Origin of the sequence: Paraburkholderia sabiae (assembly GCF_030412785.1) — a bacterium.
GTDB lineage: Bacteria > Pseudomonadota > Gammaproteobacteria > Burkholderiales > Burkholderiaceae > Paraburkholderia > Paraburkholderia sabiae.
The window spans coordinates 230,554-342,733 of the sequence record NZ_CP125295.1 but is presented as its reverse complement, the minus strand read 5'-3'; the positions used below and the strand labels follow the sequence as shown (position 1 = coordinate 342,733).

The 112,180-nt window shown below is 63.3% G+C and carries 110 protein-coding genes (2 of these 110 running past the window's edge); 48 read left to right on the top strand and 62 right to left on the bottom strand.

Going from position 1 to position 112,180, the window contains the following annotated elements; genetic code table 11:
* From QEN71_RS01550 to QEN71_RS01530, 5 genes are all read right to left on the bottom strand, one after another.
* Positions 1–511: the 5' portion of an SCO family protein gene (locus tag QEN71_RS01550; protein WP_201651329.1), read on the bottom strand. 107 nt of this gene lie to the left of the window's left edge; only the first 511 of its 618 coding nucleotides appear in the window; the start codon lies at positions 509–511; its stop codon lies beyond the left edge, outside the window.
* A 4-nt stretch (positions 512–515) separates the two neighbouring features.
* Positions 516–1,421 carry a heme o synthase gene (gene cyoE, locus QEN71_RS01545; protein ID WP_201651330.1) on the bottom strand — a complete coding sequence of 302 codons (906 nt, stop codon included), beginning with the start codon at positions 1,419–1,421 and terminating at the stop codon, positions 516–518.
* A gap of 6 nt (positions 1,422–1,427) precedes the next feature.
* A complete protein-coding gene (locus QEN71_RS01540; protein ID WP_201651331.1) occupies positions 1,428–2,537 on the bottom strand; it encodes a COX15/CtaA family protein in 1,110 nt (369 codons plus the stop codon).
* A gap of 51 nt (positions 2,538–2,588) precedes the next feature.
* A complete protein-coding gene (locus QEN71_RS01535; RefSeq protein WP_201651332.1) occupies positions 2,589–3,278 on the bottom strand; it encodes an SCO family protein in 690 nt (229 codons plus the stop codon).
* Positions 3,279–3,348: 70 nt separating this feature from the next.
* Positions 3,349–4,113, bottom strand: coding sequence for an SURF1 family protein (locus QEN71_RS01530; protein ID WP_201651333.1), 765 nt, complete (start codon positions 4,111–4,113; stop codon positions 3,349–3,351).
* Positions 4,114–4,212: 99 nt separating this feature from the next.
* On the opposite strand from QEN71_RS01530, the gene QEN71_RS01525 reads away from it, so the two are divergent.
* Positions 4,213–4,422, top strand: a complete 210-nt coding sequence (locus QEN71_RS01525) for a twin transmembrane helix small protein (RefSeq protein WP_028365060.1) — start codon at positions 4,213–4,215, stop codon at positions 4,420–4,422.
* A gap of 251 nt (positions 4,423–4,673) precedes the next feature.
* On the opposite strand, the gene QEN71_RS01520 is transcribed toward QEN71_RS01525, so the two are convergent.
* From QEN71_RS01520 to QEN71_RS01485, 8 genes are all read right to left on the bottom strand, one after another.
* The gene (locus QEN71_RS01520) at positions 4,674–5,531 is read right to left on the bottom strand and encodes a cytochrome c oxidase subunit 3 (RefSeq protein WP_201651334.1); all 858 of its coding nucleotides are present in this window, start codon (positions 5,529–5,531) and stop codon (positions 4,674–4,676) included.
* 145 nt (positions 5,532–5,676) lie between these two features.
* Positions 5,677–5,886, bottom strand: a complete 210-nt coding sequence (locus QEN71_RS01515) for a DUF2970 domain-containing protein (protein WP_201651335.1) — start codon at positions 5,884–5,886, stop codon at positions 5,677–5,679.
* 38 nt (positions 5,887–5,924) lie between these two features.
* Positions 5,925–6,539 carry a cytochrome c oxidase assembly protein gene (locus QEN71_RS01510; protein WP_201651336.1) on the bottom strand — a complete coding sequence of 205 codons (615 nt, stop codon included), beginning with the start codon at positions 6,537–6,539 and terminating at the stop codon, positions 5,925–5,927.
* A gap of 52 nt (positions 6,540–6,591) precedes the next feature.
* A complete protein-coding gene (locus tag QEN71_RS01505) occupies positions 6,592–6,729 on the bottom strand; it encodes a cytochrome oxidase small assembly protein (protein WP_201651337.1) in 138 nt (45 codons plus the stop codon).
* A gap of 91 nt (positions 6,730–6,820) precedes the next feature.
* Positions 6,821–8,434 (bottom strand): cytochrome c oxidase subunit I, encoded by a 1,614-nt coding sequence (ctaD, locus tag QEN71_RS01500; RefSeq protein ID WP_201651338.1) that lies wholly within the window; start codon positions 8,432–8,434, stop codon positions 6,821–6,823.
* A 44-nt stretch (positions 8,435–8,478) separates the two neighbouring features.
* Positions 8,479–10,188: a cytochrome c oxidase subunit II gene (coxB, locus tag QEN71_RS01495; RefSeq protein ID WP_201651339.1), complete on the bottom strand. Its 1,710-nt coding sequence runs from the start codon at positions 10,186–10,188 to the stop codon at positions 8,479–8,481.
* Between the two features lie 56 nt (positions 10,189–10,244).
* Positions 10,245–10,739 (bottom strand): DUF2244 domain-containing protein, encoded by a 495-nt coding sequence (locus QEN71_RS01490; RefSeq protein ID WP_201651340.1) that lies wholly within the window; start codon positions 10,737–10,739, stop codon positions 10,245–10,247.
* A gap of 267 nt (positions 10,740–11,006) precedes the next feature.
* Entirely contained in the window at positions 11,007–11,966 is a 960-nt protein-coding gene (locus QEN71_RS01485; RefSeq protein WP_377791181.1) for a methyltransferase domain-containing protein, read from the bottom strand.
* Between the two features lie 161 nt (positions 11,967–12,127).
* Between QEN71_RS01485 and QEN71_RS01480 the strand changes: the two genes are divergently transcribed.
* The gene (locus tag QEN71_RS01480) at positions 12,128–12,871 is read left to right on the top strand and encodes a ComF family protein (protein WP_233471843.1); all 744 of its coding nucleotides are present in this window, start codon (positions 12,128–12,130) and stop codon (positions 12,869–12,871) included.
* Between the two features lie 17 nt (positions 12,872–12,888).
* Complete coding sequence (trmL, locus tag QEN71_RS01475) at positions 12,889–13,359, top strand: tRNA (uridine(34)/cytosine(34)/5-carboxymethylaminomethyluridine(34)-2'-O)-methyltransferase TrmL (RefSeq protein ID WP_201651342.1); 471 nt, start codon at positions 12,889–12,891, stop codon at positions 13,357–13,359.
* Here trmL and QEN71_RS01470 read toward each other — a convergent pair.
* The 5 genes from QEN71_RS01470 to QEN71_RS01450 all read right to left on the bottom strand — a co-directional run bounded on the left by QEN71_RS01470 (position 13,332) and on the right by QEN71_RS01450 (position 16,409).
* On the bottom strand, positions 13,332–13,883 hold the full coding sequence (locus tag QEN71_RS01470; RefSeq protein ID WP_201651343.1) for an O-acetyl-ADP-ribose deacetylase: 552 nt from the start codon (positions 13,881–13,883) through the stop codon (positions 13,332–13,334). The two genes, trmL and QEN71_RS01470, sit on opposite strands and share 28 nt — an antisense overlap.
* A 155-nt stretch (positions 13,884–14,038) precedes the next feature.
* The gene (locus QEN71_RS01465) at positions 14,039–15,037 is read right to left on the bottom strand and encodes an NAD(P)H-dependent glycerol-3-phosphate dehydrogenase (RefSeq protein ID WP_201651344.1); all 999 of its coding nucleotides are present in this window, start codon (positions 15,035–15,037) and stop codon (positions 14,039–14,041) included.
* Between the two features lie 21 nt (positions 15,038–15,058).
* Positions 15,059–15,529, bottom strand: a complete 471-nt coding sequence (gene secB / locus QEN71_RS01460; RefSeq protein WP_054917485.1) for a protein-export chaperone SecB — start codon at positions 15,527–15,529, stop codon at positions 15,059–15,061.
* A gap of 194 nt (positions 15,530–15,723) precedes the next feature.
* Positions 15,724–15,987 carry a glutaredoxin 3 gene (gene grxC, locus QEN71_RS01455; protein WP_201651345.1) on the bottom strand — a complete coding sequence of 88 codons (264 nt, stop codon included), beginning with the start codon at positions 15,985–15,987 and terminating at the stop codon, positions 15,724–15,726.
* Positions 15,984–16,409 (bottom strand): rhodanese-like domain-containing protein, encoded by a 426-nt coding sequence (locus QEN71_RS01450; protein ID WP_201651346.1) that lies wholly within the window; start codon positions 16,407–16,409, stop codon positions 15,984–15,986. The genes grxC and QEN71_RS01450 overlap by 4 nt, the downstream gene beginning before the upstream one ends.
* Positions 16,410–16,561: 152 nt before the next feature.
* Between QEN71_RS01450 and gpmA the strand changes: the two genes are divergently transcribed.
* The 3 genes from gpmA to QEN71_RS01435 all read left to right on the top strand — a co-directional run bounded on the left by gpmA (position 16,562) and on the right by QEN71_RS01435 (position 20,198).
* Positions 16,562–17,308, top strand: coding sequence for a 2,3-diphosphoglycerate-dependent phosphoglycerate mutase (gpmA, locus tag QEN71_RS01445; RefSeq protein ID WP_201651347.1), 747 nt, complete (start codon positions 16,562–16,564; stop codon positions 17,306–17,308).
* A 394-nt stretch (positions 17,309–17,702) separates the two neighbouring features.
* The gene (locus tag QEN71_RS01440; protein WP_201651348.1) at positions 17,703–19,295 is read left to right on the top strand and encodes a S41 family peptidase; all 1,593 of its coding nucleotides are present in this window, start codon (positions 17,703–17,705) and stop codon (positions 19,293–19,295) included.
* Positions 19,296–19,439: 144 nt separating this feature from the next.
* Positions 19,440–20,198, top strand: a complete 759-nt coding sequence (locus tag QEN71_RS01435; protein WP_201651349.1) for a HesA/MoeB/ThiF family protein — start codon at positions 19,440–19,442, stop codon at positions 20,196–20,198.
* A 3-nt stretch (positions 20,199–20,201) separates the two neighbouring features.
* Here the strand turns inward: QEN71_RS01435 and ptsP are convergent, their stop codons facing one another.
* From ptsP to QEN71_RS01400, 7 genes are all read right to left on the bottom strand, one after another.
* Positions 20,202–21,944 (bottom strand): phosphoenolpyruvate--protein phosphotransferase, encoded by a 1,743-nt coding sequence (gene ptsP, locus QEN71_RS01430; RefSeq protein WP_201651350.1) that lies wholly within the window; start codon positions 21,942–21,944, stop codon positions 20,202–20,204.
* A gap of 219 nt (positions 21,945–22,163) precedes the next feature.
* A complete protein-coding gene (locus tag QEN71_RS01425; protein WP_201651351.1) occupies positions 22,164–22,433 on the bottom strand; it encodes an HPr family phosphocarrier protein in 270 nt (89 codons plus the stop codon).
* A 59-nt stretch (positions 22,434–22,492) separates the two neighbouring features.
* Complete coding sequence (locus QEN71_RS01420) at positions 22,493–23,005, bottom strand: PTS sugar transporter subunit IIA (protein WP_201651352.1); 513 nt, start codon at positions 23,003–23,005, stop codon at positions 22,493–22,495.
* 280 nt (positions 23,006–23,285) lie between these two features.
* Positions 23,286–24,242 carry a glutathione synthase gene (gshB, locus tag QEN71_RS01415; RefSeq protein ID WP_201651353.1) on the bottom strand — a complete coding sequence of 319 codons (957 nt, stop codon included), beginning with the start codon at positions 24,240–24,242 and terminating at the stop codon, positions 23,286–23,288.
* A gap of 169 nt (positions 24,243–24,411) precedes the next feature.
* Positions 24,412–25,701, bottom strand: a complete 1,290-nt coding sequence (gene gshA, locus QEN71_RS01410) for a glutamate--cysteine ligase (RefSeq protein ID WP_201651354.1) — start codon at positions 25,699–25,701, stop codon at positions 24,412–24,414.
* A 255-nt stretch (positions 25,702–25,956) separates the two neighbouring features.
* Positions 25,957–27,462, bottom strand: a complete 1,506-nt coding sequence (locus QEN71_RS01405) for an ammonium transporter (RefSeq protein ID WP_201651355.1) — start codon at positions 27,460–27,462, stop codon at positions 25,957–25,959.
* A gap of 26 nt (positions 27,463–27,488) precedes the next feature.
* On the bottom strand, positions 27,489–27,827 hold the full coding sequence (locus tag QEN71_RS01400; RefSeq protein WP_006048089.1) for a P-II family nitrogen regulator: 339 nt from the start codon (positions 27,825–27,827) through the stop codon (positions 27,489–27,491).
* A gap of 413 nt (positions 27,828–28,240) precedes the next feature.
* Here QEN71_RS01400 and QEN71_RS01395 point away from each other — a divergent pair, with 413 nt between their 5' ends.
* Positions 28,241–28,495: an accessory factor UbiK family protein gene (locus tag QEN71_RS01395; RefSeq protein ID WP_201651356.1), complete on the top strand. Its 255-nt coding sequence runs from the start codon at positions 28,241–28,243 to the stop codon at positions 28,493–28,495.
* A 100-nt stretch (positions 28,496–28,595) separates the two neighbouring features.
* A complete protein-coding gene (locus tag QEN71_RS01390; RefSeq protein WP_201651357.1) occupies positions 28,596–30,158 on the top strand; it encodes a YifB family Mg chelatase-like AAA ATPase in 1,563 nt (520 codons plus the stop codon).
* A 333-nt stretch (positions 30,159–30,491) separates the two neighbouring features.
* On the opposite strand, the gene QEN71_RS01385 is transcribed toward QEN71_RS01390, so the two are convergent.
* Positions 30,492–31,088 carry a hypothetical protein gene (locus tag QEN71_RS01385; protein WP_201651358.1) on the bottom strand — a complete coding sequence of 199 codons (597 nt, stop codon included), beginning with the start codon at positions 31,086–31,088 and terminating at the stop codon, positions 30,492–30,494.
* A 230-nt stretch (positions 31,089–31,318) separates the two neighbouring features.
* Between QEN71_RS01385 and QEN71_RS01380 the strand changes: the two genes are divergently transcribed.
* Positions 31,319–31,843 (top strand): TlpA disulfide reductase family protein, encoded by a 525-nt coding sequence (locus tag QEN71_RS01380; RefSeq protein ID WP_201651359.1) that lies wholly within the window; start codon positions 31,319–31,321, stop codon positions 31,841–31,843.
* A gap of 78 nt (positions 31,844–31,921) precedes the next feature.
* Here the strand turns inward: QEN71_RS01380 and QEN71_RS01375 are convergent, their stop codons facing one another.
* From QEN71_RS01375 to ugpQ, 8 genes are all read right to left on the bottom strand, one after another.
* Positions 31,922–33,280, bottom strand: a complete 1,359-nt coding sequence (locus QEN71_RS01375; protein WP_201651360.1) for a sigma-54-dependent transcriptional regulator — start codon at positions 33,278–33,280, stop codon at positions 31,922–31,924.
* Positions 33,281–33,309: 29 nt separating this feature from the next.
* Positions 33,310–35,334, bottom strand: coding sequence for a sensor histidine kinase (locus QEN71_RS01370; RefSeq protein WP_201651361.1), 2,025 nt, complete (start codon positions 35,332–35,334; stop codon positions 33,310–33,312).
* A gap of 3 nt (positions 35,335–35,337) precedes the next feature.
* Positions 35,338–36,618 (bottom strand): dicarboxylate/amino acid:cation symporter, encoded by a 1,281-nt coding sequence (locus QEN71_RS01365; protein ID WP_201651362.1) that lies wholly within the window; start codon positions 36,616–36,618, stop codon positions 35,338–35,340.
* A 363-nt stretch (positions 36,619–36,981) separates the two neighbouring features.
* Positions 36,982–38,055 carry an ABC transporter ATP-binding protein gene (locus QEN71_RS01360; RefSeq protein WP_201651363.1) on the bottom strand — a complete coding sequence of 358 codons (1,074 nt, stop codon included), beginning with the start codon at positions 38,053–38,055 and terminating at the stop codon, positions 36,982–36,984.
* A 21-nt stretch (positions 38,056–38,076) separates the two neighbouring features.
* Positions 38,077–38,868 carry an ABC transporter permease gene (locus QEN71_RS01355; RefSeq protein ID WP_201651364.1) on the bottom strand — a complete coding sequence of 264 codons (792 nt, stop codon included), beginning with the start codon at positions 38,866–38,868 and terminating at the stop codon, positions 38,077–38,079.
* Entirely contained in the window at positions 38,865–39,806 is a 942-nt protein-coding gene (locus tag QEN71_RS01350) for an ABC transporter permease (protein WP_201651365.1), read from the bottom strand. Before QEN71_RS01350 ends, QEN71_RS01355 begins: the two co-directional genes overlap by 4 nt.
* Before the next feature lie 110 nt (positions 39,807–39,916).
* Positions 39,917–41,014, bottom strand: coding sequence for an ABC transporter substrate-binding protein (locus QEN71_RS01345; RefSeq protein ID WP_201651366.1), 1,098 nt, complete (start codon positions 41,012–41,014; stop codon positions 39,917–39,919).
* A gap of 86 nt (positions 41,015–41,100) precedes the next feature.
* Positions 41,101–41,865: a glycerophosphodiester phosphodiesterase gene (gene ugpQ / locus QEN71_RS01340; RefSeq protein WP_201651367.1), complete on the bottom strand. Its 765-nt coding sequence runs from the start codon at positions 41,863–41,865 to the stop codon at positions 41,101–41,103.
* A gap of 438 nt (positions 41,866–42,303) precedes the next feature.
* Between ugpQ and QEN71_RS01335 the strand changes: the two genes are divergently transcribed.
* Positions 42,304–43,077 carry a DeoR/GlpR family DNA-binding transcription regulator gene (locus QEN71_RS01335; protein ID WP_201651368.1) on the top strand — a complete coding sequence of 258 codons (774 nt, stop codon included), beginning with the start codon at positions 42,304–42,306 and terminating at the stop codon, positions 43,075–43,077.
* 22 nt (positions 43,078–43,099) lie between these two features.
* Here QEN71_RS01335 and QEN71_RS01330 read toward each other — a convergent pair whose 3' ends face one another.
* From QEN71_RS01330 to QEN71_RS01315, 4 genes are all read right to left on the bottom strand, one after another.
* The gene (locus QEN71_RS01330) at positions 43,100–44,782 is read right to left on the bottom strand and encodes a Na/Pi cotransporter family protein (protein WP_201651450.1); all 1,683 of its coding nucleotides are present in this window, start codon (positions 44,780–44,782) and stop codon (positions 43,100–43,102) included.
* Positions 44,783–45,021: 239 nt separating this feature from the next.
* On the bottom strand, positions 45,022–46,023 hold the full coding sequence (gene lipA / locus QEN71_RS01325; RefSeq protein WP_201651369.1) for a lipoyl synthase: 1,002 nt from the start codon (positions 46,021–46,023) through the stop codon (positions 45,022–45,024).
* Positions 46,024–46,036: 13 nt separating this feature from the next.
* On the bottom strand, positions 46,037–46,804 hold the full coding sequence (gene lipB / locus QEN71_RS01320) for a lipoyl(octanoyl) transferase LipB (protein ID WP_201651370.1): 768 nt from the start codon (positions 46,802–46,804) through the stop codon (positions 46,037–46,039).
* A 73-nt stretch (positions 46,805–46,877) separates the two neighbouring features.
* A complete protein-coding gene (locus tag QEN71_RS01315) occupies positions 46,878–47,204 on the bottom strand; it encodes a DUF2917 domain-containing protein (RefSeq protein ID WP_201651371.1) in 327 nt (108 codons plus the stop codon).
* A 98-nt stretch (positions 47,205–47,302) separates the two neighbouring features.
* Here QEN71_RS01315 and QEN71_RS01310 point away from each other — a divergent pair, with 98 nt between their 5' ends.
* Complete coding sequence (locus tag QEN71_RS01310) at positions 47,303–48,307, top strand: transcriptional regulator GcvA (protein WP_201651372.1); 1,005 nt, start codon at positions 47,303–47,305, stop codon at positions 48,305–48,307.
* A gap of 24 nt (positions 48,308–48,331) precedes the next feature.
* On the opposite strand, the gene QEN71_RS01305 is transcribed toward QEN71_RS01310, so the two are convergent.
* The 9 genes from QEN71_RS01305 to QEN71_RS01265 all read right to left on the bottom strand — a co-directional run bounded on the left by QEN71_RS01305 (position 48,332) and on the right by QEN71_RS01265 (position 56,300).
* The gene (locus QEN71_RS01305) at positions 48,332–48,601 is read right to left on the bottom strand and encodes a DUF493 family protein (RefSeq protein ID WP_201651373.1); all 270 of its coding nucleotides are present in this window, start codon (positions 48,599–48,601) and stop codon (positions 48,332–48,334) included.
* Between the two features lie 96 nt (positions 48,602–48,697).
* Complete coding sequence (locus QEN71_RS01300) at positions 48,698–49,927, bottom strand: D-alanyl-D-alanine carboxypeptidase family protein (protein WP_201651374.1); 1,230 nt, start codon at positions 49,925–49,927, stop codon at positions 48,698–48,700.
* 397 nt (positions 49,928–50,324) lie between these two features.
* Positions 50,325–50,969 (bottom strand): alpha/beta hydrolase, encoded by a 645-nt coding sequence (locus QEN71_RS01295; protein ID WP_201651375.1) that lies wholly within the window; start codon positions 50,967–50,969, stop codon positions 50,325–50,327.
* A 33-nt stretch (positions 50,970–51,002) separates the two neighbouring features.
* On the bottom strand, positions 51,003–51,326 hold the full coding sequence (locus QEN71_RS01290; protein WP_201651376.1) for a (2Fe-2S) ferredoxin domain-containing protein: 324 nt from the start codon (positions 51,324–51,326) through the stop codon (positions 51,003–51,005).
* A 130-nt stretch (positions 51,327–51,456) separates the two neighbouring features.
* The gene (locus tag QEN71_RS01285) at positions 51,457–52,617 is read right to left on the bottom strand and encodes a VanZ family protein (protein WP_201651377.1); all 1,161 of its coding nucleotides are present in this window, start codon (positions 52,615–52,617) and stop codon (positions 51,457–51,459) included.
* Between the two features lie 30 nt (positions 52,618–52,647).
* Entirely contained in the window at positions 52,648–53,274 is a 627-nt protein-coding gene (locus QEN71_RS01280; protein ID WP_201651378.1) for an ABC-type transport auxiliary lipoprotein family protein, read from the bottom strand.
* 18 nt (positions 53,275–53,292) lie between these two features.
* Positions 53,293–54,255, bottom strand: coding sequence for an MlaD family protein (locus QEN71_RS01275; protein WP_201651379.1), 963 nt, complete (start codon positions 54,253–54,255; stop codon positions 53,293–53,295).
* A gap of 18 nt (positions 54,256–54,273) precedes the next feature.
* On the bottom strand, positions 54,274–55,164 hold the full coding sequence (locus tag QEN71_RS01270; RefSeq protein ID WP_201651380.1) for an ABC transporter ATP-binding protein: 891 nt from the start codon (positions 55,162–55,164) through the stop codon (positions 54,274–54,276).
* Entirely contained in the window at positions 55,161–56,300 is a 1,140-nt protein-coding gene (locus QEN71_RS01265; RefSeq protein ID WP_201651381.1) for an MlaE family ABC transporter permease, read from the bottom strand. Before QEN71_RS01265 ends, QEN71_RS01270 begins: the two co-directional genes overlap by 4 nt.
* Positions 56,301–56,486: 186 nt before the next feature.
* On the opposite strand from QEN71_RS01265, the gene QEN71_RS01260 reads away from it, so the two are divergent.
* Genes QEN71_RS01260 through QEN71_RS01250 form a run of 3 tightly spaced genes read left to right on the top strand, consistent with a single transcriptional unit; the run spans position 56,487 to position 58,520 of the window.
* Entirely contained in the window at positions 56,487–57,392 is a 906-nt protein-coding gene (locus QEN71_RS01260) for a biotin--[acetyl-CoA-carboxylase] ligase (protein ID WP_201651382.1), read from the top strand.
* Positions 57,389–58,243 carry a type III pantothenate kinase gene (locus tag QEN71_RS01255; protein ID WP_201651383.1) on the top strand — a complete coding sequence of 285 codons (855 nt, stop codon included), beginning with the start codon at positions 57,389–57,391 and terminating at the stop codon, positions 58,241–58,243. Before QEN71_RS01260 ends, QEN71_RS01255 begins: the two co-directional genes overlap by 4 nt.
* A gap of 40 nt (positions 58,244–58,283) precedes the next feature.
* A complete protein-coding gene (locus QEN71_RS01250; protein ID WP_201651451.1) occupies positions 58,284–58,520 on the top strand; it encodes a hypothetical protein in 237 nt (78 codons plus the stop codon).
* Positions 58,521–58,562: 42 nt separating this feature from the next.
* Here QEN71_RS01250 and rfaE2 read toward each other — a convergent pair whose 3' ends face one another.
* The 6 genes from rfaE2 to QEN71_RS01220 form a co-directional block, all read right to left on the bottom strand.
* A complete protein-coding gene (gene rfaE2 / locus QEN71_RS01245) occupies positions 58,563–59,045 on the bottom strand; it encodes a D-glycero-beta-D-manno-heptose 1-phosphate adenylyltransferase (RefSeq protein WP_201651384.1) in 483 nt (160 codons plus the stop codon).
* A 135-nt stretch (positions 59,046–59,180) separates the two neighbouring features.
* Positions 59,181–60,053, bottom strand: coding sequence for a ferritin family protein (locus QEN71_RS01240; protein ID WP_201651385.1), 873 nt, complete (start codon positions 60,051–60,053; stop codon positions 59,181–59,183).
* 521 nt (positions 60,054–60,574) lie between these two features.
* Positions 60,575–61,321 carry a PhaM family polyhydroxyalkanoate granule multifunctional regulatory protein gene (locus QEN71_RS01235; RefSeq protein WP_201651386.1) on the bottom strand — a complete coding sequence of 249 codons (747 nt, stop codon included), beginning with the start codon at positions 61,319–61,321 and terminating at the stop codon, positions 60,575–60,577.
* A gap of 180 nt (positions 61,322–61,501) precedes the next feature.
* Positions 61,502–62,353 (bottom strand): enoyl-CoA hydratase/isomerase family protein, encoded by an 852-nt coding sequence (locus QEN71_RS01230; protein ID WP_201651387.1) that lies wholly within the window; start codon positions 62,351–62,353, stop codon positions 61,502–61,504.
* Positions 62,354–62,444: 91 nt separating this feature from the next.
* Positions 62,445–63,638 (bottom strand): ABC transporter substrate-binding protein, encoded by a 1,194-nt coding sequence (locus tag QEN71_RS01225; protein WP_201651388.1) that lies wholly within the window; start codon positions 63,636–63,638, stop codon positions 62,445–62,447.
* Positions 63,639–63,836: 198 nt separating this feature from the next.
* Positions 63,837–64,829 (bottom strand): fumarylacetoacetate hydrolase family protein, encoded by a 993-nt coding sequence (locus tag QEN71_RS01220; RefSeq protein WP_201651389.1) that lies wholly within the window; start codon positions 64,827–64,829, stop codon positions 63,837–63,839.
* A gap of 127 nt (positions 64,830–64,956) precedes the next feature.
* On the opposite strand from QEN71_RS01220, the gene QEN71_RS01215 reads away from it, so the two are divergent.
* From QEN71_RS01215 to QEN71_RS01185, 7 genes are all read left to right on the top strand, one after another.
* Entirely contained in the window at positions 64,957–65,847 is an 891-nt protein-coding gene (locus QEN71_RS01215; protein WP_201651390.1) for an IclR family transcriptional regulator, read from the top strand.
* Between the two features lie 78 nt (positions 65,848–65,925).
* Positions 65,926–67,137, top strand: a complete 1,212-nt coding sequence (locus tag QEN71_RS01210) for a DUF3108 domain-containing protein (RefSeq protein ID WP_201651391.1) — start codon at positions 65,926–65,928, stop codon at positions 67,135–67,137.
* 235 nt (positions 67,138–67,372) lie between these two features.
* Positions 67,373–68,161 carry a 3-oxoadipate enol-lactonase gene (gene pcaD / locus QEN71_RS01205; protein WP_201651392.1) on the top strand — a complete coding sequence of 263 codons (789 nt, stop codon included), beginning with the start codon at positions 67,373–67,375 and terminating at the stop codon, positions 68,159–68,161.
* Positions 68,162–68,278: 117 nt separating this feature from the next.
* Positions 68,279–68,536: a BTH_I0359 family protein gene (locus QEN71_RS01200; RefSeq protein ID WP_012399614.1), complete on the top strand. Its 258-nt coding sequence runs from the start codon at positions 68,279–68,281 to the stop codon at positions 68,534–68,536.
* A gap of 314 nt (positions 68,537–68,850) precedes the next feature.
* Positions 68,851–69,915 (top strand): homocysteine S-methyltransferase family protein, encoded by a 1,065-nt coding sequence (locus QEN71_RS01195; RefSeq protein ID WP_201651393.1) that lies wholly within the window; start codon positions 68,851–68,853, stop codon positions 69,913–69,915.
* Between the two features lie 93 nt (positions 69,916–70,008).
* A complete protein-coding gene (gene metH / locus QEN71_RS01190; protein ID WP_201651394.1) occupies positions 70,009–72,726 on the top strand; it encodes a methionine synthase in 2,718 nt (905 codons plus the stop codon).
* A 176-nt stretch (positions 72,727–72,902) separates the two neighbouring features.
* Positions 72,903–73,109, top strand: coding sequence for an acid-shock protein (locus QEN71_RS01185; RefSeq protein ID WP_201651395.1), 207 nt, complete (start codon positions 72,903–72,905; stop codon positions 73,107–73,109).
* 79 nt (positions 73,110–73,188) lie between these two features.
* Here the strand turns inward: QEN71_RS01185 and QEN71_RS01180 are convergent, their stop codons facing one another.
* Positions 73,189–73,515: a DUF1840 domain-containing protein gene (locus tag QEN71_RS01180; RefSeq protein WP_201651396.1), complete on the bottom strand. Its 327-nt coding sequence runs from the start codon at positions 73,513–73,515 to the stop codon at positions 73,189–73,191.
* 386 nt (positions 73,516–73,901) lie between these two features.
* Here QEN71_RS01180 and argS point away from each other — a divergent pair, with 386 nt between their 5' ends.
* The 6 genes from argS (at position 73,902) to QEN71_RS01150 (ending at position 80,801) form a co-directional block, all read left to right on the top strand.
* Entirely contained in the window at positions 73,902–75,686 is a 1,785-nt protein-coding gene (gene argS / locus QEN71_RS01175; protein WP_201651397.1) for an arginine--tRNA ligase, read from the top strand.
* A 100-nt stretch (positions 75,687–75,786) separates the two neighbouring features.
* On the top strand, positions 75,787–76,581 hold the full coding sequence (locus QEN71_RS01170) for an SPOR domain-containing protein (protein ID WP_201651398.1): 795 nt from the start codon (positions 75,787–75,789) through the stop codon (positions 76,579–76,581).
* A 160-nt stretch (positions 76,582–76,741) separates the two neighbouring features.
* Positions 76,742–77,380, top strand: a complete 639-nt coding sequence (locus QEN71_RS01165; RefSeq protein ID WP_201651399.1) for a thiol:disulfide interchange protein DsbA/DsbL — start codon at positions 76,742–76,744, stop codon at positions 77,378–77,380.
* 17 nt (positions 77,381–77,397) lie between these two features.
* Positions 77,398–78,168 (top strand): SDR family oxidoreductase, encoded by a 771-nt coding sequence (locus QEN71_RS01160; protein WP_201651400.1) that lies wholly within the window; start codon positions 77,398–77,400, stop codon positions 78,166–78,168.
* A 3-nt stretch (positions 78,169–78,171) separates the two neighbouring features.
* The gene (locus QEN71_RS01155; protein ID WP_201651401.1) at positions 78,172–78,993 is read left to right on the top strand and encodes a helical backbone metal receptor; all 822 of its coding nucleotides are present in this window, start codon (positions 78,172–78,174) and stop codon (positions 78,991–78,993) included.
* 212 nt (positions 78,994–79,205) lie between these two features.
* Positions 79,206–80,801 carry an ABC transporter substrate-binding protein gene (locus QEN71_RS01150; protein WP_201651402.1) on the top strand — a complete coding sequence of 532 codons (1,596 nt, stop codon included), beginning with the start codon at positions 79,206–79,208 and terminating at the stop codon, positions 80,799–80,801.
* 89 nt (positions 80,802–80,890) lie between these two features.
* Here QEN71_RS01150 and QEN71_RS01145 read toward each other — a convergent pair whose 3' ends face one another.
* Positions 80,891–81,961, bottom strand: a complete 1,071-nt coding sequence (locus QEN71_RS01145; protein WP_201651403.1) for an MBL fold metallo-hydrolase — start codon at positions 81,959–81,961, stop codon at positions 80,891–80,893.
* A 177-nt stretch (positions 81,962–82,138) separates the two neighbouring features.
* On the opposite strand from QEN71_RS01145, the gene QEN71_RS01140 reads away from it, so the two are divergent.
* The 12 genes from QEN71_RS01140 (at position 82,139) to bioB (ending at position 95,892) form a co-directional block, all read left to right on the top strand.
* Positions 82,139–82,588, top strand: a complete 450-nt coding sequence (locus QEN71_RS01140) for a MerR family transcriptional regulator (protein ID WP_201651404.1) — start codon at positions 82,139–82,141, stop codon at positions 82,586–82,588.
* A 198-nt stretch (positions 82,589–82,786) separates the two neighbouring features.
* Complete coding sequence (gene aceK, locus QEN71_RS01135) at positions 82,787–84,595, top strand: bifunctional isocitrate dehydrogenase kinase/phosphatase (protein ID WP_201651405.1); 1,809 nt, start codon at positions 82,787–82,789, stop codon at positions 84,593–84,595.
* A gap of 58 nt (positions 84,596–84,653) precedes the next feature.
* Positions 84,654–85,424, top strand: a complete 771-nt coding sequence (gene can, locus QEN71_RS01130; protein ID WP_201651406.1) for a carbonate dehydratase — start codon at positions 84,654–84,656, stop codon at positions 85,422–85,424.
* Positions 85,417–86,607, top strand: a complete 1,191-nt coding sequence (locus QEN71_RS01125) for an acetyl-CoA C-acetyltransferase (protein ID WP_201651407.1) — start codon at positions 85,417–85,419, stop codon at positions 86,605–86,607. The genes can and QEN71_RS01125 overlap by 8 nt, the downstream gene beginning before the upstream one ends.
* 64 nt (positions 86,608–86,671) lie before the next feature.
* Positions 86,672–87,349 (top strand): SDR family oxidoreductase, encoded by a 678-nt coding sequence (locus QEN71_RS01120; protein ID WP_201651408.1) that lies wholly within the window; start codon positions 86,672–86,674, stop codon positions 87,347–87,349.
* A gap of 49 nt (positions 87,350–87,398) precedes the next feature.
* On the top strand, positions 87,399–88,529 hold the full coding sequence (locus QEN71_RS01115; RefSeq protein ID WP_201651409.1) for an acyl-CoA dehydrogenase family protein: 1,131 nt from the start codon (positions 87,399–87,401) through the stop codon (positions 88,527–88,529).
* A gap of 18 nt (positions 88,530–88,547) precedes the next feature.
* A complete protein-coding gene (locus QEN71_RS01110) occupies positions 88,548–88,994 on the top strand; it encodes a YchJ family protein (RefSeq protein ID WP_201651410.1) in 447 nt (148 codons plus the stop codon).
* Positions 88,995–89,554: 560 nt separating this feature from the next.
* Positions 89,555–90,844, top strand: a complete 1,290-nt coding sequence (locus QEN71_RS01105; protein ID WP_201651411.1) for a dienelactone hydrolase family protein — start codon at positions 89,555–89,557, stop codon at positions 90,842–90,844.
* 697 nt (positions 90,845–91,541) lie between these two features.
* A complete protein-coding gene (gene bioA, locus QEN71_RS01100; protein ID WP_377791170.1) occupies positions 91,542–92,888 on the top strand; it encodes an adenosylmethionine--8-amino-7-oxononanoate transaminase in 1,347 nt (448 codons plus the stop codon).
* Positions 92,888–94,072, top strand: coding sequence for an 8-amino-7-oxononanoate synthase (gene bioF, locus QEN71_RS01095; protein ID WP_201651413.1), 1,185 nt, complete (start codon positions 92,888–92,890; stop codon positions 94,070–94,072). Before bioA ends, bioF begins: the two co-directional genes overlap by 1 nt.
* Complete coding sequence (gene bioD, locus QEN71_RS01090) at positions 94,069–94,788, top strand: dethiobiotin synthase (RefSeq protein WP_201651414.1); 720 nt, start codon at positions 94,069–94,071, stop codon at positions 94,786–94,788. Before bioF ends, bioD begins: the two co-directional genes overlap by 4 nt.
* A 36-nt stretch (positions 94,789–94,824) precedes the next feature.
* On the top strand, positions 94,825–95,892 hold the full coding sequence (bioB, locus tag QEN71_RS01085) for a biotin synthase BioB (protein WP_201651415.1): 1,068 nt from the start codon (positions 94,825–94,827) through the stop codon (positions 95,890–95,892).
* Between the two features lie 565 nt (positions 95,893–96,457).
* Here the strand turns inward: bioB and QEN71_RS01080 are convergent.
* On the bottom strand, positions 96,458–97,483 hold the full coding sequence (locus QEN71_RS01080) for a sulfate ABC transporter substrate-binding protein (RefSeq protein WP_201651416.1): 1,026 nt from the start codon (positions 97,481–97,483) through the stop codon (positions 96,458–96,460).
* Between the two features lie 364 nt (positions 97,484–97,847).
* Between QEN71_RS01080 and QEN71_RS01075 the strand changes: the two genes are divergently transcribed.
* Positions 97,848–98,078, top strand: a complete 231-nt coding sequence (locus tag QEN71_RS01075) for a hypothetical protein (RefSeq protein ID WP_223964128.1) — start codon at positions 97,848–97,850, stop codon at positions 98,076–98,078.
* A gap of 26 nt (positions 98,079–98,104) precedes the next feature.
* Here QEN71_RS01075 and QEN71_RS01070 read toward each other — a convergent pair whose 3' ends face one another.
* Positions 98,105–98,707 carry an RBBP9/YdeN family alpha/beta hydrolase gene (locus tag QEN71_RS01070; protein ID WP_201651417.1) on the bottom strand — a complete coding sequence of 201 codons (603 nt, stop codon included), beginning with the start codon at positions 98,705–98,707 and terminating at the stop codon, positions 98,105–98,107.
* 244 nt (positions 98,708–98,951) lie between these two features.
* Here QEN71_RS01070 and QEN71_RS01065 point away from each other — a divergent pair, with 244 nt between their 5' ends.
* The 6 genes from QEN71_RS01065 to QEN71_RS01040 all read left to right on the top strand — a co-directional run bounded on the left by QEN71_RS01065 (position 98,952) and on the right by QEN71_RS01040 (position 103,061).
* The gene (locus tag QEN71_RS01065; protein WP_201651418.1) at positions 98,952–99,893 is read left to right on the top strand and encodes a 2-hydroxyacid dehydrogenase; all 942 of its coding nucleotides are present in this window, start codon (positions 98,952–98,954) and stop codon (positions 99,891–99,893) included.
* Positions 99,894–99,965: 72 nt separating this feature from the next.
* A complete protein-coding gene (locus QEN71_RS01060) occupies positions 99,966–100,892 on the top strand; it encodes a hydroxymethylglutaryl-CoA lyase (RefSeq protein ID WP_201651419.1) in 927 nt (308 codons plus the stop codon).
* A 21-nt stretch (positions 100,893–100,913) separates the two neighbouring features.
* Positions 100,914–101,447, top strand: coding sequence for a YbaK/EbsC family protein (locus QEN71_RS01055; RefSeq protein WP_201651420.1), 534 nt, complete (start codon positions 100,914–100,916; stop codon positions 101,445–101,447).
* Positions 101,444–101,692: a DUF1289 domain-containing protein gene (locus QEN71_RS01050; RefSeq protein ID WP_201651421.1), complete on the top strand. Its 249-nt coding sequence runs from the start codon at positions 101,444–101,446 to the stop codon at positions 101,690–101,692. The genes QEN71_RS01055 and QEN71_RS01050 overlap by 4 nt, the downstream gene beginning before the upstream one ends.
* Complete coding sequence (locus QEN71_RS01045) at positions 101,689–102,144, top strand: MaoC family dehydratase (RefSeq protein WP_201651422.1); 456 nt, start codon at positions 101,689–101,691, stop codon at positions 102,142–102,144. The genes QEN71_RS01050 and QEN71_RS01045 overlap by 4 nt, the downstream gene beginning before the upstream one ends.
* Complete coding sequence (locus QEN71_RS01040) at positions 102,141–103,061, top strand: MBL fold metallo-hydrolase (RefSeq protein WP_201651423.1); 921 nt, start codon at positions 102,141–102,143, stop codon at positions 103,059–103,061. The genes QEN71_RS01045 and QEN71_RS01040 overlap by 4 nt, the downstream gene beginning before the upstream one ends.
* Before the next feature lie 240 nt (positions 103,062–103,301).
* Here the strand turns inward: QEN71_RS01040 and QEN71_RS01035 are convergent, their stop codons facing one another.
* Positions 103,302–104,210 (bottom strand): DMT family transporter, encoded by a 909-nt coding sequence (locus QEN71_RS01035; protein ID WP_201651424.1) that lies wholly within the window; start codon positions 104,208–104,210, stop codon positions 103,302–103,304.
* Between the two features lie 113 nt (positions 104,211–104,323).
* Between QEN71_RS01035 and QEN71_RS01030 the strand changes: the two genes are divergently transcribed.
* Positions 104,324–104,809 (top strand): Lrp/AsnC family transcriptional regulator, encoded by a 486-nt coding sequence (locus QEN71_RS01030; protein WP_201651425.1) that lies wholly within the window; start codon positions 104,324–104,326, stop codon positions 104,807–104,809.
* A gap of 27 nt (positions 104,810–104,836) precedes the next feature.
* Here the strand turns inward: QEN71_RS01030 and QEN71_RS01025 are convergent, their stop codons facing one another.
* Positions 104,837–105,727, bottom strand: a complete 891-nt coding sequence (locus QEN71_RS01025) for an alpha/beta fold hydrolase (RefSeq protein WP_201651426.1) — start codon at positions 105,725–105,727, stop codon at positions 104,837–104,839.
* A 273-nt stretch (positions 105,728–106,000) separates the two neighbouring features.
* Between QEN71_RS01025 and QEN71_RS01020 the strand changes: the two genes are divergently transcribed.
* The gene (locus QEN71_RS01020) at positions 106,001–106,960 is read left to right on the top strand and encodes an NAD(P)H-dependent flavin oxidoreductase (protein ID WP_201651427.1); all 960 of its coding nucleotides are present in this window, start codon (positions 106,001–106,003) and stop codon (positions 106,958–106,960) included.
* Positions 106,961–107,037: 77 nt separating this feature from the next.
* Here QEN71_RS01020 and icmF read toward each other — a convergent pair whose 3' ends face one another.
* The 3 genes from icmF to QEN71_RS01005 form a co-directional block, all read right to left on the bottom strand.
* Positions 107,038–110,424: a fused isobutyryl-CoA mutase/GTPase IcmF gene (gene icmF / locus QEN71_RS01015; RefSeq protein ID WP_201651428.1), complete on the bottom strand. Its 3,387-nt coding sequence runs from the start codon at positions 110,422–110,424 to the stop codon at positions 107,038–107,040.
* A 124-nt stretch (positions 110,425–110,548) separates the two neighbouring features.
* Entirely contained in the window at positions 110,549–111,487 is a 939-nt protein-coding gene (locus QEN71_RS01010; RefSeq protein ID WP_201651429.1) for a LysR family transcriptional regulator, read from the bottom strand.
* Positions 111,488–111,658: 171 nt separating this feature from the next.
* Positions 111,659–112,180, bottom strand: the 3' end of a protein-coding gene (locus QEN71_RS01005) for a porin (protein ID WP_201651430.1). Its footprint extends 594 nt past the window's final position; 522 of the gene's 1,116 nt are visible here — the last part of the coding sequence; its start codon lies beyond the right edge, outside the window — the gene reads right to left on this strand; its stop codon occupies positions 111,659–111,661.

The following is a 112,180-nucleotide window of genomic DNA, read 5'->3' as shown; positions in this document are numbered from 1 at the left end:
TGTGATCCATCGTGTAGCTGTCGGGTGTCTTGCCCGGCACCTTCGCGTAGTAGACGCGGAAGTCCTTCGTGACTTTGGTCAGCTGCTCCTGATCGGCAGGACGCAAGCCGACGAAGGTCGGGTTGAACGCGGGAACATATTGCGCCATCAGTTCAGGCGTATCGCGCTCCGGGTCGACAGTGACGAACAGCACCTGCACGCGCTTCGCGTCTTCCGGGCCCAACTGCTGAAGCGCCTGCGAGAGTTCGGCCATCGTCGTCGGACACACGTCCGGGCAATGCGTATAGCCGAAGAACAGCACGACGACCTTGCCCTTGTAATCTGCGAGCGTGCGCGTCTTGCCGCCCGAGTCGGGCAGCGAAAAATCAGTACCGAACTGCTTGTTGCCCGTGATATCGACGTTCGTGAACGCGGGCTGTTCTTTCCCGCATCCCGACATCAGCGCCGCGCCGCCGAGCGCGCACGCGACGAGAGCAACGCGCGCCGCGCGCGCGAACCGTTGAGTGAGCATGGTCTTACGCGCCGATCAAGGCGCGCGAATAGTGGTCGATCAACAGCGCCGCAAACAGCAGCGACAGATAAACGATCGAGTAACGGAAGGTTTTACGCGCGAGGTCGTCAGAATATTCCCGATAAATCTTCCACGCATACGCGAGGAACACGGCGCCCAACAGAACTGCCGACGCCAGATACACGATTCCGCTCATGCCGGAGATGAACGGCATCAGCGTGACGGCGAACAGAATGACCGTGTACAGGAGGATATGAAGACGCGTGTAGGCTTCACCGTGCGTGACGGGCAGCATCGGCAGGCCGGCGTTTTCGTAGTCTTTGCGGCGATACAGCGCGAGCGCCCAGAAATGCGGCGGCGTCCACACGAAGATGATCAGCACGAGAATCCACGCGTCGCCGGGCACTGCGCCCGTCACGGCCGCCCAGCCGAGCGCCGGCGGCATCGCGCCCGACGCGCCGCCGATCACGATGTTCTGCGGCGTATAGGGCTTGAGCAGCAGCGTGTAGATGATCGCGTAGCCAACGAAAGTGGCGATAGTGAGCCACATGGTCAGCGCATTGGTGAACGTGTAGAGCGTCCACATGCCGAGTCCGCCGAGCACGGCCGAAAACAGCAGGATCTGCGACGTGGTGATTTCGCCGCGCGCTGACGGACGCCACGCGGTGCGACGCATTTTCGCGTCGACTTTCTGTTCGACGAGACAGTTGATCGCGAAGGCCGCGCCTGCCAGCAACCAGATGCCGACTGCGCCGCCGATCAGCACCGTCCACGGCACCATGCCGGGCGTGGCCAGGAACATGCCGATCACTGCGCAGAATACGGCGAGCTGCGTGACACGCGGCTTCGTCAGCGCAATGTATTGAGAAATCCGGCTACCGGGCGAATGAGGGAGAGTTGTGCTGTCCATGAAGAGTCACGCTGGCGCGGCGTCGCGCGCGGGAACAACGGCGCGGCCGGGACGGCTATAAGCGATTCGAAAGTTTAACATAACGAGCAAAAGCAGCAGGATCGCGGCCCCGCCGTTATGGGCGACGGCAATGGGCAAAGGCCATTGCAAAACGATGTTCGACAGACCCGTGATGAACTGGATCACGATCACGAGCAGCACGCCGTTCGCGGGCCGCCGCAGCGACTCGAAGCGGCGCATTTTCAGCGCGAACCAGAGCAGATACGCGACCACGACGAAGGCAAACGTGCGATGCGTCCAGTGAATCGCGACGAGCGCGTCCTGCGTGATCACGTCGCCGTCGCCCGTCATGCCCAGCGCACGCCACAGGTGGAAGCCGTGGCCGAAGTCCATCGACGGAATCCACTGGCCGTTGCAGGTCGGGAAGTCGGTGCAGGCGAGCACGGCGTAGTTCGTGCTGACCCAGCCGCCGAGCGCGATCTGCACGATCAGCACCGCGAGGCCGAACAGCGCGGCAGCACGCCAGTTCGACGCCGCCGGTTCATACGCAGGCACGGGCGTCTGACGCGCGGCGAGCCAGCCGAGCGTGCCGAGCAGCGCGAGCCCGAGCAGCAGGTGAGTCGTAACGATCACGGGTTGCAGCTTCATCGTCACGGTCCAGGCGCCGAACGCGCCTTGCACGAGAATCAGCAGCAGCAGCGACGTCGGCCACCACGGCGACACGTGCAGCGGACGGCGCTTGATGCGCGCGACCCACGCGATGATCGTCTGCGCGACGATCAGCACGCCTATCGCCATCGCGAAGTAACGGTGAATCATCTCGATCCACGCTTTGGTCATGCTGACAGGGCCCGACGGCATCGCCTGATACGCCGCGCTGATCGCCGCGTGCGCGATGAACGGCGACGACGTGCCATAGCAACCCGGCCAGTCGGGACAGCCGAGACCCGAATCCGTCAGACGCGTGAAGCCGCCGAACATCACGAGATCCAGCGTCAGGAACGTCGTGACCCAGACCAGCTTGCGGAACTTGTTGTCGTCGGCTTTCACCCACACGTACGACAGCGGCAGCAGCGCAATGCACAGCCCGATCAGTCCCAGTTGCAATACGAACATCTATCTTTCCTTCTATCGCCTCGAAGCGCGTTTTGACGTGCCCGGGGCACTTTAGCCGATACCGGAATTTCTCAGCAGTTTCGTGACGTCGCCTTTGATCTTCGTCGGGTTTGCGTCTTTCGGAAACCGCATCATCAGATTGCCGCTCGGATCGACCATGTAGATATGGTCGGTGATTTGCGTGCCGTCGTCGGCGGGCAGCCAGGCGGCCACTTCCTTCGGATCGGCGATCAGCATGTCGGTGTCCTTGTACGCGGTATCGACGATGTCGGGCACCTTGCCCGCGTCCGTGCGCAGAAACACGTTGACGATGCGCTCGCGCTCGCCCGCCTGCGTCGCGCGCACCTGGCGCATGAAGTACAGCTTCGTCACGCAAGGCTTGTCGCACGCGCTGCTGTCGACGGAAATCAGCAGCCAGCGGCCGCGCAGCGACGCGAGCTTCATCGGCTTGCCGTCTTCGCCCGTCACGACGAGCGCGTCGGGAATCGGGCGTTGCGGGTTGATCAGCGTGCCGTAGCTGGTCGTGCCGCCTTTCGGCTTGATCACGTAATACGTGAAGTACGACCCGATCACGGGCGCCGCGCAGACCAGCGCGATCAGCAGCAGTGTCCAGCGGCCGCGCTGCCACGAACCTTTGCCTTTGCCGCCGGGCTTTCCCGGAACGGCACGTTGCCCATCTTGCGCGGGTTGCTGCTGCGTTTGCTGCCGCGTTTGCTGCGAACGGGAATTGTGCGTCGACACTCGTGATCCTCTTTCCTTGATGGCGCTTGCGATCGCGCTACTTTCGCGCGCTCAAACAAGGCGCGACCTGTTATGCGCGGGGCGCCTGTCCGTTGTTGGCCGCGTCGCTTTCGGGACGTTTGTCGCCGACCAGCTTCGCGTTCTTCGCGCCGCGGCGCGCCGCGTACAGACCGAATACGACAGCCGCGAACGCCATGCCCCACCACTGGAACATATAGCCGTAATTGCGTTCGACACCCGATGTCGGCGCGGGCCAGTCGCGCACGAGCTTGTCGCCGTCGTCGTTGATCTGCTGGATCACGAACGGCTGTAGCGGCAAGCCCGTCTCAGTCGCGAACGACGCGACATCGAGGTTCTGGCGAATCGTCTGATGCGCGGCCGAGCCGCCCTGCCCGAGTTCATACGCACGGGTCGCGTCGGCGCGCGCAATGCCTTCGATTTCGACCTCGCCCTTCGGCGTGTCGTACGGCGCGATGGTCGTGCGCTCGTTCATGTTGCGCGGCAGCCAGCCGCGATTCACCAGCACGTAGCCGCCGTCGCGCAGTTTAAAGGGCATCACCACGTAAAAGCCCGGCTGGTCGTTATACGGGCGATTATCGAGGTACACCACTTGCTGCGGCATAAACTGTCCGACTGCGCGCACGCGATGAAACTCGATGTCCTTCAGCGCGACCGGCGCGGCGCCGATGTTCTGCGCGGGCGCATTTTCGAACTGCGTGATGTGCGCCTCCAAGGCTTCCTTCTGATGCGCGCGATCGCGCTGCCAGAAGCCAAGCCGCACCGTCACGGCGACGACGATCAGAATCAGCAGCGTCGGTATGAGACGAATCTTCATCGTGCGATGTTGGACTGCGTTGAAGCCGACAGACGAACCATTGCGTGCGGTGCGATAATGAAATCGTTGCTTTCGCTTTCCTGAATTTCAGTTGGTTCCATGCACATTCTCGTTCCCATCGCGTTCGCTCTGATCATCGCCAGCATGGTGTCCGCGCTGTACTTCATGATGCACGACCGGGGCAAGACGAAGCGTATGGTGTGGTCGCTGGCGACGCGCGTCGGTCTGTCGATTTCGCTGTTCCTGTTCATCCTGTTCGCGAACTGGATGGGCTGGATTCACTCGACGGGCATCCCGTACGGCCGCTGACGCGCGCTTGCGTTCTGCCACCTGCCGTCCGCCATCTCAAAATCGACGGCGAAGTATGCCATCGAATTTCCGCGCCTATCGGGCAATACACCATTACCCGCGCGGCGACATTCCTGCCTTATCAAGTACAACGCCGCCCCGACGGGGTCGAGGGCGGCGTTGTTCACGTCTTCTTCCAGCCCGCGCTTACCGCCTCGATGCGTCGATATGACGCACGCCTCGCGCAGGTTTTCGTCGTATCCGAACGACGCTTACAGCCAGTACACGACGACGTACAGCCCGAGCCACACGACGTCCACAAAGTGCCAGTACCACGCCGCGCCTTCGAACGCGAAATGGTGATCCGCCGTGAAGTGACCACGGATAAGCCGGATCATCACGATAGCCAGCATCGTGCCGCCCAGGAACACGTGGAAACCGTGGAAGCCCGTCAGCAGGAAGAACGTCGAACCGTACACGCCCGACGCGAGCGTCAGGTTCAGCTCGTTGTACGCGTGGAAATACTCGAAACCCTGCAGGAACAGGAACGACACGCCCAGCACCAGCGTAGCCGCGAGCCATGCGATGGCCTTGGTGCGGTGATTGTCGCGCAGCGCGTGGTGCGAAACCGTCAGCGTCGCGCCCGACGACAGCAGCAGCGCGGTGTTGATGGTCGGCACGGGCCACGGCGTCATCGACTTGAAGTGCGACACGAGATCTGCCGGTCCGATATTCGGCCATACCGCCGAGAAATCCGGCCAGATCAGCTTGTAGTCGAGACTGCCGAGCTGATGCATCGCGATCTGGCGCGCGTAGAACAGCGCGCCGAAGAACGCGCCGAAGAACATCACTTCGGAGAAGATGAACCAGCTCATGCTCCAGCGGTACGACGCATCGACGCGCTTGCCGTACATGCCGCCTTCCGACTCGGAGATGGCGTCGCCGAACCAGTGGTACAGCGTGAAGAGCAGCCACAGCAGACCGATCAGCGCCGTGATGGGAGCCCACGGCTCGCCGTTCACCCACGCCGCAAACGATCCGAGCATGACCAGCAGACCGATTGCAGCACTGATCGGATGCCGCGACGGATGCGGTATGAAATAGTACGGGCTCTCGTTTTGACCGCTCATTGTTGATTCTCCACTTCAGTCCAGTTGTTCCGCTTGGTCCCGTTGAATCCACAGCCGACTGCGCTGCGCCCGGGCTCTATCTCCTGCGGCGCGCTGCGCTGCGCCGCCCTGCTCCATTCATTGCGTCCAGCCTCGTTCAAGCGCCTCAGCCGACCACCGCGCGTACGATCAGAATCAGCACACCGATGAAAATCGCCGCGCCGATCAGCGCCGCTGCGACGACGTGCAACGGATTCAGTTGCGTGGCGTCCGCTTCCAGATCGCGCCGTTTGCGCACACCGAAAAACGACCACATCACCGCTTTCATCGACTGGCCGAAACTGCTTTTCCTGCCGCCGCGACCGCTATCGTTCATGTTCCTCGGCTTCTCTGGGCAAGCGTCATTGATACGCGTCAGGCCGGGTTTGCAGCTTTCGCCGCGCCGTCAGCCGTCTGACCTTCCGTGCCGCGCGTCGTCGCCGCAGGCGCATTCAGTTCGAAGAACGTGTACGACAGCGTGATCGTCTTCACGTCTTTCGGCAGCTTCGGATCGACGACGAACACCACGGGCATCCGCTTCGACTCGTTCGCCTTCAACGTCTGCTGCGTAAAGCAAAAACACTCGATCTTCCTGAAGAACTCGGTCGCCTGCTTCGGCGCGTAGCTCGGAATGGCTTGCGCCTGAATCGTGCGCGCCTGCTGGTTGCTCACGTCGTACATCACCGTCGTGACTTCGCCGGGATGCACGTCGATACTGTTCTGCTCCGGCTTGAAACCGAGCGGCCCACGCGCATTCGCGTCGAACTCGATCGAAATCGTGCGGGTCATGTCGACCTGCGTGTTCTTCGCCTCGCGCGCCGTGGCGTCGCGCTGCACGAGGTTGTTGATGCCCGTGACCTCGCAGATCGCGCGATACATCGGCACCAGCGCAAACCCAAAGCCGAACATCAGCAATGCGACGACGACCAGCTTGACCAGCATCGGACGGTTAAAAGAACGGTCGGCCCCAGCGGGCGGTTGCGTCGACATCGAACTTCCTCAACGGATCACATGCACGGCACTACAGACTCGTCACGCCAGGTCAGTGAGCAAACCAGACCTGCTTGACGACGGCACCCAGAAAAAAGACGGCGACGACGATCAGCAGAATCAGACCGAGCCGCAGGTTCCCTGCGCGAATTTCTTCAGGCGTACGTCTTTTTTGTGGATTCCGACTCATGCTCGACATTCGTGGTGCTGCCTGCTTTTATCCAGCTTTCCTGCTCCGGCGTGGCGACGCCGGAGCAGGAACTGCGAAGACTGCTGACGGCTTACTCGACCGTCGGCGGATTTTCGAACGTGTGGAACGGTGCCGGGCTCGGCACGGTCCATTCGAGGCCCGTCGCGCCGTCCCACGGCTTGTCACCTGCCTGCTCGAGTTCGCCGCCGCCGCGATAGGCCGGCAACGCGACCGCGAACAGGAAGTACACCTGCGCAAGACCGAAGCCGAATGCGCCGATGGTGATGACCTGGTTCCAGTCGGTGAATTGCGCCGGATAGTCGGCGTAGCGACGCGGCATACCGGCCAGACCGACAAAGTGCATCGGCAGGAACGCGAGGTTGAAGAAGATCAGCGACGCCCAGAAGTGGATCTTGCCGCGCGTCTCGTTGTACATCCAGCCGGTCCATTTCGGCGACCAGTAATACCAGCCGGAGAAGAGACCGAACAGCGAACCCGCCACCAGCACATAGTGGAAGTGCGCGACCACGAAGTAGGTGCCGTGATACTGGATGTCGAGCGGCGCCATCGCGAGCATCAGGCCCGTCAGACCGCCGAACGTGAACACGAACAGGAAGCCCACCGCGAACAGCATCGGCGTTTCGAAGGTGAGCGAACCGCGCCACATCGTCGCGACCCAGTTGAACACCTTCACGCCCGTCGGCACGGCGATCAGCATCGTCGCGTACATGAAGAACAGCTGGCCGGTGACGGGCATGCCCGTCGCGAACATGTGGTGCGCCCAGACCATGAACGACAGGATCGCGATCGATGCCGTTGCGTACACCATCGAGCTATAGCCGAACAGCGGCTTGCGCGCGAACGCCGGGATCACCTGCGACACGATCCCGAACGCCGGCAAGATCATGATGTACACCTCGGGGTGGCCGAAGAACCAGAAGATGTGCTGATACATCACCGGGTCGCCGCCGCCTGCCGCATTGAAGAAGGACGTACCGAAGTGGCGGTCGAACAGCACCATCGTGATCGCGCCCGCGAGCACCGGCATCACGGCGATCAGCAGGTACGCGGTGATCAGCCACGTCCACACGAACATCGGCATCTTCATCAGCGTGAGGCCGGGTGCGCGCATGTTCAGGATCGTCACGACGATGTTGATACCGCCCATGATCGACGACGCGCCCATGATGTGGACCGCGAAAATCGCGAAGTCCATGCCCGGGCCCATCTGCGTCGAGAGCGGCGCGTACAGCGTCCAGCCGGCGGCCGTTGCACCGCCCGGCGTGAAGAACGAACCGACCAGCAGCACGGCAGCGACGGGCAGCAGCCAGAAGCTGAAGTTGTTCATCCGCGCGAAGGCCATGTCCGATGCGCCGATCTGCAGCGGAATCATCCAGTTCGCGAAGCCGACGAAGGCCGGCATGATCGCGCCGAACACCATGATCAGGCCGTGCATGGTGGTCAGCTGGTTGAAGAACTCGGGGCGCATGATCTGCAGGCCCGGTTCGAACAGTTCAGCACGGATGCCCAGCGCCATCACGCCGCCGGACAGGAACATGATGAACGAGAACAGCAGATACAGCGTACCGATGTCTTTATGGTTCGTCGCGAACAGCCAGCGACGCCAGCCATGCGGCGTCTCGTGGGCGTGGTCGCCGTGCACGTGCTCGTGCCCTGCGGCTACATCGTGTCCGATGCTAGACATGACAATCTCCTAAATCGAATCCTGCTTTTCTCTGACTTGGCACGTCAGGCCGCTGGGCTGATCTCAACACGGCGTGCTTCCTTCGCGTCCGCACCGCCCGTGATCGTCTCCGGCTTCTTCAAAATAATATGGTCTTCGGCGATGCCTGCTGCCTTGAGCGCATCGCGCACGGCTTCGGCGCGCGCCTTGGCGAGCTTCGCGTTCTTGTCGGCGGAACCCGTTGCGTCGGTGAAGCCCGACAGCGTGAACTTCGCGTCCGGATGCGCCTTCGCGTAAGCAGCAGCGGCGTCGATGGCCGCTTTCGCGTCGGCGGGCAGCGAGCTCTTGTTGGTCTCGAAGTAGACGCTGGCAGGCAGCGACGCCTGCGGCGCCGAAGCTGCTGCGTTGTCCGATGCACCCGAAGCGCCCGACGCACCCGAAGCCGCCGCGGGAGCCGATGCGCCCGCTTCGCCGCTTGCCGCAGCCGCGCCGCTCGCGCCTTCCGCGCCGCTCGCGCCTTCCGCGCCGCTCGCCGCTGCTGCGTCCGATGCGGCAGCCGCCGCAGCACCCGCGAGGTGATCGCCGCCCGACGGCAGACGGCCGTTACGCGCCTCGGCGACCTGCTTCGGCTGCAGGATGTCGCCCGTGTGGTTGCCCCACGAGTTACGTTCGAACGTGATGACGGAAGCGATCTCGACGTCGTTCAACGTCGGCGCCCACGACGGCATCGCGTTCTTGCCCTTCAGCACGATGCTCACATGTTCGGCGAGCGCGCCGTTCGCGACCTTGCTGCCGTCGAGCGCCGGGAACGCGCCCGCGCCCTTGCCCGTCGGCTGGTGACAAACGGCGCAGTTCGCCGCGTACACCTTGCCGCCGCGCTCAGTCAGCTCGGCCAGCGTGTAGTTCTTGTTCGGGTCGTCCTGGCCGGCGGCCATTTTCTTCTTCTCGCCATCGACCCACTTCGCGTAGTCCTCGTCGGACAGCACGTTGACTACCACGGGCATGAACGCGTGTTCCTTGCCGCACAGCTCGGTACAGAAGCCGCGATAGGTGCCGACCTTCTCCGCCTTGAACCACGTGTCGCGCACGAAGCCGGGGATCGCATCCTGCTTCACGCCGAACGCGGGCACGTACCACGAGTGCACGACGTCGTTGGCGGTGGTGATGATGCGGATCTTCTTGTTGACGGGGACGACGAGCGGATTGTCGACTTCCTGCAGGTACGTATCCGTCTTCGGCGCCTGGCCGTCGACCTGGCTGCGCGGCGTGGTCAGCGTCGAGTAAAAGTTGATGCCTTCACCCGGACCCTTCACGTAGTCGTAGGCCCACTTCCACTGATAGCCGGTGACCTTGACGGTCAGGTCGGCGTTGGTGGTGTCCTTCATCGCGACGACTGTCTTGGTGGCGGGCAACGCCATCAGCACGACGATGATGAACGGGACGATCGTCCAGATGATTTCGACGGTGGTGCTTTCGTGGAAATTCGCCGCCTTGAAACCCTTCGACTTGCGGTGCGCAAAGATCGAATAGAACATCACGCCGAACACGCCGATGAAGATCACCGTGCAGAGAATCAGCATGAACGTGTGGAGGCTGTAGAGCTCTTCGGCAATCCTCGTCACGGGCGGCTGGAGATTGATCTCGTTGACGGCGGGGCCGCCCGGACTGTCGCCGACTGCAAGGGCGGCGCCGGCGAACAGCAGTCCGCTACACGCCAGCACACCCATGAGGGCTCGCTTGATTGTTTTCATAGCTTCCTTACCCAAAATTTCCATTCAAACCCTCGACCCCGCTGGAAGGCTGTCTCTCGTCTTCTGGAACGGCGCGCGATTCAATACGCAACTTTTTGCGCCTGGCACTGCCTGATCCACAGCCGCAGTTCGTCGGCGAATTGCGCGCGCCGATATTGCGCAAGGTGCAGCCCGACCGTGACCGACTCGCCCCGCGAAACCAGCGTGATGCGGTCGCGCGGCGTCGCCCCTGGTTCGACCCGCACCCAGCGCGGATTGAATTCGAACTGCGTGAGATGCTCGGCGCTGACCTGTTCGATCACGAGCCGGTTTGGAAACAGCCGGATGCGCTCGTAATCGACAGCATGGCGTGCATAGATTGCAAATGCGACACCGACAGCGAGCAACTCGATACCCGTGAACGGCAACACCAGCCACGCACCGCACAGGACCAGCAGGAATGCAATTAAGAGCGAGAATGCCGCGAGCGACACATAGAAGAACACGAATTGCCGCGGCGAAACCGAACAGTTGCGCTTCATCAGCCAGTCCTTGAGGACGGGCTCCGACTCAGCCAGCAGATCGGTTGCATTCATCGCTGCCTCCCGCGAACCGCCAGTCACCGCCTACCGCCACTGCCATTCAAGCCCGGCGCAACTACCGCTACCCGAAGCGTACGCCCCGGACTGCCGCTCCAATTGTGGGAACTTTGAGCGACAAACTGACGCATTATAGGGCCGATCTATGGCATCCACAAGCAACGCTCTATCGGCCCGCAACCCAAGCCACATAAGCCTCTGCGCCGTTTTGACGCACTTTTTGAGCCGCTAATTTCGGACATAACGGCTGCCCTCTTTACCGCCTCAACGATTGCCCTGCCGTCCTCGTCCTATGTCTTCGATCCGCACGATGCCATGCCCTTCCGGCGTCGTTCGCGGCACGGCTTTCCACGCATGCCCGTAGATCACCTCGAAGGTGAGCGGGATCGTGCCGTCGCCGCGCCGGCGCGCCTCGAGCGCGGCCAGCAGCGCCTTGTGCATGCGCCTCGACGCGACACCCGGCAGCCCCTCGCGCCGGAACGGATAGGCGCCCCAGCGACGCACATCGGCGAGCAGCGACTCGGGCGACTTGTACGTGATGGTCAACGTCTCCTGGTCCATCACGGGAATCTCGAAGCCACTTTCGACAAGCATATCGCCCAGATCGTGCATGTCTACGAAGTCGATTACATGTTTGTGCGTATTGACGCCGTGCGCCGCTTCGATCTCGGCATACGCGCCGCGCAGTTCTTTCAGCGTGTCGGGGCCTAGCGTGCTGAACATCAGCAGGCCGTTGACCTTCAGCACGCGCTGCCATTCCGGGAATACGAGGTCGGGCCGCGAGTGCCAGTGCAGCGCGAGATTCGACCAGATGAATTCGAATGCACCCGATGCGAACGGCAACGCGGAGAAGTCGGCTTGAGCAAACCTCGGCCCCCGCGCGCCAAGCGCCTTGCCGAGCGATGCGGGCAGAAAGCGGCGCCAGCTGGTGTCGGCGGCATCGTGCGTGACGGCGCGCGCGAGCATCGAACGCGAGAGATCGGTGCCGAACACGGGCGCTTCCGGAAAGCGCTCGCGCAACGAAGGAAGGTCGTCGCCCGCGCCGCAGCCTGCATCCAGCACCTGCGACGGATTGACCTTGATGTAGTCGAGCCGCTCGCGCATGCGCTGCGCGATCTCGCGTGGCAGGAACGCGACGTCGTCGAAGGTGGCGGCGCGGCGGTCGAAAATCTTCCGGAGACGGCGCGAATCATAGGCCGGACGGCCAGTTTCGGTGGGAGACACGGTTATTCGAGTCGTACGGACGAAGAGTGCGAAGTATACTCGCTCGATTCCGTCCCTTCAGCGTCAGCGGCCTTCGGAGGCGTGTCGATATGCCGAATTGGGCTTTTCGGTGGCCTCGCGCCATTCACTGTGTGCAACCGCTGCGCGAACGACTTGTCGGGATGGCGCAACGGTCCGTCTCGGCACTGCCGGCGCTCGCGCGTGCCGTGTTGCCGAACCCGTGCGCTTTGTGCGGCAATATGTCGCATCGGACGTTGTGTGCCTTTTGCGACGAAGCCTGGTGGAACGAAGCGCGGCTGCGCTGCACCGTCTGCGCAGTGCCGTTGAGCGGCTTTCGCCGCGCGAGCCTGATGCATTACCGATGCGGCGACTGCCTCAGCACGCCGCCCGCGTTCGATGCAACCGTGGCGCTCGCCGACTACCGCGCGCCGCTCGATGCGCTGGCTGTCGGTCTCAAGTTCCGCGCGCGGTTGGCACTTGCGCATGAGTTCGCTCGAAGGCTCGCGTGGTCCGCGCTCGATGTGTTCGACACGCTCGACGGACGCGACCGCCCCGATGTCGTCGCGCCCGTGCCGTTATCGGCGCGGCGGCTCGTGGAGCGCGGGTACAACCAGGCATGGGAGATCGCGCGGCCCTGCGCGAAAGCGCTCGGCGTCCGCAGCGACGCGACGCTCGTGCGGCGCGTGATCGATACGGCGCCGCAATCGAAGCTCGATCTCGATGCGCGCAGGCAGAATGTCGGCCGCGCGTTTCTCGTGGCGAGGCCAGTGCGGGGTTTGCATGTCGCCGTCGTCGACGATGTGATGACGACGGGCGCAACGCTCGATGCGCTGGCGCGCACGCTGAAGGCAGCCGGCGCGCGTCGCGTGACGAATCTCGTCGCGCTGCGCACGCCGAAAAACTAGTTTTCCACTTACCGCTTATGTTCAACGTCGTTCTCGTCGAACCCGAAATTCCGCCGAACACCGGCAACGTGATCCGCCTGTGCGCCAACACGGGCGCGCGCCTGCATCTGATAGAGCCGCTCGGCTTTCCGCTCGACGACGCCAAGATGCGCCGCGCGGGCCTCGACTATCACGAGTACGCGCAGATGCACGTGCATCGCGACTGGGACGCGCTGATCGAAAGTGAAACGCCCGACCTCACGCGCATGTTCGCGTTCACGACGCGCGGCTCCAGTCCGTTTCACTCGCACGCGTTTCAGCCTGGCGACTGGTTCGTGTTCGGCGCGGAAACGCGCGGCCTGCCTGCGGCCTTGCTGGAGCGCTTTCCGAACGAACAGCGCGTGCGTCTGCCGATGCGTCCCGGCAACCGCAGCCTGAATCTGTCGAACACGGTCGCCGTGGTCGTGTTCGAGGCGTGGCGTCAGGCGGGCTTCGAAGGCGGCGCCTGAACGCGTCGTTCGAGTTCGGCCTTGTAGCGCGCGTGCATCGCTTCGTCGAAACACGCGAAGATCACGCACTCGATAGACGGCGCGTCCGCCAGCATGTCGACCACGGTTTGCACGGCGATCCGCACGGCGTCGTCGGCGGGAAAGCGATAGACGCCGCAACTGATCGCCGGAAACGCGATGCTCTTCGCCTCCGCATCGCGCGCGAGTTCGAGCGAGCGCCGGTAGCACGAAGCCAGCAGTTCCGCTTCGCCGCGCCCGCCGCCGTGCCACACGGGGCCGACGGCATGAATCACGTGGCGCGCCTTCAGCCGATGACCGCCCGTGATCTTCGCGTCGCCTGTCACACAACCGCCCAGTGTTTCGCACTCGCGCAGCAGATCGGGGCCCGCCGCGCGATGAATCGCGCCGTCCACGCCACCGCCGCCGAGCAACGACGTGTTCGCCGCGTTGACGATCGCGTCGACATCGAGCGTCGTGATGTCGACGACGCGCGCTTCGAGCGTGCTATGGCCAATGGTGAGCATGGGAAAACCTCCAGAATCGATACAGCGACGATAGGAGGTGGACAGCGAAAGAAGCGCGCCGTTCGGCTTTAGCCTTTACCGGCTTCGTAAAACACTTTCAAGGAATTGGGGGCGATGAGAAGCGGGCGTCGAAGCCCGCCCGTGCGAGACGGCGATTACTCTGCCTTCGCGTCGCGGCGCAGCAGCGCGCTGACGGCATCGCGCGGGGCGACGCCATTGAACAGCACGTCGCAGACGGCCTCGGTGATCGGCATTTCGATCGCATGCGATCGCGCGATCGATAGCACGCTGCGAGCGCAGCGCACACCCTCGGCGACATGCCCGAGTGCGTTGAGAATATCGTCGAGCGTACGACCGCTCGCCAGCTGCATGCCGACCGTGCGGTTGCGCGACAGATCGCCCGTCGCGGTCAGGATCAGATCGCCGAGACCCGTCAGGCCTGTGAACGTTTCCGGCCGACCGCCTAGCGCCGCGCCAAGACGCGACATTTCGGCGAGGCCGCGCGTGATCAGCGCCGCGCGCGCGTTCAGGCCGAGGCCGAGACCATCGGCGATACCCGTGGCGATCGCCAGCACGTTCTTCACCGCGCCGCCCACTTCCACGCCGACCACATCGTCGCCGCTATAAATGCGCATTGCGCCGTGATGGAACGCCGCGACCGTGCGCTCACGGCACGTTGCCGACGCGCTCGCTACGGTCAACGCCACGGGCAGCTTCTGCCCCACTTCACGCGCGAAGCTCGGCCCGGACAGCGGCCCGTTGCTGCCGTGACCGCTCAGCTCCTGCGCAACGACCTGATGCGGCATCAACTGCGAGTCCGCCTCGAAGCCCTTGCACAGCCACACGATATGCGCCGGCACCTTGCCCATGTCGCGCATCGTGCGCAGCATCGCGCGCAAGCCGGCGACGGGTGTCGCGACGACACACAGCGCGTCGTCGGCGAGCGCGTGATTCAGTGCGAGATCGAGATCCGCTTCGAAGCGAAGCGTGGACGGCAACGCAACGCCCGCCAGATAGCGGGCGTTTTCGTGCGAAGTGGAGAGTTCGGCGATGAGCGCGGCATCGCGCGCCCAAAGAACCGTGTCATGCCGCGCGGCCAGATGGCCGGCGAGTGCGGTGCCCCATGCACCGGCGCCGAGAACGGCGACCTTCATACCCGGCACCGCCTGCACGCGTCAGTGGTGGGCTGCGCTGCCCGCGCCCGTTTCCTGCGACGCGATCTGCGCGAGACGTTGCTCGTACAGCGCCTGGAAGTTGATTTCGGCGAGGTGGATGGGCGGGAAGCCTGCGCGCGTGATCGCGTCGGCGATGTTCGAACGCAGATACGGGAACAGGATGGTCGGGCAAGCAATGCCGACGAGCGGATCGATTTGCTCAGCCGGAATGTTGCGGATGTCGAAAATGCCTGCTTGCTTCGCTTCGATCAGGAATGCGACCTTGTCGCTGACCTTGGCCGTCACAGTACCCGTGACGAGAATTTCGAACACCGTGTCCGCGAGGCGCTCGGCCTTCACGTCGACTTCGACTTCGACCGACGGCATTTCCTGTTCGAGGAAAATGGCCGGCGAGTTCGGCTGCTCGAGCGACATGTCCTTCAGGTAGATGCGCTGGATATTGAAGAACGGCTGGTTGTTCTCGTCGGACATGGTTCTCTACTCCCTAAATTTCGTTGCGGCGGACGAATGCCGCCAGATCTCGTGGTGCTGCGGCCGCCCCGATGGACGGCGTCCAGCCGGCCGGTGCGAACGCCATAAACGCGTTACCCGGCCTTCATCTTGTTAGCTGCCGCGCGCTGCGCCGACGGATCGGCGCGACGCGCTAGCGATGCTGCGCTCCGACTTCAGGCGACGGCTTCGAGCAGCGGCGTCAGACCGCCCGCGCGATCGAGCGCGGACAGGTCGTCATAACCGCCGACGTGCGTCTCGCCGATGTACACCTGCGGCACCGTACGACGGCCCGTGCGCGTCATCATCTCCTGACGGCGCGCCGGATCCTTGTCGATCAGCACCTTTTCGATGTGGTCGACGCCGCGCGACTTTAGTAGACGTTCGGCCATCTGGCAATACGGGCACACCTGCGTGCTGTACATGATCACTCTATTCACTTCGCAACTCCTTGTTTGACGACGGGCATGCCCGCCTGCTGCCAGGCGTTGACGCCGCCTTCCAGCACGTGCACTTCCGCATAGCCTGCGTCGCGCACAATACGTGCCGCCTTGTTCGACTGCTGGCCGTTCTGGCAAACGAGCAGCACCGGGTTGCTCTTATTCTTCACGAGTTGGCTGACTTTCGCTTGCAACTCGCCAAACTCGACCTGACGGGCAGAAGGCAGGTGCCCGCCGGCGTATTCCGCCGCGGGGCGCAGGTCGATGACGACAGCGTTACGCCGGTTGATCAGCTGCGTGGCGGCAGCCGCCGAAAGGCCGCCGCGTCCGCGCCGGGAAATCGACGGCCACAGGAGCAACGCCCCGGAGATGAGGGCGACTGCGATCAGTACAAGGTTGGTGTAATCGGTGAAAAACTTCACGGAAGATCCGCCGGAAAAAAGGAAAGAAACGGGATAAATCGGAAAGGGCAATCCGACCATTATAAAATAACCGTCTGACGCGATGGCGACCGCCAGCCACAGGCTGCGGTGCCGCCCCGATTACGGCTTCCTCACTACCGACCGGCAACGACATGTACAAACTCGTTCTCATCCGCCACGGCGAATCGACGTGGAACAAGGAAAACCGCTTCACCGGCTGGGTCGATGTCGACCTGACCGAGCAGGGCAACTTCGAAGCGCAACAGGCTGGCACGCTGCTGAAGGACTCGGGCTACACGTTCGACATCGCGTATACGTCGGTGCTCAAGCGCGCGATCCGCACGCTGTGGCACGTGCAGGACAAGATGGACCTGATGTACCTGCCCGTCGTCCATTCGTGGCGTCTCAACGAGCGCCACTATGGTGCTCTGTCGGGTCTGAACAAGGCGGAAACGGCCGCGAAGTTCGGCGACGATCAGGTGCTGGTCTGGCGCCGCAGCTACGACACGCCGCCGCCCGCACTGGAAACGACCGACGAGCGCACGTCGTACAACGATCCGCGCTACGCGAAGGTGCCGCGCGAAGAACTGCCGCTCACCGAATGCCTGAAGGACACCGTCGCGCGCGTGATGCCGATCTGGAACGAATCGATCGCACCCGCGATCAAGTCGGGCCGCAAGGTGCTGATCGCCGCACACGGCAATTCGATCCGCGCGCTGGTCAAGTATCTGGACAACATTTCGGACAGCGACATCGTCGGGCTGAACATCCCGAACGGCGTGCCGCTCGTGTATGAACTGGACGAAAACCTGAAGCCGATCAAGCACTACTATCTCGGCGACCAGGAAGCGATCGCGAAGGCGCAGGCGGCTGTCGCGAAGCAGGGCAAGGCAGGCTGATTCCCGCTCGTCTCCCGGATAATGATCGTGGTCCGCGGCGATGCTGCTGCGGGCCACGGCATGTGCGCTTCATCTGCCGCGCGCGCGTCCCTGACGGCATTGCCACGTATCCGCCATGTTCGCGCCATCCATCGATAACGATGCATATACAACGGTATCGGCGGCTCGGCCCATATTTCACCTGCTTCACGCGTCGCATGGCGGCACTTTTGCCGCTGCGGGCGTCCGCCAGCGCACATTCGTCGTGCCAGACGCCAGCGATCCTTAGAACCTCGCGGCACGAGCGCTGTCGAAACCCGATTACCCACACGTACAGGCCGTGCAGGCGTCAAGTTATACTTGTCCGTCTTTTCTCCTTTGACGCTGCCACGCACTTCCGACCGCAACATACTCTATGCGAAAGAACCTGAAAAATATCGGCCTTATCGCCGCGGGCCTGGCTACCGGCGTTTTTGCAACCCTGCAACTGAGCGCCTCGGCCCAGCAACCTGCTTCCGCGCCCCTGCCGCTCGACCAGTTGCGGCTTTTCGCCGAAGTCTTCGGGCAGATCAAACATGAGTATGTCGAGCCGGTCGACGACAAGAAGCTGCTGACGGCCGCGATCAAGGGCATGGTGTCGAGCCTCGACCCGCACTCGTCGTATCTCGACAAGACCGACTACGAAGAACTGCAGGAACAGACCAAGGGTCGCTTCGCGGGCCTCGGCATCGAAATTTCGCAGGAAGACGGCCTCATCAAGGTCATCTCGCCGATCGAAGACACGCCCGCGTTCCGCGCCGGCATCCGTCCGGGCGACCTGATCACCCGCATCAACGACAAGCCCGTGCGCGGCATGACGCTCGACAAAGCCGTCAAGCAGATGCGCGGCGAGCCGGGCACGAAGGTCACGCTGACGATCTTCCGCAAGACCGACGACCGCACCTTCCCGCTCACCGTCACGCGCGCGATCATCAAGGTCCAGAGCGTGAAGTCGAAGATTCTCGCGCCGGGCTACGCGTATGTCCGCATCACGAGCTTCCAGGAACGCACGGTGCCCGACCTTGCGCAGAAGCTGCAGGACATCGCGCGCCAGCAGCCGAACCTGAAGGGCCTGATCCTCGACCTGCGTAACAACGGCGGCGGTCTGCTGCAAAGCGCGGTCGGCGTCGCGGGCGCGTTCCTGCCGCCGGATTCCGTCGTCGTGTCCACGAACGGCCAGATTCCGGATTCGAAGCAGGTTTATCGCGACACCTACGACAACTATCGCCTGCCCTCCTTCGACGGCGATCCGCTGAAGAACCTGCCGCCCATCTTCAAGACCGTGCCGATGATCGTGCTGACCAACGCCTACTCGGCGTCGGCGTCGGAAATCGTCGCGGGTGCGCTGCAGGATCAGCATCGCGCGCTGATCGTCGGCAAGACGACGTTCGGCAAGGGTTCGGTGCAGACCGTTCGTCCGATGACGGCGGATTCCGCGCTGCGTCTGACCACGGCGTACTACTACACGCCGAGCGGCCGCTCCATCCAGAACAAGGGCATCCGCCCGGACGTCGCGGTTGATCAATACGCGGACGGCGATCCCGACGACGCACTCGTCACGCGCGAAGTCGACTACTCGAATCACCTTGCGAACACGCAAGATCCGAACGAGAAGAAGGAGCAGGAACAGCGCGAGCAGGAGCGCATGGACCAGCTGCGTCAGCTCGAAGAGCAGAACGACAAGAAGACGCCGGAACAGCGCGCGAAGGATCGCGATCGCAAGCCGGTCGAATTCGGTTCCGCCGACGACTTCATGCTGCAACAAGGCCTGAACAAGCTCGAAGGCAAGCCGGTGGCCGAGTCGAAGTCGCTGATGGAGCGGCGTCTTGCGCAGAGCAAGCCGGCGCAATCGGCTTCGGCGCCTGTCGCCGTGAAGCCCGCGCTGCCCGCTACGCCGACGGCATCGAGCCCGGCCGCACCGGCCTCCGCTACGCAACCGGCTTCGCAGCCGGCCACGCCGAGCAAGTAAGCCTTCTGACGTAACCCGTGTCTTCGCGGCGCAGCGCTTCACAGCGCGCCGCGAAGACACTTTCCCTCGCGCGATTAAAATAACCACAAGCTCGCGCCGCTTCCCGCTCCAGCGCGACACTCACGACACACGCCGCGCCCCGCCATGAACGACGATCAACTCCTGCGTTATTCCCGTCACATCCTCGTCGACGAAATCGGCATCGAGGCTCAGCAACGCTTTCTCGACGCACATGCGATCGTCGTCGGTGCGGGTGGTCTCGGCTCGCCGGCTGCGATGTATCTGGCGGCGGCAGGCGTCGGCAGATTGACGCTCGTCGATGCCGATACCGTCGATCTCACCAATCTCCAGCGGCAGATCCTGCATGTGACGAAGTCGGTCGGTCGGCTGAAGGTCGAGTCTGGACGCGATGCGATCGCGCAACTGAACCCGGATGTGGTCGTGAACGTAGTGGCCGAGCGCGTCGACGATGCATGGCTCGATCGCAACGTGCCGCAAGCGACCGTCGTGCTCGACTGCACCGATAACTTCGCGACGCGTCACGCGATCAACCGCGCGTGCGTGACGCATGGCGTACCGCTCGTGTCGGGCGCGGCGCTGCGCTTCGACGGCCAGATCAGCACGTTCGATTTCCGCAGCGACGCTTCGCCGTGCTACGCGTGCGTGTTCCCCGAAGATCAGCCGTTCGAGGAAGTGGCGTGCTCGACGATGGGCGTGTTTTCGCCGACGGTCGGCATCATCGGCGCGATGCAGGCGGCGGAAGCGCTGCGCGTGATCGCGGGCATCGGCGAGCCGCTGGTGGGCCGCCTGATGATGCTCGATTCGCTGAGGATGGAATGGAACACGATGCGCATCGCGCGCCAGCCGGATTGCCCGGTGTGCGGCGAGCGGCATCGGTCATAAAACTCAGGCTTGCGCGACGCGATCCAGCGCCGACTGCACCTCTTCCGGCTCGAACGCCGCCAGCACGTCCGCGACGGGCTTCTCCAGCGTCTTCAGATGCGCGCGCAGCACCTCCTGCTTCACGAGCAGAAGCTGGCTCGGGTGCATTGAAAACTCCGTCAGTCCCATGCCGAGCAACAGGCGCGTGAGCGCCGGATCGCCGGCCATTTCACCGCAGATCGACACCGGAACGCCCGCGCGCTTCGCTTCGCGCAGCGTGAACGCGATCAGATGCAGCACCGCCGGATGCAGCGGATCGTACAGATGCGCGACTGCGTTATCGGCGCGATCGATGGCTAGCGTGTACTGGATCAGGTCGTTGGTGCCGATCGACAGGAAATCGAGCCGCTTGAGGAACAGCGGCAACGCGATCGCCGCCGCCGGAATCTCGATCATCGCGCCGACGCGCACGTTCGGGTCGTACGCGAGACCCGCATCGTCGAGCTGGCGCTTGGCTTCCTGAATGAGGTCGAGCGTCTGATCGATCTCACGCGCGTGCGCTAGCATCGGAATCAGAATCTTCACCGAGCCGAACGCCGACGCGCGCAGAATCGCGCGCAACTGCGTGAGGAACATATGCGGCTCGGACAGGCTCCAGCGGATAGCGCGCAGACCGAGCGCCGGGTTCGGCGCCGTTTCGAACTCGTCGCCGCCGATCGAATCGAGCGGCTTGTCCGCGCCGACGTCGATCGTGCGGATCGTCACGGGCATGCCGTTCATGAGTTCGACGGCGCGCTTGTATGCGGCGAACTGCTCTTCCTCTTCCGGCATCCCCTTCTGGTTCATGAACAGGAACTCGGTGCGGAACAGGCCGATGCCCGTCGCGCCCGCATCGAGCGCGGCCTGCGCATCCTCCGGCAACTCGATGTTCGCGCACAGCTCGATGCGCGTGCCGCACACCGTCTGCGTCGGCGAGAACTTCAGGCGCTGCAGCTTGCGCGCTTCCAGCGCCTTCTCGCTCTGCCGGTACGAATACTCTTCGAGCACGATCGGCGCGGGATCGACGATCACGATGCCATGATCGCCGTCGACGATGATCAGATCGTCCTGACGGATCAGCGCGCTCGCATGCGCCACGCCGACCGTCGCGGGAATGCCGAGACTGCGCGCGACGATCGCCGTATGCGACGTGCGTCCGCCCAGATCCGTCACGAAGCCCTGGAACGTTTGCGTCTTGAACTGCATCATGTCGGCGGGCGCGATGTCGTGCGCGACGACGATCATTTCGTCGCAGCGGCCATGACTGCCGTTGACGAGCGCGCCCGTACCGCCCGCGAGCGCCTTCAGCACGCGCTCGACCACCTGTTCGATGTCGGCCTTACGTTCGCGCAGATATTCGTCTTCGACTTCGTCGAAATGACGCGTGAGGCGTTCGAGCTGTTCGGTAAGCGCCCATTCGACGTTGTAGCGCCGCGTGCGGATGAGGTCGATGGTTTCCTGAACGAGCATCGCATCGTTCAGGATCATGGTGTGGACGTCGATGAACGCGCCCATTTCGGAGGGCGCGTCGGCGGAGAGATCGGCGCGCAGTTCGTCGAGCTCCTGATGCACAACCCGTTGCGCCGCGCGAAAACGCTCCACCTCGCCTTCGATCTGCGAAGGCTCGATCAGATAGTGGTCGACGTCCAGTGCAGCCGGGGCGATCAGATATGCCCGCCCGATGGCGATACCGCGTGACACGGGAATTCCATGCAGCGTGAACGACACGCGCACCTCCTCTAGTTGTGTGATGCCGCGGCAAACCGCTGCAGTGCTCTCAGACCCCGACGATCATTATAAATTCCGTCCCGTACAACCGTGGTGTGCGGCGCAGCATCGTCATGCTGCCGAAAGACATAGCCGGACGCGCGAATCCGGCGCAGCAAAAGAAAACGCCGCGACATCGCGCGGCGTCTTCCATTCAAAACGAATGCGGCAGCGGATTTTTTATTGTCCCTCGCCGAATTTGTCGGCGATCAGTTTGAGCAGTGCATCCATCGCTTCTTTTTCGTCGGCGCCTTCCGTCTCGATCACCACCGTGCTGCCGATACCCGCCGCCAGCATCATCACGCCCATGATGCTCTTCGCGTTGATGCGCCGGCCATTGCGGCTCATCCAGATTTCCGCCTGAAAGTTAGCGGCAAGTTGCGTGAGTTTGGCCGACGCGCGTGCGTGCAGGCCCAGCTTGTTCACGATAGTCGTTTCCTGTTGCAGCATGTGTCGTCCGATGCGCGGGTGTTGATGTTATCGAGGAAAAAGAATGCTTCGCGCGACGCTCACGCGTCGTTCCGGTTGCAGCTGGTTTCTGCATCCGTCTTGCACGTTTCGGCGAGCGCCTTGTCGGGCGGCAACGCGGGAATACAGTCGGCGGTGCTCGTGACGCAAGCGTCAGGCGGCGGCGTCGCCGGGCCGACCGCATGGATGCCTTTAGTCGCGCCCGCGAGCGCCTTGTCGACGAGCACGTCGAGCGGCGTCGCGCGATAGCATACGGCGCGCACCAGCATCGGCAGATTGACGCCCGCCAGCACGCGCACGTCGGGAATCGTCGCGAGGCGGCCCGCGATGTTCGCAGGCGTCGCGCCGAACATGTCGGTCAGCACGAGCGCGCCGTTTTCTTCCTTGAGCCTGTCGATCTCCGCATGCGCGAACGCGACGACCTGGACGGGATCGCAATCCGCGGATACGTCGATGACGCCGATGCGGGCGGGCAAGCCGCCGTAAATATGAGCGACACACTCGCGTAGCGCGGTGGCGAAGGGAGCGTGCGCAATGATCAGAATGCCTGCCATGTCAGCCTTGCTGCAGAAATCCGCCCGGAAAGCGTGGCTGCGCATCCATTACACCGCTGAGTGGCCGAACGGAAGGCCGGACGCGGCAAACAGGACAACAGAGCCATCGAACTCGCCTGGGATCGGGCCGCCAAGGGGCCGGATCAACGCGGCCAAAATAGGCCGTTTTCAGGCGAGCGGGCATTGTAACAGCCTCATTTTCGCGCTTTCGGCCTTTTCACGCTTGGCGGGCCTGATGGCGCGGTTCCACGGCAGAACATGGCGGCGCACACGCGCCGCTTCAACCGACGGCTTTCTCTAGTGCATCGATGAACATCGCCGCGACGTCGAAACCCGTCTGTTCCATGATCTCGCGGAAGCACGTCGGGCTCGTGACGTTCACTTCCGTCAGCCAGTCGCCGATCGCGTCGAGTCCGACGAGCAGCAACCCGCGCGACTTCAGTACCGGCCCGAGCGCTTCGGAGATTTCGCGATCGCGTGCCGTCAGCGGCTGCGCGACGCCCAGACCGCCTGCGGCGAGATTGCCGCGCACTTCGTTGCCCTGCGGAATGCGTGCGAGCGAATACGGCACCGGCTCGCCGCCGATCAGCAGAATGCGCTTGTCGCCCGACTTGATTTCGGGGATGAACTTCTGCGCCATTACCGAACGCGCGCCGTCGTGGCTCAGCATCTCGACGATCGAGCCGAGGTTCATGCCGTCCGCCTTCACGCGGAACACGCCCATGCCGCCCATGCCGTCGAGCGGCTTCAGGATCACGTCGCCGTGCTCGGCATGGAACGCACGCAGCCGCGCGGGATCGCGCGTGACGAGCGTCGGCGCGACGAACTGCGGAAACTCGCCGATCGCCATCTTTTCCGAGTGATCGCGGATCGCCTGCGGCTTGTTGAAGATGCGCGCGCCGGCGCGCTCGGCCAGTTCGAGCAGCCACGTCGACGTCACGTACTCCATGTCGAACGGCGGATCCTTGCGCATCAGCACGGCGCCGAAGCTCGCCAGATTGCGCGCCTCGACAGGTTTAGCCTCGTACCAGACATCGCGATGACCGTCCGCCTGATCGCCGACGATCTCGAAGCGGTACACGTTCGCCTCGACGCCGCTGCCCGTCCACGCCAGATGCTGCGGCTCGCACGCATACAGCGTGTGACCGCGCTTCGCGGCCTCGGCCATCATCGCGTAGGTCGAGTCCTTGTAGATCTTGAAGCGGGAAAGCGGGTCGGCGATGAAGAGAATGTCCATGAAGTTCCTGAGGCGCCCTCGCGGGCCACACGTTGATTCGTTATAGCGTAAGGCAGATGCGCATCGGGGGCATCTGCCGTCACATGCTGCCGCGCTCACCGCGGCGGGAGCGTCAGCCTAACGCGAAGCGCGCGGACGCGCTTGCGGAGCGCCTGTGAGTCGGATGCGATCAGACCTGGATCGCCTCGGGATCGGTCCGCTCCAGTTCCACCGATGCCGCCAGCAACCCGAGCCGCCCGACCACGCCATACATGTAGAAGCGATTGGGCGGCGCCGCGCCCGGCTTCGCGTGCGCGTCCGGCAGCGCGGTGTGCTCGAAGCCGAGCGGCACGAAATGCATGCCCGGCGCATTCAGGTTCTGGTCGCGCTCGCGGCTGCCGTGCACGCGATAGAACCCGCCCACCACATACCGGTCGATCATGTACACGACGGGCTCGGCCACTTCCTCGCCGATCCGCTCGAAGGTATAGACGCCTTCCTGCACGATCATGTCGTGCACTTCGAGGCCTTCCTTCGTGGTCGCCATTTTCGCGCGCTCGCCCTTCGTGAGCGCAGCGACTTCCGACGCGTCGTGCACGGTCATCACGCCCATTCCGTACGTGCCCGCGTCCGACTTGATGACGACATACGGCCGCTCCGAAATGCCGTACTCGCGATATTTCTTCGCGATCTTCTTCAGCACGCCGTCGATCGCGTCGGCGAGCGCCTCCTCGCCCGTGCGCGCCTCGAAGTCGACGCCTTCGACATGCGCGAAGTACGGATTGATCATCCACGGGTCGATCTCGACCATCTTCGCGAACTTCTTCGCGACGTCGTCGTAGCACGAGAAGTGCGTGGACTTGCGGCGCACGGCCCAGCCCGCGTGCAGCGGCGGGAGCACGTATTGCTCGTGCAGGTTTTCCAGCACGGGCGGAATGCCGCCCGACAGATCGTTGTTCAGCAGGATCGAGCACGGGTCGAAATTCTTCAGCCCGATGCGGCGCGCCGAGCGCTCAAGCGGCTCCAGCACGATCTTCTGGCCATCCGACAGCGCGATCGTGACGGGGCCGACGATGTTTTCATCGAGCGTGCCGAAGCGCACGTTCAGGCCCGCCTGACGCATGATCGTCGCGAGCCGCGCGACGTTCTCCAGGTAAAACGCATTGCGCGTGTGACGCTCGGGGATCACGAGCAGGTTCTTCGCGTCCGGGCAAATCTTTTCGATCGACGCCATCGCCGCCTGCACCGCGAGCGGCAAGGTTTCCTGCGGCAGGTTGTTGAACGCGCCGGGGAAGAGGTTCGTATCGACGGGCGCGAGCTTGAAACCGGCGTTACGCAGATCCACCGAACAATAGAACGGCGGCGTGTGCTCCTGCCATTCGAGGCGGAACCAGCGTTCGATTGCAGGCGTGGCGTCGAGGATCTTCCGCTCGAGATCGAGCAGCGGGCCGTTTAACGCCGTAACTAAATGCGGAACCATTGATCACTCGCAGACTGGAGAAAAAAGATTGTAGAGCAATTGCCCTGCCCATTTGGGGACGCTTTCTCCGTTCGCAAGTTGTCGGTGGATGCTTTCTCCCTATGGGTACGATAGCCGCAAAATCTGCTGTTTGTGAGACAAGATTGGGGCGTGCCGCGACCAACGGCCGCAGCATGAAAAAAGCCCGCCATGAAGGCGGGCCAAAGTCGCTGCGCTCATACCTTTCGAGTCCCCGTCGCCGGGGAAACCTTGGAGTTACTCGACGTGTTCGCCGTGCAGGATCACGTCCAGACCTTCGCGCTCTTCTTCTTCCGTCACGCGCAGACCGATGGTCACGTCGATGATCTTCAGCAGGATGAAGCTGATCACGCCGCTGTACACGAGCGTCGTCACGACGCCCTTCAGCTGGAGGATGACGCTGCCGTCCGCGCCGCCGATATCCTTGACCGCAAACACACCCGTCAGAATTGCGCCGACGATACCGCCGATGCAGTGCACGCCGAACGCGTCGAGCGAGTCGTCGTAGCCCATCTTGTGCTTGAGCCACGTTGCCGACCAGAAGCACACCACGCCTGCGATCAGACCGATGGCGAGCGCGCCGCCCACGCCGACGAAGCCCGAAGCCGGCGTAATCGCGACCAGACCGGCCACGGCGCCCGACGCGATGCCGAGCACCGACGGCTTACCCTTCGCAATCCATTCGGCGAACATCCAGCCCAGTGCTGCGATACCCGTTGCAACCTGCGTCGTCAGCATCGCGAAACCGGCACGGCCGTCAGCCGCCACCGCCGAACCCGCGTTGAAGCCGAACCAGCCCACCCACAGCATCGATGCACCGATCATCGTCAGCACGAGGTTGTGCGGCGCCATCGAATCCTTGCCGTAGCCCGTGCGCTTGCCCAGCACGAGACAGCAGACCAGACCCGCGATACCTGCGTTGATGTGCACCACCGTGCCGCCCGCGAAGTCGAGGATGCCCGCGCTAGCCAGCCAGCCCGTCGGTTCCCAGACCATGTGCGCGATCGGCGAGTAGACGATGATCGACCACAGCGTCATGAAAATCAGCATCGCCGAGAACTTCATGCGGTCCGCGAATGCGCCCGTGATCAGTGCCGGCGTGATGATCGCGAACGTCATCTGGTAGACGAAGTAAACCGATTCCGGGATCGTCGGCGCGAGATGGCTGACCGTCAGCGTGGTCGCCTTGTCGCCCTTGATGTACGCCATGCCGTGCAGCATCACGCGCGAGAAGCCGCCGAGGAACGAGCCGCCCGGCGTGAACGCGAGGCTGTAGCCGAACACCGTCCAGATCACCGTCACGAGCGCAGTGATCGCGAAGCTCTGCATCACCGTGGCGAGCACGTTCTTCTTGCGGACCATGCCGGCGTAGAAGAGAGCGAGACCGGGGATCGTCATGAACAGCACGAGTGCCGTCGACGTCAGCATCCAGGCCGTGTCGCCCGAGCTGATCTTCGACGAATCGACCGAGAACGGGGCCGTCGGTGCGGCGGGGGCGGCGTCCGAGGCGGGTGCCGCTGCCGATGCATCGGCCGGGGCGCTGGCTGCCGGTGCAGCGGAAGCGTCGGCGGCGGGTGCGCTGGCAGCGGGCGCCGCGGCAGCATCCGACGCAGCCGGCGCGCTCGCCGTCGTGTCCGGCGCGGAAGCCGCTGCGGGGGCCGACGCGTCGTCCGCGAGGGCAGCGCCGATGCCGACCGACAGCAGCGAGCCGGCCATCAGCAGGGACATCAATAATTTACGCATCTTCAGTTTCCTCTTGTCGCTGTTTTTTACAGTGCGTCCGCGCCGGTCTCGCCGGTACGAATACGAATCACCTGTTCGATCGGCGTGACGAAGATCTTTCCGTCGCCGATCTTGCCCGTACGTGCCGCGCGCTCGAGTGCCTCGATCGCCTGGTCGACGATGTCGTCCGACACCGCGGCTTCGATCTTCACCTTCGGCAGAAAGTCGACGACGTACTCGGCTCCCCGATACAACTCCGTGTGGCCCTTCTGACGGCCAAATCCTTTGACTTCCGTTACCGTGATCCCTGAGACGCCGATGGCCGACAGGGCTTCGCGCGCCTCATCGAGCTTGAACGGCTTGATGATTGCGGTAATGAGTTTCATGAAATCCTCGCTGTAGTGACTCAACCCGTTTGCGTGACTTGCATTCGCCTTGCGCCGTGCTTTCGGTTGCACCCCGAACCGGGGGCTACGGCGCATTTCCAGGCGGCGTCCCGCCGGTGCGCGGGGCAGTAACAGCAACGTCCATGCCAATTTGCTGGCAAACTCTCGCTCGCGCTTATGCCACAAGGGTTTCGCGCGTTTTCTTGTCCGTATGGCCAGTTCCGGCCATGCACGCTGGCGCGCTATCGGGATCGTTGCTAGAGTGTTCGCAGGCTTGAACCACAGGCGTGCGCACCAAAGGCGCCCATGCTGCAGCGGGCTCCCAGCGGACCTGCACCAGAAACGATCATTCGGCGTTACGAAGCACGCGCGTAACGACACATGCACATTTTTTGTGCAACAAGGGGATTGAAATGAAACAACCAAACGACGTCTTCAACGACTTTCAGGCCCGGGTCTCCGAGCTGTTCAAAAACTCGCCGGCGAAAGATGTCGAACGCAACGTGCGCGCAATGCTGTCGCAAGGCTTCTCGAAGCTCGATCTGGTGACGCGCGAAGAATTCGATACGCAGACGCAGGTGCTCGTGCGCACGCGCGCGCGGCTCGAAGAGCTGGAACGACGCGTCGCCGAACTCGAGCAGAAGCTGCCCGTGAGCCAGTCCTCCTGAGCACGCCGTACTGATCTGCACATCACAGGCAAGCGGCCCGTGACGTCAATAGCGCTTTAAGGTGAACGCGCCTCGCGGGCGCGTCCGGACGGGAGAAAACATGTCGCTTGCCGTGGTGCGCAGTCGCGCGCCGGCCGCTGGCCGCGCGCCGGAAGTTACCGTCGAGGTTCATCTCGCCAACGGGCTTCCTTCTTTTTCCATCGTCGGCCTGCCCGATCTCGAAGTGCGCGAGAGCCGCGAGCGGGTGCGGGCGGCGCTGCTCAATTGCGGCCTCGACTTTCCGGTCCGCCGCATCACCGTCAATCTGGCGCCCGCCGATCTTCCGAAAGAATCCGGCCGCTTCGATCTGCCCATTGCGCTCGGTATTCTTGCCGCGAGCGGGCAGATTCCCGTCGAATCGCTCGAACACCGTGAATTCGCTGGCGAACTCTCGCTGACAGGCGCGCTGCGTCCGATGCGCGGTGCATTCGCGATGGCATGCGGCACGGCGCGCGGTCATTTGTCCTATGCCGAAGCGTCGGACGACACCGCGAACGATCGCACGCCTGAACTCTATTTGCCGCTTGCAAGCGCGAAAGAGGCGGCGCTCGTGCCTGGCGTCGCGGTGTACGGCGCGGCCGATCTGCCCTCGCTATGCGCTCACCTTGCCGGTGACGCGGATGCGAAGCTGTATCCCGTCGCTGCGGCCACACTCTCGCGCGACGCCGTCGTCGCGCCACCCGACATGGTCGACGTGATCGGCCAGCGCGGCGCGCGGCGTGCACTCGAAGTCGCTGCTGCTGGCGGGCACCATATGCTGATGATCGGCCCGCCCGGCGCCGGCAAGTCGATGCTGGCGGCGCGGCTGCCCAGCCTCCTGCCGTCGATGACCGACGACGAAGCGCTAACATCCGCGGCGCTGCTCTCGGCGAGCGCGGCCGGCTTCACGCCCGCGCAGTGGCGGCAAAGGCCGTTTCGCGCGCCGCATCATTCGTCGAGCGCAGCCGCGCTGGTCGGCGGGCGCAATCCGCCGCAGCCGGGAGAGATCACGCTATCGCACCTGGGCGTCCTGTTCCTCGACGAACTCCCCGAATTCGACCGGCACGTTCTCGAAAACCTGCGCGAACCACTGGAAAACGGCCGCATCACGATTTCACGCGCCGCGCTTCAAGCCGACTTCCCCGCAGCCTGTCAGCTGATTGCGGCGATGAATCCCTGTCCGTGCGGCTGGCGCGGCGATCCCGGTGGCCGCTGCCGCTGCACGCCGGAAGTCGCGGCGCGCTATCTGCGCAAGCTGTCGGGTCCGCTGCTGGATCGCATCGATATCCAGATCGAGATTCCCGCGCTTTCGCCGGCAGAGCTGTCGGCCCGCTCGACGACGATAGGCGAACCGAGCGCGCCCATCGCGGTGCGAGTCGAAGCCGCGCGCGAACGCCAGTTGCGACGGCAGGGCAAAACAAACCGCGAACTCAGCGGCCGGGAAGTCGATGAAGTGTGCCGTCCCGACGACGACGGCGAGCGATTGCTGCGCGAAGCAGGCGAGCGCTTCGGCTGGTCAGCGCGCGCTTACTATCGCGTGCTGAAAGTGGCGAGAACGATCGCGGATCTGGCTGGAAACGATGCCCCGAACGCCGCTCAGGTGTCGGAGGCCGTTCAATACAGGCGCGCATTCGGTAGTCAGTAAAACGTGCAGACGACAAAAAATGCATGTCAAGACTTGACTTATGCACATTTTCGGGCAACCGACAGATTTTGATACAACTGAAAGCCAGTTGTGAGGCATCGGGCAAATGCCTTTGATTTTATTGGATTTTTCAAAATGCCAAGATTCAGGGCAAAGTGGCAAACCGCCCGTCCGATGGGGATTTGCGGCCTACCGCACAGAGTTACCAACAAAGTTATCCACAGATCCTGTGGGTAACAAAAAAAGTCTCGTGTAAACGTGGCATTAGCGTTCTTTTCTGCGAAGGAACTTTCACTTGGCCCGGCGCTCTGAGGCGGTTTCTCTGGCCCCGAATCAGTAAAGTTTGAACGATCCGAAGAACTGCTCGATTTGCTCGGGCGGCGGTTCCTTGCTCGCAATCACCGCTGCCTGATACACGTGACGACCCTTTGCGACGAGCCGCGCGTGCATCGTTCGGGTTTCCTGTTTGGGGCCCGCTTTGCCGCTGAAGGTCATTTCCAGTCCTGGCACGTCACCGCCTGCCGCAAGCGGGATTTCCGTGGCGTGGGCGTTGGGCGCTGTTCCAAGGTTGTGTGCGAGTCCCGAACGCAGAAAATCGAGCGCGGTGCGCTGCACCTGCGGGTCGTCGCTCGGCAGCATCACCGTGCCGACGGCGAATACCGCGCCGTCCGCCTCGGCGATTTGCATCGACATGTCCATCGGCGTGCCGCCTATGTCGATCTTGCGCTCGTCGGTGGTCGGTTTCGCGGGCAGGTCGACCGTGTAGCCGTTGTCGTTGTTCATGATCGTGCGCCAGTCGTAGGTTGGCGTGCAGGCGGCGAGCAGCCAGCCGGCCGACAGCACGGTGACAAGGAACACAATCAGCGAACGGAACGAAGCAAGCGGAGAAGCGCGGCGGCGGACGAACGGGCGAATAGCGATACGAAGCATGACGCGGCGAAGGGAAAAGTAGGCAACGGAAAGAACCATTATCCGCCGCTTTGGCGCCTGGCCGGTCAGCGCGAAACCGTTATCCGCGCCTTAACCGCGTCGCAAGCCGCGTCACGAGATTGCCGCTACAATATGAGACGTTATTCGAGGCGTTCGTTCGCGCTGCTTTTCTCGCAGCATTCGAGCACCTTACGGCGTGCGTCCCACGCGTTTCCCCGAGGTTCCCGTTCATGAGCCAAACCAACGTTTCCCGGCGTTCGAGCCCGATTCGCTATATCGCTGCCGCCGTCGTCGCCGGTGCGATCGCCGTTGCGGGCTACTTCGCGTTCGGCAGCCAGCAGCACGTGCCCGATGCCACGTTCACGCTGCTGTCCGGCCAGAAAGTGTCGACGGCTGATCTGAAAGGCAAGGTCTATCTCGTCAATTTCTGGGCGACGAGCTGCGACACCTGCATGAAGGAAATGCCGCAGATGATCCAGACGTACAACCGGTACAAGGACAAGGGGCTCGAGTTCGTGGCCGTCGCAATGAGCTACGACGCGCCGATGTACGTGACCAACTACACGGAAACGCGCCGTCTGCCGTTCAAGGTCGCGATGGACGACGGTTCGGCCGCGAAGCAGTTCGGCAACGTCCAGCTGACGCCGACGACGTTCGTGATCGACCGCAACGGCAAGGTGCTGAAGCGCTATGTCGGTGAGCCGCAGTTTGCGGAACTCGACCAGCTGCTCGAAAAGGCGCTGGGCACGACCTGACCGTTTTCTTCGGACGGCGGGCTTCCGCGCTGACTCCACGTACAGCGCACCCGCCGCCGGCAAAGCCTCAATCCCGCCTCACCGCTCCCCTTCCCCCCGCGCCGCCAGGCCGTATCGTTTGATCTTCTCGTAGAGCGTCGCCTTGCCGACCTGCAGCCTGTCTGCCGCCACGGCGACCGCGCCCCCCGTCTGCTCCAGCGCCTCCGCAATCACGGCACGCTCGAACTGCTCGACGCGCTCCTTCAGCGGCTGCGTAATCGACGTCAGCGCATCGTCGGCGGTGGCTGTCGCCGTGTCGTCGCCGACACCCAGCACGAAGCGATCCGCCGCGTTGCGCAACTCGCGCACGTTGCCGGGCCATTCGCGCTGCATGAGATTCGTGCGCTGACGATCGGTGAGAATAGGCGCGGGACGCTGGTATCGCACGGCGGCATCGAGCAGGAAATGCTCGAACAACGGCACGATGTCCTCGCGCCGCTCCGACAGCGGCGGCAGCGCGATCGTCACCACATTCAGCCGGTACAGCAGGTCGCGCCGGAATGTGCCCGCCGTGACATGCTCGGTCATGTCGCCCTTCGCCGCCGCGACGATGCGGCAATCGACGCGTATCGGTTGATTCGACCCGAGCCGCTCCAGCACGCCGTCCTGCAGCACGCGCAGCAGCTTCACCTGCAGCGCGAGCGGCATGCTTTCGATCTCGTCGAGAAACAGCGTGCCGCCCGACGCATGCTCCAGCTTGCCGATGCGCCGCTTCGCCGCGCCCGTGAACGCGCCCGGCTCGTAGCCGAACATCTCCGACTCGAACATCGGCTCGGGCAGCGCGCCGCAGTTCACCGCGAGAAACGGCTTGTCGCGGCGCGGCGACAGTTCATGCAGACTGCGCGCGATCAATTCCTTGCCCGCGCCCGTATCGCCGTTGATCAGCACGGACGCATCCGTCGGCGCGACGTTCGCGATCAGCTTGCGAACCTGTTCGATAGCGAGACTGCGTCCGATGATGCGCGGCGCGAGCGAGCCCTGTCCCGCGAGTTCGCGGCGCAACGCGAGGTTTTCGAGCACCAGCGTGCGACGCTCCAGCGCACGGCGCACGGTTTCGATCAACCGCTCGGAGGCGAACGGCTTTTCGATGAAGTCGTACGCGCCGTCGCGCATCGCCTGCACGGCCATTGAGATATCGCCGTGACCCGTGACGAGAATCACGGGCACGTCGGGCGCGCGTTCGCGGCATTGCGCGAGCAGATCGAGGCCGCTCGCGCCGGGCAAACGGATATCGCTGACGATCACGCCGGAAAACTCAGCGTGAATCAGCTTCGCCGCCGATTCCACCGACGCATGCCCGACCACTTCGAAACCCGCGAGTTGCAGGCTTTGCACGCTCGCGCGCCGCACGAGTTCGTCGTCTTCGATATAGAGGACCTGCAAGCCCTTGTTCACCATGTTTCGTACCGCCTTGAAAACTTTCTGAATCAGGATCCCGTTGTCACGGAGTCCGCAATATCCGTCGCCTGAGCGCGTGCGCGCCGCAGCGTCAGCACGAACTCGGCGCCGCCTTGCGCGTTGTTGCGCGCGGCCAGCGAGCCGCCGCAATCGCGCGCGATCGACGAGCAGATCGCGAGGCCGAGGCCGAGTCCCTGGCCCATTTCCTTCGTCGTGAAGAACGGTTCGAAAAGGCGCGGCAGCACGTCGTCGGGAATACCGGGACCATTGTCGCTCACGATGATCGCGAGCGAGTCCGGCGACGTTTGCACGTTAATCGCGAGGCGCGGCGCAGGCGTTCCGGCGACGGCGTCGAGCGCGTTGCCGAGCAGATTGATCAGCACCTGTTCGAGCCGCAAGTCGTCGCAATGCGCGACGAGCTTCGGATCGTCGATATCGAGATTGAATCGAACGGGCGCGGCGCCTTCGTCGCTCAACGAAACGTCGACCGTCACGTCCTGCAAGCGCTTCTGCAACAGCGTCAGCACATTGCGCAAAGCGCGCGCCACGCCTGCGCGCGCGTTACGTGGCCGCGCACGTCCCACAAACAGCTTCAGCTGATTCGTGATCTTGCCCATGCGCTCGGTGAGCGCGGCGATCGCTTCGAGATTTTCCTTCGCGGATTCGTGGTCGCCGCGTTCGAGAAACACGCGCGTGTTGTCAGAGAAGCCGCGCAACGCGGCAAGCGGCTGATTCAGTTCATGCGTGATACCCGCCGCCATCTGGCCGAGCGCGGCGAGCTTGCTGGCCTGAATCAGCTCGTCATGCGCGTCGCGCAATTCCTGCTCGGCGCGCGTGCGCTCGCTGACCTCTTTCGTCAACTGTTCGTTGGCCTGCGACAGATCCGCCGTGCGCTCGGCCACGCGCTGGTTCAGTTCCGCATACGCCTTCTGCAACAACGCGCGACTGCGCATCACTTCGCGCACGCGCGCGCGGCGCATGCGCCAGTAGAACAGCAACAGACACAGCGACACATAGCCGAAGCCCGTCACGATCGTCGCGTAGCGCGCGTCGGCGTTGACGGGATCGACGGGCGCCATCGTGATGAGGCGCCAGTCCGGTTCGCCGAGCGCGCGTTGCGACGCGAGAAAACGCGGCGCCGCGTAATTGCCCGCGCGCCCGCCGCCGATCCGCACGATCTGCGCGCCGCCTTCGAGCGTGCGCACGACCGACATCGGCAGCGGCGCAATCGGCTGGCGGGCGTACTGGCGGGTGTCGTAGATCGACGCGATCACGTCGCTTGTAAGCGGCTTGACCGTGTGGTACTTCCACGCGGGCACCGACGACAGAAAGATCACGCCGTGATCGTCGGTGACGATCATCGGCTCGGACGCATCGGCGCCCTGGAACCATTCGAGATTCAGCTTGACCACAGCCACGCCGACGATCTTTCCGTCGCGGCGCACCGGCTGCGAGATGTAGTAACCGGGATCGAGCGAGGTCGTGCCGATACCGAAGAAGCGCCCCACCTTGCCTTTGATCGCTTCGACAAAATACGGCCGGAACAGATACTCCTGGCCGATGAAGCTGTCGGGCTGATCGAAGTTGCTCGCGGCCACGCAGCGGCCCGACGCCGTCACGAGATACGCGACATTCGCGCGAGCGCGGCGGTTCAGATCAGCGAGATATTGATTGGCGCGAGCGACATTGCTCGCGTCGGGATCGACGAGCACATCCTGCACGAGAGGATGTTCGCCGAGCAGATAAGGCAGCGACTCGTAGCGTTCGAGCGTGCTCTTGAGCGTGGCAGTGGTGCGGTCCGCGCGCACTGCAGCGTTGCGCCGCAGCGTGTCGATACCGTGCTGCCACGTGATGGTCCACGTGAGTCCGCAGGCCGCCACGAGCCCGGCGACAAGCGCAAACAGGATCAGCAGGCGGCGCGTCACGATGGTGGAATTCGTTCGATGAGGATCGCCTATTGTGGCATATCGCTCCTCATCGTCGAACGCGTCGAGCGCTTCCGCCGCATTCGTAGCAAGCGGCGCCGCGCCATGTTGCCGCGGCGCCGCTTTCATGGCTCAGACCTCGGCCGTTTCGGTAACGGATACATCGCGACTCAGCGCAGCGCGCAGCTTCGAGCGATCCAGTTCCTTTTCCCATGCCGACACGACAACCGTCGCCACGCCGTTGCCGACGATGTTCGTCAGCGCGCGGCATTCGCTCATGAAGCGATCGATGCCGAGAATCAGCACCATGCCCGACAGCGGGATCGTCGGCACGACGGCGAGCGTCGCGGCCAGCGTGATGAAGCCTGCGCCCGTCACACCGCTTGCGCCCTTCGACGTCAGCATCGTCACCGCGAGCAGGGTCAGCTGCTGGCCCCACGTCAGGTCGGTGTTCGTTGCCTGCGCGATGAACAGCACGGCCATCGTCATGTAGATGTTGGTGCCGTCGAGGTTGAACGAGTAACCCGTCGGCACGACGAGGCCGACCACCGAGCGCGAGCAGCCGAGCTTTTCGAGCTTCAGCATCAGTTGCGGCAGCGCCGCTTCCGACGACGACGTGCCCAGCACGATCAGCATCTCTTCCTTGATGTACGCGACGAAGCGCAGGATGTTGAAGCCCACCATGCGCGCGATGATGCCGAGCACCACCACGACGAACACGATCGACGTCAGATAGAACGTGCCGATCAGCTTGAGCATCGGGATCAGCGAGCCGATGCCGTACTTGCCGATGGTGAACGCCATTGCGCCGAACGCACCGATCGGCGCGAGCTTCGTGATGATGCCGACCATGCCGAACAGGATGCTCGACAGGCTTTCGATGAAGCTCGTCACCGGCTTGCCGCGCTCACCCACATGCGTGAGCACCGCGCCGAACAGCAGCGCGATCAGCAGGATCTGCAGGATTTCGCCTTGCGCGAACGACGACACCAGCGTGTCCGGGATGATGTGCATCAGGAAGTCGACCGTCGACTGGCCGTGCGCTTTCGCAGCGAACGACGCGACTTCCTTGCCGTTGAGCGTCGCGGGATCGACGTTGAAGCCGACGCCCGGACGCAGCAGGTGCGTCGCGGCGAGCCCGAGAATCAGCGCGAACGTCGAGACGATTTCGAAGTACAGCAGCGCCTTGCCGCCGACGCGTCCGACCTTCTTCATGTCTTCCATGCCGGCGATACCCGTCACGACAGTACAGAAGATGATCGGCCCGATCACCATCTTGATGAGCTTGATGAACGCGTCGCCGAGCGGCTTCATGTCGGTGGCGAGCGCGGGATAGAAGTGCCCCAGCGCAATGCCGATGATGATCGCGACGATCACCTGCACGTAGAGGACTTTATAAATAGGTTTCTTCACGATGGTGTTCCTGCAATGGAGTAAAGCCAGGGTGGACCGAAAGGCCCAGGCACTCAGCGCATGACGAACGGTGGATCGTGCGTCTTGCGCAGTGAACAGGCCGCGCGACAGACGACGAAATCAGAAGGACCAGAACAGGAACTCAGGCATCGTTGTCTCCTTGCTTTGTTGTGTACGGGCCGTTGCGGCCGCGTTTTCTATTTGCAAGGTCAATGCCAGCGTTTATTTCCCGCTTAATTCGTTGATTCGAAAGGCAATTTTGAGACACACGAAGATCCGGACTTCCGGGTTTCCGGAAATCCGGAATCCAGGCGTCCGGATTCCCGAACGCCTTATCCCATAAGGCTTAGGGCTTACCCTAACCTATCCTTGAGCGCCTTCCTCGAGCACGAGCAGGTTCTCGTGCGAAAAACCGAGCGCCACCGGCTGACCGCGTTCGGGCAAACGCCGGTTTGGATCGTTGAAGATATCGAGCGAAATCACTTCGTCTTTGACGCGCGTACGGATACGCACGATCGCGCCGAGGAAGCTCACCTCTTCGACGGTCGCCGTCAGCGTGTTGCGTCCCGCGGCGGGCGCTTCCAGCACGATCGCCTCAGGACGCAGCGCGAGCATGCGCTTCTTGCCGGCGTCGTCGGCGGGCAGCGACTGTGTGGTGCGCAGTTCCTGACCGTCGACCGCCATGCGTCCCGTCGACGGATCGATCACATGACCCGACAGAATGTTCAGTGTGCCGACGAACGACGCGACGAAACGCGTGCGCGGATAGTTGTAGATCTCGAGCGGCGTGCCGACCTGCTCGACGCGCCCTTCGTTCATCACGACGATGCGGTCGGAAATCGACAGTGCTTCTTCCTGATCGTGCGTGACGAAGATCGACGTGATACCAAGCTCGCGCTGCAACGCGCGGATGTCCTGCCGCAGCGAAATGCGGATCTTCGCATCGAGCGCCGACAGCGGCTCGTCGAGCAGCAGCACTTGCGGTTTGCCCGCAAGCGCGCGCGCCAGCGCGACGCGCTGCTGCTGGCCGCCCGACAGTTGCCACGGATAACGCTCGCCCAGATGCGGCAGCTTGATCAGCTGCAGCATTTCATCGACGCGCTGTTTGATCTCGCTCTGCGGCCGGTTCGCGATCTTCAGCCCGAAGCCGATGTTCTCCGCGACGGTCATGTTCGGAAACAGCGCGTACGCCTGGAACACCATGCCGACCTTGCGCTGCCGCGTGCGCAGATGCGTGACGTCGCGACCGTCGAGACGGATCGTGCCGCGCGTCGGCGTTTCGAAGCCGGCGATCATCCGCAGCACCGTCGTCTTGCCGCAGCCCGACGGCCCGAGAAACGTGATGAACTCGCCGCGCTCGATCTTCATGTCGAACTGATGCAGCGCCGTGTTCGCGCCGAACGTCTTGTGCAGACTGTCGATTTCAAGGAATGCCATGATGTTGCCCCAGTCTCACATTCAAGGTTTCTGCGCGGCGAGCGTGCGCGCGGAGCCGAACACCTGAATCAGCCCCATCGACGCCCACGTGACGGCGAATGCAATGATCGCGAGCGCCGATGGCTCGTAAGCGCGGTTCGCGCCGATCAGTTGCAGATACGGACCGAACGCCGGACGGTCCAGCAGACTCGCGAGCGTGAACTCGCCGATCACGACGGCAAAGGTGAGAAACGCGCCCGACAAAATGCCCGAGCGGATGTTCGGAAAGATCACCTTGAACAGAATGGTCGGCCAGTTTGCGCCGAGACATTCGGCAGCTTCCGTCAGCGAGCGGATATCGACGGCGCGCAGGCCCGCGTCGACGGCACGGTACATGTACGGCAGCGACAGCGTCACGTAGCCGAATACGAGCAGCAGATCCGTCGCGCGCTCGTTCGACGTGAGCGGCAGGATCGAACTGCTGTTGTAGATGCGCAGATAGCCGAACACGATCACGATCGCGGGCACGACGAGCGGCAGCAGCGTGATGAACTCGACGATGCCGCGCAGCTTCGGCAGACGCAGCTGCACCCAGTACGCGGTCGGCACGACGAGCAAAATGCCGACGACGATCGTCAGCAGCGCCATCAGGATCGAATAGCCGAACGACGCCTGAAAATGCGAATCGGTGAGCACGACCTTGTAGGCGTCGAAGCTGTATGTGCCGCGCCGCATGCGCAGGCTGAATTCGAACGTCGCGATCAGCGGTATCAGGAAATAAAGCGAACCGACGATCATCGCGGTCCACGCGCCCACGCGCGATTGCCTGTTCATCGACGTCCCCTTTCAGCGCGTGAGCGCAGCCAGATATAGCCGCCGTTCGACAGCCCCGTCACGAGAATCATGCCTAGCGCGAGCGCATAGCCGAGGTTCTGGTTGTGCAGCACGTCGCCGCGAATCTGCGCATACAGCAGGATCGTCACGATGTTCAGCGAACTGCCCGTCAGCGCATACGCCGTCGCGACCGCACCGAACGAGTTCGCGAACAGCAGCAGCGTCGCGCCGAGCACGCTCGGCCACAGCACGGGCAACGCGACGTAACGCCAGTACTGATACGCGGTGCCGCCGAGGCAATCGCACGCTTCGCGCCATTCGCGCTTGAGACCGTCGAGCGCGGGCGTGATGATCAGCACCATCAACGGAATCTGGAAGTACAGATAGGTGAGCGTCAGCCCCCAGAAGCTCAGGATGCTGAAGCCCGTCGAATAGAGATTGATGTCCGCGTACTTTTTCAGCAGCACAGTCACCAGACCGACGCGGCCCAACGTGCAGATGAATGCGAACGCGAGCGGCACGCCCGCGAAATTCGATGCAACGCCGGAAAACGTCAGCAGCGTCGGACGAATCCAGCCGGGCAGCTTGCCATGCACGGCCGCCCATGCGAGCAGCGAGCCGAACAGCGCGCCGCCCAACGCGGAGGCCGCGCTGACCTTGAAGCTGATCCAGTACGCGTCGAGCGTGCCTTCATGGAACAGCTCGCGCATGTTGGCGAACGTGAAGTGGCCTTGCGCATCCTGGAACGCGCCGACCATCAGGAACCCCGTCGGCAGGATCAGGAATAGCAACGCAAAAATGAAGAACGGCATCACGCCGATCCACGTCCAGATGGGCGACGCCCGACCCGGGCCATCGACCTTCGGCGCAGGTTGCGGCACGGACGGAACCATCAGGTCCGCCTGACCGCCCGGCCCGGCTTCCGATGAAGCGCTCATAACTCACCCTCGAACAGACTCAACCGCTTCGCCTCGCCGTGCTGGCCGGCGGGCGATGCGGACGCGCGCGTCGCCCGCATCGCCTGATTACGCAGCGCTTATTTGACGCGTTACTTGACGTTCGCGCCGACTACCTGGTCCCACTGCTTCGTCACGACATCCTTCGTCGCGTCCTGCTGCTGCAGCGTCGGGAACACCGCGTTCTTGTACGCGGATGCGGGCGGCAGCTTGTCGAGCAGCGCCTGCGGCACCTTCTTCTGCGAGACGAGTTCGTTGTAGCGGATCGGGTGGCAATAGCCCGTCAGCCAGCCGATCTGGCCTTCGTCCGAGTACAGGTATTCCATCCACAGCTTCGCGGCGTTCGGATGCGGCGCGTACGCGCTGATTGCCTGCACGTAGACGCCCGCGACGACGCCCGTCTTCGGCACGACCACCTGCACCTTCGGATTGCCCTTCAGCGTGTCGCGATCGGCGAGCGCGTTGTAGTCCCAGCGCACGATGATAGGCGTCGTGCCTTGCGCGAGCGACGCCGCCTTGCCGATCACGGGCACGAAGTTGCCGTTCTTGTTCAGATCGGCGAAGTACTTGAGACCGGCTTGCGCAGCCTTGCTCGCGTCACCCTTCGATGCCGACAGACCCGCTGCGTACACGCCTTGAATCGCCTGGTTCGCCGAGCGCGGATCGCCCGCGAGCGACACGGCGTTCTTGTAATCTGCCTTCTGCAGATCGCTCCAGTCGGTCGGAACCTTGTCGATCATGTCGGCGTTGACTTCGAACGACAGCACGCCGTAGTAGTCGCCGTACCAGTAGCCTTCGGCGTCCTTGTTGTCGTTGGGGATCGACTTCCACGTCGCGACCTTGTACGGCTGCAACAGACCTTGCGCCTTCGCCGCCGGACCGAACGACAGACCCACGTCGATCACGTCGGGCGCCTGCGGACCCTTGTTGCCCTTGTTCGCCTTGATCGCTTCGATCTCGTCGCCGGAGCCGGCATCGGGATTCAGTTCGTTGACCTTGATGCCGTACTTTTTCTGGAAGTCCGCGATCATCGGGCCATAGCCGCACCAGTCGTGCGGCAGCGCGATCACGGTGAGCTGACCTTCCTGCTTCGCTGCCGCGACGAGCGCTTCAGGCGGCGCAGCAAGGACATGGCCTGCGGCGGCCACGCCGGACGCCAAAAGGAAACAACGCAACGTGGTCGGTTTCATAGTGTTCTCATCCTTTGCCGAAAATTGCTACGTTAGGAAAACTGCCTTTCGACGTCTTTCTTTGCGTGTGCGGGCACGCTTTTCGTTTAGCTCACGACGTCCGCGCCGATCATATCGAGGCGATCGGTACAAATCATGTCAACGCCCCACTTCGCGAGTTCGCGTGCGCGCGCGGGGTCGTTGACGGTGTAGGCGAGCACGCGCAAGCCGGCGTCGCGAATCGCGCGCACGTTCTGCTGCGTCAGGTGCTTGTGATCGGCATGCAGCGACACGCATGCGAGTTCGCGCACGATGGAAAGCCAGTCGTCGGGCAGCGCCTCGAACAGCATGCCGCGCGGCAGCGACGGCGCGGCATCGCGCGCGGCCTTCAGTGCATCGAATGAAAAGGATGACAGCAGCGGCTTCTGCGCGCGCCACAGGTCTTTCGCCGCAAGCGCGACAAGCTCGCCGGTTATTTCATCGCGGCCGGGACAAGGCTTGATTTCAATGTTCGCTGCAATCGCTTCGGTTGCGCAGCGCGCGGCGATCTGCGCGAGCGTCGGCAGTCGTTCGTCCGCGAAGCGTGCGTCGAACCATGCGCCTGCATCGAGCGATGCAAGCTGTTGCCACGTGTGATCCGCTGCGGGACCGCGACCGTTCGTCGTTCGATCGAGGTCGTCGTCGTGCAGCAGAAAGATCTGGTTGTCGGAAGAAAGCTTCGCGTCGAACTCGATCATCCTGTAGCCGAAGCGCGCACACATCTCGAAGCCCGCGAGCGTGTTCTCCGGCGCGAGCTTGCCGCCAATGCGATGTGCGACGCGCCGCGGATACGGCCAGTCTGCGGATAATGCCTGATCGATCCCGTTGCCCATCGTGCTTGCCTTCACAAAGATCTGATGGAACTGCAGCCTGCATTCGACGGCGCGTGATGCACCGTTCTATCTTATTCTGAGGATCGCGAAAGGTTGGTCTTCCGGACGCGATGCGACGCAGGCTTGTCATTGCACGACATTCGTCTTGCCGGAACATCGCACTGCGCGTATTTCATTTCGTTTTCGAAAATGCGCTGTTCGCGATGTTTCAAATCGGGCGCGAATGCCTCAGAATGCGAAGGCTAAATTCAAATACCCAAAGTTGCAAGCTCCCAAAAAAATACAACCTCAAAGGGACACAGGCGAAGCGCTGTCATGCGTTTTGACATAGCTTCGACACATTCGCCTGGTAGTCATCCTGTTCGGGAATACGCTGATAAAACGCGCAATACGGGCAGGACGAAAACGTCAAATACGAACAGGCGAGGAACGATACGCATGTGGCAGGAAGACCGTCATCAGAGAATACGCGCGCTGCTCTCGACCCTCAAACGCGTGTCGACGGAGCGCATCATGGCGGACCTCGGCGTATCGCGCGAAACCGTGCGGCGCGATCTGCTCGACCTCGAAGCGCTCGGTGAATTGCGTCGCGTGCATGGCGGCGCGATCAGGCCCGCCGACGAAGCGCCCATCGCCGAACGTGCGCAGACGCACGTGAAATCGAAGAAGGCGATTGCGAAGGCTGCGACGGGTGTGGTCGCGAGCGGCCAGACGTTGTTCATCGATGCGGGCACGACGACAGCGGCACTCGCCGACGAACTCGCGAAGCTCGCGAACCTCACCATCATCACCAACTCGATCGACGTCGCGATGAAGATGCGCGGCGCGCCGGACCAGCGCGAATCGTGGGCGAACGAAGTAATTCTGCTGGGCGGCTCGATCAGCGACCGTGCGCTATCGACCACAGGCGACACGACCATCCTCGACATCCAGCGATATCGCGCGGATATCGCGTTGCTGTCGCCCGTCGGTGTCGATGCAAAAAATGGCGCGAGCAATTACGACCGCGCGGAAACGGAAGTCGCGCGCGCGATGGTGGCGAACGCGGACAGCGTCGTGATACTCGCGGATTACAGCAAGATCGGACAGCGCAGCCGCATCGCGTACTGTGCGCCTGAGAAGATCGATCTGCTGATAACGAATCGCAAAGCGGCAGACGTTGCCACTTTTACGCAGATCAAGCGCAAAGTGGGCAAGGTGATACTCGCGTGAATGCGTGTGCCGTCCGCGTCATTCATGGCGGTTGAGTGAGCGTCACGGCAGGCACCGCGTCATGCATGCGCTTGCGCAAGCGCGTATCGTGCAGCGCGCCCGCTGCGTCGAGTACGGGATACGCAGTCGAACAAAACAGCGAGTTGAGCCGCTTCATGTCGCTGATCACATCCAGATGCAGTGCGCTCGTTTCGATGCTGCGCAACGTCTCTCCGGCGAGCCGGTCGAGATGCTTGTACGAGTACGCGCGCTCGAGATCGCGAAAGCGCTCTTTCTCCGCGAGCAGCAGTTCGGCGCAGCGCAGGTCGTTGTTCAGAAATACCGACATGCCCAACTGAAGATTGCCGACGAGCCGTGTATGCAGGTCGTCGAGTTCGGCGAGACCTTCTTCGGAAAACGCGAGGCGGTGCGCAATCTTCTTCTCTTCGATGTCGGTGACGATGCGCTCGATAATGTCGCCCGCATGTTCGAGGTTGATGGTCAGCGCGATGATATCCGTCCAGCGGCGGCTGTCGGCGTCATCGAGCTGTTCGCGCGAAACGCGCGCCAGATACGCCTTGACCTCCGCATACAGATGATCGACATCGTCGTCCATGCGGATCGTGTCGCGTGCCTTGTTCGGATCGTTGTGATGGATCAGATGCGAGACGTTGTCGAGCATCGCGCGCACGATGTCGCCGATCCGCAGCACTTCGCGCGCGGCGTTGGCCAGCGCGAGCGTCGGCGTCGCGATGGAAGCGGTGTCGAGATGGATCGGATGAAGCTGGCCGTTCGGCTCTGGCCGCTCCGGCAAAACGCGGCAACTGGCGCGTGCGACGGCGTCGATCAGCGGCAGGCACGCGCAGCAGCGCAGCGTGTTGTAGATCACGTGGAAGCCGACCACGGCCTCCCGCGGATTGTTGATCAATACAGGCAGGCCGCGCGCGAGCAATGATGTGAACGGCAGGATCAGCAATGCGCCCGCCAGCTTGAATGCGAGGCTGCCAAGCGCAAGACGGCGCGCCGCCGTGTTCTGCGCGAGTGTGCCTGCAAGTGCAAGCAGGCCGCTGCCGAGATTTGCGCCGATCACCAGACACAGCGCCACCTTCAACGAAATCACACCCGACGACGCGAGCGTCGCCGTCAACAGCACGGCTGCCAGACTCGAATATGAAATGACGGCGAAGGTCGCGCCGACCAGCGCGTCGAGCATCGTGTCGCCCGTCAATGCGCCGAACATCACGCGCACGCCGGCGCCGTGCATCATCGGCTGCGCGCTTTCGACGATCAGATGCAGCGCCAGCAAGATCAGCCCCAGGCCGATCGCCGTGCGTCCCACCTGGCCCAAACGGTTCTGCTTGCGAGAAAGAAAGAGCGGCACGCCGAAGACGATCAGAAACGGCGACAGCCACGACAGATCCAGTGTGAGAATGCGCGCCATCAGCGCCGTGCCGACATCGGCGCCCAGCATGATGGCGAGACCACATGCGAGCGGCAGCATACCCTGTGCCGCAAACGAGGTGACGATCATCGCAGTCGCGTTGCTGCTCTGCACGAGGCTCGTGACGCCGACGCCCGCCGCAAAGGCCTTCACGCGGCTGTTCGTGCTGCGCGCCAGCGCGCGGCGCAGATCGGCACCCCACACGCGCAGAATGCCGGTGCGCACGATATGCGTGCCCCACACCAGCAACGCGACACCCGACAGCAAGTTCAGCAGAATCAGCATAGGCACGACGCACCAGGACTCCCGCGATTGCCCAGGATGCCTGCGCCGTCATGACTGGACGCATGCGTCCCGAACTCTTGCTGCCTAGTGTTGCACAATTCTGCGTTTTTGTACTTTTGTGCGTTTTGCTGTTTTGTGGCATTTGCAACAGATTGTGTACACGCGCCACCCGTCGCCGAAAACAAAAAAGCCCGCTTTCGCGGGCTTTTTCTTCAAGCTGCTGCTAGTGCGGTCGACGTTCAGACCACACCGGCATCATGTGCCTGCACATCGGCGTGATAGCTCGAACGCACCATTGCGCCGACGGCCGCGTGCGTGAAGCCCATCTTGTACGCTTCTTCTTCGTACATCTTGAACGTGTCCGGATGCACATACGCGCGCACGGGCAAATGGTGCTCGGACGGCTGCAGATACTGGCCGATCGTCAACATGTCCACGTTGTGCTCGCGCAGATCGCGCATCACTTGCAGGATCTCTTCTTCCGTTTCGCCGAGGCCGACCATCAGACCGGATTTCGTCGCGACGTTCGGATGCAGCGCCTTGAAGTCCTTCAGCAGCTTCAGCGAATGCGCGTAGTCCGAACCCGGGCGCGCTTCCTTGTACAGACGCGGCACCGTTTCGAGGTTGTGGTTCATCACATCGGGCGGCGCCGCATTCAGAATGCCGATCGCGCGATCGAGACGGCCGCGGAAGTCCGGCGTCAGAATTTCGATGCGCGTTTCCGGCGACAGCTCGCGCGTTTTCTGAATGCACTCGACGAAATGCGCCGCACCGCCGTCACGCAGATCGTCGCGGTCGACGCTGGTGATCACCACGTACTTGAGCTTCAGCGCAGCGATGGTGCGCGCGAGGTTGCCCGGTTCTTCCGGATCGAGCGGATCGGGACGGCCGTGACCGACGTCGCAGAACGGGCAGCGGCGCGTGCACTTGTCGCCCATGATCATGAACGTCGCGGTGCCCTTGCCGAAGCATTCGCCGATGTTCGGGCAGCTCGCTTCTTCGCACACCGTATGCAGATTGTGTTCGCGCAAAATCTGCTTGATCTCGTAGAAACGCGAATTGCCCGTCGCGGCCTTCACGCGGATCCAGTCGGGCTTCTTCAGCTTTTCGATGGGGACGATCTTGATCGGAATGCGCGCGGTCTTGGCTTGCGCCTTCTGCTTGGCGGTAGCGTCGTAAGCTGCGGGAGCAGCGCCGTTGACGGGACTCGAGGCTGCGGGATTCGCGGTAACGTCAGTCATTCGTTCGTTCCAGTCAGGCGGTGATGGCACCGGCCTGCGGTTGGCCGACGGCTGCGGGGATGCCGTCGATGTTGGCGATGAGGCTTGCTGCAAGGGTTCGGGCTACGTCGTCCCAGCCGGCTGCGACGCCGAGCGTCGCCATGTCGACTGTTTCGAGCCCCGCGTAACCACACGGATTGATGGCGAGAAACGGCTGCAGGTCCATTTTCACGTTCAGGCTGACGCCGTGATAGCTGCAACCATTACGGATCTTCAGGCCCAGCGCGGCGATCTTCGCGCCGGCGTGCAGCCCGGCGTTCGGCTGATCGGGCGAAACGTAGATGCCCGGCGCGCCCGCCTTGCGTTCACCGGCGAGATTATACGCCGCGAGAGTGTCAATCACGGCCTGCTCGATCCGCGTCACCAGCTCGCGCACCATCAGCTTGCGACGCCGCAAATCGAGCAGCAGATAACCGACCACCTGGCCCGGACCGTGATACGTGATCTGTCCCCCGCGATCGACCTTGACGAGCGGAATGCCGCTGTCGGCGGCCAGCAGATGCGCGGGATCGCCGGCCTGGCCGAGCGTAAAAACGGGCGGATGTTCGACCAGCCAGATTTCGTCCGATGTTTCGGACGTGCGCGAATCGGTGAACGCGCGCATCGCGTCGAAGCTGGCCTGATAGTCCTCCGACCCGCGCCAGCGCACGATCACCGGCTGCGCGGCTGCGTCAGACCCAGCAGCGACGGGCTCGACAGGACTGGAAGATTCGGGGGAAGGTGAAACCGGCGTGGCACACATGATTGCGGCAGTTTACCGAAATCCGGCGTGCCTCGCCGAGCGCGAAGGCAATAAGTGGGATCTGATTTGTGAATCAGACGGTGCGCCATCCGGAGCGCAGCCACGCCCCGAACCGATCGCCGACCCGCGCGAACCAGTTGAGCGCCTTTTGATCCGGCCGCGTCGGCACGTGGAATGCGACTCGCGCCTGCGTGCCGCGCTCGACGGACAGCCACAGCCGCTCGCCGCGCCGCAGACGCAGCGTTTTGCCCGGTTCGAGCCAGTAATCTTCAACATCGTCGCTGCGCGTCACCCACACCGCGCCGCCCGACACGGCCAGCCGCGTGCTGCGGGTGACCTTCATCGGAACGGTTTCACCGGCTACGATTTCAAACGTGATGCTAGAGGAAATTTCTCGCATGATGGCCTCGCCAAAAATCGTTTCATGGCTACAATCGTAGGCGTGACAAGGGTTTACGCCAAACGATCATTTTTCACGGTTATGTGAGAAAAATTGCGATGGATCTCCGTCAACTACCTGCACTGAACGCGATCAAGGCCTTCGAGGCCGCTGCCCGCCACGAGAGCTTCTCGCGCGCCGCCGACGAGCTGTACGTCACGCATGGCGCCGTCAGCCATCAGATCCGCGCGCTCGAAGAGGAACTCGGCGTGAAGCTGTTCGCGCGCGACGGCAAGCGCGTGCGGCTCACCGATATCGGCCGCCGTTACGCCGCGCAGGTGCGCACGGCGCTGATTTCGCTGGCGGAAGCGACGCGCGAGATTCGCGCCGGCGACCGCGACAGGCGGCTCGTCGTGTCGATGCTGTCGTCGTTCGCGGCGCGCTGGGTGACGCCGCGCATCGGCCGGTTCATCGAGGCGAATCCGCAGTGGGATCTCGAACTGCTGTCGACCAACGCGCTGACCGATTTCGCCCGCGACGACGTCGATTGCGCGATCCGCTTCGGCTACGGCGACTATCCGGGGCTGCATGCGGAATTGCTGCTCGAAGAAGTGTTTTTCCCCGCGTGTTCACCGACGTTCAACGGCGGCAATCTGCCGAAAACGCCCGCCGATCTCGCAAACGTGCCGCTGCTGCGTTCCGACGACGAGCTATGGCGTCCGTGGTTCGACGCGGCTGGTCTGACCGACTTGCCCGAGCCGAAGCGCGGCGTGCTGTATCAAGATTCGTCGAATCTGCTGCAGGCGGCGATCGATGGACAGGGCGTCGCGCTCACGCGCCGTTCGCTGGCCATGCACGAAGTCGCGGCCGGCCGGCTCGTGCGGCTGTTCGATATCGACGGACCGAGCCCGTGGCAGTACTACTTCATCTGCACGCCGCAGTTGATGCAGACAGCGCGTGTGAAGGCGTTTCGGGATTGGGTGTTCGATGAAGTCGGGCGCTTCAGGCTGCTATTCGAGAAAGCGTGCACCGAGAATGCGATGCGCTCGGCGACGGATGGCGCCGACACGCGTGAACCGAACGCATTGCACGTCCAGCTTCCGGCTGCGCAGGCGGAGCGCTGACACGCGCCGCCCACTCGCCGAGAATTACAGCACCACCTTGACCATCGGATGCCCGGTCAGCGCCCGATAAATGTCGTCCAGATGCTCGCGATTCAGCGCCCGCACCGTCACCGTCAAACCGGTGTAGTTGCCGCCGCTCGACGGCCGCACTTCGACACGCTCCGCGTCGAATTCGCCGTCGAACTGGCGGATCACCTCGACGATCGTCGTCTGGAAATCCGGGTGCGACTTGCCCATCACCTTGATGGGGAAATCGCACGGAAAATCTATCAATGATTCGTTCACGGGACTCATCCTCGACTCCTTTACTCACCGCACGCAATCACCCTATATGATTGCGCGCGGCGAAAAAGCAAGCCGCAGATTCTTGCTTTTCGACTTGTCTACGGCTTACTTCTTCTTGTTGAACATCAGCATCATCGAATCCCACACGCGGCCGACGATGCCCGCCTGCGGCACAGCCTGCAGCGCGACGAGCGGCACTTGCGCGAGCGTCTTGCCGTCGGCGACGAACTTCACCGTGCCGACCTGCTGGCCCTGCGAAATCGGCGCGATCAGCGGTTCGGCGTGCTCGACCTGCGGCTTGACCTTGTCGGCCATGCCCTTCGGCAGCGTGATGTACTGGTCGGTCGTCACGCCGAGCTTCACGGTGTCTTGCGAGCCCTTGTAGACGCGCGGCGTCTCGACGACCTGATTCGCCTTGTACAGGCGCACCGCGTCGTACGCGGAGTAGCCGTAGTTCAGCATCTTCAGGCTGTCCTGCACGCGGTCGTGTTCCTTCTGCTCGCCCATCATCACCGACACCAGACGGCGCGACGCATCGGGGACGCCCGGCAGCGAACGCTTCGCGCTCGCGATCAGGCAGTAGCCGGCCGCTTGCGTGTGACCCGTCTTCAGGCCGTCGACGGTCGGGTCGATCCACAGCAGACGGTTGCGGTTCGGCTGCTTGATCTTGTTATACGTGAATTCCTTGACCGAGAAGATGTTGTAGTAATCCGGGTAGTCGCGGATCAGGCGCGCCGACAGGATGGCGAGGTCGCCCGCCGTCGTGTAGTGCTGCGGATCGGGCATGCCGTTCACATCGGCGAAGTGCGTGTTCTTCATGCCGAGCTTTTGCGCTTCCGCGTTCATCATGTTGACGAACTGCGCTTCGCTGCCGCCGACCAGTTCGGCCAGCGCGATCGCGGCGTCGTTACCCGACTGCACGATCATGCCGTACACGAGGTCGTGCACCGTCACGGGCTTGTTCGCCTCGATGAACATGCGCGATTCGTCGTTGCGCACGCGGCGCACCGCTTCGCTCGGATTGATCGACTGATCCATCGTGATCTTCTTCGACGCCAGCGCTTCGAACGTGAGATACGCGGTCATCAGCTTGGTCAGCGAAGCCGGTTCCACGCGCTCATCGGCATTGGCGGAAGCGAGCACCTGGTTGCTGGTGGCATCGACGAGCACCCACGAGCGTGCGTTCACGCCCGGCGGCGGCACTTGCGCGAACGCGGTGCCGGCGACCAGCGCGGCCGGCAGCGCGAGACCCAGCGCGAATTTGCTGGCGGCGGATTGCGGAACGAAGGAAGCGAGACGGGCGAGGCTGACGGAGCCGGAGTTCGAAAAGCGCATAGGGTGGATTCGGGCAGAAATGTGCTGGGCGCGCAAAAGGGTGCGCAGTTCGGAGGATTCGCGTGATGCCGGACTAACAGTCGCCGCCGCAAGGAAGCGGCGTCGTTTCGACTGCTCGTCAGACTGTCTGCCACGCGGTCGGTTCGCGCAGCGCGCCTCGCATCTCGCGCCGAATTCGCCGCCATGAACTCACGAGCAAGGCGATTCGATCCACCAGACGGGCAACGCTGCGCCCAAAAAAGAGCGCTCATTATACGCGCGGCCGCCTGACAATTTGCCCTACGCCTTTGAGTTTTCCCGCTATTTCCGAGGGTTTTTTGCAACATGAGCGGCACGCGGCCGCTCATTATTCCGGTCATTTTTTCGCTTATTTTCCGGATACGTCAGCGAGGCGTAATCAACGCCACGCGTCGACGATGATGCGCTTCAGAATATGCAGCTTGCGATGCAGAAAATGCTCGGCGCCCGGAATCACGACGACGGGCAGTTCCTGCGGCTGCGCCCAGTCGAAAACCGACTGGATCGGCACCGTATCGTCGGTTTCGCCGTGAATCACGAGCGTGTTTTCCGGCACGGGCGCGACGTCCCAGCGGCTCGCCGCCGTGCCGACGAACACCATCCGCTCGATCTCCTGCCCTTCCTCGCGCAGCCGCGCGGCAACGTGCGACAGCACGAACGTGCCGAACGAAAAGCCCGCGAGCACGAGCGGCAGATCGGCCTGACCCGGCTGCGCGCGCATGTGGTCGAGCACGGCGCGCAAGTCGTCGCGTTCGCCGACGCCCGCGTCATGCGTGCCCTGCGTTTCGCCGACGCCCCGAAAATTCGAGCGATATGTGATGTAGTTCAGCCCGACCAGCGTGCGCGCGAGCGTCTGCGCGACCTTGTTGTCCATCGTGCCGCCAAAGAGCGGATGCGGATGCGCGACGAGCGCGATGCCGCGCGGCGCAGCGCCGCCGTCGCGGCTGGCGTCGGGGGCGTCGACGGCCACTTCGATCTTGCCCACCGGGCCGTCGATCAGATATTTCTTCGTGTGTACGTTCATCTTGTGTGGACAGGTGACGCGGTTAGCAGTGGATCAACGGTCGATCAGCAGCCGCTCGACGATCTTGCCGTTTGCCAGATGCGAATCGACGATTTCGTCGATATCGGTCTTGTCGACGTACGTGTACCAGACGCCTTCCGGATACACGACGATGGTCGGACCTTCCTCGCAGCGGTCCAGACACCCCGACTTGTTGATACGCACCTGGCCGGGACCGGCAAGGCCGAGCTGCTTCACGCGTTTCTTCGCGTATTCCTGCATTTCCTGCGCATTGCAGTTCGCGCAGCTAGGACGCGACGCGCCCGGTTCGCGCTGGTTCAGACAGAAAAAGACGTGATGCTTGAAGAAGGAATCCATGATGGCTGACGTGTGAGATCCGTCGCGAGGCGCGCAGCATGCATTGCGCGGCCCGCCGGAAGCAGGGATAAGAGGTCCCGTCGATTATAACGACGGGGCTCGAACATCGCAGATCGCTGCTGACGCGCCGTCACGCGCGCGACCCGCGCCGTTTCGACAGCAATGCCCGTTCCGCCGACAAACCGACCCACACGAGCACAGCATACGGCCACATCCACGCGAGCCAGCGCGCGAGCCCGTTGAAATGCAGATAGCGCCCTTGCCGCCAGTCGGCGAGCACGACGTCGAAATACGGATTCACGGGTAGCAGATTGACGAACACGAGCGACAGGCCGAGCGCAACGGCCGCGAGCGCGGCGCGCGAACTGCGCGGCAGCTTCAACGTCAGCAACATCGCGACAAAGCCGCTGACAAGGCCGATCAGCGCGCCCGGCGTCGCCCAGTTGAACGCGAGCCCCGATTGCGATTGCAGGAAGGTCGCGCCCGCTTTCACCGCGAGCGTCGCCACGACGAACGCGATCAAAAGGCGCACGCGCGGCGCGCGCTCGCGCATCGGCAGCGACGCGAGCGCGCCCGCCGCCAGCAGGTTGAGCGCCGTGATGACGGCTTCCCACGCGTCGTCGGGCATCCACGCCGCGGCAAGCGCGGGCCACGCGGGCACGTGCCACGCAGCGGGCGTCCACGCGAGCAACGCGTCCTGCATCGTCGAATCGGAGCGCAGCCACAACTCGCGCGGCCATGTGCCGAGCCCGAGCAGCAATGGCGACGGATACATCGTCGCGAACGGCCACAAAGCCGCGAGGCCGATCACAGCCGTGCTGTCGCGTTCGAACCAGAGAAAGCGCATCCGGCGCAGCATCCCGCGATCGAGCAGCGCGCCCGTCAGCGGCGACATCAGCGTCGCGCCGAACAGCGCGCCCAGCGCATTCGCCGCGAGATCGAGATTCGACGCGACGCGCGTCGGCAGATAGGTTTGCACCGCTTCCATCACGCCTGACAGCAGCGTGCCGAGCCCGAACGCGAACGCGACGGCAAGCGCGCCGCGCCAGCGCGGATAAACGGCGAGCACGACGAGCGCGCCGAACGGCATGTAGCCGAGCACGTTCGTCACGACATCGAAAGCGGTCAGGTATTGCGGAACGGGATCGAACAGATAGTCGAGCGGCCCGAGGCCGAGCGAGCGCCAGCCATAGAACGGATACCACGATCCATACACGATCAGCGCCGCATACAGCACCAGCGCCTGCCTCGCGAACGCCGACGGACGACGCTGCCACGGCTTGTCAGCCATGCAGCGCCTCCGTGGCTGCGCGGCGACCCGTCATTGCTGCGCGACGAGCGCCTGCACGCCGAGCCATGCGGAAAGTTGCGCGACGAGGTCGTCGGTGGCGGCAGCGAGCGCACGCGCGCCGCCCGCCGCATCGGCCGAACTTGCGGGCGCGCGCGAGAGGAAGGTGCGCTGCCCGGCAACCTTGCCGCCGACGATCAGCGTCGCGCGCGCCGTCACGGAACCATGGCTTTCGGACTCGCCGTCGAAATCCTGCTCGAACACGTCGAGGTCCACCTTCAGCACGGGCGCGCTCACGCCGTCGGAGCCCGTGAGCACCGTGCCGCGCGACGACAGCGCGTTACGCAGACGCTGCGTCATCAGTTGCGCGGGCGGCATCGTCCAGTGGCTGTTCGCGTAGGCGGCCGTCTGCTGCGAATCGGAATAGCCGAGACGGTAAACGAGCTTGTCGGTATTGAGATTGGCGGGTGCCGTGACGTCGAGCACCTTGATGGCCGGCATCGTGCCCGTGCTGGACGGCAGCGGCGCCGGGCCGAAGTCGTAGCGGATGTCGGAGAGCGCCGCGGGATTGCCCGCGCAGCCAGCCAGCGCGCCGAGCGCAAGCAGCACGGCAGCGAGCGCGGCGCGCGAGGTGAAGAGTCGGTTGATCGAGCGTGTCATGCTGTTATTCCCTTAAATTCATTTGGCCGCGTGGCCAGCGGGCCACACGAAGCCCGGTTCGCCGGGGCCGGGCGCTGCGCGCGGCGCACCGAACAGCACGCTGTTCGGCGTCTCGCTGAAGGTGTCGGCGGCACGGTCGACGGAACGCACGGCAGAGCGCACGTCGTCGGCCAGCGAGTTCACGCGCGGCAAGGTGTCGTAACCGACGCGCGCCGAGATGTCCTGCAGCGTCGCGTTCATCGCCGTCAGCGCGTCGCCCGCCTGCTGCGCGGCCGTGCCGACCTTGTTCAGCGTGCCTTCGAGCGGACCGTCCGGGCGATTCAGGCTCGTGATCATCCGGTTCGTCGACGCAAGCGTCTGGTCCAGCTGATTGAGCGTGTTCGGCAGCTTGCCGACGGCGGGGCCCATCTGTGTCGTGAGCGTCGTGACGCCGTCAGCGGCGTGCTGCAGGCTTGCCGCCGTCGCCAGCAACTGGTCACGCATTTCCGGTGACAGCAGCGCGTCGACGTCGCGCACCGTCTTTTCGAGCTGCCGGATCAGGATGTCGCCGCGCGCCTGCAACTGGTCGAGCAGGCCCGGGCGCATCGGCAGTTGCGCAACGTTTTTCGCCGACGACGCGAGCGGCGACGTATCGCGCCCCGTATCGTCGAGCTGGATGAACGCGAGGCCCGTGACGCCCTGCAGCCCGAGGCTGCCGAACGTCGAATGCGTGATCGGCGCGTTCTTGTCGACGAGGATGCGGATCAGAATCTGCCCCGGATGTTCGCGGTCGAATTTGATCGACTGCACCTTGCCGACGTCGAGGCCGCGATATCGTACCGCAGCATCCGGGTACAAACCTGTGACATTGGTGCGTGCAATCAGATCGAAAGGTATGCGGACCGACCGGTCCACGTTGAACAGAAACGCCGCCGCGGCAATCGCAGCCACCATCACGACGGTGAAGAGCCCGGCCCAGAAGGCGTGTGATTTATTTTCCATTGTCAGGTTCCCTGGCGTTCATGGCGCGGTGCGCAGCGGAAGCGCTTCCGTCGCGGGTTCGAGCGCCTCGGGCGGCAATTTGCCGCGGCGTTCCGGCGACAACCCCTGCAACGCGAGCCGCCCGCGCAGTCCGAGAAAGTACTCGCGGATGAACGGGTGATCGAACCCCGCCACTTCCTCGACGGGCGCCGCCACGATCACCGTGCGGTCGGCGATCACGGCAACGCGCGTCGACAGCGCGACCATCGTGTCGAGATCGTGCGTCACCATGACGACCGTCAGGCCGAGCGCGCGATGCAGTGCGCTGATCAGTTCCACGAATTCGTCCGAGGCCTGCGGATCGAGGCCTGCCGTCGGTTCGTCGAGAAACAGGAGTTCGGGTTCGAGCGCGATCGCGCGCGCGATGCCCACGCGCTTCACCATCCCGCCCGACAATGCAGCCGGCATCTTCGAAGCGTGCTTGCACGGCAGCCCGACCATTTCGAGCTTCAGCATCACGATGTCGCGCAGCAGGTCTTCCGGCACCTTGCCGAGTTCGCGCAGCGGCTGCGCGATATTGTCGAACACCGACAGCGACGAAAACAGCGCGCCGTGCTGGAACAGCATGCCCGAGCGCACGCGCATCAGGCGCGCTTCGTCGTCGTCGAGCTTCGACGTGTCCTCGCCGAACACCTTGATGCTGCCGGAAGTGGGCCGTTCAAGACCGAGAATCTGGCGCATCAGCGTGGTCTTGCCCGACCCCGAGCCGCCGACGATCGACACGATCTCGCCGCGCCGCACGTCGAAATCCAGATGCTGATGGACGACGTTGCGGCCGTAGCGTTTGCTCAGATTGCGCACCTCGATCACGGTTTCCGCGATCTCGGGCAGCGGCTGGTCCCGTACGGCAGTGGTGAGCGGCGCGATCATGACAACCCCACGTTCTGAAAGAGAATCGCGAACACGGCATCGGCGAGAATCACGATCGTGATCGACGACACCACGGAAGTCGTCGTGCCCTCGCCGAGACTCTGCGAATTGGCCTTGATGCGAAAGCCGAAGTGACAGCCGGCAATCGCGATCAGCATGCCGAACACCATGCCCTTGCCGAGCCCGATCCACAAGTTCGCGACGGGCACGACGCCCGGCAGCGCGCGAATGAAGTACGACACGTCGATCTGCAGCACGATCTTCGCGGCGAGCGCGCCGCCGAGCAGCGAGATGATGTTCGTCCACATCACGAGCAACGGCATCGCAAGGGACAGCGCGATCACGCGCGGCAGAATCAGACGCAGGCCGTGCGGAATGCCCATCACGCGCATCGCATCAAGTTCTTCCGTCACGCGCATCACGCCGATCTGCGCGGTGATGGCCGAACCGGAGCGCCCCGCGACGAGAATCGCCGACAGCACGGGCCCCAGTTCGCGCAGCACCGACATACCCAGAATATTCACGATGAACTGGTTCGCGCCGAACAGCCGCAGCTGCTGCGCGGACAGATAGCTCAGCACGATGCCGATCAGGAACGCGACGAGCGCCGTGATGGGGAGCGCCTGCGTGCCGGCGCTATACACATTCGCCGAAATCTCCTTCCACGGCGCGAGCTTCGGATTACGCGCGATCGACAGCAGGTCGAGGATCACGCGGCCGAACATCGCGACGCCGCCGTACACGTGCTCGAAGAAACTGAAGATGCCGAGGCCGAGCTTCGTGAACGGATCGAAGCGTTGTACGGCCTCCGGGCTCTCGCGTGCGGTGTCGAGCAAAGCGATGCGGTCGAAGATATCGCGCTGCGTGTCGTTGAGCGCGACGAGATCGCGCGGCAGCTTGTAGCCCCACACGCGCCACAGCGCCTGGCCGCCCACGTGATCCATGCGTTCGACTCGCGACAGATCCCACTGCGCAACGTGCGAGCGGCTGTCGACCAGTTCACGCAGACGTGGCAGCGCCTGTCCGTGCAGACGGTCGCGCGCGAGCGCGAGCGCCGTCCACTGGCCCGACAGGCGGACGATCTTGCCCTGGCTGCCTGCCGTGACTTCAAGTCCGGGAGGAGTGTCGTAGTTCAAGGATCGCGGGATCTCGTTATCGGATTAACGGGCATTGTAGCGAAGGGTTCGATAATGGGCCCTCGTGGTCTGCCTGTCTGAGCGGGGCGCCGCAAAACCGCACACGCCGCGCTGGCGGGCGCGCGCAACGTGCCGCTTCGCGATCTTGGGATCACGCTCGCTGGCGCAGTGGCTAAAATACGCTTCATGACTACCCCAACCTCCCCCAGCCCTTCGGGCGACTGGCGAATCGACCGGCAGCGCGCCGTTGCGCTGTTCGGCCCGGCCGCGCATGACTGGCCGATCGAAATCGTCGAAGAAACCGGCTCGACCAACGCCGACCTGATGGCGCGCGTGAAAGCGCTGCCGCGCGAACCGGGCGCGCTCGCGCGGCCGATCGTGCGCGTCGCCTATCTGCAGACGGCGGGACGCGGCCGGCGCGGCCGTCCGTGGTACGCGGAGCCCGGCAATGCGTTGCTGTTCTCGGTGGCGTGCGTGCTGCCGAGGCCGCTCGAAGGTCTCGCGGGATTGAGCCTCGCAGTTGGCGTCGCGCTTGTCGACGGCTTGCGCTCGCTGCCCGTCGACGGTCCCGGCCAGATCGCGCTGAAGTGGCCGAACGACGTGCTGCTCGAAGGCGACAAGCTGGCGGGCATCCTGATCGAAACGGCATGGAGTACGGCGGACGCAAGCGCCGTGGTGATCGGCATCGGCACCAACGTGAAAGGCGCCGACGAACTCGCGGCGAAAGTCGGCGCGCTCAACGCCGACGTGCCCGCGCAGGCACGCGGCGCGGTTCCGACGGCGCTGTCGCGCGCGCTGCCCAACGCGAATCTCACCGATACGCTCGCCGCCGAGCTGAACGCGCTCGAACCAGCGTTGCAGCGCTTCGGCGCCGAAGGCTTCGCGCCGTTCCGGCAACGGTGGAACGGCTGCCATGCGTATGCGGGACGCGATGTCGTGCTGTTCGAGCAAGGCGTGGAAATCGCGCGCGGCGTGGCGGCGGGTGTCGACGATCTCGGGCAGTTGCTGCTCGATACCCCGTCCGGCCAGCAATCTATCGCGACGGGAGACGTATCGCTGCGTCTCGCGGACGAAGGAAGCGGCGCTGCATGAGCGCGCCTTATCTGCTGATCGACGCGGGCAACAGCCGGGTCAAATGGGCGCTGGCTCAAGCCGATGGTACACAGACGCATTCAGGTGCGTTTTCACACGGCGGCCAGCTGGTAAAAGGAACCGGCGATCCCTTGCAATCAAGGCATGAGCCCGATTGGTCGACGTTGCCTGCGCCCGGTTCTGCATGGTTATCGAATGTCGCGGGCGACGCCGTCGCGCGCCGCATCGATGCATTCATCGACCGGCGATGGCCCGGTCTTGCGCGCACCACGATCCGCTCGGCTGCGCAGCAATGCGGCGTGACGAACGGATACACGACGCCGTCGCAGCTCGGTAGCGACCGCTGGGCCGGGATGATCGGCGCGCGCGCCGCGTTTCCGGGCGAGCCGCTGCTGATCGCGACCTTCGGCACGGCCACGACGCTCGAAGCCTTGAACGCAGACGGCGTGTTTGTCGGCGGATTGATCGCGCCTGGCTGGTCGCTGATGATGCGTTCGCTCGGCGAGCACACGGCGCAACTGCCGACGCTCGATGCCGCCGCCGCGCGCGGACTGCTGGCGGACGAACCGGCTGCGACGACACGCGCGGCCTGGTTCGCGACGGATACGCCGCGTTCGCTGTCGTCGGGATGCGCGTTGGCGCAAATCGGATTGATCGAGCGGATGTGGCGCGATCTGCAGGAAGAATGGCAAGTGCCCGTGCGGCTCGTCGTAGGCGGCGGCGCCGCGGGCGAACTGGTGCAGGCGCTTGGCGTGCCGTACACGCGTCACGACTCGCTGGTGCTGGCCGGACTCGCGCTGATTGCCGCGCAAGGTTCAGCCAATCCGTCGACGGACGCTCATCCGGCATGATCGCCGGGCCACATACCAAGGAAGCTGGAGAATCTCGATGATGCTGCGCTGGCTACTCGCCGTGCTCGTTCTGGCCAACATCCTCGCATTCATCACGATGCGCGGACTGTTCGGCCCTTCGCCTGCCGCAGGGCCGCGCGAACCGAATCACCTGAACCGGCAGGTCCGTCCGGAACAACTGCGCGTGCAGCCGATGTCGTCGACCGATGCAGCGGATCTCGCCGTTGTCGGCGGACCCGCGCCCATTGCGCCGGTCGCTGCTTCGGCGCTTCAGTAACGCCTGAAAGACGCGGGCGCTCTTGCCCGCGTCCTGCTGCGCTCACCCTTGAGCGCGCACCTTTTTCAGAAGCGCTGTCGTCGAGCGGTCGTGCTCGAATGGGATCGCCAGCGCCTTGCCGCCCCAACCGCGCACGAGCGCGGATTCCGGCAGCTTGTCCATGTCGTAATCGCCGCCCTTCACGAGCACGTCCGGATGCAGCGCTTCGATCAGCGCGACGGGCGTCTGCTCGCCGAAGCACACGACCCAGTCGACGCTCTCCAGCGCGGCCAGCAACGCCATCCGGTCGGCCTCGTTGTTGATCGGACGATCGTCGCCCTTGCCGAGCATGCGCACCGACGCATCGCTGTTCACGCCGACGATCAGCGTCGCGCCAAGCGCCTTCGCGTCCGCCAGATACGTGACGTGCCCGCGATGCAGGATATCGAAAACACCGTTCGTGAAGACCACCGGGCCTTTCAGCGACGGACGAAGTTGAGCGAGTGCGTCGCGTGTCGTGAGCTTGCGTTCGAAAGTAGCGGCCATGAGCGAAAACGTAGAACGGGTTTGAAGATGATGAGGCAAACACAAAAGAAAACGGCCCGGCGGTTTTTCACCAGCCGGGCCGTCGTGTTTCTGTGCGACGCATAGGGCTTTACACCTTGCGACGCGCGGCCCTTGTCAGGCCGGCTGTTGCACTGCGGGCTGTTCGGCCTGCAGGCGCGTCACGACTTCCTTGCGATAGCGGTTCAGTTCCTGAGCCGTCGTGAACGAGCGCTCGAACAGAATGGACAGGTTATGCAGAATGCGTTCGACCACCTTCTTTTCCCAGCCGTCGTCGAAACGGATCTGCTCGTCGAGCCAGCGTTCGAGCCATTCCGGATCGGGCAGACGCGACTGGATGGTGTCGCGCGGGAACAGCGCCTGATTCACGTGCAGGTTCGTGGGGTGCAGCGGCTTTTCAGTGCGGCGCGCCGAAGCCATCAGGACGCCGATCTTTGCGAACGCCGCACGCGCGCCGTCGCCGAAATTGGTCAGGGCCTTCTTCATGTAGCGCAGATACGCGCCGCCATGACGCGCTTCGTCGCGCGAAATGGTTTCGTAGATGGCCTTGATGACGGGCTCGGTATGCCATTCGGCTGCGCGGCGATACCAGTGATTCAGGCGGATTTCACCGCAGAAGTGCAGCATCAGCGTTTCGAGCGGCGGCGCCGGATCGAACTCGAAGCGCACCGCGTGAAGCTCTTCTTCCGTCGGCACCATTTCCGGCTTGAAGCGGCGCAGATATTCCATCAGCACCAGTGAGTGCTTCTGCTCTTCGAAGAACCACACGCTCATGAATGCCGAGAAATCGCTGTCGTGATGATTGTCGCGCAGGAACATTTCCGTGGCGGGCAGCGCCGACCATTCGGTGATCGCGTTCATCTTGATGGTCGCCGCCTGCTCATCGGTGAGCAGCGACGCGTCGAATTTGTCCCAGGGAATGTCCTTCTCCATGTCCCATCGAACGGATTCGAGCGATTTGTAAAGTTCCGGATAAAGCATGGTGTTCATGATCCCACCCCTGTTCTGCGCAAAGCGACGTCTGTTATGTCTGTTGCTAGTAAGCTGCCGACGCACGGAAACTTTCGGGAACTTCCCCTGTCGTCAGCGCAGCATTCGATTTTACGCGGTAATCGGCTGCCAAGAAGCATGTCGTTGGCAAAAGAAATACAGCGGTTCGTGATGCGCACGCGATTTTTGTGCCTCGCATGCGCGGCCAACCGTGGGTGAGGGAGAACCTGTGCCTGAGGTCGTGCCAGCTTGCCGCCCGAACGACGGCATTTGGGTCCGCAGCGGACGCACCAGCACCGGACGGCACCGGATAAACGGCGAATCTGGCAGTCTTCGCACGCGTCCGCTGACCAGAAAAAGCTTACACAATAATAGCATGCGGGTCCGCCCCGCCCCGTTTCCAGCCCGTCGAAACCTATTTTGAGATTGACGCAAAACAACGAGGGCGCGCGTTGTCCGCACGGCGTCAAACGAATGTGCTAGGCGCGGCGCCGGCACGCCGCGCGTCGTTTCACGGCCGGCTATCGGGTCATTCCCGATGTCGACGACGACTTCTTCGCAGCCGCTGCACCCGTGCGCTTCGTGGCCGACGCGCGCTTCGCCGCGGGGCGCGGCGTGTCGTCGGGTTGCGGCTGCGCGGCGCCTGCCGCATCGGGCTCAGGCGCCTCATCCGGTTCGAGATCGCTCGGCTCGATGCCCGCGCCCGCTTCCGATGCGCCCGTCGCCGTCGAGGCCGCCGGCTGCGCCATCGCGAACTGCGCGATCTGGTTGAACTGCGCCTGCAGCAGATTCCACCAGCCGGATGCGTCGAATGCGGGCGGCGGCGTCGACTCACCTGCTTCGCCCGCTTCCTGCGCGCTCGCGGCAGGCTGAGGCTCCGGCTGCTTCGGCGCTTCGGGCGGCGGCTGCGTCATCGATTGCTGCGCGAACGCGCCGAACGCCCGCAGCGTCGAGAGCGTCGCGCGCTGCACTTCGAGCGCCTGAATCGCCGATTGCAGCATGTTCAGATTGAGCTTGAGCCACTGCTCGACGGCGCGCATGTCGGTGATGCGCTTGTCGAGTTCTTCGACGTTCGTGAGCGGCGCCATCATGTCGGACATCATCGACAGCGACGGCACGAAGCCCTGCGACGAGCCAGGCGTCGTGCCCGGAAACGCCGCGCCGAACGGCGTGAGGCGCATCATGCCCCACATGCGATCGAGCATTTCGGCGGGCGGAAAGCCTGGAAAGCCCGGAAAGGGTGGCGTCGAGCCGGAGTTGTCGGTCATTGCTGAGCTCCTGTGTTCGGTTCTGGCTGTGAGGTTTATCGATGTTCGAAGTTCGCGGTTCGATCATACCGCGTGCATTTTCGCGGTGAGATGCCGCGCGGCGCCGAAACTATCGTGCGCCGCCAGATGTGACGGTTTTGCGTCCGCCGAAATGCGCGATGGCGCGCAAGGCTCATGCCGTCAGAACGGCTCCTTGCCCGGAAAGTCCGGTGCGCGCCGCTCGCGCAACGACGCCACGCCTTCGCGCACGTCAGGTCCCGCAAAGCCCATGAATTCGAGCGCAAGCGACGTATCGAACGTCGGGCCGGCCGAGCGCAGCCAGTTGTTCAGCGCGTACTTGGTCCAGCGGATCGCCGTCTGCGAACCGCTCGCAAGCTTGCGCGCGACTTCGAAGGTTTTCGGCAGCAGATCGTTGTCGTCGACAGCAAGCGACACAAGCCCGATGCGCTCCGCTTCCTCGCCGCTCATGGGTTCGCACAGCATCAGGTAGTACTTCGCTTTCGCCATGCCGCACAGAAGCGGCCACACGATCGCCGCATGATCGCCCGCCGCGACGCCCAGACGCGTATGCCCGTCGATGATGCGCGCCGACTTCGTTGCAATCGAAATATCCGCGAGCAGTCCCGCGACGAGCCCTGCGCCGACAGCCGGTCCGTGCATCGCCGACACGATCGGCTTGCTGCAGTTGATCACGTTGTAGACGAGATCGCGCGCCTCGCGCCACACGCGCGTGCGCACGTCGAAGTCATTCGCCATGTCTTCGACGAGCCCGAGATCGCCGCCCGCCGAAAAGCCTTTGCCTTCACCGCGAATCACCACGACGCGCGTCTCCGGATCGCGATCGACGTCGCGCCAGATGTCGGCCAGTTCGCGATGCATGTTCGCATCGGCGGTGGCGAGATTGCTTTTGTTCGCGCCTTCGCCGCTCATCACGATTTCGAGGATGCCGTGCGCATGACGCCGGACGCGCAGCGACCTGTAGTGCGCGTAGAACGCAGGTTCGACCGTTTGCGATTCCGATTCGTGAGACATGGCAGGCATCCTTAAAAGCGACGCGTCGGCGTCAGACCACACATCAGGCGTGCGACGCAGCCGACGCTGCGCCGCCCGAAACACGCCGCAATCAGCGCGGCTGATACACCCACTTGCCGTTGCTGATCTCGACCATCACGCGCGCGCGCTGATCGAGGCCGAGGTGATCGGTTGTGCTCATGTTGACGACGCCGTTCGTGTCGGCGAGACCCTTCGTTGCTTCGAGCGCATCGCGCAGCGCGCGGCGAAACTCGACGGTGCCGGGCGCAGCCGCTTTCAGCGCAATGGGAACCGCGTTGTTCAGCAACATGCTGGCATCCCACGCATACGAGCCGAACGCCGACACGCTGCCCGGACCGCGCAGCTTCTCGAAGCGCGCGATGTAATCGAGCGCGAGACGCTTCGAAGCATAGTCCGCTGGCAATTGCGATGCGACGAGCACGGGGCTCGCGGGCAGATACGTGCCGTTGCAATCCGCGCCGCATACGCGCAGGAAGTCGTTATTGCCCACGCCGTGGTTGTGATAGATCTTGCCCTTGTAGCCGCGGCTGATCAGCGTCTTCGGCGGCAGTGCGGCCGGCGTGCCCGCCGCGCCCACGACGACGGCATCGGGATTCGCCGCCATGATCTTCAGAATCTGTCCGGTGACGCTCGGATCGGTGCGATTGAAACGCTCGTTGGCCACCACGTTGATGTGGTGAATCTGCGCGAACTTCGCGACTTCCGCATAGAAGGTTTCGCCGAGCGCGTCTGCCTGTCCGATGTACGCGATCGTCTTCACGCCATGCTGGCTCGCATGCTCGGTGATCGCGGAGGCCATCATCGCGTCCGTCTGCGGCGTCTTGAACATCCAGTGACGTTTTGCATCGACTGGCTCGATGATTTTCGCCGACGACGCCAGCGAAATCGCGGGCGTTTCACCCTCGGCGACGACGTCGATCATCGCGAGCGAGTTCGGCGTGATCGACGAGCCGATGATGGCATCGACGTGATTTTCAGAGATCAGTTTTTTCGTGTCCTGCACGGCTTGCGTCGTATCGGATGCATCGTCGAGCACGATGTATTCGACTTTCTGCCCGGCGATCTCTTTCGGAAAGAGCGATGCCGTATCGCGCGCGGGAATGCCGAGCGACGCGGCCGGTCCCGTCAGCGACAGCACGAGCCCGATCTTGACCTGCGCGAGCGCGACTCCAGGCAAAACGGAAAGCGTGGCGGCGAGCAATGTGCGCCGCTTCGAAGCGCAATTGCGCAAAGTTGAAAATGCAAACGTCCCGTATCGCGGCATGCCTTTGTCTCCAGTTGGCTTTTTGTCATTTCTGCGATGCTGCGTGTTGCATGTGCCGGTTCGCCATGTTCGCGAACCCGCATGCGAGGCGCGATGGCCTCGCGCGAGCGTCAGTGTAGCGGCGCGCGCCGCGCTATCGGCATCGGGCGAAACCCTTTCGGTTCATTTCACCGATGCCGCGCGCTTCCCTTTATTTCATCAAAGCTCGCCTTCGAGCGGTGCAACGGCCTGATCGATCGAACCGAAAATCGTCTTGCCCGCCTCGTCGAACATCTCGATCTTCACGGTATCGCCGAACTTCATGAACTCCGTTTGCGCGCTGCCGTTCTCGATCGTTTCGAGGCAGCGCTTTTCGGCGATACAGCAATAGCCGCGCTTCGCGTCCTTGTTCGACACGGTGCCCGAACCGACGATCGCGCCCGCGCGTAGATTGCGCGTCTTCGCGGCATGCGCGATCAGCTGTCCGAAGTGGAACACCATGTCGGTGCCCGCGTCCGGCTGACCGACTTTCTTGCCGTTCCAGTGCACGATCATCGGACGATGCACGCGGCCTTCGCGCCACGTGTCGCCGAGTTCGTCGAGCGTCACGGCAACGGGCGCGAACGACGTCGCCGGCTTGCTCTGGAAAAAGCCGAAGCCCTTCGCGAGTTCGGCGGGAATCAGATTGCGCAGCGACACGTCGTTGACGAGCGTGACGAGGCGGATGCTCTTCAGCGCCTGGTCCGGTTTGGTGCCCATCGGAACATCGCCCGTGATCACGGCGACTTCCGCTTCGAAGTCGATACCGAACGATTCCGACGCGCACACGATGTCGTCTTTCGGTCCGATGAAGTCGTCGCTGCCGCCCTGGTACATCAGCGGATCGGTCCAGAACTCCGGCGGCATCTCGGCGCCGCGCGCGCGGCGCACCAGTTCGACGTGGTTCACATAGGCGGAGCCGTCGGCCCACTGGAATGCGCGCGGCAGCGGCGCCATGCATTCCTTCGCATCGAACGAAAAGGTGTTGCGCGCGCGGCCCTGATTCAGCTCGTCGTACAGGTCGCGCAGCTGCGGCGCGTAGAAAGTCCAGTCGTCGAGAACGCGCTGCATCGTCGGGGCGATGGCGTCGGCGACGGCGGCCGTATGCAGGTCGCGGGAAACGACGATCAGTTGACCGTCGCGCGTGCCGTCCTTCAGCGAGGCAAGTTTCATGGCGGAAAAAGCGTGTGGATGACGATAAGAGGAATCTATTCTACGATGGTGAATCGGCGCGGCCAAAGCGGACGCTTCTTTGCTGCCCGCTCGACGCCCTTCTTCGCTCATCGTTCAACCGTTTCCTATGCCTCCAACCGCCCGCTCAAGTTCGATCCGCAAGGATGCCGAAGCCGCCGAACCGCTCGATACCGTCGACGACGATGCCGCCGACTCGAATGAAAGCGGCGAGGAAAAACTGCGTTCGGGCATCCAGTCGATCGAGGTGGGTTTCCGTCTGCTCGACGTGCTCACGCACGAGCCGCGCGCGATGATGCTGCGCGATCTCGCGCAGCGCGCGGGGATGAGTCCCGCGAAGGCGCATCGTTATCTGGTGAGTTTTCAGCGCCTCGGCGTCGTCGCGCAGGATCCGCTGACGGGGCGCTACGAACTCGGCGGCTTCGCGTTGCAACTTGGGTTGGCGCGGCTCGCACGCGTCGACGGCGTGAAGCTCGCGCGCATCGCGCTAGCCGAACTGCGCGAGCGGCTCGACATGACCGTGGGCATCGCCGTGTGGGGCAACCAGGGGCCGACCGTCGTTCACTGGATGGAATCGAGCTATCCCGCGAAGGCTTCGCTGAAACTCGGCGACGTGATGCCGATGCTCAGTTCCGCGACGGGTCTGCTGTTCGCCGCCTATCTGCCGCGCGGCAAGACGGCGGCGATGATCGAGCGAGAACTCGCCGAAACGCAGCGTTGGGCCGCAGCCAACAGTCCGCGTACGCTGGAGGATGTCGAACGCGTGCTCGACGAAGTGCGCGCGCAGGGTTCGGCGCGCGTCGAAGGCATGCTGCTGCCGACCATCCACGCGTTCTGCACACCCGTGTTCGATTCGAATGGCGATCTCGCGCTCGGGCTGATCGCGCTGGGTCACGAAGGCGCGTTCGATATCGCGTGGGGCGGCGAAGTCGATACCGCGCTGCGCGAGTGTGCGCAGAAGCTGTCGTATGAACTCGGCTATAGTCCGACGGCTCGATGACGATGCGCGCGAGGAACACGTAACGTCGGCATCGTGTCGAAACGTGTTCGCGTCCTGCCTTCATAGATACCGCTTCTGATGTCGTCTCCATCCGCTGTCCGTTCGATCACGCCTGCCCACCTCGCCCGTGCGCGGCGCCGCGCGTCGCGCCTGCGCTGGACAGGCGTGCTGGCGGCTGTTCTCGGCGCGCATTTGATCGCCGCGCAATGGTTCGAACGACATCACGATACGTTCAAGCCCGTGTCGCCCGAACATGTGCCCGTGCAGGTCGCGTTGCTCAAACCGGAGCGCATCGAAACTCAGGCGGCCGGTTCGCCGCCGCCCGCGAAGGCAGCGCCCGCTGCGCCGGCTCATGCAGCGCGTGCGCCGCGTGAACATGTGCTGACCGCGACGCGCCCGGGTCCAAAGCCGCATGAAACAGCGCCCGCGACCGAACCTGCGAGCGCGCCTGTAGAAGCCTCGGCTGCGACGGGTGCAAGCAGCGCGAGCGGTTCGAACGCCAATGCCAACGCGGCGGGCCAGGGCAGCGCGCAAAGCACGGCGCCCGGCGTGAAATTCTCCGTGCCGCCGTCGGGCAATCTGCAATACGACACGTTCTACAACGGCGTGCGCAATCAGCCGGGAACGATCCACTGGTCGAGCGATGGCCGTTCGTACGACATGGTCGTTTCGGTACCCTTGCCGTTCGTCGGAACGTTCAGCTATGCGAGCCACGGACATGTCGATGCCTTCGGTCTCGCGCCTGATCAGTACATCGAAAAACGCGGACGGCGCGGCGAAGACATCACCACGTTTCATCGCGACTCGAAGCAGATCGGCTTCACGCGCACGCCGAACACGCTGCCGCTGCAGGACGGCGCGCAAGACCGTTTCAGCATGGTGATGCAGCTCGCGAGTCTCGTGCGCGGCGATCCCGACGCGTATCAACCTGGCGTCACGCGGCAGTTCTATGTCACCGACAACGACAGCGGCGAAATCTGGCCGATCGAGACGATAGGCGACGAGTCCGTGCGCACCGATCACGGCACCATCGACGCCCGCCATTTCATGCGGCTGCCGCGCCGCGAAGGCGATCGGCGGCGCATCGACGTATGGCTCGCGCCGTCGCTCGGCTGGCTGCCCGTGCGTCTCGTGCAAACCGAGCCGAACGGAACGCAGATAGAGCTTGTATGGCGCGGGAGGATCGCGTCGCCGGATGCCGATGGCAACGACACATCGTCCGACGACACGACGTCGGCTACACCGCAACCGTCCGTGACCGATCCTGGTGCGGGGCCCGAAAAGCCCTGACACAAACAGGTCCTTCGCAATGGAGGACACTGTGTTATCCGGGACGACACTCTGCGCCAGAAACTTCTGGCGACTGTGTCGATCGCACGACGAGGCGCACTCGAAGCGTTCTCTCAACGCGCTCATATCGCGTCGGCGGTTCATGCAAATCCCATGAATTGCATCGCATGAACCGCCGGTCCGTTCGTTCTTTCATTGCGACGTCACCCATTGCGACATCACTTACGGAGTCCGCATGCAAATCAATGTGAATGGCATCGATACGCGCTACATCCTGAGCAATGAAGGCGGTGGCCCCTGGCTCACGTTCATTCATCAGCTCGGCGGCGATCTGTCGATCTGGGATCAGCTCGCAGGCTACTTCCGCGACGACTTCACGGTCTTGCGCTACGACGTGCGCGGTCACGGTCAGACGGCGGCATCGGACAGGCAGTTCAGTGTTGCAGATTTGTCGCAGGATCTACGCGCGCTGCTGGATGCACTTGGCGTCCAGAAGACGCATATTGTCGGAATGTCGATGGGCGGCATGATCGCGCAGCAGTTCGCACTGGATGACCCGGCTCGCATCGAAACCTTGACGCTCACCGATACGCACGCTGCATCGCCGGCCGATGGACGCGCCGTCTGGGAACAGCGCGCGGCGAAAGCACGCGACGAAGGCGTCGCGGCGTTGGCCCAGGCGACGATCGAACGGTGGCTGACGGCGGGCTTTCGCGATGCGCATCCCGAAGTCGTCGAGCAGATTCGCGAGGTATTCGAGAACACTTCGTCTGAAGGTTATGCGCAGGCGTGCTTTGCACTGCGCGATTTCGATGTGCGCAGTAGACTGAAAGAGATCGCCCTTCCCACTCTTGCTGTGGCTGGACGCCACGATGCAGGCACGCCACCTGCTGCTACACAGGAAATTGCGAATGCCATCCGGGACGCGCAGTTCGAGTTGCTCGACGCGGCTCACCTCGCACCGATCGAACAGTCGCAACGTTTCACTGCTTTGCTTGAATCGTTTTTGCAAAAACGGGTCTAACAGATAGGTCCGGAGAATGGGTAGCGTCACGCCGGACCCACCCCTTGAATTCCAAACCAAGGGCTCCATCTACGGTGCAACACTGGCCCGGAGCCATCGGAAATAAGGAGTGTCGCCATGCAAATGATCTACAACAGCCCCAACTATTGTGTCGTCGAGTTTCCGCCGCAGGACGGCCATCTCGCGATGAAGTCCGGCGGGTATGAGATCGTCGACAAGAATACACAGCGCGAGATTTACATCGACGGTGAGATGGCAGCCAGTTTTCGCGAGCACGTGCAAAAGCTGATCGAAGACGAACCGACGCTCGACGAAGTGGACGAATTTCTCGGTCAATTCGACAGCCTGATGAACCAGCCGGTCATTCTTCACTGATCGTTACGCGCCACCCTTTGGCGACACGTTTCCCATCAACCCCGTCCGGTATCCCGGGCGGGGTTTTTCGTTTCAGGCGGCCCGCCGGCGCGCGCATGGCGCGAAACGCGGGTTCCGCGGGTTCAGTTCGTTGAGCAAGCAGCGAAAGAAATACTTTCCGCGCTACATTCACAGCATCTCCCGCGCCTTGCAGCGCCACGATGCCCGCCGTGATCCCGCCACAGCCACCACGCCGGGCGCGCCCGCGACCGTGCGGCTACAATATTGAGTTTCCTGAAAAAAGCCGGCCGTGCCGGCACGAGCCCGATCAGACCATGAACCAGCCCGCCCCGTCAGCCGTTCCCGCCCGCGCCGCCTACACGCGCGGCGCGGCCCTGCCCGCGTTGCTCGAATCGCGCATCCTGATTCTGGACGGCGCGATGGGCACGATGATCCAGCGCTACAAGCTCGACGAAGCCGCCTATCGCGGCGAACGCTTCGCGGACTATGCGCGCGACATCAAGGGCAACAACGAACTGCTGTCGATCACGCAGCCGCGAATCATCAGCGAGATTCACGAGCAATATCTCGCAGCGGGGGCGGACATCATCGAAACCAACACGTTCGGTGCAACGACCGTCGCGCAGGCCGACTACGGCATGGAAGCGCTTGCAGTCGAAATGAACCTCGAATCGGCGAAACTTGCGCGCGCTGCGTGCGACAAGTACTCGACGCCCGACAAGCCGCGCTTCGTCGCGGGCGCGATCGGACCGACGCCGAAGACGGCCAGCATTTCGCCCGACGTGAACGATCCTGGCGCACGCAACGTCACGTTCGACGAACTGCGCGCGGCGTACTACGAACAGGCGAAGGCGCTGATGGACGGCGGTGCGGACCTGTTCCTCGTCGAGACGATCTTCGACACGCTGAACGCCAAGGCCGCGCTCTTCGCGCTCGACGAGCTGTTCGAAGACACGGGCGAACGTCTGCCCATCATGATTTCGGGCACGGTGACGGACGCATCGGGCCGCATTCTGTCGGGTCAAACGGTCGAAGCATTCTGGAACTCGCTGCGTCACGCGAAGCCGCTCACGTTCGGCCTGAACTGCGCGCTCGGCGCGGCGCTGATGCGCCCGTACATCGCGGAACTGGCGAAGCTGTGCGACACCTACGTGTCGTGCTATCCGAACGCGGGCCTGCCGAATCCGATGAGCGATACCGGCTTCGACGAACTGCCCGCCGATACGTCCGGCCTGCTGAAGGAATTCGCGCAGGCGGGCCTCGTGAACATCGCGGGCGGCTGCTGCGGCACGACGCCGGAACACATCGCGGCAATCGCGAAGGCGCTGAACGACGTGAAGCCGCGCAAGTGGCCGAGCCAGTATCGCAACGCCGCCTGACAGCCACGCAAGCGGCGCACGAAACGCACGAAGCAACGCGAAACGCGCCGCGCAAGAGATCATCGAAGCACTGACGAAACACGCACACCAACCATGACCGATCACACGATGCGCCTTTCCGGCCTCGAGCCGTTCAACGTCACTTCGGGGACGCTCTTCATCAACGTCGGCGAACGCACCAACGTGACGGGCTCGAAGGCATTCGCACGGATGATCCTGAACGGCCAGTTCGACGAAGCGCTGGCCGTCGCGCGCCAGCAGGTCGAAAACGGCGCGCAGGTCATCGACGTCAACATGGACGAAGCGATGCTCGATTCGAAAGCGGCCATGGTCCGCTTCATGAATCTGATCGCGTCGGAGCCGGACATCGCGCGCGTGCCGATCATGATCGACTCGTCGAAGTGGGATGTGATCGAAGCGGGCCTCAAGTGCGTGCAGGGCAAGGCGATCGTCAACTCGATCTCGCTGAAGGAAGGCAAGGAACAGTTCGTTCATCACGCGAAGCTGATTCGCCGCTACGGCGCGGCGAGCGTCGTCATGGCCTTCGACGAGAAAGGACAGGCGGACACGTTCGCGCGCAAGACGGAAATCTGCAGGCGTTCGTACGACATTCTCGTCAACGAAGCCGGCTTCGAGCCCGAAGACATCATCTTCGATCCGAACATCTTCGCGATCGCGACGGGCATCGAAGAGCACAACAACTACGCGGTCGACTTCATCGAAGCGACGCGCTGGATCAAGCAGAATCTGCCGCACGCGAAGATCAGCGGCGGCGTGTCGAACGTGTCGTTCTCGTTCCGCGGCAACGACCCCGTGCGCGAAGCGATCCACACCGTGTTCCTGTATCACGCGATTCACGCGGGCATGGACATGGGCATCGTCAACGCGGGCCAGCTGGGCGTGTATGCCGATCTCGACGCCGAACTGCGCGAGCGCGTCGAAGACGTCGTGCTGAACCGCCGCGAAGACGCGACCGACCGTCTGCTCGAAATCGCCGACAAGTTCAAGACGGGCGCAGCGAAGAAGGAAGAGAACCTCGAGTGGCGCAACCAGCCTGTCGAGAAGCGTCTCGCGCATGCGCTCGTGCATGGCATCACGAACTTCATCGTCGAAGATACGGAAGAAGCGCGCGCGAACATCATGAATAACGGCGGCCGCCCGATCAGCGTGATCGAAGGCCCGCTGATGGACGGCATGAACATCGTCGGCGACCTGTTCGGTCAGGGCAAGATGTTCCTGCCGCAAGTCGTGAAGTCGGCGCGCGTGATGAAACAGGCCGTCGCGCATCTGATTCCGTTCATCGAAGAAGAAAAGCGTCTGCTCGCCGAAGCGGGCGGCGACGTGCGCGCGAAGGGCAAGATCGTCATCGCGACCGTGAAGGGCGACGTGCACGACATCGGCAAGAACATCGTGTCGGTGGTGCTTCAGTGCAATAACTTCGAAGTGGTCAACATGGGCGTGATGGTCCCGTGCAACGAGATTCTCGCGAAGGCGAAGGTCGAAGGCGCGGACATCATCGGGCTGTCGGGTCTGATTACGCCGTCGCTCGAAGAAATGGCCTACGTCGCGTCGGAAATGCAGCGCGACGACTACTTCCGCGTGAAGAAGATTCCGTTGCTGATCGGCGGCGCGACCACGTCGCGCGTGCATACGGCCGTGAAGATCGCGCCGAACTACGAAGGCCCCGTCGTCTACGTGCCGGACGCGTCGCGCTCGGTGTCCGTCGCGTCGAACCTGCTCTCCGACGAAGGCGCGACGAAGTATCTCGACGAACTGAAGTCCGACTACGACCGTATCCGCGACCAGCACGCGAACAAGAAAGCGCTGCCGCTCGTCACGCTCGCCGAAGCGCGCGCGAACAAGACGAAGATCGACTGGAGCGCGTATCAGCCGGTGAAGCCGAAGTTCATCGGCCGCCGCGTGTTCAAGAACTTCGATCTGAACGAACTCGCGAACTACATCGACTGGGGTCCGTTCTTCCAGACGTGGGATCTCGCCGGTCCTTACCCTGCCATTTTCAACGACGAGATCGTCGGCGAATCAGCGCGGCGCGTATTCTCGGACGCGAAGTCGATGCTCGCGCGCCTGATTCAAGGCCGCTGGCTCACGGCGAACGGCGTGATCGCGCTGCTGCCCGCGAACACCGTCAATGACGACGACATCGAAATCTACACGGACGAATCGCGCAGCGAAGTCGCGCTGACGTGGCGCAATATCCGTCAGCAGAGCGTGCGCCCCGTCGTAGACGGCGTGATGCGCCCGAACCGCTCGCTCGCCGACTTCATCGCGCCGAAGGATTCGGGCGTGGCCGACTACATCGGCATGTTCGCGGTCACGGCGGGTCTCGGCGTCGACGTGAAGGAAAAGCAGTTCGAAAAGGATCACGACGACTACAGCGCGATCATGCTGAAGGCGCTCGCCGACCGCTTCGCGGAAGCGTTCGCCGAAGCGATGCACGCACGCGTGCGCCGCGACCTGTGGGGCTACGCGTCGGGCGAAACGCTCGACAACGACGCGCTGATCGCCGAGAAGTACGCAGGCGTGCGTCCCGCGCCCGGTTATCCGGCGTGCCCGGATCACCTCGTCAAGCGCGACATGTTCGACGTGCTGCAAGCCGAAGAGATCGGCATGAGCGTCACGGAATCGCTCGCGATGCTGCCTGCGGCGAGCGTCTCCGGCTTCTATCTCGCGCATCCCGACAGCACGTACTTCTCTGTGGGCAAGATCGGTCAGGATCAGCTGGAAGACTACGCGCAGCGCATGTCGCTGTCGAAAAAGGATGCCGAGCGCGCGCTCGCGCCGCTGCTGTAGGACGGGGAGGACGGCGGCAGGACTATATCGCTGGCCAGAGGCTAAGTATTTTCGGCTGCGAGCACAGCGAATATTTTCGGCTTTGTAGACTGCTCGGGCATGACCTGCCGCCCCGCCAGACGCGAACAAAAAACGCGTCGGCCCAACGACTTGCAACCGTCAACGGAGAAAATCGTATGAAGAAGCTGACGCTGATGTTGACCGCGTTATCGCTCGCCGCCATTGCGCCGCTGTCCGAGGCCCAGCCTCAGGCGCCCGGTGGATCAAGTTCGGTGAGCTCGTACTCGCCGCCCACCGTCAAGCACGTGAAGAAGCCGAAAAAGAAGAAGTCGAAGAATGGCGAGGCCGCTCCCGCGGCTGCTCCGCAAGGTGCGAGCCAGTAAGCGAACAAATAAGCGCGCCAACAAGCGGCGACGCAATGAAAAAAGCCCGTCGGATCACGACGGGCTTTTTGTTTGCGCCTCAGATACCCCAAACGATATCTGTGTTTTCCTTCTGCGCCGCGCGCAGCATGTCGAGGAACGGGAACGCCCGTTGCGCGAGCCCGACGGGGATCTCATGATGCTCGTGGCCTTCCTCGCCTTCGTGGAAGTGGCCTTCATGCTCGGCACGCTCCTGCTTGTCCGTGACGATGGCCGCTTCGAGCTTCGTGATGGCCACGCCCAGTTCGTCGTGACTGATCACGCCGCGTTCGCCGAGCCGCTTGCCGATGATGCCCAGCAAATACTGGGCAAGATTCTCAAGCATCACTACGTCGGGCGCGGAGCGGCATTTGAAAGTAATCAGCATGATGACGGTTCCCTTTTCGTTATGTTGGTTTCCCGCGCGGCCAGCCGCACGAGTTCCGTTTGCGCGCCCGCCCGCTGTCTGACGGCGGGCTGACGGCCACGGCCCTTGCTGGGCAGCTCGTTGGACATCTCATTGGACATATTAGCACCTGCTAAAATCCGACATTGACGGAAAAAGCTCGCTGCCGCACGTCCGGGCACGCTGCGCTGCATCGCAGCCGCGCGTGTTCGATACGGCTGCCACGGCTCGCCGCGACGCCGCAGTCGCAATCTGCCGACGCCGCGCATCGGCGGCCCTGATGCTTTCCACGCCGTCGACGGCCCGGCTTCATGCCGTTCGCGGCGCTGCCCGCTTCATCGGACTGCCTCACTGGACTCGCAACAAGCATGCTGCCTGCACACAAACACACTCTCGAAACCCTGTTGACCGACGTGGTCAAGCAGGTCGCCCAGGCCACTCAAGGCGAATCCGAAGCCGCGTTCATCGCGCCCGCCATCACGCTCGAACGACCGAAGGTCGCCGCGCACGGCGACGTCGCGTGCAACGTCGCGATGCAACTTGCGAAGCCGCTGCGCGCCAATCCGCGCCAGCTCGCACAGCAGATCGTCGATGCGCTGCCCGCGCATCCGCTCGCCAAAGGCCTCGTCGAAAGCGCCGAAGTGGCCGGTCCGGGCTTCATCAATCTGCGTCTGTCGGCTGCGTCCAAGCAATCGGTGATCGCCGCCGTATTCGCACAGCGCGACACGTTCGGCCGCTCGCAGCGCGACGCAGGCAAGCGCGTGCTGGTCGAGTTCGTGTCGGCGAACCCGACGGGCCCGCTGCACGTCGGCCACGGCCGTCAGGCCGCGCTCGGCGATGCGATGTCGAACGTGCTCGCGTCGCAAGGCTACGGCGTGCACCGCGAGTTCTACTACAACGACGCTGGCGTGCAGATCGGCAATCTCGCCATCTCGACGCAGGCACGCGCCCGCGGCCTCAAGCCCGGCGACGCCGGCTGGCCCGAAGCCGCGTACAACGGCGAGTACATCGCCGACATCGCGTGCGACTACCTGAACGGCGAAACCGTGTCGGCCAGCGACGGCGAGCCCGTCAAGGGCGCGGGCGACGTCGAAGACCTCGAAGCGATCCGCCGCTTCGCCGTCGCGTATCTGCGTCATGAGCAGGATATGGACCTGCAAGCCTTCGGCGTGAACTTCGACCAGTACTACCTCGAATCGTCGCTGTACAAGGAAGGCCGCGTCGAGAAGACCGTGGACGAGCTGATCGCCGCCGGCAAGACGTACGAGCAGGAAGGCGCGCTGTGGCTGCGCACCACCGACGACGGCGACGACAAGGACCGCGTGATGCGCAAGTCCGACGGCACGTACACGTACTTCGTGCCCGACGTCGCGTATCACGAGACCAAGTGGGAACGCGGCTTCACGAAGGTCATCAACATTCAGGGTTCGGACCACCACGGCACGATCGCGCGCGTGCGTGCCGGTCTGCAGGGTCTCGGCATCGGCATTCCGAAGGGCTATCCCGACTACGTGCTGCACAAGATGGTCACCGTGATGCGCGACGGCCAGGAAGTGAAGATCTCGAAGCGCGCGGGCAGCTACGTGACGGTGCGCGATCTGATCGAATGGTCGGGTGGCGCCGTGCCGGGCCAGGAAGCCGCGCCCGATCTGCTCGACGAAGAGACGATCCGTCGCGGCCGCGACGCGGTGCGCTTCTTCCTGATCTCGCGCAAGGCCGACACGGAGTTCGTGTTCGACGTCGACCTCGCGCTCAAGCAGAACGACGAGAACCCGGTGTACTACGTGCAGTACGCGCACGCGCGCATCTGCTCGGTGATCAACGAATGGAAGTCGCGCTACGGCGCCGATGAAACGGGCCTGCCCATCGTCGATCTGTCGCCCCTCGACAGCGAACGCGCGATGGCCCTGCTGCAGAAGCTCGCGGAATTCCCGGACATGCTGACGCACGCCGCCGACGAACTCGCGCCGCACGCGGTCGCGTTCTATCTGCGCGATCTCGCAGGCGAATTTCACTCGTTCTACAATGCCGAACGCGTTCTGGTCGACGACGAAGCGCCGCGCAATGCGCGCATCGCTTTGCTCGCGGCGACGCGTCAGGTCCTGGCGAATGGCCTCGCCGTGATCGGTGTGTCGGCACCCGCCAAAATGTAATCTCCCCGCGGTTTAATTGGATTTATTCGGGACGCGAGCCGGATGACCGTCGCTATAATCGACGGTCATTCCAGATTTCCATTTGCAGGTGAATTAGACGATGGCAAAACCACGCCGCACTACAAAGCAGTCTAAACAGACCGGGGGCACTTTTCTCGGTATCGTGCTGGGCCTGATCGTCGGCCTGGCCATCGCGGTGGTGGTGGCGCTCTACATCACGCGCGCACCGACACCGTTCGTCGCGAAGGTCGCACCGCCCGCTGCATCCGACAGCGGCGCAAGCCAGCCGCAATACGATCCGAACCGTCCGCTGCAAGGCAAGAGCCCCGGCCAGCCGGTGCCGCAAGCCGCACAGCCCGCGCCGCCCAACACGGCGCCCGGACAGACCACGAACCAGACGCAGAGCTCGGGCATGCTCGAAGAGCCGCAGATCGTCGAAGTGCCGCCGTCGAACAACAACGGTGTCGCCGTCGCGCCGAAGCCCGCGCAGGACAACGGCGCGAACGCGAACAACGGCACGACCACGGCAATGATTCCGCCGAAGAAGGCACCGAATCCGACGAGCGCACCGACAACAGCCAACAACGCCCCGACGCAGCCGCCGAAGGCCGGCTCGACGCCGAACACGAACGGCGCGCCGTCCGCTGCCGACGCGAACACGGGTTATCTGCTGCAGGTCGGTGCCTACAAGACAGCCGCCGACGCCGAACAGCAGCGTGCGCGTCTCGCATTCCAGGGTTTCGAGTCGAAGGTCACGCAGCGCGATGCGGGCGGTGTGACGTACTATCGCGTGCGTATCGGGCCGTTCTCGAAGTTCGAGGACATGAACACCACGCGTCAGCGTCTGTCGGACGCCGGTGTCGATACGGCCGTGATCCGCTTCAGCAAGCAGTGATTCATATTCGGTAATGCGTTGTCGCGCGCCGTTGCTGAACCTCGGCGCGCGGCGCAAGTCTCATGTGCGGCAGAAGCCTGCCGTCGAATCCGTAGCGGTCTCGGCGTGCAATAGTGCAGCAGCCGGCCACCGTTACTTTCCCTGATTGGGTTCACAAGACATGAAAAAACTGCTCAGCATTCTTTTCCTTTCGCTCGGCCTCGTCGCAAGCGCGGCGCATGCGTCGCCCACTGCGCCCGTCGCCGGCAAGGACTACACGACGCTGTCCACGCCGCAGCCTGTCGAAGCGCCCGCCGGCAAGATCGAAGTCATCGAGTTCATGTGGTACGGCTGCCCGCATTGCAATGAGTTCGACCCGTATCTGGAAGCGTGGATCAAGAAGCAGGGTCCGGACGTCGTCTTCAAGCGCGTGCCCGTTGCGTTCCGCGACGACTTCATTCCGCACTCGAAGCTCTATCACGCAGTCGACGCGCTCGGCCTCGCGAACCAGCTCACGCCGACCATCTTCCACGAAATTCACGTCAACAAGAACTATCTGCTGACGCCGGAAGATCAGGCCAAATTCCTCTCGAAGAACGGCGTCGATCCGAAGAAGTTCATGGACGCGTACAACTCGTTCTCGACGCAAAGCGCGGTTCAGCGTGACAAGAAGCTGATCGAAGACTTCCGTATCGACGGCGTGCCGACGCTCGCTGTGCAAGGCAAGTACGAAACGGGCCCGGCGCAGACCAACAGCCTGCCGGGCACGATCCAGGTGCTCGACTACCTGGTCGCGCAGGTTCGCGCCAAGAAGATGTAATTCAACAAAGCGCCGGTATGAGTTCACCGTTGAAGGTCTTCATCACCGGCGCGTCCAGCGGCATAGGCGAAGCGCTCGCCGCCGAATACGCGCGGCGCGGCGCGATCCTCGGGCTCGTCGCCCGTCGCGGCGACGCCCTCGCCCGCTTCCAGCAGTCCCATCCCCAGAACACCATCTCCGTTTATTCCGTCGACGTACGGGATGCGGACGCGCTCGCGCAGGCCGCACAGCAGTTCATCGCGGAACACGGCTGCCCCGACATCGTGATCGCGAATGCGGGCATCAGCCGCGGCGCCGTCACAGGTCACGGCGATCTGCAGACGTTCCGCGACGTGATGGACATCAACTACTTCGGCATGGTCGCGACCTTCGAGCCGTTCGCGCAAGCGATGATCGCCGCGCGCAAGGGCGCGCTCGTCGGCATTGCAAGCGTCGCGGGCGTGCGCGGGTTGCCGGGTTCGGGTGCGTACAGCGCGTCGAAATCGGCGGCGCTCAAGTATCTCGAAGCGCTGCGCGTCGAGATGCGTCCGCTCGGCGTGTCGGTGACGACGATCGCGCCCGGCTACATCCGCACGCCGATGACGGCGCACAATCCGTACTCGATGCCCTTCCTGATGGACGCCGACCGTTTCGCCGCGAAGGTCGCCGAAGCGATCGCGCGCAAGACGCGTTTCGCGATCTTCCCGTGGCAGATGCGTTTCGCGGCGATGCTGCTGCACGTCGCGCCGCGCTGGCTCTACGACGCCGTGTTCGAAAAGGCGCCGCGCAAACCGCGCACCGCGCAGTAGCGCATGGCCACGCGTGTCGTCGATGCAGCCGGTATCGAGCACGCGACAGCGGAACCCGGCGCGCGCATCGTGTCGCTGGTGCCGAGCCTCACCGAACTTCTCTTTGCACTGAAACTGGATGCGCAGATCGTCGGACGCACGGGTTTTTGCGTGCATCCGCGCGACAAGGTGCGCAACGTGCCGAAAGTCGGCGGCACGAAAGCGGTGAAAATCGACGCTGTGCGCGCGCTGCAACCGACGCACGTGATCGTCAATATCGACGAAAACGAGCGCGATACTGTCGAGCAGATGCGTGCGTTCGTGCCGCATGTCGTCGTTACGCATCCGCTGGAGCCTCGCGACAACCTCGCGTTGTATGCACTGCTCGGCGCGCTCTTCGACCGCGGACAAGAAGCGCGCGAGTTGAGCGCCGCGCTTGAAAGGCAACTCAACGCATGCACATCGCGCGAATGGCCGACGCAAAACGTGCTTTACGCGATCTGGCGCGAACCGTGGATGACCGTCGCGCGCGACACCTACATCTCCGCAATGCTGCGCCTCGTGAACTGGCACACCTTGCCCGACGTGCACGGCGGCGAAAAAGGCGCGGCGCGTTATCCTTCGTTCGATCTGGACGCCGCGTGGCTCGCTCAGGCCGACCGCGTGTTGCTGTCGAGCGAACCGTATCGCTTCACGCAGCAGCATTGCGATGCGCTCTCACAGGATGCGCGACTGAAAAACAAACGGGTCGAACTGATCGATGGCGAAATGGTGTCGTGGTATGGCTCGCGGGCGATCGACGGCATCGCGTATCTTGTGGACTACGCGAGCCGCCGCCAGGCGTAACCGGCCAGCCATATGGTTATGCGGATTCAATTGTTGTCGCTGCCGTGAGCCTTCGATAAGCTTGCGCCAGAGCCGGCAAGCGTTAACAACGAAGCCGACAGCGCCGGAACCGTTTCAGAGTCAATGCGTGACAGCCCGCCCGGAGCGCGTCGTTTGCAGCAGCACGCACGACGCCGCCCCGCCACGAACAATTCGAAATCCCGGGAGATCTTATGCGTTTCAAGTTGCTTGCCGCCGCGACACTGACGGCCCTCGCCATCGCGCCCGCGCTGTCCGTCGCGAAGCCGCTCACCGTCTGCACGGAGTCGAGCCCTGACGGCTTCGACGTCGTCCAGTACAACTCGCTCGTCACGACCAATGCATCGGCGGATGTGATTTTCAATTCGCTCGTGTCGTACGACGAGGCCGCGAAGAAAGTCGCGCCTGCGCTCGCCGACAAATGGGACGTGAGCAGCGACGGCCTCACCTACACGTTCCATCTGCGCCCGAACGTGCAATTCCAGACCACCGACTACTTCAAGCCCACGCGCGCGCTGAACGCCGACGACGTCGTCTTCACCTTCGACCGCATGCTCAACGAGAGCAATCCGTGGCACAAGGTCGCGGGCGCGAGCGGCTTTCCGCATGCGCAGTCGATGGGTCTCGTGAAGCTGATCAAGTCGGTGTCGAAGGTCGACGACAACACGGTGAAGTTCGAACTGAACGAGCCGAACGCGACCTTCGTGTCGATCCTGACGATGGGTTTCGCGTCGATCTACTCGTCCGAATACGCGGACCAGTTGCTCAAGGCGAACAAGACGGCCGACCTGAACGCGAAGCCGATCGGCACCGGTCCGTTCGTGCTGAAGGGCTACACGAAAGATTCGATCATCCGCTATGACGTGAACCCGACGTACTGGGGCCCGAAGCCGAAGATCGACCGGCTGATCTACGCGATCACGCCCGACGCCGCCGTACGCGCGCAAAAGGTGAAGGCGGGCGAATGTCAGATCGCGCTGTCGCCGAAGCCGCAGGATGTCGCCGACGCGAAGAAGGACAAGTCGCTCGCCGTCGTGCAGACGCCCGCGTTCATGACGGCATTCGTCGCGCTGAACACGCAGAAGAAACCGCTCGACAACCAGAAGGTGCGCGCCGCGCTGAACATGGCGTTCGACCGCACGTCGTATCTGAAGGCCGTGTTCGACAACACGGCGACGCCTGCGAACAATCCGTATCCGCCGAATACGTGGAGCTACGACAAGGCCGTCAAGCCGTGGCCGTATGACGCTGAAAAAGCGAAGAAGCTGCTCGCCGAAGCCGGTTATCCGAACGGCTTCGAAACGACGATCTGGGTGCGTCCGAACGGCAGCGTGCTGAATCCGAATCCGAAGGCGGGCGCGGAAATGCTGCAGGCGGACTTCGCGAAGATTGGCGTGAAGGCCGAGGTGAAGGTGATCGAATGGGGCGAGCTGATCAAGCAGGCCAAGCAGGGGCAGCACGACACCCTGTTCATGGGCTGGGCCGGTGACAATGGCGACCCGGACAATTATCTGTCGCCGCTTTTCAGCTGCAATGCGGTGAAGTCGGGCATCAACTTCGCGCGTTACTGCGACCCGGAACTCGACAAGCTGATCGCGCAAGGCAAGGAAACGGCGGATCAGGGCAAGCGCACGAAGGCGTATGAAGCCGCGCAGCAGATCATCCACGATGAAGCGCTGTGGATTCCGCTCGGTTATCCGACGGCGGCTGCGATTACGCGGACCAACGTGAGCGGGTATCACGTGAGTCCGTTTGGGCGGCAGAATTTTGGGGCGGTGTCGGTGCAGTGATCTGCCCGACGCGCCGTCGCTCGATGTAAAAAGCCCGGCCCGCGAATGCGGCCGGGCTTTTTGTTTTCAGTGCGGACGCGCTTGAGGCATCACGCGCTGAACCGAATCACCCCGTCCTCGCCCTGCCCACGCTTCAACTCGCCTTGCAGCCACAGCAAATGCAAATGCGCGAGCGCCTCGCCCATCGCGAACGTCATCTGGTGAATGTCGAGTTCGCGCTTGAACATGATCGGGACGATATCCGCCGCGCTGCACGGCTTTTCCGCGCACGCCGCACGCACTTCGGCGAGCCGCGCCGCGTGGTGATCGCGCAGTTGTCCGATCCGCGTATGCAGCCCGCGAAACGGCTTGCCATGTGAAGGCAGCACGAGCGTATCGGCGGCCATCGTTTCGTAGCGGCCCAGCGAACCGAGATACAACGCGAGCGGATTGCCTTCCGGCTCGATGTCGAACACCGAAACGTTCGTCGAAATGCGCGGCAGCACCATGTCGCCGGAAATCAGCATGCCGTCGGCGTCGGAATGCAGCGCGCAGTGCTCCGGCGAATGGCCGAAGCCCGTCACAATGCGCCACGTGCGTCCGCCGATCGACAGCGCATCGCCTTCGCGCAAGCGCCGGTACTGGCTCGGCACGGCGGGCACCAGATTCGCGTAATAGCTCTTGCGATTGCGCAACTTGTCGAGCGACGCCTCGTCGCGCAGACCATGCCGCGCGAAATGCCGCGCCGCGCCCTCGCCGCCCGCGTTCGAGCCGTCACCAGCCGCCATCACGCGGCCCAGCATGTACTCGCCGAGCGAAATCCACAGGCGCACGTTCCAGCGCTTCCTGTCGCCGCCTTCGCACAGCCAGTTCGCGAGACCGAGGTGATCCGGATGGCAATGCGTGACGATCACGCGCAGCACCGGCAGGCCTTCGAGCGCCGTGTCGAACAGCTTTTCCCAGTTCGCCTTGATCTCGTCGGACGCGATGCCGCAGTCGACGATCGTCCAGCCCTTTTGCCCGTCGATTTCATCGCGCAGCAGCCACAGGTTGATGTGATCGAGGGCGAACGGCAGCGGCATGCGCAGCCAGTAGACGCCGGGCGCGACTTCCTGTGTCGTGCCCGCGGCGGGCATGCCGTCGGCGAATGGATAGTCGAGTTGATGTTCGAGAGCGTTCATCGTGAGGGTTCCTTCGTCGGCTGCAAGAGCAGTCGCATGACCGATCGCACATTGCAGCGTGGTTGCGCTTTGTTCAGGTTGACGATAACGTAAACGTCGATTCTAACGTTCAATCCGTTTTTGTGCCCGGCTGTCTGATGCACACGCAGACGCGGGCACGCCGACGGGCATTCCGCGATGAACATCCAATACACGATCACCGAACTGGCCCGCGAATTCGACGTCACGCCGCGTGCAATCCGCTTCTACGAAGACCAGGGTTTACTCTCACCGAGTCGCGAAGGTTCGAGCGGACTGCGCCGCGTGTACTCGGGCCGCGACCGCACGCGGCTGAGGCTGACGCTGCGCGGCAAGCGGCTGGGTTTCACGCTGTCGGAGATCCGCGATCTGCTCGATCTGTACGACTCGCCGACGGACACCACGCCGCAGTTGCAGGCGTTTCTCGCGACGGTCGTGCGGCATCGCGAAGTGCTCGAACGTCAGCGCGAAGATCTGAACGCGACGCTCGAAGACCTCGCGCAATACGAAGCGCAAGCGCGCGCGCTGCTCGAAAGCGGCACGCGCGGCGATGGTTACGGCAGCGTGGAAAAAGCCGCGCGCGAAGACGCGCTGAAAGAAAAATTCTGATCGGGAGATAGCACGACAAACACGGCTGTTCGGACGGCATTGCATGAAGATGTGCCGAACGCCTTGCAACACGCAGCAAGGTCTATCCGGAGGCGCCGCGCTCAAAAGGCTCGGGAGCGTCTTCCAGGCTCACCCGGGCGATACAATCGCGGGAGTCTTCACGACATTGAGCGAACACTGAGCGAATGCACGGTCGACATGAATCACTTTCCCAAACTGCTGTCGTCACAGATCGGCTTCGACGTCGCGGAGACGCTGCTCGCGGGGTTCGACCGGCATTACTGCATCTTTCGCGAAGCCGCGATCCGCGCCAAAGATCTCTTCGAAGCCGCCGACTGGCACGGCCTGCAAAAACTCGCGCGCGATCGCATCACGTCGTATGACGAACGCGTGCGCGAGTGCATCGAAACACTCGAAGACGAGTACGACGCGGAAAACATCGACGACGGCGTGTGGCAGCAGATCAAGCTGCACTACATCGGTCTGTTGACGACGCACCGGCAGCCCGAATGCGCGGAGACGTTCTTCAATTCGGTGTGCTGCCATATCCTGCATCGCTCGTACTTCAACAACGATTTCATCTTCGTGCGGCCCGCGATTTCGACCGAGTACATCGAAAACGACGAGCCCGCCGCGAAGCCGACGTATCGCGCGTATTACCCCGGCAAGGACGGCCTCGCCGTCACGCTGGAGCGCATCGTCACGAACTTTCAGCTGAACCCGCCGTTCGAGAATCTGACGCGCGACGTGCAATGCGTGATCCAGGCGTTGCGCGACAACTTCGGCACCTTCAACGAAGCGCCCAATTTCCAGATTCATGTGCTGTCGTCGCTGTTCTTTCGCAACAAGGCGGCGTACATCATCGGGCGGATCATCAACGGCGACATGATGGTGCCGTTCGCGTTGCCGATTCATCACGTGAAACCGGGCCTGCTCGCGCTCGATGCGCTGCTCTGCAAGCGCGATCAGCTGCTGATCATTTTCAGCTTCGCGCATTCGTACTTTCTCGTCGATATGGAAGTGCCGTCCGCGTATGTCGAGTTCCTCGGCGGCATTCTGCAAGGCAAGCCGAAGGCGGAAATCTATACGTCGGTAGGTTTGCAGAAGCAGGGCAAGAATCTGTTCTATCGCGATCTGCTGCGTCATCTGAAACATTCGAGCGACCGCTTCATCATCGCGCCCGGCATCAAGGGCATGGTGATGCTCGTGTTCACGCTGCCGTCGTTTCCGTACGTGTTCAAGCTGATCAAGGACGCCTTCCCGCCGCCGAAAGAAACGACGCGCGAACAGGTGGTCGGCAAGTATCAACTCGTGAAGCGCCATGACCGTCTGGGACGCATGGCCGATACGCTCGAATATTCGAGCGTCGCGTTGCCGCTGTCGCGTCTCGACGATGCGCTCATTCGCGAGCTGGAAAAGGAAGCGCCTTCGATGCTCGAATACGAAGGCGACAATCTCGTCATCCGGCATGTGTACATCGAGCGGCGCATGGTGCCGCTCAATCTGTTCCTGCAGAACGGCACGGACGCCGACATCGATCACGGCATCCGCGAATACGGCAACGCGGTCAAGGAACTGATGCAGGCGAACATCTTCCCCGGCGACATGCTGTACAAGAACTTCGGCGTCACGCGACACGGACGCGTCGTGTTCTACGACTACGACGAGATCGAATATCTCACCGATTGCAACGTGCGCGCGGTGCCGCCGCCGCGCAACGAGGAAGACGAGATGTCGGGCGAGCCGTGGTACTCGGTCGGTCCGCACGATATTTTCCCGGAGACGTACCACACCTTTTTGCTCGGCGATCCGCGCGTGCGCGAATCGTTTCTCAAGCATCACGCAGATTTTTTCGATCCCGCGCTGTGGCAAAAGCACAAGGATCACATTCTGCGGGGCGAGTTGCCCGACTTTTATCCCTACGATCGCAGCCTGCGCTTTTCCGTTCGTTATCCGGAAAGGTTCGCTGCCGATCGCACTGCTGCACCAGCGGAGCGCGCTGCCTGAACGCGCGCCCCGCTACCACTGAACAACATCGAACAACCTGATTACGTCGGAACGAAACATGACTACGAACGCCGCTGAACATCCGCTCGCTCATCTCTTCGCGAACAACGACGCGTGGGTCACGCACAAGCTCGAAGACGATCCTGAATTCTTCTCGCGTCTCGCGCACCAGCAGGCGCCTGAATACCTGTGGATCGGTTGCGCCGATTCGCGCGTGCCCGCCAACGAGATCATCGGTCTGCCGCCTGGCGAAGTGTTCGTTCACCGCAATATCGCGAACGTCGTCGTGCATTCGGACCTGAACTGTCTGTCCGTGGTCCAGTTCGCCGTCGATCTGCTGAAGATCAAGCACATCATGGTGGTCGGCCACTACGGCTGCTCGGGCGTCGGCGCGGCGCTGCACGGCCGGCGCGTCGGTCTCGCGGACAACTGGCTGCATCACGTGCAGGACGTGCGCTCGAAGCATGCATCGCTGCTCGAAGAATGGCCGATGGGCGAAGCGCGGCATCGCCGCCTCGTCGAACTGAACACGATCGAACAGGTCGTCAACGTGTGCCGCACGACGATCCTCAACGACGCGTGGGCGCGCGGTCAGGACCTCACCGTTCACGGCTGGGTCTATGGCGTGCATGACGGACGCGTGCGCGATCTCGGCATGACGGTGAAGGATCCCACGAAGCTCGAAGAGACCTACACCAGTTGCGTTGCGGCTGTTTCGGCGAGCCGCGCCCATTCGGCTGACAACGACGTGGTCGCCGCCGACGCCGCAAAGCTCGGCGACGTGGCCGCCGTCGTTCACGGTGTTATCAAGGAGATGAAACATGAGTGAGACACAAGATCCCGTCGTCATCGTTTCCGTCGCGCGCACGCCGATGGCCGCGTTTCAGGGCGACTTCGCATCGCTGACGGCGCCGCAACTCGGTGCGATCGCGATCAAGGCGGCCGTCGAGCGCGCGGGCCTGAAGCCTGAACAGATCGAAGAAGCCGTGATCGGCTGCGTGCTGCCCGCAGGCCAGGGCCAGGCGCCCGCGCGCCAGGCGGCGCTCGGCGCGGGCCTGCCGCTGTCGACGGGTTCCACCACCATCAACAAGATGTGCGGCTCCGGCATGCGCGCGGCGATGTTCGCGCACGACATGCTCGCGGCCGGTTCCGTCGACGTGATCGTCGCGGGTGGCATGGAAAGCATGACGAACGCGCCGTATCTGCTGCCGAAGGCACGCGGCGGCATGCGCATGGGCCACGGCCAGGTGATGGATCACATGTTCCTCGACGGCCTCGAAGACGCGTACGAAAAAGGCCGTCTGATGGGCACGTTCGCGGAAGAGTGCGCAGGCTCGTTCGACTTCACGCGTGAAGCGCAGGACAAATTCGCGGTCGAATCGCTGGTGCGCGCGAAACGCGCGAACGAAGACGGTTCGTTCGCATGGGAAATCGCGCCTGTGACGATCGAAGGCAAGAAAGGCAGCGTGACCGTCGAGCGCGACGAGCAGCCGTTCAAGGCGAATCTCGACAAGATTCCGACGCTCAAGCCCGCGTTCAGCAAGACGGGCACGGTGACAGCCGCGAACTCGTCGTCGATCAGCGACGGCGCGGCGGCGCTCGTGATGATGCGCGAATCGACGGCGAAGAAGCTCGGCGTGACGCCGCTCGCGCGCGTCGTCGGCCATTCCACTTTCGCTCAGGAACCCGCGAAGTTCACGACGGCGCCCGTCGGCGCGATCCGCAAGCTGTTCGAGAAGAACGGCTGGAAAGCGCAAGACGTCGATCTGTACGAGATCAACGAGGCATTCGCCGTCGTCACGATGGCCGCGATGAAAGAACACAACCTGCCGCACGACAAGGTCAACGTGAACGGCGGCGCGTGCGCGCTCGGCCACCCGATCGGTGCATCGGGCGCGCGCATTCTCGTCACGCTGATCGGCGCGCTGAAGAAGCGCGGCCTGAAGCGCGGCGTCGCGAGCCTGTGCATCGGCGGCGGCGAGGCGACGGCCATGGGCGTCGAACTGGTTTAAGCAGCTTTTCACTGACGGCGCGCGCAACGTTGCGCGCGCTCGCGAAAGGACGAAAGGACTATCGATGAAAACAGTGTTGATCGCAGGCGCGTCGCGTGGCATCGGACGCGAATTCGTGAAGCAGTACCGGCACGACGGCTGGCGCGTGCTGGCCACCGCGCGTGATGCCGAATCGCTCGGTGAACTCGTGGCGCTCGGCGCCGAAGCGTTTTCGCTCGATATCACCGTGCCCGAGGACATCGCCGCGCTCAGCTGGAAACTCGACGGCGAGCGTCTCGACGCCGCCGTGATCGTGTCGGGCGTGTACGGTCCGCAGACGGAAGGCGTCGACACGATCACCGCCGAAGACTTCGACTTCGTGATGACGACCAACGTACGCGGGCCGATGCAGCTGATTCCGGTTCTGCTGCCGCTCGTCGAAGAAGCGCAGGGCGTGCTGGCCGTGCTGTCGAGTCGCATGGGCAGTATCAGCGAGACGACGGGCACGACGGGCTGGCTGTATCGCGCGAGCAAGGCGGCGCTGAACGACGTGCTGAAGGTGACGTCGGTGCAGACGCGCCGCGCGACCTGCGTGTCGCTGCATCCGGGCTGGGTGCGCACCGACATGGGCGGCGCGTCGGCTGCCGTCGATCCGGCGCACAGCGTGCGCGGCATGCGCGAAGTGCTGGCGGAAGCGGCGAGCACGCCGCACCTTTTTCACGGACGTTTCTTCCAGTACGACGGCACGGCGATCGACTGGTAGAACCGGTAGCAACGTGATCAGACGATAAAGACATCCAGGAGACACCCGCATGTTGCTCGATCAGGACCACCTGATGATCCGCGACGCGGTGCGCACTTTCGTGCGCGAAGCCGTGACGCCGAACGCCGCGCAATGGGACCGCGAGCGCACGTTTCCCGCCGACGTGCATCGCCAGCTTGCCGAACTCGGCGCGTACGGCGTGCTCGTGCCCGAGGAATACGGCGGCGCCGGCCTCGACGCGCTGGCGCTCGCGGTGATACTCGAAGAAATCGCGGCAGGCGACGGCGGTACATCGACGGCGATCTCGGTCAATAACTGCCCGGTGTGCAGCATTCTGCTGACGTTCGGCAACGAGCAGCAGAAGCGCGACTGGCTCACGCCGCTCGCACGCGGCGAAATGCTCGGCGCTTTTTGTCTGACCGAACCGCAGGCGGGCTCGGATGCGTCGGCGTTGCGCACCACGGCAACCCGCGACGGCGACTCGTACGTGCTCAACGGCGTCAAGCAGTTCATCACGAGCGGCAAGAACGGCAATGTCGCGATCGTGATGGCCGTCACCGATAAAAGCGCGGGCAAGCGCGGCATCAGCGCGTTCATCGTGCCGACGGACGCGCCCGGTTATGTCGTCGCGCGCCTCGAAGAGAAGCTCGGCCAGCATTCGTCCGATACCGCGCAGATCGTGTTCGACAACTGCCGCGTGCCCGCTGCGAACCTGATCGGCGCGGAAGGCGAAGGCTACCGGATCGCGCTGTCGGGGCTCGAAGGCGGGCGCATCGGGATTGCCGCGCAGAGCGTCGGCATGGCGCGCGCGGCGTTCGAAGCGGCGCTCGCGTACGCGAAAGAGCGCGAAAGCTTCGGGCAGCCGCTTTTTTCGCATCAGGCCGTGCAGTTCCGGCTCGCCGACATGGCGACGCAACTCGAGGCGGCGCGTCAGCTGATCTGGCACGCGGCCGCGCTGAAAGACGCGGGCCAACCATGTCTGACGGAAGCGGCGATGGCCAAGCTGTTCGCGTCCGAAGCGGCGGAACGGATCTGTTCGGCCGCGCTGCAGATTCATGGCGGCTACGGCTATCTGAGCGATTTCCCCGTCGAACGTATTTATCGCGACGTCCGCGTGTGCCAGATCTACGAAGGCACCAGCGATATCCAGAAGATTCTGATCGCGCGCGGACTGAGTTAAACCTTTCTTCGAACTTTCATGACTGCATCAGCGAAACCACGTCCCGTCGATTGTCCTTGCGGCGGCGCCGCGCCGAACCGGCGCGACACCGACAAGCCGCCGCGTTTCGCGGATTGCTGCGGGCGATATATCGACGGCGGCGCGGCGGCGCCGAATGCGTTCGAGCTGATGCGCTCGCGCTATAGCGCGTACGTGCTCGGCGAATCCCACTATTTGCGCGAGACATGGGCGCCACAAACCTGCCCCGCCGATCTCGACGTCGACACGGATGCGCCCGACGCGCCGCGCTGGCTAGGTCTGCAGATCAAACGCTTCACGCCGCTCGACGATACGCACGCCGAAGTGGAGTTCGTCGCGCGGTACAAAGTGGGCGGACGGGCGCATCGGCTGCATGAATCCAGCCGCTTCATCAGAGGCGACGACGCGCGCTGGCGTTACGTCGACGGCGATGTGAGCGATCGCTGACTCTATCTTTCCGATTGCACTGCAGCAACGTCTTAAATGCCTGCCAAAAAACTCAAATAAGGGCCGTTTCTGTAGAAAAATCAATGTGTTGGATCGACGCCACGTCCCTCATATCCGATTCTTTCCGCCTTTGCCCGGCGGGCCGCCCCGCGCCGTTGCGAGCGCCCCTGCCAGCCTGCAAATAGTGCCGCAAGGGGTTTGTACTGAATTGCACAAATATAAATTGTCGTGCCAGTATGAGTCCTACAGATGTTGCAGCGCTCCGTAGCGAGGTAGCGGTCCACCGCTCCCGCAGGATGTCCAGACGCACCGCCCGCTGATCGTTCAGCGGGCACGCGATCCGGGGCATCGCGAGGCGCTCACTTCGACGCGTGGGGTCGCGTCGACCGGCTTCGGTTCACTCCAATGCGGTCCTGATCTGTCTGCGTACGCGAATATCGCGACGTGCGTGATCTTTTGACCTTGTTTTGGCGTGCAAACGGAGCCAAATCAGACCTACGGCAGTCCACACCGGATCCCCGTTAGGGAAGGTTCAGCGTTTTTGAGAGCAGGTGTAGCGGATGGTGTTCAGCAAAGTTCTGACGGTTTGTGCGATGTCGGCGGCCTTCGTGGCCAGCGCTGTCACGACCGCGCACGCGGATCCGCTCGCGGATGCCGAAACCGGCCCGCTCGGCCGCGCCCAGGTGCAGCGGCTCGCCCTCGATGAAGACGGCTACCTGCCCGTCGTCAAGCTGAGCGAACAGGTCATCCGCATTCCCGTCGACGGCGACGGCAATGTCACTCTCGAAACGACCGTCTACAAGCCGGAAGGTCCCGGCCCGTTCCCGATGGTCGTGTTCAACCACGGCAAGATTCACGGCGATCCGCGCATGCAGACGCGCAGCGATCCCGTGTCGCTGGCGCGCGAATTCGTGCGGCGCGGTTATGTCGTCGTCGCGCCGAACCGTCAGGGTTTTGCCGATTCGGGCGGCTCGTACGTGCAGGACGGCTGCGACGTGACGCGCAACGGTCTGAGCCAGGCCGCCGACGTCGCCACGACCGTCAACTACATGTCGAAGCAGAGCTACGTCGACGCGCAGCACATTGTCGTGGCCGGCACCTCGCATGGCGGCCTCGCGACCATCGCGTACGGCACGAACGCCGCGCCCGGCGTGCGCGCACTGATCAATTTCTCGGGTGGCCTGCGTCAGGACGCCTGCACCGACTGGCAAGGCAATCTGACGAACGCGTTCGGCACGTATGGCGAAAGCACGCACGTGCCGTCGCTCTGGCTGTACGGCGACAACGATTCGATCTGGCCGTCGGCGCTCGTTTCGCGGATGTACACCGCCTACACGCAGAACACGCTGGGCAAGGGCGTGAACGCGAAGATGGTCGATTTCGGCTCGTACAAGAACGACGCGCATCGCCTCGTCGGCGATCGCGACGGCGTGCGGGTCTGGTGGCCGTCCGTCGAAGCCTTCCTCGCGCGTGTCGGCATGCCGACGGGCGTGCAGTATCGCGTCGCCGAACCGACGCAGCCGAAGGCCACGCACTTCGCGAAGATCGATGCCGTCGACTCCGTGCCGTTCGTCGATGAAGCCGGTCGCGCCGGTTATCGCAACTTCCTGCATCAGTATCCGAGCCGCGCGTTCGCCGTGTCGGATTCGGGCGCGTGGTCATGGGCCGAAGGCGGCGACGATCCGATGTCGGTGGCGATCTCGAATTGCCAGAAGCAGAGTTCGGACCCGTGCCACCTGTACGCAGTCAACGACAACGTCGTGTGGAAAGACACCTCGACGCAAACGGCTGACGCCGACGCCGAATCCCCGTCGAAGGACGGCGGCAAGCCCGCGCTGGCCAGCCGCTGATCGACCTGTCGCCCGTTGCGTGTTCTGCGCATCGGGCGAGATTGCCTCACCTCCCCGCTTTTCCCGCACACGCCGCCGCGCGCTCGCGCAGGCCAAATCTCCGATCCCTTCTCGCCTGAACTGATGAATCGGCCTCGATTCTCAGGATTCCAACGTAACGCGCCAATTCGACCTGGTGCGCCAGGAACGCCGCGCACGACCGCCCAACTTGACACTGCTCTCACCGCCAGAGAGCGGCCGCCGCCGCTCGCATCACATCGAACCGCCCCCAAAACGCCCTCGCCGCGCCAGATTTTTTCACAGGGGGCCCATGACTTTGCCGTCGTTATCTACGGTCATTTGCGGCGTTTGAAAACGAACTGTCGCGAGCTGTCGCCAATCCCGGAAAAACGCGCGTAAGCCATTGAAAGCATGGTGTTTTCAGATAGTGCATTGCAGCGGATATCGCGCTAATCTCACTTCCGCTGCCGCGAAAAAGCGCGCTATCGAGCTTCAAGCACGCGAACGCGACAGTCCATCCGACGCACGGAAAGCGCCCGCACCGCCATCGCCGGCGATGCGAACGACGCTCTGCGGCGCCGGATTCAGCGGACGTCATGCGTCCCGATTCGCCAGCAGGATTTGCATCACCCATTTACATGACCGATCAGCACGACGCGCCCGCGCGCGCCTTGCCCGGTTCATGTTCGGAGTAGTTTTGGACACACAGGCAACCGAAGACTGGATCGCCCGCAGCCTGCGCGCTGTTTGGCATCCCTGTACGCAGATGAAGCATCACGAGCGCTATCCGCTCGTGCCCGTTTCGCGCGGTGCCGGCGCGTGGCTTTACGATCGCGCCGGACATCGTTATCTCGACGCGATCAGTTCGTGGTGGGTCAACCTGTTCGGCCACGCGAACCCGCGCATCAACGCCGCGCTGAAAGACCAGCTCGACACGCTCGAGCACGCGATGCTCGCCGGCTGCACGCACGAGCCCGCGATCGAACTCGCCGAACGACTCGGCGCGCTCACGCAGAACACGCTCGGACATGCGTTCTTCGCGTCCGATGGCGCGTCGGCCGTCGAGATCGCGCTGAAGATGAGCTTCCACTCGTGGCGCAATCGCGGCTACGACTACAAGCGCGAGTTCGTCTGCGTCGCGAACAGCTATCACGGCGAGACGATCGGCGCGCTCGGTGTCACCGACGTCGCGCTCTTCAAGGACGCATACGATCCCCTGATCCGCAACGCGCACGTCGTCGCGTCGCCCGATGCGCGCTTCGCACGCGAAGGCGAAACGGCCGCCGATGTCGCGCAACGCGCGCTCGCCGACGTACGCGCGCTGTTCGAAGCGCGCGCCGGCAACATCGCCGCGCTGATCGTCGAGCCGCTCGTGCAGTGCGCAGCGGGCATGGCGATGCATGACCCGTCGTATATCGCGGGCTTGCGCGAGCTCTGCGACGGCTACAGCGTGCATCTGATCGCCGACGAAATCGCCGTTGGCTGCGGGCGCACGGGCACCTTCTTCGCGAGCGAACAGGCCCGCGTGTGGCCGGACTTTCTGTGTCTGTCGAAGGGCATCAGCGGCGGTTATCTGCCGCTGTCGATCGTGTTGTCGCGCGACGAAATCTTCGCCGCCTTCTACGACGACGACACCACGCGCGGCTTCCTTCATTCGCATTCGTACACGGGCAATCCGCTTGCGTGCCGCGCCGCGCTCGCAACGCTCGATCTGTTCGCGAGCGACAACGTGCTCGCCACGAATGAAAAGAAATCGGCGGCGATGCGCGCTGCGCTCGAACCGCTCGCGCAACATGCGCAGGTGCGCAATCTGCGTCAGCGCGGCACGATCTTCGCGTTCGACGCCGTCATCGACGACGCCGATGCCGCGAAGACCTTCTCGCGCCGCTTCTTCGAAAACGCATTGCAGCGCGAACTGCTGCTGCGTCCGATCGGCACCACGGTGTACCTGATGCCGCCGTACATTCTCGACGACGAAGAAATCGCGTTGCTCGCCGAGCGCACGCGCGCCACGTTCGAAGCGACATTGACGGAGACGCGCTGATGCAGTTGCTTGAAACGCTCGAACAGGGCTTGAAGGACATCGACGCGCGCGGCCTGCGCCGTCGCCGACGCACCGTCGATTCGCCGTGCTCCGCGCATATGACCGTCGACGGCCGCAACATCATCGGCTTCGCGAGCAACGATTATCTCGGCCTCGCCGCGCATCCGCTGCTCGTCGCGGCCATCGCCGAAGGCGCGCGGCGCTACGGCGCGGGGAGCGGCGGCTCGCATCTTCTGGGCGGCCATTCGCGCGCGCACGCGCAGCTCGAAGACGACCTCGCCGAATTCGCGGGCGGCTTCGTCGACAATCCGCGCGCGCTGTATTTCAGCACTGGCTATATGGCGAATCTCGCGACGCTCACCGCGCTCGCGGGGCGCGGCACGACGCTGTTTTCTGACTCGCTGAATCACGCGTCGCTGATCGACGGTGCGCGGCTCTCGCGTGCCGATATCCAGATCTATCCGCACGCGGATGCCGAAGCATTGAGCGCGATGCTCGAAGCGTCGGACGCCGCCGTGAAGCTGATCGTCACCGACACCGTTTTCAGCATGGACGGCGACATCGCGCCGCTCGCGCGTCTGCTCGAACTCGCCGAGCAACACGGCGCGTGGCTCGTCGTCGACGATGCGCATGGCTTCGGCGTGCTCGGTCCGCAAGGACGCGGCGCGGTCGCGGAAGCCGCACTGCGCTCGCCGCATCTGATCGCGATCGGCACGCTCGGCAAGGCGGCGGGCGTGTCGGGCGCGTTCGTCGTCGCGCATGAGACGGTGATCGAATGGCTCGTGCAGCGCGCGCGTCCGTATATCTTCACGACGGCGTCGGTGCCGTCGGCGGCCCATGCGGTGTCCGCGAGCCTGCGCATCATCGGCGGTGATGAAGGCGAACATCGTCGCGTGCATCTGCGCTCGCTGATCGCGCGCACACGCGACATGCTCAAGCGCACGCCGTGGCTGCCCGTCGATTCGCATACGGCTGTGCAGCCGCTCATCATCGGCGCGAACGAGGCGACGCTCGAAATCGCCGCATCGCTCGATCGCGCGAATCTGTGGGTGCCCGCGATCCGTCCGCCGACCGTGCCCGAAGGCACGTCGCGGCTGCGCATTTCGCTGTCGGCTGCACACTCGCACAACGATCTCGATCAGCTCGAAAACGCGTTGACGAAGACTGCGGAGGCACGCACATGAGCCAAGCACTGTCTCTCTTCGTGACGGGCACCGATACCGAAATCGGCAAGACGCTGGTGTCGGCGGCGCTGTTGCGCGGCTTTGTGCGCGAAGGCTTGCGCGCGACCGCGATGAAGCCGATCGCGGCGGGCGCGACGCTCGTCGACGGCGTGCTGCACAACGAAGACGCCGATCAGCTCGACGCCGCTGCCAACGTGCTGTTGCCGCCCGAGATCCGCACGCCGTTCATGTTGAAGGAACCGGCCGCACCGCACATCGCCGCCGCGCATGAAAACGTCGCGCTCGACATGACGCGCATCGTCGAGGCGCATGCGCAGGCGGTGCAAATGGCCGATGTAGTCGTCGTGGAAGGCGTCGGCGGCTTTCGCGTGCCGCTCACCGACGCGCACGACACCGCCGATCTCGCGTTCGCATTGAATCTTCCCGTGGTGCTCGTCGTCGGCATGCGGCTGGGCTGCATCAGCCACGCGCTGCTGACGGCGGAAGCGATCGCCGCGCGCGGCCTGCCCATCGTGGGCTGGGTCGCGAATCGCGTGGATCCCGCCATGCTGTTTCCCGACGAGAACATCGACGCGCTGCGTGCACGGCTCGATCGACAGTACAACGCGCCGTTGCTCGGCATCGTCCCGCATCTGAGCCCTGCGTCGCCCGATGTCGCCGCGACGCATCTCGACACCAACCGACTGTTGCAGACGCTGCGTGCCGCGCAGCGCTGAAGGCTTTCGACAAATCAAATCATCAAGGACCACCCCATGAGCCAGATCCAGACCGCACCTTTGCCCGTCACGCCGTCGCAGGCGGCTGCTGCAGCTGCCGCCGACAACGCCGCCGCGCGCTGGAAAGTCGCCGACGTCGTCGCGCTGTACGAACTGCCGTTCAACGATCTGCTGTTCCGCGCGCAACAGGTGCATCGCGAGCATTTCGACGCGAACACCGTGCAGCTGTCGACGCTGCTCTCGATCAAGACGGGCGGCTGCGAAGAAGATTGCGCGTACTGTCCGCAGTCGGTGCATCACGAGACCGGGCTGAAGGCCGAAAAGCTGATGGAAGTCGACGAGGTGCTGGCCGCTGCGCGTGTCGCGAAGGAAAACGGCGCGACGCGGTTCTGTATGGGCGCCGCGTGGCGTAACCCGAAAGATCGTCACCTCGAACCGATCAAGGACATGATTCGCGGCGTGAAGTCGATGGGGCTCGAAACCTGCGTGACGCTCGGGATGCTCGAAGCGCATCAGGCGCAAGGACTGCGCGAAGCCGGGCTCGATTACTACAATCACAATCTCGATACGTCGCCCGAGTTTTATGGGCAGATCATTTCGACGCGGACTTATCAGGATCGTCTCGATACGCTCGAGCATGTGCGCGATGCTGGGATCAACGTGTGTTGCGGTGGGATCGTCGGGATGGGTGAGTCGCGACGTGAGCGCGCGGGTCTTGTTGCGCAGCTCGCTAATATGGAGCCGTATCCTGAGTCGGTGCCTATCAATAATCTCGTGCAGGTTGAGGGGACGCCGCTCACCGGCACGGAATCGCTCGATCCGTTTGAGTTCGTGCGGACGATTGCTGTTGCTCGGATTACGATGCCGCGGGCTATGGTGCGGCTTTCCGCTGGTCGCGAGCAGATGGATGAGGCCCTTCAGGCTATGTGCTTTCTCGCTGGTGCGAATTCGATTTTTTATGGGGATCAGTTGTTGACTACTAGTAATCCTCAGGCTGAGGCTGATCGGAAGTTGCTCGAGCGGCTTGGGATTCGCGCTGAAGCCGCGCAGCAGATGGTGCCTGTTGAGGGTGATCGCTGTTCGCATGGGTGCGATGGGCACTAAGCCTTTTGCTGCGCTGGCATCCGCGGTTTCGTATTGGTGCTTCTTGCGTTGCCCCTGTGCGGGGCGGCACCTACTTTTCTTTGCAGCGGCAAAGAAAAGTAGGCAAAAGAAAGCCGCTTTTGAAACTCCGGTGCCTGCCTGGAAAACGCCACGGCACACGGTCTTTGAGCTATTGCGCTGCCACGTCCGCACTCCGTAGAAAGCCCGTAGTCAACCGCGCACGGCGCGAAAGTCCCACACAGTCTGGAGCACATAACGCCGCAATTGGGCCGACGACAAACACACAAAAACAAGTCGACCGAATGTGCCCCAAGTGGATGTCATTTTTCGCGCCGCGCGCGCCTGACTGCGGGCTTTCTACGGAGTGTTGGCGTCGCTGCGCGACAGCTCGACTGCGGCATGCCGTAGCGATATCCGGGCAGGCACCGGAGGTGTGAAGCCGCTTTCTTTGGTTACTTTCTTTGCGGCGGCAAAGAAAGTAACTGCCGCCCCGCACAGGGGCAACACTAGCAAACCGATACGAAACCGCGGATGCCAGCAAAAGACTCAGTGCCTTTGCACCTGATCACTTCCTGTCAACGATAATCTGATCAAACGTCCCGCCATCGGCAAAATGAGTCTGCTGCGCCTTCTGCCAGCTACCAAAAACCTGCTCGACAGTAAAAGTCTTAAGCGGCTTAAACTCGCTAGCGTGCTTCGCAAGCACAGCCGGATCACGCGGACGCAAATGATGCTGCGCAATGATCTCCTGCGCAGGCGCGGTATAAAGATAATCGAGATACGCCTGAGCTTCCTTCCTCGTGCCGCGCTTGTCGACAACCTTGTCGACGATCGTCACGGGCGGCTCCGCGAGAATGCTCATCGACGGATACACTGCCTCGAAGCTACCCGCGCCCACGCCCGTGTCGATCAGCGACACTTCGTTCTCAAACGTCACCAGCACATCGCCGATACCGCGTTGCGTGAACGTCGTCGTTGCACCACGGCCGCCCGTGTCGAGCACAGGCACGTTACGGAAGATCGACTTCTCGAAATCGAGCGCCTGCGCATCCGTTGCACCGTTCTGCTTCTTGTAGCCCCACGCAGCGAGATACGTGTAGCGGCCGTTGCCCGCCGTCTTCGGATTCGGAATCACAACCTGCACGCCGGGCTTCGCAAGATCGTCCCAGTCCTTGATGTGCTTCGGATTGCCCTTGCGCACGAGGAACACCATCGTCGTCGTGTACGGTGCGCTGTTGTTCGGCAAACGTGCGCGCCAGTTGTCGGGAACGAGATGGCCGCGCTCGGCGAGCAGGTCGATATCGTTCGGCTGGTTCATCGTCACGACGTCGGCCTGCAAGCCTTGTAGCACCGACAACGCCTGCGCACTCGATGCGCCATGCGACTGCTTCATCGTCACCGTCTCGCCACTTTTCTGCTTGTATGCCGCGACGAACGCTGTGTTGATGTCCTTGTAAAGCTCGCGCGTCACGTCATAGGACACGTTCAACAACGATGCATCGGCATACGCGTTCTGCGCAGCGCCGAGCGCCAGCGTCAACGCCGTGAAGCCGGCTGCGAGCCAGCGCGGTTGATCCCCTCTGCCTGCCATCTTTTCCCCGCTTGTCAATGATGAAGCACGTGGCCGCGTGGATGCGGCTTGATCAGCGATTCTAGCGGATCGCCTGTCGCGATTCCGGGAAACACCGGGAGGACTCCCTATACCTTCCGGCCAGGTTTCCCCACATGCCAGCCGCACGTACGATCAGTTCATCACGTAGCTCATGAATCGCGGAACGCCGTGTGACAACGTGATCAATATGTCATTCGTTTGCCAGGTTTCTGATCAAACAAAACCCCGCTTAAGAATGAATTTCCTTAGGATGGTGCCAATGGAAACGTTAGAAAAACCTCTCGCGAAGCGTCGCTTTCATACGCTTCGACTCATTCACGGCAGTGTCAACATGGAGGCACGCATGACCCGGGCTGAAACGACGATCGAACACATTCTTCAGGATCTCGAAGATCTCAAACGGGAGGTCCGCGAGCTGAGAATCTATGTCGACGAGCGGTTTCGTGAGTTTGAAGCGAAGATGGAAGCGCGCTTCAGTGCGCTTGAAGCATCCATGCGCATCGAATTCCGTCTTCTGTGGGCAGCGAATTTCGCGATCGTGGGTCTTCTCGCGAAGGGCTTTCACTGGATCTGATGCCGAGGCATCGCTTCGCTATCGCGCTAGCTGAAAACCTGCGTGGCAAGCTCTTCGGCGTCGTCATGAAAACGCAGCGGCGCAGCGCAATGCGCGAGCGTATCCACAAAGTATTTCGCGCGGGGCCACGGGCCAAATCCCGCTGCCGTGTTGATATGACCGGCGTCGCCAAGATTGACGAATGCGCTGCCCAGACGCGTGGCCAGTTCGCGCGCGCCGGCAAGCGGCATCCACGGGTCGGTCTCGCTGCCGATCAGAATGGACGGCACGCCAAGGCGGCGGGCATCGAACGCACCTGCAAACTCGAACTTCTTCGGGCTGGCGGGCGCGACGAATAGCACCCCGGCAATATCGGCGGCTGGCACGCCTTGCTGCAATGCATGCGCCGTCGCCAGGCAGCCAAAGCTATGCGCGGCGAGCACGAACGGGCCGCGCTCACGCGCCAGCAGGTCGCGCACGGCCTGCGCCCATTGCGCGAGGTCCGGCGCGTCCCAGTCGCTCTGCTCGACGCGCAACGAACGCGAAAACTGGCGTTCCAGCCACGTTTGCCAATGTGCGCCTTCGCTGCCGTGCAAGCCCGGCACAGTCACGAGCCGCGGCGGCCAGATCGATCGGGTGCACGAAAACATGATTCTTTCCTCGCTGAGGGAATCCTGGAAATCATTGTCGCGTGGGCAGCGCGCCGCCTGAACCAATTTTTCCTGCTTTGCATATCGCCGTGTTGCGTCGAGTGCCTGTGCGTTTCGCCTATGCCGTCTGTCACCGCCCGCAACGCGCGCGAACGGCGGCGAAAAAAGTAGAATGAAGTCTGTCCATAAAAGCAGCCCTTGCTGAATCGTCGCAAGGCTTGACGGCAACGCTCAACGGCCACGCATGAAAGTCCTGTTCTACACACCGCAATCCGATGCCGACGTCTGGCTGCGCGACCTGTCGCGTGCGCTGCCCAACGCCGATCTACGCGTATGGCAGCCGGGCGACGACGCCCCTGCCGATGTCGCCATCGTCTGGAAGCCGCCGCGCGGCATGCTCGCGGGCCGCAGCGATCTGCGCGCCATCTTCAATCTGGGCGCGGGCGTCGATGCGATCCTCAAGCTCGAGCGCGATCATCCCGGCACGCTGCCGCGCAATGCGCAACTCGTGCGGCTCGAAGATACGGGCATGGCGCAACAGATGTCCGAGTATGTGACGCACGCCGTGCTGCGCTACATGCGCCGCTTCGACGAATACGACCAGTTGAAGGCGGAGCGCCGCTGGCATGTGCTCGAACCGCACGCGCGCGAAACGTTCACGGTTGGCGTGCTCGGCCTTGGCGTGCTCGGTTCGCACGTGGCGACGTCGCTCGCATCGCTCGGTTTCCCCGTGCGCGGCTTCAGCCGCAGCGCGCGAGAGATCGAAGGCGTCGATACGTTCGCGGGTGAAGATCAGCTCGACGCGTTCCTCGATGGCCTCAAGGTGCTCGTCAATCTGCTGCCACATACGCCCGACACGAATGGCGTGCTGAACGCACGCAATCTGTCGAAGCTCGCTCGCGGCGCGTACCTCGTGAACATCGCGCGCGGCGCGCATCTCGTCGAACAGGATTTGCTCGACGCGTTGGAACAAGGCCAGATCGCAGCGGCTACGCTCGACGTATTCGTGGAAGAACCGCTCCCTCCGGAGCATCCGTTCTGGGAGCACCCGCGCATCGCGATCACGCCGCATATCTCGGCGTTGACGCTGCGTGAAGAGAGCGTCGCGCAGATCGCGCAGAAAATCGGTGCGCTGATGCGCGGCGAGCCGATCGGCGGAATCGTCGATGTCGCGCGCGGATACTGACGGCGACATCACACAATAGACACGGACGGGATCCGGCATCACGCCGCAAGTGCCCGTCAACAGGAGACAGACATGGCCATGCCACAAGCAGTCAAGATCGTCGAAGTCGGTCCGCGTGACGGACTGCAGAACGAAAAGGAATTCGTGCCGACAGCGGTCAAGATCGAACTGATCGATCGTCTATCGGCGGCTGGGTTCAGGAATGTCGAAGCGGCTTCGTTCGTGTCGCCGAAATGGGTGCCGCAGATGGCTGACGGCGCCGACGTGATGGCGGGCATCGCGCGCCGTCCGGGCACGATCTATTCGGTGTTGACGCCGAACCTGCGCGGCTTCGAAGGTGCCGTCGCCGCCAACGCCGACGAGATCGTGATCTTCGGCGCGGCGAGCGAAGCGTTTTCGCAGAAGAACATCAACTGCAGCATCGCGGAAAGCATCGAGCGTTTCGCGCCCGTCGCGCAAGCCGCGAAGGAAAAAGGCCTGCGCATTCGCGGCAGCGTGTCGTGCGCGCTGGGCTGCCCGTATCAGGGCGAAGTGCCTGTGGCGTCGGTAGTCGATGTGGTCGAGCGTTTTGCGGCACTCGGCTGCGACGAGATCGACATCGCCGACACGATCGGCGTCGGCACGCCGAAGCGCACGCGCGAGGTGTTTGCCGCCGTCACGCAGGTATTCCCGCGCGAGCGCCTGTCGGGACATTTCCACGATACCTACGGCCAGGCGCTCGCGAACATCTACGCGGCGCTGCAGGAAGGCATCGAGATTTTTCACGCGTCGGTGGCGGGCCTCGGCGGCTGTCCGTACGCGAAAGGCGCGACGGGCAACGTCGCGACGGAAGACGTGCTGTATCTGATGAACGGCCTCGGTATCGAAACGGGCATCGATCTCGCGCAAGTCGTCGAGATCGGCGATTTCATCTCGACGTCGATCGGACGGCCGAACGTGTCGCGCGCGGGCAAAGCGCTGCTCGCGAAAGCTCGCAGCGAAAAGACCAACTGCGTTTGACCCATCACAGGAACACAACCCATGTCGGATAACGCAACCGTGCAACAACCCTCTCATACGCCCGAACTCGACGCGCTGCCCGATTCGGCGCGCCGCGTCGCACTGCTGCTGCGCGAGCGCGGCCACGCCGGACATGTCGTGATGCTGCCGGAAACGGGCAAGACGTCGGCGGAAGCGGCCGCGGGCCTCGGCTGTTCGATCGCGCAGATTGCCAAGTCGATCCTGTTTCGCCGTCGCGAAGACGACGCGCCCGTGCTGATCATCGCGAGCGGCGCGAACCGCGTCGACGAAAAGAAGGTCGCGGCGCAAGTCGGCGAGATTGCGCGCGCCGACGCGAAGTTCGTGCGCGAGAAGACGGGCTATGCGATCGGCGGCGTATGTCCGATCGGTCACGCGACGCCGCCCGTCACGCTGATCGACGCCGATCTCTTCACGCTCGACAGCCTGTGGGCAGCCGCCGGTCATCCGCATGCGGTGTTCAACCTGACGCCGCAGGAACTGGCCGGGCTGACGGGCGCGCCCGTCGTCGACGTGGCATTACGCGAAACGGCATGACGGACGACACCGCTCGCACGCAAGAGCGGGCGCAAAGCATCGCGTCCGTTCCCTCTCCCTGCATCAACGTGTGCCGGATGAACAAGGCGACCGGCCTGTGCGAAGGCTGCCTGCGCACGATCGACGAAATCGCGAAATGGTCGTCGTTCGGCGACGAAACGAAGCGCGCGGTATGGGATGAAATCGAAAAGCGTCACGCCGACATCATGTCGAAGCAGGCAGACAAGCGCGAGGCGAAGACATGAACACGCCGCCGCGCGTCGTCACGATTGGCGAGACGTTCAGCGCGACGCTGAATCTTTCGGTTGAATCGATCAAGTCGTTCGCGACCACCGTCAACGATCTGAACCCGCTGCATCACGACGAAGCTTACGCGGCGCAAAGTCGCTTCGGCGGATTGATCGCTTCCGGCACGCAGCCGACCGCGCATTTCATGGCGCTGCTCGCCACGCACTTTTCGACCTACGCGCAACCGCTCGGGCTCGAGTTCGACATCAAGCTCAAGAAAGCCGTGCATAGCGGTGACACGCTGACGATGACATGGCGCGTCGTCGGCGCATTCTGGAAGGCGAGCCTCAATGGCGACCTGACGCAACTCGAAGGGAGCGTCGTCAACCAGCGCGCCGAAACGGTGGTGATCGGTAAGTCGACCATACTCGTAATGCCGAAGGCCGCTGCGCAGGAAGGTGCGGCATGATCGCGCTGCCCGCGTCGATACGCGTGTTCGAGCGCGGCTGGCTGTCGTCGAACAATGTGCTGCTGGTCGATGAAGCCTGCGCGGCGCTCGTCGATACGGGCTACGCGTCGCACGCGGCGCAGACGGTCGCGCTAGTGAAGCATGCGCTCGGCGCGCGACCGCTCGATCTGATCGTCAACACGCACCTGCATTCGGATCACTGCGGCGGCAACGCGCAGTTGCAGGCGGCGTGGCCGTGCAAGACGCTGATTCCATCGACGGAAGCCGATGCCGTTCGCGAATGGGACGAAACGCGTCTGACCTTTCACGCGACCGGCCAATTCTGCGAACGTTTCGCATTTTCCGGCACGATCGAGCCGGGCACGCGTCTGACGCTCGGCGCGCTTACCTGGGACGTGCTCGGCGCGCCGGGTCATGATCCGCATTCGCTGATGCTCTACTGCGCCGAACGGCAATTGCTGATCAGCGCCGACGCGTTGTGGGAAAACGGCTTCGGCGTGATTTTTCCGGAACTCGAAGGCGAAAGCGGTTTTGCCGAACAACAGGCTGTGCTCGAACTGATCGGCACGCTCGATGTGAAAACGGTGATTCCCGGCCACGGTGCGCCGTTTTCCGATGTGCACGCAGCGCTCGATCGCGCGCTGTCGCGCGTGGCATGGCTGCGCGCCGATCCTTCGCGCAACGCGAAGAACGCGCTGAAGGTGTTGATCGTGTTCAAGCTGCTCGACGCGCGCGCAATGTCTTTCGAAGCGTTACTGCGCATGGTCGATGAAGCGAGTGTGATGCGCGCCGCCGCGTCGATGCTGAAGCCGCGCAGCGCGTGGCCTGCGCTGCTGCGCGAACTGGTCGAAGGATTGGCTGCGGAGAATGGTCCGTTGCAATTCGACGGCGAGCAAATCAGTGCGCGCGCCGAATGATTCTTGAGGCAAAGCCGCTGAAAATCAAAACAGCGGCCTCGCGAACGGACGTACAAAAAGAAAGCCGCTCGGCTTTCAGTTCGAGCGGCGCAATTATATTGACGTGATCAGCGTCGAAGAAATGATACCTGCGCGCACCTTTCGAACGCATCGGTGATTTCCCTACAGATTCTTAACGTCCGACCTCACGCCTTATTCGGAATCCGTACTATCGGTATGAACTACCGTTATATCGCGTCGTCAGATCGAGTAGCGCCGCGCCGGTACGATGCGCCAGCCTAGATTCACGCCCGCCGCCGCGAGCAGAATCAGCACGGCGCCGAGCACCTGAATCCACGCCAGCTTCTGTCCGAACGCGATCCGGTCGACCGCGATTGCCACAACCGGGTAGATGAACGACAACGCGCCCGTCATCGCCGTCGGCAGCTTCTGGATCGCGCCGTACAGCAGCACATACATGATCCCCGTGTTCACGACGCCGAGCGTGACGAGTTGCAGCCAGTGCGTACCCGTCGAAGGCAACGCGTCGTACTGCACGAACGGCGCGAGCACGACGACGCCCGTCGTGACGGTGATCAGCGCGATAAGGTGCGGCGGCGTGTTCTTCAAGTGCTTTGTGATGATCGACGACACGGCGTACAGGAACGCCGCGCCGACCGCGTACGCGACGCCTTGCAGATATTGCCCCGGCACGGCGAGCACGGCAGGCTCCACTTTCACGACGAACACGAGGCCGACGAATGCGATCAGCAGCCACACGACCGTCGACGCCGTCACGCGCTCGCGGAACACCAGCGCGCCCAGCGCGACGAGCATGAACGGCTGTGTACTGTAGACGGTGGTCGCCATCGAAATCGACGCGCGCGAGTACGACGCAAACAGAAGCACCCAGTTCGCGACGATAGCCGCGCTGCCGAGCGTCGCCAGCGCGATCATCTTCCACGAGAACAGCTTGCGTTTGAGCAGCCCGCGCGCCGCGCAGATCAGCAACAAGGTCGCGCCGCCGAACAGGCAGCGGAAGAAGGCGACGTTCAACGCCGATTGCTGCGACGATACGACCAGCCAGCCGATCGTTCCCGACATGAGCATGGCGAGCGTCATCTCGAACGCGCCGCGCCGTACTTCACGCACTTCGTTGCCTGCCGCCATCTGACACTCTCCAGAAGAATCACATCTTCCGGTCAGTGTAATGAACCCGATGGGCGTGATACATATCTAAAATAAGGCGTCACACTCAATTCACCTTAAATGTGAAGGCCGACATGGCTAAACACCTTTCGCCCGCGTCGAAGCAACCGCCTGCATCCACGACGCTCGACGACACCGATCGCATGCTGCTCGCGAGTCTCGCCGACGACGCGCGTCAGCCGATCAGCGAACTGGCGCGCAACGTCGGCCTCTCCGCGCCTGCCACGGCGGACCGCTTGCGGCGTCTCGACGCACAAGGCGTGATCGAGCGCTTCACGGTGCAGATCGATCCGCGCGCGCTCGGCTACACGCTGCAGGCAATCGTGCGCGTGAAGCCGCTGCCCGGGCAGTTGCATCTGGTGGAAGAAGTGATTCGGCGCATTCCCGAGTTCGTCGAGTGCGACAAGGTGACGGGCGACGACTGTTTCATCTGCCGCCTCTATCTGCGCTCGATCGATCAGCTCGACGAGATTCTGTCGAAAGTGACCGAGCGTGCGGAAACGAGTACGGCGATCGTCAAATCGACGCCGGTGCCGCGGCGCTTGCCGCCGCTCGTCTGAAAAAGCGGGCGGCAGCCTGGAGGTGAATCAAAGCTCGACGGCTTCGAAGAACGACAGCATTTCCGCGACGAGTTCGGCGGGCGCTTCTTCGGGGATGTAGTGGCCGCACGGCAGCGAGCGTCCGCTGACATCGCGCGCGACCTTGCGCCATTCATCGATCGGCTCGAAGCATTTCTCGATCACGCCTTCCGCGCCCCAGAGAACACGCAGCGGACACGCGATCTTCAGCCCGCGCTCGATATCCGCGCGATCGTGCTCGAGGTCGATCGTCGCCGACGCGCGGTAGTCCTCGCACATCGCGTGCACGGCGCCCGGCTGCCGCAAGGCCTTGCGGTATTCAGCGAGCACCTCCGGCGCAAACGGCGCGAGCCCGGCGTGACGGCTGCCCATCACGCGGTCGACGTACACATCGGGATTGCCTTCGATCAGCGTCTCCGGCAGCGGCTCGGGCTGGATCAGGAGGAACCAGTGGAAATACAACGTCGCGAATTCGCGGTCGGTCGCTTCGTACATCGCGAGCGTCGGCGCGATATCGAGCAGCATCAGGCGTTCGACGGCATCGGGAAAGTCGAGCGCCATCCGATGCGCGACGCGCGCGCCGCGATCATGGGCGCAAACGAGAAAGCGCTCGTAGCCGAAGTGGCGCATCACGGCGACCTGATCGGCGGCCATCGCGCGTTTCGAGTACGGCGAGTGCGTCGCATCGCTCGCCGGTTTCGCCGACGCGCCATAGCCGCGCAGATCGGTCGCGATCACCGTGAAATGCTCGGCGAGTTGCGACGCGCAGCGATGCCAGATCAGATGATTCTGCGGGTGTCCGTGCAGCAGCAGCAAAGGCGGCCCTGCTCCGCCCTTGACTCCGAAAATATCGACGTCGCCGGCCGTGACCCGAAACGGAGTGAAGTCTGCGAAGGGCATGTCGGATCTCGTTCTCGTTGTAAGTGTGGGCATTGTAGAAGGCACGTGTGTCGCTGCGAGTGGGATAACCCACGCTTTCGTAGAACCTGAACTCTCCTTCGAACGCCATCGTGTGAGCAACGTGGCGAAGACTCGCCTATAATCGAACGATCGTTCTTAAATTCGAATCAAATTCCGACGGCTGTCTGAAAGACTCAACCGCAGATGTCAGCCGCTACACTCATATCGCCGGGCATTCTTATGCACCGGCACGTCGATCAGGAGACTCGCACCATGGCATTGCCCGCCGTCCTGCAGCAGCTTGCGCTACCCGTCGTCGCTTCGCCGATGTTCATCGTCAGTTACCCGGAACTCGTGCTCGCGCAGTGCAAGGCGGGGATCGTCGGATCGTTTCCGGCGCTCAATGCGCGTCCCGCGGAACTGCTCGACGAATGGCTGACGCAGATTCAGGCATCGCTGGCCGAGCACAAGGCGGCGAATCCGAACGCCGTGATCGGGCCGATTGCCGTTAACCAGATCGTGCATCAGTCGAATGCGCGGCTCGAGCACGACATTCGCGTCTGCGTCGAGCACAAGGTGCCGATTTTCATCACGAGCCTGCGCGCGCCCGCCAAAGAAATCGTCGATGCCGTGCACAGCTATGGCGGCATTGTGCTGCACGACGTGATCAATCTGCGCCACGCGCAGAAGGCGCTGGATGCGGGCGTCGACGGCCTGATTCTCGTCGCGGCGGGCGCAGGCGGACACGCGGGCACGACGTCGCCGTTCGCGCTGGTCGGCGAAGTGCGGCGCATGTTCGACGGTCCGATCGTGCTGTCCGGCTCGATCGCGAACGGCGGCTCGATTCTCGCCGCGCAGGCGATGGGCGCGGACCTCGCGTACATGGGCACGCGCTTCATCGCGACGAAGGAAGCGCACGCCGTCGAAGGCTACAAGCAGGCGATCATCAGCTCGAATTCGGCCGATATCATCTACACGAACCTCTTCACGGGCGTGCACGGCAATTACATCCGCGAAAGCATCGTGAACGCGGGCCTCGATCCCGACGCGCTGCCCGAGTCGGATAAGACGAAGATGAACTTCGGCAGCGACAAGGCGAAGGCGTGGAAAGACATCTGGGGCGCGGGCCAGGGCGTGGGGTTGATGCATGACGTGCCGAGCGTCGGTGAACTGGTCGCGCGGCTGAAGGACGAATATGAAACGGCGAAGGCGCGGCTTGGGATCGGGCGCTGACACATCGGCATCTCGTTCGTGAATGCATGAAAAAGGCCGCGTTGATTCAACGCGGCCTTTTCTTTTACGTCAGCAACTCACATGTTCCGCCGATACTGCCCGCCCACTTCGAACAGCGCATGCGTGATCTGCCCGAGCGAACAGACGCGCACGGCATCCATCAACACGGCGAACACGTTTTGATCGTCGATAACGGCCCGTTTCAGGCGTTCGAGCATCGTCGCCGTGTCGCTTTCGGTGCGTGACTGGAAGGCGCGCAGTCGCTTGAGCTGGCTCTGCTTTTCGTCTTCCGTCGAACGCGCCAGAGCAATCGGCAACGGCGCGTCGTGCGCATGCGCGCCGAGAAACGTATTCACGCCGACGATCGGATACGAGCCGTCATGCTTGCGATGCTCGTACAGCATCGACTCATCCTGAATCCGTCCGCGCTGATAGCCCGTTTCCATCGCGCCGAGCACGCCGCCGCGCTCGGTCAGCCGGTCGAACTCGGCGAGCACGGCGGCTTCGACGAGATCGGTCAGTTCGTCGATCACGAAGCTGCCCTGGTTCGGATTCTGGTTCTTCGCGAGTCCCCATTCGCGATTGATGATCAGCTGGATCGCGACCGCGCGGCGCACCGAATCTTCCGTCGGCGTCGTGATCGCTTCGTCGAACGCGTTCGTGTGCAGCGAATTGCAGTTATCGTAGATCGCGATCAGCGCCTGAAGCGTCGTGCGGATATCGTTGAAATCGATCTCCTGCGCGTGCAGGCTGCGCCCCGACGTCTGCACGTGATACTTCAGCTTCTGGCTGCGCTCGTTCGCGCCGTAACGCTCGCGCATCGCGACGGCCCAGATGCGCCGCGCGACACGCCCGAGCACCGTGTATTCCGGGTCCATCCCGTTCGAGAAGAAGAACGACAGGTTCGGCGCGAAATCGTCGATGTTCATACCGCGCGCGAGATACGCCTCGACATACGTGAAGCCGTTCGCGAGCGTGTATGCAAGTTGCGAGATCGGGTTCGCGCCGGCCTCGGCGATGTGATAGCCCGAGATCGACACCGAATAGAAATTGCGCACGGCGTGCTCGACGAAGTACGCCTGAATGTCGCCCATCACTTTCAGGCTGAATTCCGTCGAGAAGATGCAGGTGTTCTGACCTTGATCTTCCTTCAGGATGTCGGCCTGCACGGTGCCGCGCACGTTTTCGAGCGCGAAACGGCGCGCGGTGTCGAGTTCTTCGTGCGAAGGCTCGCGTCCCGCCTGTTGCGCTTTCACTTGCGCGAGCGCGATCTGCTGATCGATCGCGACGTTGAAGAACATCGCGAGGATGGTCGGCGCGGGACCGTTGATCGTCATCGAGACCGACGTCTCCGGCGAGCACAGGTCGAAGCCGTCGTAGAGCGCCTTCATGTCGTCGAGCGTCGCCACGGACACGCCCGAATTACCGACCTTGCCGTAGATGTCGGGCCGCTCGTGCGGCTCCTCGCCATAGAGCGTGACGGAATCGAACGCCGTCGACAGACGCTTGGCGGGCATGCCTTCCGACAGCAGCTTGAAACGCCGGTTGGTGCGAAACGGATCGCCCTCGCCCGCGAACATCCGCGTCGGATCTTCGTTCTCGCGGCGGAACGGAAACACGCCCGCCGTGAACGGAAAATAGCCGGGCAGATTGTCGAGCATCAGCCAGCGCAGGATTTCGCCCGGATCTTTGTATGCCGGCAGCGCGACCTTGCGGATCTTCGAACCGGACAGCGTTTCGACGGTGAGTTCCGTGCGAATTTCCCTGTCGCGGATTTTCACGACGTGTTCGTCGCCGGAATAGGCCGCGACCGTTTTCGGCCACGCTTCGAGCAGCGACTTTTCGCGCTCGCCCAATTGCGACGTGCGCGCTTCGATTTGCGCTTCGAATGCGGCCGTGTCGGGAACGCTGCCGTTCGCTTCGTTCAGCATGCGACGCGCTTCATCGAGTTGCCAGCGCTCGCGCGCGAGTTGCGACTGCCCTTCGACGCGTTCGCGATAGGCGCGCACCGTCAGCGCGACATCCGACAGATAGCGCACGCGCGCGGGCGGCACGATCGCGTTGCGGCCCGTCGAGTGACGCAAGCCTTCCAGCTTCGGCAAGCGGTTGTCGCTCTCACGCAGACCGTGATCATGCAGCGCCACCGCGATATGTTGGTACACAGCGGTCACGCCATCATCGTTGAATCGCGAAGCGATCGTGCCGAATACAGGCATGTCATCTATCTTCGACGAGAACTTCTGCTGGTTACGCTGAACCTGTTTCGCGACGTCGCGCAACGCGTCGGCGGCGCCCTTGCGGTCGAACTTGTTGATCGCGACGAAATCCGCGAAGTCGAGCATGTCGATCTTCTCAAGCTGGCTCGCGGCGCCGAACTCGGGCGTCATCACGTACAGCGACTTGTCGGCGTGCGGCACGATGGCCGCATCGCCCTGACCGATGCCCGATGTCTCCACCACGATCAGATCGAAACCCGCCAGCTTGCAGACATCGATCGTATCGGGCAGCGCGTCGGAGATTTCGCTCGATGCATCGCGCGTCGCCAGCGAACGCATGAACACGCGTGCGCCGTTGCCCCAGTCACCGATCGCGTTCATGCGGATGCGGTCGCCGAGCAGCGCGCCGCCCGACTTGCGGCGCGACGGATCGATGGCTATCACGGCGATCGACAGCGTGTCACCGTAGTCGAGGCGGAAGCGCCGGATCAGTTCGTCCGTCAGCGACGACTTGCCCGCGCCGCCCGTCCCCGTGATGCCGAGCACGGGCACGTTCATGTCCTTCGCTTGCGCGGCGAGTTCTGCGCGATTAGCAGGATCGAGGTCGCCCGTTTCAAGCGATGTGATCAACTGCGCGAGCTTACGAAACGCGACGAGACGCGCGGCGCTATCCGTGTCACGGCTCAGCGCGTCGTTCAGTTCGTGAATCCGTTGCGATGGCTGTGTGTCCGGTCGCGCCGCGTCGCGGCATCGCGCGATCATGTCGTCGATCATGCCTTGCAGCCCGAGCCGCTGGCCGTCGTGCGGCGAATAGATGCGCTCGACGCCGTACTGCTGCAACGCCGCGATCTCTTCCGGCACGATCACGCCGCCGCCGCCGCCGAACACCTTGATCCGCTCGCCGCCGCGCTCGCGCAACAGATCGACCAGATAGCGGAAGTATTCGATGTGCCCGCCCTGATAACTCGACACCGCGATGCCGTCCGCGTCTTCCTGCAACGCGGCCGTCGCGACTTCTTCGACCGAGCGGTTGTGCCCGAGATGAATCACCTCGACGCCGCTCGCCTGCAAGATGCGCCGCATGATGTTGATCGACGCGTCGTGGCCGTCGAACAGCGCGGCCGCCGTGACGAAGCGCAAACGCCGCGACGACTGCTCGCCCGGCGCGCGCGGCGCGGAAGATTGGGAAGCGAGATTAGAAGCGGGCGCGTCGTCGCCGATGCGCTGCGGCGTGGAAAGATCGGTCATGTCTCCCCCGGATCGAATCGTCAGGTTCGTTCGTCTCGTGCTTCACGGGTGCTGCAAGCAGTATAACGATACGACCCGATCGTCCGTGCGCCGTTCATCCGGCGCGCGCTTTTGCATGCACCGTTCAGCGCTGCGCGAGCGCCTTGATCTGATCGAGCGTCGGCCAGAGCGTTTCGCTGGAAAAACGCTCGGCGATGAAATCGACGAACGAGCGCACCTTCGCCGACAGATGGCGACGGCTCGCGTAGACGACGTGAATCGGCAGCTCGCGCGGCGGCAGTTCGTCGACGAGCAGCGGCACGAGGCGGCCTTCGGCGAGATCGTCGCCGATCACTTCCGTGCCGAGCAGCGCGAGCGCCGCGCCCTGCAGCACGACGACGCGCTGCGCTTCCAGATGATTGACCACGAGATTGCCCGACAGCTTGACGCGCGCGCTCTCGGAATTGGCGCCCGCCACGAGTTCGAGCGCCGACACGCCCGCGTACTGGATGAAGTTGTGGCGCGGGAGATCGGCCACGGTTTTGGGCGCGCCATGCCGCTCGATATATTCAGGCGATGCGCATAAGACGAGATGCGCAGTCGCAACCTGCCGCGCAATAAGCGACGACGACTTGAGCCCCGTCGGCGACGCGCGGATCGCGACATCGAAGCCCTCGTCGATCAGTTCGACGACGCGATCGGACAGCGTGATATCGACGGTGACTTGCGGATGCTGCGTGGCGTAATCGGCGACGGCGCTCATCACATGACGCAGACCGAACGCCGAAAGCGACGACACGCGCAACCGCCCTTGCGGCACGACGCTCGCGGCGCCGACCGCCTGCTCCGCTTCGTCGAGTTCGCTCAGCACCTGGCTCAAACGCTCGTAGTATTCGCGGCCCGCTTCCGTCGGCGCGACACGGCGCGTCGTGCGATTCAGCAGACGCGCGCCGAGTTGCTGCTCGAGATGCATCACATGCTTGCTCGCCATCGCCGCCGACATGTCCATCTTCTCCGCTGCGCCGACGAAGCTGCCGACTTCGACGACATGGCGAAACACTTTCATGCTGACGAGGGTATCCATGGCGGTCGCTCGGAATAGGAATGAATCGGACAGATTCCTGGGACTTTATCAAGGAGCCGTCGTTAATGTGAGACGCATGGAGCTTTGGAAAGAAAAAAGCCCTGCGTTCCGTGAGGAACGCAGGGCTTTGCTCAAGCGGCCCGCAGAGCGCGCCGCCGGCATCTGTCGCGATCAGAACTTCGCGCGCAGACCCACGCCAGCCGTGTAGCCCGACGACAGGCTCGTGTACTTGTCGTACAGGTAGGCGGCGTACACGTCGGTACGCTTGGAGAGCGGATAGTCGTAGCCGATGGCCGCCGACTGGTGCATCTGATCGAGACCGCCTGCATCGCGCGAATACGCATACGACGCCATCACGGTGCCCGTACCCAGCGGCACCGACACGCCGCCCTGCGCCGTGTTCACGTGCCAGCTGCCGACGTCCTGATCGTTCTTCGTGTACATGTACTGGCCGTAGAACTTCGCGAACTTCAGGTCGTACGACACGCCCAGCTGACCCACCGACTGGCTCTTCAGCCCCGAGACCAGCGAACCGAGGTCGGTCGGCGAGTTGTTGAAGTTCACGTACTGGAACACGCCCGTCGCCGCGAACGGACCGTGGAAGTACAGGAACTGCGCGCTGTATTTCTTCGAGCCGTTGTGATCGGCGGAATTGCCTAGCGCGTACATCGCGCTGCCCGACAGGCCGCTGAA

What these genes read in the sequence shown, in the direction of transcription:
- cyoE (WP_201651330.1), bottom strand. Translation starts at nt 1,421, where the DNA reads ATGGACAGCACAACTCTCCCTCATTCGCCCGGTAGCCGGATTTCTCAA.
- QEN71_RS01540 (WP_201651331.1), bottom strand. Translation starts at nt 2,537, where the DNA reads ATGTTCGTATTGCAACTGGGACTGATCGGGCTGTGCATTGCGCTGCTG.
- QEN71_RS01530 (WP_201651333.1), bottom strand. Translation starts at nt 4,113, where the DNA reads ATGAAGATTCGTCTCATACCGACGCTGCTGATTCTGATCGTCGTCGCC.
- QEN71_RS01525 (WP_028365060.1), top strand. Translation starts at nt 4,213, where the DNA reads ATGCACATTCTCGTTCCCATCGCGTTCGCTCTGATCATCGCCAGCATG.
- QEN71_RS01520 (WP_201651334.1), bottom strand. Translation starts at nt 5,531, where the DNA reads ATGAGCGGTCAAAACGAGAGCCCGTACTATTTCATACCGCATCCGTCG.
- QEN71_RS01515 (WP_201651335.1), bottom strand. Translation starts at nt 5,886, where the DNA reads ATGAACGATAGCGGTCGCGGCGGCAGGAAAAGCAGTTTCGGCCAGTCG.
- QEN71_RS01510 (WP_201651336.1), bottom strand. Translation starts at nt 6,539, where the DNA reads ATGTCGACGCAACCGCCCGCTGGGGCCGACCGTTCTTTTAACCGTCCG.
- QEN71_RS01505 (WP_201651337.1), bottom strand. Translation starts at nt 6,729, where the DNA reads ATGAGTCGGAATCCACAAAAAAGACGTACGCCTGAAGAAATTCGCGCA.
- ctaD (WP_201651338.1), bottom strand. Translation starts at nt 8,434, where the DNA reads ATGTCTAGCATCGGACACGATGTAGCCGCAGGGCACGAGCACGTGCAC.
- coxB (WP_201651339.1), bottom strand. Translation starts at nt 10,188, where the DNA reads ATGGAAATTTTGGGTAAGGAAGCTATGAAAACAATCAAGCGAGCCCTC.
- QEN71_RS01490 (WP_201651340.1), bottom strand. Translation starts at nt 10,739, where the DNA reads ATGAATGCAACCGATCTGCTGGCTGAGTCGGAGCCCGTCCTCAAGGAC.
- QEN71_RS01480 (WP_233471843.1), top strand. Translation starts at nt 12,128, where the DNA reads ATGGCGCAACGGTCCGTCTCGGCACTGCCGGCGCTCGCGCGTGCCGTG.
- trmL (WP_201651342.1), top strand. Translation starts at nt 12,889, where the DNA reads ATGTTCAACGTCGTTCTCGTCGAACCCGAAATTCCGCCGAACACCGGC.
- QEN71_RS01470 (WP_201651343.1), bottom strand. Translation starts at nt 13,883, where the DNA reads ATGCTCACCATTGGCCATAGCACGCTCGAAGCGCGCGTCGTCGACATC.
- QEN71_RS01465 (WP_201651344.1), bottom strand. Translation starts at nt 15,037, where the DNA reads ATGAAGGTCGCCGTTCTCGGCGCCGGTGCATGGGGCACCGCACTCGCC.
- secB (WP_054917485.1), bottom strand. Translation starts at nt 15,529, where the DNA reads ATGTCCGACGAGAACAACCAGCCGTTCTTCAATATCCAGCGCATCTAC.
- gpmA (WP_201651347.1), top strand. Translation starts at nt 16,562, where the DNA reads ATGTACAAACTCGTTCTCATCCGCCACGGCGAATCGACGTGGAACAAG.
- QEN71_RS01440 (WP_201651348.1), top strand. Translation starts at nt 17,703, where the DNA reads ATGCGAAAGAACCTGAAAAATATCGGCCTTATCGCCGCGGGCCTGGCT.
- QEN71_RS01435 (WP_201651349.1), top strand. Translation starts at nt 19,440, where the DNA reads ATGAACGACGATCAACTCCTGCGTTATTCCCGTCACATCCTCGTCGAC.
- QEN71_RS01425 (WP_201651351.1), bottom strand. Translation starts at nt 22,433, where the DNA reads ATGCTGCAACAGGAAACGACTATCGTGAACAAGCTGGGCCTGCACGCA.
- QEN71_RS01420 (WP_201651352.1), bottom strand. Translation starts at nt 23,005, where the DNA reads ATGGCAGGCATTCTGATCATTGCGCACGCTCCCTTCGCCACCGCGCTA.
- gshB (WP_201651353.1), bottom strand. Translation starts at nt 24,242, where the DNA reads ATGGACATTCTCTTCATCGCCGACCCGCTTTCCCGCTTCAAGATCTAC.
- gshA (WP_201651354.1), bottom strand. Translation starts at nt 25,701, where the DNA reads ATGGTTCCGCATTTAGTTACGGCGTTAAACGGCCCGCTGCTCGATCTC.
- QEN71_RS01405 (WP_201651355.1), bottom strand. Translation starts at nt 27,462, where the DNA reads ATGCGTAAATTATTGATGTCCCTGCTGATGGCCGGCTCGCTGCTGTCG.
- QEN71_RS01400 (WP_006048089.1), bottom strand. Translation starts at nt 27,827, where the DNA reads ATGAAACTCATTACCGCAATCATCAAGCCGTTCAAGCTCGATGAGGCG.
- QEN71_RS01395 (WP_201651356.1), top strand. Translation starts at nt 28,241, where the DNA reads ATGAAACAACCAAACGACGTCTTCAACGACTTTCAGGCCCGGGTCTCC.
- QEN71_RS01390 (WP_201651357.1), top strand. Translation starts at nt 28,596, where the DNA reads ATGTCGCTTGCCGTGGTGCGCAGTCGCGCGCCGGCCGCTGGCCGCGCG.
- QEN71_RS01385 (WP_201651358.1), bottom strand. Translation starts at nt 31,088, where the DNA reads ATGCTTCGTATCGCTATTCGCCCGTTCGTCCGCCGCCGCGCTTCTCCG.
- QEN71_RS01380 (WP_201651359.1), top strand. Translation starts at nt 31,319, where the DNA reads ATGAGCCAAACCAACGTTTCCCGGCGTTCGAGCCCGATTCGCTATATC.
- QEN71_RS01375 (WP_201651360.1), bottom strand. Translation starts at nt 33,280, where the DNA reads ATGGTGAACAAGGGCTTGCAGGTCCTCTATATCGAAGACGACGAACTC.
- QEN71_RS01370 (WP_201651361.1), bottom strand. Translation starts at nt 35,334, where the DNA reads ATGAAAGCGGCGCCGCGGCAACATGGCGCGGCGCCGCTTGCTACGAAT.
- QEN71_RS01360 (WP_201651363.1), bottom strand. Translation starts at nt 38,055, where the DNA reads ATGGCATTCCTTGAAATCGACAGTCTGCACAAGACGTTCGGCGCGAAC.
- QEN71_RS01355 (WP_201651364.1), bottom strand. Translation starts at nt 38,868, where the DNA reads ATGAACAGGCAATCGCGCGTGGGCGCGTGGACCGCGATGATCGTCGGT.
- QEN71_RS01350 (WP_201651365.1), bottom strand. Translation starts at nt 39,806, where the DNA reads ATGAGCGCTTCATCGGAAGCCGGGCCGGGCGGTCAGGCGGACCTGATG.
- QEN71_RS01345 (WP_201651366.1), bottom strand. Translation starts at nt 41,014, where the DNA reads ATGAAACCGACCACGTTGCGTTGTTTCCTTTTGGCGTCCGGCGTGGCC.
- ugpQ (WP_201651367.1), bottom strand. Translation starts at nt 41,865, where the DNA reads ATGGGCAACGGGATCGATCAGGCATTATCCGCAGACTGGCCGTATCCG.
- QEN71_RS01335 (WP_201651368.1), top strand. Translation starts at nt 42,304, where the DNA reads ATGTGGCAGGAAGACCGTCATCAGAGAATACGCGCGCTGCTCTCGACC.
- QEN71_RS01330 (WP_201651450.1), bottom strand. Translation starts at nt 44,782, where the DNA reads ATGCTGATTCTGCTGAACTTGCTGTCGGGTGTCGCGTTGCTGGTGTGG.
- lipA (WP_201651369.1), bottom strand. Translation starts at nt 46,023, where the DNA reads ATGACTGACGTTACCGCGAATCCCGCAGCCTCGAGTCCCGTCAACGGC.
- lipB (WP_201651370.1), bottom strand. Translation starts at nt 46,804, where the DNA reads ATGTGTGCCACGCCGGTTTCACCTTCCCCCGAATCTTCCAGTCCTGTC.
- QEN71_RS01315 (WP_201651371.1), bottom strand. Translation starts at nt 47,204, where the DNA reads ATGCGAGAAATTTCCTCTAGCATCACGTTTGAAATCGTAGCCGGTGAA.
- QEN71_RS01310 (WP_201651372.1), top strand. Translation starts at nt 47,303, where the DNA reads ATGGATCTCCGTCAACTACCTGCACTGAACGCGATCAAGGCCTTCGAG.
- QEN71_RS01305 (WP_201651373.1), bottom strand. Translation starts at nt 48,601, where the DNA reads ATGAGTCCCGTGAACGAATCATTGATAGATTTTCCGTGCGATTTCCCC.
- QEN71_RS01300 (WP_201651374.1), bottom strand. Translation starts at nt 49,927, where the DNA reads ATGCGCTTTTCGAACTCCGGCTCCGTCAGCCTCGCCCGTCTCGCTTCC.
- QEN71_RS01295 (WP_201651375.1), bottom strand. Translation starts at nt 50,969, where the DNA reads ATGAACGTACACACGAAGAAATATCTGATCGACGGCCCGGTGGGCAAG.
- QEN71_RS01290 (WP_201651376.1), bottom strand. Translation starts at nt 51,326, where the DNA reads ATGGATTCCTTCTTCAAGCATCACGTCTTTTTCTGTCTGAACCAGCGC.
- QEN71_RS01285 (WP_201651377.1), bottom strand. Translation starts at nt 52,617, where the DNA reads ATGGCTGACAAGCCGTGGCAGCGTCGTCCGTCGGCGTTCGCGAGGCAG.
- QEN71_RS01280 (WP_201651378.1), bottom strand. Translation starts at nt 53,274, where the DNA reads ATGACACGCTCGATCAACCGACTCTTCACCTCGCGCGCCGCGCTCGCT.
- QEN71_RS01275 (WP_201651379.1), bottom strand. Translation starts at nt 54,255, where the DNA reads ATGGAAAATAAATCACACGCCTTCTGGGCCGGGCTCTTCACCGTCGTG.
- QEN71_RS01270 (WP_201651380.1), bottom strand. Translation starts at nt 55,164, where the DNA reads ATGATCGCGCCGCTCACCACTGCCGTACGGGACCAGCCGCTGCCCGAG.
- QEN71_RS01260 (WP_201651382.1), top strand. Translation starts at nt 56,487, where the DNA reads ATGACTACCCCAACCTCCCCCAGCCCTTCGGGCGACTGGCGAATCGAC.
- QEN71_RS01255 (WP_201651383.1), top strand. Translation starts at nt 57,389, where the DNA reads ATGAGCGCGCCTTATCTGCTGATCGACGCGGGCAACAGCCGGGTCAAA.
- QEN71_RS01250 (WP_201651451.1), top strand. Translation starts at nt 58,284, where the DNA reads ATGCTGCGCTGGCTACTCGCCGTGCTCGTTCTGGCCAACATCCTCGCA.
- rfaE2 (WP_201651384.1), bottom strand. Translation starts at nt 59,045, where the DNA reads ATGGCCGCTACTTTCGAACGCAAGCTCACGACACGCGACGCACTCGCT.
- QEN71_RS01240 (WP_201651385.1), bottom strand. Translation starts at nt 60,053, where the DNA reads ATGAACACCATGCTTTATCCGGAACTTTACAAATCGCTCGAATCCGTT.
- QEN71_RS01235 (WP_201651386.1), bottom strand. Translation starts at nt 61,321, where the DNA reads ATGACCGACAACTCCGGCTCGACGCCACCCTTTCCGGGCTTTCCAGGC.
- QEN71_RS01230 (WP_201651387.1), bottom strand. Translation starts at nt 62,353, where the DNA reads ATGTCTCACGAATCGGAATCGCAAACGGTCGAACCTGCGTTCTACGCG.
- QEN71_RS01225 (WP_201651388.1), bottom strand. Translation starts at nt 63,638, where the DNA reads ATGCCGCGATACGGGACGTTTGCATTTTCAACTTTGCGCAATTGCGCT.
- QEN71_RS01220 (WP_201651389.1), bottom strand. Translation starts at nt 64,829, where the DNA reads ATGAAACTTGCCTCGCTGAAGGACGGCACGCGCGACGGTCAACTGATC.
- QEN71_RS01215 (WP_201651390.1), top strand. Translation starts at nt 64,957, where the DNA reads ATGCCTCCAACCGCCCGCTCAAGTTCGATCCGCAAGGATGCCGAAGCC.
- QEN71_RS01210 (WP_201651391.1), top strand. Translation starts at nt 65,926, where the DNA reads ATGTCGTCTCCATCCGCTGTCCGTTCGATCACGCCTGCCCACCTCGCC.
- pcaD (WP_201651392.1), top strand. Translation starts at nt 67,373, where the DNA reads ATGCAAATCAATGTGAATGGCATCGATACGCGCTACATCCTGAGCAAT.
- QEN71_RS01200 (WP_012399614.1), top strand. Translation starts at nt 68,279, where the DNA reads ATGCAAATGATCTACAACAGCCCCAACTATTGTGTCGTCGAGTTTCCG.
- QEN71_RS01195 (WP_201651393.1), top strand. Translation starts at nt 68,851, where the DNA reads ATGAACCAGCCCGCCCCGTCAGCCGTTCCCGCCCGCGCCGCCTACACG.
- metH (WP_201651394.1), top strand. Translation starts at nt 70,009, where the DNA reads ATGACCGATCACACGATGCGCCTTTCCGGCCTCGAGCCGTTCAACGTC.
- QEN71_RS01185 (WP_201651395.1), top strand. Translation starts at nt 72,903, where the DNA reads ATGAAGAAGCTGACGCTGATGTTGACCGCGTTATCGCTCGCCGCCATT.
- QEN71_RS01180 (WP_201651396.1), bottom strand. Translation starts at nt 73,515, where the DNA reads ATGCTGATTACTTTCAAATGCCGCTCCGCGCCCGACGTAGTGATGCTT.
- argS (WP_201651397.1), top strand. Translation starts at nt 73,902, where the DNA reads ATGCTGCCTGCACACAAACACACTCTCGAAACCCTGTTGACCGACGTG.
- QEN71_RS01170 (WP_201651398.1), top strand. Translation starts at nt 75,787, where the DNA reads ATGGCAAAACCACGCCGCACTACAAAGCAGTCTAAACAGACCGGGGGC.
- QEN71_RS01165 (WP_201651399.1), top strand. Translation starts at nt 76,742, where the DNA reads ATGAAAAAACTGCTCAGCATTCTTTTCCTTTCGCTCGGCCTCGTCGCA.
- QEN71_RS01160 (WP_201651400.1), top strand. Translation starts at nt 77,398, where the DNA reads ATGAGTTCACCGTTGAAGGTCTTCATCACCGGCGCGTCCAGCGGCATA.
- QEN71_RS01155 (WP_201651401.1), top strand. Translation starts at nt 78,172, where the DNA reads ATGGCCACGCGTGTCGTCGATGCAGCCGGTATCGAGCACGCGACAGCG.
- QEN71_RS01150 (WP_201651402.1), top strand. Translation starts at nt 79,206, where the DNA reads ATGCGTTTCAAGTTGCTTGCCGCCGCGACACTGACGGCCCTCGCCATC.
- QEN71_RS01145 (WP_201651403.1), bottom strand. Translation starts at nt 81,961, where the DNA reads ATGAACGCTCTCGAACATCAACTCGACTATCCATTCGCCGACGGCATG.
- QEN71_RS01140 (WP_201651404.1), top strand. Translation starts at nt 82,139, where the DNA reads ATGAACATCCAATACACGATCACCGAACTGGCCCGCGAATTCGACGTC.
- aceK (WP_201651405.1), top strand. Translation starts at nt 82,787, where the DNA reads ATGAATCACTTTCCCAAACTGCTGTCGTCACAGATCGGCTTCGACGTC.
- can (WP_201651406.1), top strand. Translation starts at nt 84,654, where the DNA reads ATGACTACGAACGCCGCTGAACATCCGCTCGCTCATCTCTTCGCGAAC.
- QEN71_RS01125 (WP_201651407.1), top strand. Translation starts at nt 85,417, where the DNA reads ATGAGTGAGACACAAGATCCCGTCGTCATCGTTTCCGTCGCGCGCACG.
- QEN71_RS01120 (WP_201651408.1), top strand. Translation starts at nt 86,672, where the DNA reads ATGAAAACAGTGTTGATCGCAGGCGCGTCGCGTGGCATCGGACGCGAA.
- QEN71_RS01115 (WP_201651409.1), top strand. Translation starts at nt 87,399, where the DNA reads ATGTTGCTCGATCAGGACCACCTGATGATCCGCGACGCGGTGCGCACT.
- QEN71_RS01110 (WP_201651410.1), top strand. Translation starts at nt 88,548, where the DNA reads ATGACTGCATCAGCGAAACCACGTCCCGTCGATTGTCCTTGCGGCGGC.
- QEN71_RS01105 (WP_201651411.1), top strand. Translation starts at nt 89,555, where the DNA reads ATGGTGTTCAGCAAAGTTCTGACGGTTTGTGCGATGTCGGCGGCCTTC.
- bioF (WP_201651413.1), top strand. Translation starts at nt 92,888, where the DNA reads ATGCAGTTGCTTGAAACGCTCGAACAGGGCTTGAAGGACATCGACGCG.
- bioD (WP_201651414.1), top strand. Translation starts at nt 94,069, where the DNA reads ATGAGCCAAGCACTGTCTCTCTTCGTGACGGGCACCGATACCGAAATC.
- bioB (WP_201651415.1), top strand. Translation starts at nt 94,825, where the DNA reads ATGAGCCAGATCCAGACCGCACCTTTGCCCGTCACGCCGTCGCAGGCG.
- QEN71_RS01080 (WP_201651416.1), bottom strand. Translation starts at nt 97,483, where the DNA reads ATGGCAGGCAGAGGGGATCAACCGCGCTGGCTCGCAGCCGGCTTCACG.
- QEN71_RS01075 (WP_223964128.1), top strand. Translation starts at nt 97,848, where the DNA reads ATGACCCGGGCTGAAACGACGATCGAACACATTCTTCAGGATCTCGAA.
- QEN71_RS01070 (WP_201651417.1), bottom strand. Translation starts at nt 98,707, where the DNA reads ATGTTTTCGTGCACCCGATCGATCTGGCCGCCGCGGCTCGTGACTGTG.
- QEN71_RS01065 (WP_201651418.1), top strand. Translation starts at nt 98,952, where the DNA reads ATGAAAGTCCTGTTCTACACACCGCAATCCGATGCCGACGTCTGGCTG.
- QEN71_RS01060 (WP_201651419.1), top strand. Translation starts at nt 99,966, where the DNA reads ATGGCCATGCCACAAGCAGTCAAGATCGTCGAAGTCGGTCCGCGTGAC.
- QEN71_RS01055 (WP_201651420.1), top strand. Translation starts at nt 100,914, where the DNA reads ATGTCGGATAACGCAACCGTGCAACAACCCTCTCATACGCCCGAACTC.
- QEN71_RS01050 (WP_201651421.1), top strand. Translation starts at nt 101,444, where the DNA reads ATGACGGACGACACCGCTCGCACGCAAGAGCGGGCGCAAAGCATCGCG.
- QEN71_RS01045 (WP_201651422.1), top strand. Translation starts at nt 101,689, where the DNA reads ATGAACACGCCGCCGCGCGTCGTCACGATTGGCGAGACGTTCAGCGCG.
- QEN71_RS01040 (WP_201651423.1), top strand. Translation starts at nt 102,141, where the DNA reads ATGATCGCGCTGCCCGCGTCGATACGCGTGTTCGAGCGCGGCTGGCTG.
- QEN71_RS01035 (WP_201651424.1), bottom strand. Translation starts at nt 104,210, where the DNA reads ATGGCGGCAGGCAACGAAGTGCGTGAAGTACGGCGCGGCGCGTTCGAG.
- QEN71_RS01030 (WP_201651425.1), top strand. Translation starts at nt 104,324, where the DNA reads ATGGCTAAACACCTTTCGCCCGCGTCGAAGCAACCGCCTGCATCCACG.
- QEN71_RS01025 (WP_201651426.1), bottom strand. Translation starts at nt 105,727, where the DNA reads ATGCCCTTCGCAGACTTCACTCCGTTTCGGGTCACGGCCGGCGACGTC.
- QEN71_RS01020 (WP_201651427.1), top strand. Translation starts at nt 106,001, where the DNA reads ATGGCATTGCCCGCCGTCCTGCAGCAGCTTGCGCTACCCGTCGTCGCT.
- icmF (WP_201651428.1), bottom strand. Translation starts at nt 110,424, where the DNA reads ATGACCGATCTTTCCACGCCGCAGCGCATCGGCGACGACGCGCCCGCT.
- QEN71_RS01010 (WP_201651429.1), bottom strand. Translation starts at nt 111,487, where the DNA reads ATGGATACCCTCGTCAGCATGAAAGTGTTTCGCCATGTCGTCGAAGTC.